We start from the raw sequence: 111,356 nt of genomic DNA, 5'->3' as shown, positions 1-111,356 counted from the left end.
ACGTATCCATTTACCGATAAACCTGATGCCATTAAGATAATACCCCGTCTGGTTTGTTTTTGCAGGCGGGCTTTTTTCAAGGGTCCGGGACGTTTCCATAATGCCTTGACAATTGGCCCGGCATATATAAAAATCGCAAGTACTAAATACGTCTTGGGTTTTTAAATAGAAGGGTTTAACACTTCCGCGGGAATGAAAGGCCATGAAAGTTACCTATAGTCCGCAGTTGATGGAGGAATCCGTTTTTCGCCATTTGAACCACCTGGAGCGATCCGGATTCCGCGCCGAATACGATGAGTTTCATTCCTTGGCTGACCCCATCTACGAACTTCCGGAAGACGATCGGGAGGAAGCATTTGAAAAGGTCAACGAACTGTTTTTCCGGGAGAAGTTGCGCCTGGGCGATCACGTTTTGAAGGCTCTGGAGATTTGCGGCCTGATCCCCAAACGCAAGCGTCAGGACAGCCGCCAGCCTGCGGCCGTCGCCGAGCTTCCGGGAGGCGCCTCGTCGTCGGCATCCGGAGAATCGGAAGAGGATTCTGAAAACGAAAATGAAGAAGGCGAAGCCATCGCCACGGGGGAGGAAGCCGAAGCCGTGGGCATGAATGCGGAAGAAGCTTCGCTGGAAGACGACGCCCCGGCCTCCAATATCGAAGAGGTCGAGCGCCACGTCGAATACGAGGACGAGGACCGGCAATTCGAGGAAAAGATCAAGGAAATCATGGTCAAGCGGGCCATCAACAAGGTGGACGAAGGCTCCAACGTGCTCAACCGCGTCTCCGGCCTGCCGGTCATCGAGATGCGGGTTCTGGCCAGCCGCTTCGCCAACCCGGAAGAGCATGACGAACTCGAAGCCTTTCTGATCCACGAGTTCATGCACGCCCGGGACATGATGGACCCGGAATTCGATTACGAAGACGCCTTCATTCCGGGCAACCCGTCGGTCAAAAACCTCATCACCGCGCGGTTCCGCCTGCTGTGGAACATCTATGTGGACGCCCGGCTGGCCAAAAAGAAGATCAAGTCGGTCATGCCGAAAGAGGCGCGTTACCGCGAATTCGACAACTACTACCGCAAAATTCCCGAAGAGCAACGCCGGGGTATTTTCGAAGGCCTGTGGGACACGGAATCGATCACTCACGAGGAATTGCTTTCCATGGCCACAGACCTCGAAACCCTGATCAGCAAATATATTGATTACACCGAGGACTTCACCCCCGAGGATCAGGAATACATCCATCTGCAGGGTTCACCCTGTCCGTTGTGTAAATTCCCGACCTACAACTGGGTGGACGACCCGGCGAGCGTTTGCGACGAGATGGTGATCGAAGCCATCCAGATCGATTTCCCCGATTGGGAAAGCAAGGACGGTGCCTGCGACCGCTGTATTGAGGTGTACGAACTGCGCGCGGGAACCTCTTGATAAAGGATTTCACTTTCACCGTTGCGGTCTGGTAAAATTCAAGGATCGCATGGAGCATTGACAACCTAGGGAGCCCGGCCGTTGGTTTTCCGGCTGGTTAAAGGGAGGTTACAAGATGCCTGAAGTCTATAACTGGCAGTTGGGTCGCATGATGACCTATGTGTACGAGGAGAAGCATCCGAAGGAGCAGTTCACGTTCGTGTTCAACACGAACCGCTGTATTGCGTGTCAGACGTGCACGATGGCCCACAAGTCGACCTGGACCTTTTCGAAGGGCCAGGAGTATATGTGGTGGAACAACGTGGAGACGAAGCCTTACGGTGGTTATCCTCAGTTTTGGGATTGGAAGATCTTGAAGATGCTGGAGCAGTCGAATCCGGGTCAGAACGTATGGAACGTCCGGAAGACTTCGAACAAGGCGATTCACGGTGTGTACGAAGGTGTGACCATCTTCGAGGCTCCGGCGAAGATCGGCCTGAACCAGCAGGCAATCGGTTACGTACCGACGGACGAAGAGTGGCGCTTCCCGAACTTCGGTGAAGACACGGCTCACGGCCGCGAGTTCACGCAGTCGCGCGAAGGCACCTTCGGCGGCGACAACGGCGTGAAGTCGGTATTGCCTGAACACAAGATCTGGTTTTTCTACCTGCAACGCATCTGCAACCACTGCACGTATCCGGGTTGTCTGGCGGCATGTCCGCGCAAGGCGATCTACAAGCGTCAGGAGGACGGTATCGTACTGATCGACCAGTCCCGCTGCCGCGGATACAAGAAGTGTGTTGAGCAGTGTCCGTACAAGAAACCGATGTTCCGCGGCACGACCCGGATTTCCGAGAAGTGCATCGCGTGTTATCCGCGGATCGAGGGACTGGATCCCTTGACCGAGGGCGACCAGATGGAGACGCGCTGTATGGCGGCTTGCGTTGGCAAGATCCGTCTGCAGGGTCTGGTGAAGATCGGTTCGAACGGAGAATGGGCGCATGATCCGGACAATCCTCAGTACTACCTGATCAAGGACCGGAAAGTGGCCCTGCCGCTGTACCCGCAGTTTGGCACGGAGCCGAACGGATACTATGTTCCGTCGCGGCACGTACCTCGTGCGTACTCACAGCAGATGTTCGGCCCGGGCGTGGATCATTCGATCGACCAGTACATGGTTCCGGATCGGGATCTGCTGGGCGTCTTGCAGTTGTTCCGGACGACGCAGCGCATCATCTTCAAGTGGAAGCGCGAGCCGGGTCCGAAGATCTTCGAGACGAACATTCACGGCAAGAAGTTCGAGATGTACAACGACACCATCATCGGGTTCAACCGGAAGGGTAAGGAGATCATCCGCGTGACGGTTGAAGAGCCTTTCTACGTCCGGCCCGAAGAGCATCCTGGTGCGTTCTAAGTCGGGTATCATCTGCCGCACCGGAACAGGGCACAATGCCCTGTTCCGGTGTGGAATTTAAAATAAAAGGGAGAAAAACCCCATGGCCGAGACCAAAGAAGTTAGCAAGAAGCAACAAGACGAGATCCTGGTGAAGTTCGGGGAGACGGGGAGCCTGGAAGAGATCAAGGAACAGCGTATTTCCCTGCACCTCGCCCGCGGCCGGGTCTACGATATTCTGTCCAATGCGTTCAGCTACCCTTGGAACCGCAAGTTTTTTCGCCCCAAATCCCTCTTGGAACCGTTGGATGTCTTGTTGCTGAATGAAGAAGATTGGGGCACCGCCAAGGAAATCGTCACCCGGTTCGGCAAATACCTGCCGCGCATGGCCCTGAAACAAGTGCAGCAGGAGTATGTCCGCGTTTTCGGCCACGCAGTCTCCCAGGAGTGCCCGCCTTATGAAATGCAGTACGGCACCGAGGGCGGTATCCAGTCGCAGACGGACGTTTTGATTCAGTTGGGCGGGTTTTACGAGACGTTCGGCTTTGAATTCCCTAAAAACCGGGGCAAGGAACGGGTTGACCATATTGCGGTGGAGTTGGCTTTCATGGGATACCTGTGTTTCCGTGAAGCCTACGGCATCACCAACGACCATGACGAAAAGAAGATCTCGATCATCCGCCAGAGCGTGAAGAAGTTTCTGCGTAACCACATTGGCCGATGGACGCCGCTGTTTTCCATTTTCACCGCGCGTAAAGCAGAGCGTGGACTGTACAAGGACCTGGTAGACGTGATGTCCCTGTTCATCCACAACGAATGCGTTCTTCTGGACGTCAAACCCATCAAGGTTGAAGAGCCCGAGTACCGGTCGTTGTCCTACAGTATGGAAAACGATCTCATCGCCAACGCTCCGGCGGAGTGCGAACCGGTCAAGTAAATCCGGCATTTCAGCCGGTTGAACTGCCAATCCACTATCCGCTCCGCACGGAGAGGTTTATGGCAAGTTTGAAAGCCCCCGTGTGGGCATTTTGTTTTCTCTGGCTTCTGGTGACGGTCGCCCCTTCCGGGGCGGTCACCATAGAGGCCCTTCGCGTACAAACTCCCATTCCGCTCAACCCCGCCGATCCTTTCTGGTCCCGCCATGAGGGACAACCCAAACAGGAAATCATCGACCTGATGCCGCAGATGATCACCAACCCCATGTGGCCGGATCCGTCCACGAAATGGGTCATGGTGCAGGCAGCAGTGAACGACGAACACATTGCCGTCCGGTTGGAATGGGTGGACGCCACCCGCAACGACATCCTTGTCCAGTCTCAGCAGTACCGCGATCAGGCGGCCGTCATGTTTCCCGTCGATCAGCAGGGGCCGGTGCCGCCGTTCACCATGGGTGCGGAGGGCGAGCCCGTCAACATCTGGCAGTGGAAAGCGACCTGGGATAAAGAAGGCGCGGGCCGCGCCGGCAACGAGATGATGCAGGACATCGAAGATCAGTATCAGTACATGGCGATGGGTTCCGGCAGTTATTACATCTATGAGCCGGACGAAGGCCTGAAACTGGCCGACGAACGCCACAAGCATTACAGCGAACGGCAGACGTTCATCGACCCCGGCATGGGAAAAAACGAAGGCGTGTACAACCCCGGCCGCGCCACGGGCAATATCCTTTCCGACAACACCCTGCGTCATTCTCCGGTGGAGGACCTCAATGCCGAGGGATTCAGCACGCTGACCACGCAGGCGGAACAGAACGTGGATGGCTACGGTAACTGGAGCAACAGCCGCTGGTCCGTGGTGTTCAAACGCCAGCTCAAAACCGGAGACGTCAACGACACCCAGTTTGTGGCCGGAAAAACCGCCATTGCCTTTGCCATCTGGAATGGACGGAACAAGGAACGCAACGGCCAAAAAGGCGTCACCCCCTTCCACGATCTGGTTTATCGCTGACCTGCTTTTCTGCCCAAACGGATTGAAGCGGCGGACCTTGCCCGCCAGCCTCTTGACCAAGCCCCCCTGTTCCCGTGTAAAATCAATATATGGATGCAAAGGGAGGGCAAAAAATGAACCCTTTGATTTTTTGTGAAAATCCGGCAAATAAAGAAACCCGGTTCCCCTTCATTGCATCCTAATTGAGATGAACTTCGAGGCAGCCCGGCCATTTCCGTTCTTCCGTGTTGCCCGTATTAAACTTTTCTACGATGCCTGTTTTGAATATCACACTTCCATTTCAACTTTCGGTCGCTTGGGGTATCTTTGAATCCCACAACCGTATGGGACCCCCGCACCGGTTTCCACTTTTGAAGAAAAGAACCGTTGCGTTGAAGGACCCTCCGGCAAGAGCCGCTATGTATGGAGGAAGGGTGCTTTTCTGACGGGCCGGTTCTGGCCACATGTTTGTATTCGATCCCCTCACCCAGGGTTTGGAGTTGCTTGCGAAACGCGATCTGCAACGCGCCGAAACCCTGTTTCTGCGCGTCATCAACGACCCTTACGTTCAGGATGAAGAACTGCGCCAGGCGCGTACGTACCTGAACGACATTCGTTCCTGCCAGGCGGGCTCCAAGAATCTGGACTTCGACCGCTACAAAAAACTTTCGAAAAAAACCACGCTGTCGCTCGATAAAGTTTACGAACTGCTGGCGGATGTTTATTTTTCGGATGCGGAAACGTACGTCCAACTGGATGCGGAAATTCTCCGGCAGACGCCCCATGTGATCAACCGCCTGAAGCAGATCAAGATCAGCGACATCATTGCCCGCGACAAGCTGTTCCAGCAGTTCGAAAAGCAGGGCATGCAGGCGGTCCGGCGGCGTCTATCCAATTTCAAGGGAAACGGAAAGAGCCAGAGCCAGGTCGACCCCTACCGCTGGAAAACGGTTTTCCGCAAATTCATCGAAGTCATCAACCCCATCCTGCTCGAGCGCCATCTCGAATTGCTCGAGTACATTCTGGAGACCAGTGAGATTCAGCTCCTGGATGATCCCAAGCTGACGGTGCTGACGCCCAAGTACAAATGGATCATCGAGTCCACCATCAAAACCAAATGGTATTTACTGCGGAGTTACTTTTTCAAGGCGCGATCGGAGATCGAACACCAGTTCACCAAAAAGGAAGGCACACGCAAGTATTGGGAAGAGGTCAAGTACAAGAAGATTCGCATTTTCGAAAAATGTGGTTTTCACGAGCGCCACATTCAGAAGTTTCTGTACATCGACAAGCTCAATTACAAAACGCTCGAAGAAATTCATCAGTTCGCACTCTCCCATAATCTCACCCTGGTGCCGCGTGATGTGAGCCTGGCGCTTCGCGGCGTCAACAAGGCGAAGGATCACATCAAAGAACGCGGCGGGTGCCTGATGGGCGCGCGGCGCGAGTTTCAGGATCAGTTGGTGGAATTGGGATTTTCTACGGATAACGCTTACCAGATTGCGCGCCAGGCCAAGAAGGCGAACAACCACCAGATCATTGAATCGTACAAGCTGGCCCTGCAGGTGGCGCGGGATGAAATCTACTGGTACCGGGTGCCTCCGCGCTCCACCGCGTTTCAACTCGATATCCAAAACCAGTGTGTGAAGCACCTGAGCACGGTCCGTATTCACCTGTTCGACCGCGGCCGCCTCAACAAGCTTCTACTCAAAACAGGGAAGTCGCTCATCCGCCGGTATCTGGTGCAGGTGTATGGACCGGAAGTGGTGGACCTGCACTGTTACTTCCGGCTGGAAACCGTGCACCAGTACTACAAGCTGAAGTTTTTCCAGTACCACGAAGAGGGATATCCCAGTGTCTCCGAGCTCATCAAGATCAGCAGAAAGGAATTCAAACCGATGCTGATCGACGGCTTCAACACCTTCCTTAAAAAGCGGCGGCTTACGGTTCCGGACAAGCTGGTGCAGGAGTTGGAACAGCACAAGTCGCTGACAGAGTGGGAGGACCCGCAGACCACGGTGGAGGAGAAAATTTTACTGCGCTTCTGGTTTCTGATGGATCACGGTGTGAGCATCACCCAGGGTTTGCTGAACAAGGGGGTGATGGAGCCCGGCGCGGACCTGCTGGAGTATTTGCGGCTTCAGGACTCGGAGGAGTGCAGGATCTGATTGAGCCGGTTCTGCATGTCGCGTAGCGGCATGAGGTCGCCTTTCTTGGAAGCGGCGGCGATACCCTGCTTGTACACCTCCGCGGCTTCTTCCTTCCTTGAAAGTTTTTCCAGCGTTTTGCCGAGCAACAGATAAGCGGCGGAATAATCCTTGTAATGCTTGACCACGGTCTGAAGCGGCCCCACCGCCTCCTCATACCGTTCGGTATCGTAATAAATCGAGCCCAGCCCGAAGTTGGCGACCTGGTCTTCCGGGTCGATGCCCAGCACCTTGATGAACATCTCCAGTTGACGCTCCCGTTCGGCCTGATCGGCTTCCGCCTTTTTCTCGCGCGCTTTTTTGGCCTGGCTTTCCTCGATCATCTTTTCAAACTGGAGCGCCGTCGCCTCCGCCTTTTCCTGCTCCGCTTCCTCGATGCGTCCCTGCTCCATGTAATAGATCGACAGGTTGGTGTGCGCCATGATCTCGGTGGGATCGATCTCCGTCAGCCGTTTCATGAGCGCGATGGCCTCGTCGAGTTTCTTCTGCTTCGATAACATGACGCCCAAAGCCTCGTACCCGGCGGCGTATTTGGGATCAAGCGCGATGGCCTGCCGCAACAGCGCAATGGGCTGGTCCAGGTTTTCTTCCTTTTTGTAAATTTCGAGCGCCTGTTTGTGCAGGGCTTCCGCCCGTTCCGTTCGGCCTTTTGTCTGGTAAAACGGCAACAGCGCGGTTTTCACCGTGTACGGTTCGCCGCCCAAAGTCACCTCGTACGTTTGCCCCGGTGAGCGGTGGTCTTTCTGCAGGTATGCGAGCGCGATGTTTTTATTGAGGTGCGGCGAGAACACGGCGCTTTTGATCGTGCCGACTTTTTTATTGTTGAGCTTGATTTCCGCATCGCGCGGCGGCAGGGTGTCGCCTTCCAGGATCAAACCGATCAGCGCGAAAGCGGGCGAGCCGTAGGTCTTGATGCGGGCGATGACTTCCTGCCCGGTGTAGCATCCCTTGGAATAACTCACCGCGCTGTGCTCCAGTCCCGTCTCCGGCAGGATCTGGCGGTCGTCCATGTCCTTGCCGTAAGCCGGAATGCCCGCCTCGATGCGCAACACCTCGCGCGTTTCCGTGCCGATGGCCGTGATCCCGTACTCGCCTCCCGCTTCCTGAAGCCTGGCGATCAGCGTTTCTTCAATTTCCTCAGGATATGCTAGAACAAAGCCGTCTTCGCCGGTCAGGTTGCGGCTGATGAGGCCGATGTCTTTGCCCTCAAACGACACGGTTTTGATGTCGTTGTGTTTCATCAGGTTGGTCACCTCGCCGGTCAACGCGTCCAGCACCACCGGGCTCTTGGGCCCCTGTACGGCGAGCAGGCGGTTCCATGCGACATCTTTCGAGAACTCCACCTTCTCGCGGATGTGGTAGGTTTCGAGGGTGTCGATCATGCGGTCGCGTTGAGCCGTTTCCACTAACAGGAACACGGAGTTCTCCGAGTCGCGGTGCACGGAGAAATTGGCAAGGAGTTTCGCCCGGCGGTCGGTGACGGCGTTGTCCATCCCGCCGCCCACCTCCATTTTCATCATGTCGTTGGTGGTCTGGGTCTGGAGGAAGCTCAGCGTATCCGGACCGGAGGCTTGCACCAGGCACCAGTCGTCCATCCCAAACCAGGCGCAGGATTCACGCAACTGTTTGTACTCTTCAGCAATGGAGACAGTGGTTTTCATAACGGGGAAACCGGATGATGAAGGTGAAACGGGAACCCGGCAAACGGCCCTGGAGGCCCCGCGCCCGCAGTCATTGTACAAGAAAAAAAGCGCATCGGCACAAACCGGATGCGCTTTGAATGGACCGAATGAGTTGGGAGGTCCCGATCAGGTCAGGGAGAACGACTCGCCGCAACCGCACACCGATTTGGCGTTGGGGTTGACGAACACAAAGCCCTTGCCCTGCAAGCCGCCCTGGTAGTCCAACTGCATGCCCTTCAGGTAAATCAGGCTTTTGGGATCCATGAACACATTGAAATCCCCAAAGTCGATTTCCGTATCCCCGTCCTCTTTCGGGGTGAAGCCCAGATCGTACGACAGGCCGGAGCAACCACCGCCCTTGACGCCAAGACGCAGTCCGATTTTCGGATCGTTTTCGGCCTCGATCAGCTTCTTGACTTCCTCTGCCGCTTTCGGTGTAATGGATATGAATTCCGAGGTTTTGGTCATTGCCCCAAACTCCCTTGAAAGTAAAAATCGGGTTTAGTATTTAGATTCTCCAGCCCCCCAATCGATTCACCATTATAGCAAAATGTGGCCGCCGGGGCCAACGGCGAAGACGATTTCGCCGGAGCGCCACGCTCCCATAAGACATTGAAAATAAAGGTGATATTATTTTCTATCCGAAGCCGCGCGGGAGTCCTTTGCGGGGGGTGAAAAAATTAAATCTTTTGGGTATCATTTGAATCCAAAAAACGAGCGTTCAACCCGTAATCTCAGTATTTCATTTCCCTTAGGAAAGGTGGTTTCATGATTAGTGTTCCCGACCTGATCAAACTGGTGACCGACACCATCCCCGACGCCGAAGTTCAGTGCATGGACAAAACCGGAATGCGGGACCACTACATCATTCACGTGACCTCGAAAGAGTTTGAGGGCAAGAATGTGATGGAGCGTCACCGTTTGGTGCAGTCGTGCCTGACCCCTGCGATGCAGGACGGGCGCCTGCACGCCGCGGAGATCAAAACCGCAACTCCGTGATACAATAAGCAACAGGAAAACTTTTTACTCAACCCACTCTCAGTATATTGGAGTTAGACGATATGTCGGACAATCTCGAAGAAGAAATCAAAGAAGAAATCGCGGAAAACAAAATTCTTATTTATGGCAAGGGGACCCGCCACGCACCGCGCTGTGGCTTTACCGTCGAAACCATCCAGTTTTTCGACAAGTACGGGTACCCGTTCGAGGTGATCGACGTGCTCGACAACATGCCGAAACGGGAAACCCTAAACAAGTTGACCAACTGGCCGACTCTGCCGAAGGTGTTCATCGACGGCAAGTTTTATGGAGACACGGACATCCTCGATGAAATGGAAGCCAAGGGCGAAGTGGAGCCTCTGTTGAAAGAAGCGTTCGGCGAGAAATAATTCCTCCGATTTTTGAACTCCCAACCAAAGAGGCTTTCATGGCTGACAAACTGGAGGTAGGGGACCGGGCCCCTAATTTTGAACTGCCTGCGGTGTATGGATACAAGGCCGGGGCCACCAGCCCCTCCGCCGAAGAGGGCGTCACCATCAAGCTCAAGGACTTCGAAGGCAAGCAGTGGGTGATCCTGGTGTTTTATACCTTCGACGCCAGCCCGGAAGACACGCGCCTGATGGTGTCGCTCAACGGCTACAACCGCAAGTTCCAGACCAAGGAAGTGGAAATGATGGGCGTCAGTTGGAACGGTGTCCAGTCCCACCGCCAGTTCATCGAGGTCTATCAGTTGGGCTTCACCCTGTTGTCCGACGAAAAGAAGGAAATGACCCAGAAGTACGGGGTGGTTTACGAAGAGGACGACATGGGCCAGATGGTCAAAAAGATCCGCCGCTCCACGTTTGTGATCGACAAGACCGGCATGATCCGCGCCATCTGGGATGACATTGAGGATCTGCGCGAGCACCCCAAGGACGTGTGGGCCTTCATCCAGAAAGAAAAATCCTAAGCAGGCGAATGCGGCGGGCTTTCCGCCGCCTGCGCTTGGGGTGCGGCTTCCGTGGCATGGAGGCGGTAGTTTTCGCAGATGGTTTCGCGGATCGCCTCCAGCACCGACTCCTCCTTTTTAGCGGCGATCTCCTCATACTCCACCGGCTTGCCGATGATGATGCGGATCGGCCCCGGCCGGATGGCACCACTGCCCTTGCGGATGATGCTGCCGGTGCCGATCAAAGTCACCGGAACCATGGGCGCTTTGGCGCGCATCGCCATCAGATGCCCTCCCTTTTTGAAGGGACCGATCACCCCGTCTGCGGACCGGGTGCCTTCCGGAAAAATGACAATCGAATTTCCTGCCTTCAGTTTTTCAATCGACGCCAGAAACGCCTGGTGCGCCTTCTTGCGGCTTTCCCGTTCGACGGGGATGTAGCCGGAGGCGCGCATCGACCAGCCGACGAAAGGAATGCGGAACAGGCTTGCCTTCGCCACCCAGCGCAGTTGCAGGGGCAGGTAACCGGACAGGCTGAAGATGTCGAAGAATCCCTGGTGATTGGCGATCAATATCTGCGCCCGGTCGGGCCGCAGGTGCTCCAGCCCCTCCACCTGCACGTCGATGCCGTTCAAGCGGCACAGCACGCGTCCCCACAAAGACGAGATGCGGTGGGACAGGTTGCCGGTGCGGTCCACCAGCCGCGCGGCAATGCAGACCCCACCCAGTATAAGGGACAGGAGAATGATGACGGTCCAGAAGCGGATGGTATGATAGGCACGACTCATGAAGTTCCTTGTTGAATACGGAGGAATGGCGGCATGCTGAGTGCTAGCAGGACGAGCTGGGTGGGCCTTCTCACCGGGGGCCTCCTGGCAGTGGCCGGGGCGGCGGCGCCCGGTTGGGCGTGGGGGCCGGAAGGTCACCGCATCGTCGCTCATCTGGCGGAGTTGCGGCTGGATACCGCCGTCCGCAACACCCTCGAACGAGATTTCAATATAAAGCATCTTGCCTCCATTGCCAACTGGGCGGATGCTATCAAAAAGCAACCCGGCGCGCCGGACGTGCTCCACTACACCAATATCGCCGAAGGCGAATGGGTTTATGTGCAAAGCCGCGACTGTCCGCGGCGCAACTGCGTCACCGAAAAAATCGTTGAATACCGGGACATTCTGGCCGACCGCACCCGCCCGAGGGAGGAGCGCGAAGAGGCGCTCCGGTTTCTGGTGCACCTGGTGGCGGACGTGCACCAGCCCATGCACATGGGCAATGCGCGCGACCGGGGTGGCAATGAGATCGCCGTCCGCATAGGCAACCGCCACACCAACCTGCACGCGCTGTGGGATAGCGGGCTGATCGCCCTTGGTGGGCGTTCTCTGTTACAATATGCCCGCTCGTTGCATGCGGGGCTCACTGTTCAGGAGGCCGCGCAGTGGGATGGCGGCGATCCCGTGGCCTGGACCAACGAGTCGCGCGAGCTCGTCCTGAAGTACGGGTACGCGCTGTCTAAGGACAGGCAGGGACGGCTGACCCGCCATTATTTGAAAGGCGGGCGGCGGGTGATCGAAATGCAGTTGAAAAAAGCAGGCGTGAGGCTGGCCTCCCTCTTGAACCAAATTCTCAAATGAACCTGCAACCGGAGGTGCTCCGTTGAGTGACAACAACCCGTTTTATTTCCGGCAACTTCTCTCAGGCGTCGATTTCGCCCGCTACGACAGCTCCGCCCGAAGCATGGCCAACTTCATCTACCTGCTGGGGGATGCCCAAACCCGCGAATGCGTGGTGGTGGACCCGGCGTGGGATATCGACACGCTCCTCGACATCGTCGCCGAAGACGACATGACGCTCAAGGGCGCGCTCATCACCCACTACCATCCGGACCACGTCGGTGGGCACATCTTCGGCATGGACATCCTCGGCCTGTCGGAGTTGATGGAGCGCAGTCCGGTTCCCATCTACGTCAACAAACACGAGGCGGACGGCGTGCGCCAGGTGACGGGCATTTCGGACAGCGACATGAAAAAATGGACAGCGAGGACACGCTGAAAGTCGGCTCCATCGAAATTTCCTTTCTCCACACTCCGGGGCACACGCCGGGCTCGCAGTGTTTCCGCGTGAAAGATTACCTGATCGCCGGCGACACGCTGTTTTTGCAGGGGTGCGGCCGCGTCGATCTGCCCGGTGGCGACAGCGAGGAGATGTACCGTACGCTCACCCAGCGCCTCACCAAGATTCAGGATGAGGTGGTGCTGTATCCCGGTCACAATTACGGCGGCAAGGAGAACGCGCCCATGGGTGAGGTGCGGCAGAACAATACGTATCTCCAGATCAACAGCCTGGATCAATGGCGGATGTTGATGGGGTGAGGGCCACGCGGGCCGGAAATGCCGGATTGAACCCTTTGGTCCAAAATGATATAAGCTGGTAAGCAGTCATCAATCTTTCTTCTATAAAGGAAGTCTGCCATGCGTTCCATCCTGTCGATGTTCGCGAAGTCGCCGTTCAAACCCCTGGTCAGTCACATGGAAATGGTCCGTTCCTGCGTGGATCAGGTTCAGCCCCTGTTCACTGCGCAGTTGAAGGGGCAGTTTGACAAGGTGGGGGAAATGGCCGAAAAAATCGTGCGTCTGGAACACGAGGCAGACACCATCAAAAGCGACATTCGCAACCACCTGCCGCAGGGGATTTTCCTGGCGGTGGACCGGCGCGACTTTCTGCACCTGTTGTCCGCCCAGGACGACATTGCCGACGCGGTGGAAGACCTGGCGGTTCTGCTTCGCATCAAGAACCTCAAGACGACGGAAGCGATGAAGGGTCCGCTCACGGAACTGGTGGACCATGTCGCGAACATTGCCCAGAAAAGCTGTGACCTGATTCACGAGCTGAACGCCCTGTTGGAAGCTTCATTCGGAGGGATGGAGGCGGAAAAGGTTGAGAAGGGCTGTCATAAGCTGGCCGAACTGGAGTGGGAGGCTGACCGCAAGCAGTTTCAGTTTGCCAAGACGTTGTTCGCGCAGGGCGATGAGTTGAGTTCCGCCGATCTCCTTCTGTGGAACGAGGTCAGCAAAAAGCTGGGCGGGGTTGCCGACAAATCGGAACAGATCGGCAAAGTTCTGCGCATATTCCTGGCCAAATAATCCGGCCCCCTTTCTTTCAGAACCCATCCGGAGAATCTTTTGGATTTAGGCACGTTTTTACTGGCCTTTGCTATTCTGGCCTGTGTGTACATGGCATGCAACATCGGCGCAAACGATGTGGCGAATGCCATGGGCACCAGTGTGGGCGCGCGTTCGCTCACGTTCCGTCAGGCAGTGTTGATTGCCGCCGTCGCGGAATTCGCCGGGGCGTTGCTGGTCGGCGGCCACGTTTCCGACACCGTGCGCAAGGGCATGGTGGATCCTTCCCTGTTTGCCGACGAGCCGATAGACCTGGTGCTGGGCATGATCTCCGCGCTGGTGGCGGCGGCCATCTGGCTCCACGTCGCGAGCTACCTCGGCTGGCCGGTCTCCACCACACACTCGATCATTGGCGCGGTGGTTGGATTCGGCCTCGTGGCGCGGGGCATGGTGGCGGTCAAGTGGGCCAAGGTCGGCTCCGTCGTGCTCAGTTGGATTGTCTCGCCGGTGATGGGCGGCATCGTGGCTTTCCTGATATTCCGTTTCATCACCGTCAAAATTTTTGACAAGCACAACGCCGTCGCTTCCGCCAAGAGGGTCGTTCCTTTCCTTGTGTTTCTGGTTTTCGTGATCCTCGCCAACTCCATGGTGTACAAGGGACTCAAAAACCTGCACCTCAATCTGGGCTTCACCCGCGCGTTGACCATTTCCCTCATTGTCGGAGCCATCGCTTTTCTGGTGGCGAAGGCGCTGGTCCAGAAGGTGGTGGTGCCGCCTGCCGACGACATCAACCGTCAATTCCAGACCACAGAATACATATTCAAATTTTTGCAGATCATCACCGCGTTTTACGTGGCCTTCGCGCATGGCGCCAACGACGTGGCCAATGCAGTGGGACCTCTCGCCGCGGTGGTGTCCATTTTAAATGACGGGGAAATCCACATGAAGGTGGAGATGCCCATATGGATTCTGGCGATGGGGGGGACGGGTATCGTTTTTGGCTTGCTGGTCTGGGGAGCGCGGGTGATGGAGACTGTGGGCAAGCGCATTACGGAGATCACACCGTCCCGCGGATTTTCCGCCGAGTTTGGCGCGGCCACGGTGGTGCTGGTCTGCTCCAAGATGGGGCTTCCCATCTCCACCACGCACACGCTGGTGGGTTCCGTCATCGGCGTCGGGCTGGCGCGCGGTCTGGCCAGTCTCAATCTCAACATCATCAAGCAGATCGTCGTCTCCTGGTTCGCCACCGTTCCCTTCACCGCGGTGCTGGCGATGATGCTGTACGAAATCCTCACGATGTTCCTGGGCTGAGTCCCGCCCTGCGTCTTCTTCCCAAATCGTCTATAATTTCAGTATGGGGGAGATGCCCCCGTTTTCCCAACAGGATCTGTTATGAAAGTTTCCGGACAACTTCGCAAAATGCGCCATGAGGCGGGCAACCCCATCCGCTATTTTCTCGATCTGGATGAAAGCCCGGTCGCCATCAACCCCGCCCTCGACCGGCAGTTGACCCTCAAATTCACCGGGCGCATCACCTGCGTCGAATGCGGCCGCGTCATCAAGAAAACCTACGACGAAGGATACTGCTTTCCCTGCGCCCGCGACCTGCCGGAGAACGCCATGTGCGCCGTACGGCCGGAACGTTGCGAACACGAGAAGGGCAATGAACGCGACCGCGAATTTTTTGAAACGTACTGCAAGGTGGATCACTTTGTGTACCTGTCGTTGACTTCTTCCGTCAAAGTGGGTGTGACGCGGCACTGGAATATTCCGTCGCGCTGGATCGATCAGGGTGCGGTGAACGGCCTGGTGATCGCGCGCACGCCGGAGCGCAAACTCGCAGGGCAGATTGAGGTGGCGCTGGCCCGGCACATGTCGGACAAAACCAACTGGCGGCGTATGCTGAAAGGAGAGGTGGATGCGGTGGACCTGGAAATCATGCGCGGTCAGGTGTACGACTGGTTCCCGGAGGATCTGCGGTCTTATTTTCTGGACAACGAGCCGGTGCAGTCGCTCACCTATCCGGTACTGGAGGTTCCGGAAAAGATCGTGAGCCACAACCTGGACAAGGAGAACACGTTGTCCGGGCGGCTGACCGGCATCAAGGGGCAATACCTGATTTTCGACAAACGGGTGATCAATCTGCGCAAGTATGCGGGGTACCACGTGGAGTTTGACTGGAATGAGTGAACGCTGAACTTCGGGAGGAACGCGGCCTATGGACATAGAATGGTGGATTGACGGAGAGGTGCTGTTGCGGTTACTGCTGGCCATCGTTCTGGGCGGCGTGGTGGGTCTGGAACGGGAAATCCATGGCCGCCCTGCCGGGTTCCGCACGCACATTGTGGTGTGCCTCGGCGCGACGGTGATGATTCTCGGCACGGAGTATTATTCACAAAGCATGGAGTCGGGGACCATTCTCGACGTCAACCGCATGTCGGCGGGCATCATCACCGGCATCGGCTTTCTGGGTGGTGGGGCGATCCTGCGCGAATCGGACATGGTGCGCGGGCTGACCACCGCCGGGTGCGTGTGGTTCGTCGCCGGGCTCGGCATCGTTATCGGCAAGGGCATCTACCCACTCGCACTCTGGGCGACGTTGTTTGTATTCATCATGCTGTTTTTTTTCCGCTTCGTGGGCGACTGGATACCGATCGATCAATACAAGGCTGTGGTGGTGCAGACCAGTCTGACGCAATACGAAAACGTGCGGCGGAAATGTGCGGAGGTGTTTCTTCACCACGGGTTTAGCGTGGAGGACATTCACTTCAAGCTGAATAAAAGCAGGAATGAAGCGGAGATCGACTATCGGTTGTCGTTCAAGAAGGGGACCGACCGGGAGGCCGCGCTGATCGGTATCTCGCAGATTGAAGGGGTGCTGGAGGTGAGGGGGTGAAGGAATCGGGCCTGGCCCGCAGGCGGCATTACGCCGCCTGCTTGACCATTTCGCCCTGATAGTATTCGTCGCTTTCCGACTCTTTCGGCTGAAGCTGAACCACCTTCAGGTTGGTGGCGAGGCCCAGTTTCCGAAGCAGGCTGATGACCATCCACGTCGGGTCGATTTCCCACGGGTGCAGGCCGTGCCGTGCGGAGCTGGGGAAAGCGTGGTGGTTGTTGTGCCAGCCTTCGCCAAAAGCGAGCATGCCCACCCACCAGCAGTTGGTGGAAAGGTCTTTCTGCAGTTTGAAATTCTTGTAGCCGAACATGTGTGAGGCGCTGTTCACCAGCCAGGTCTGATGATAAACCAGGACCACGCGGACGAAGATGCCCCAGATCACCCACGGCAGACCGCCGATGGCGTACAGCAGGCAACCGAACGCGATCTGGATCTTGATGAAGTGGTTGTCCATGAACCGGTAAAACTTGTCGTCGTTGAAGTCCTTCGTGTAGTCCAGAAGCTTCTGCTTATCGTCAAAGTCCGAATGCACGTAAAACATCCAGCCGATGTGCGACCACCAGAACCCGCGCGCCGCGCTGTGCGGATCGCCGTCGGTGTCCGAGCTTGCATGATGCATGCGGTGCTGGGCGACCCATTTGATGGGGCCGTTTTCGCAGGCCAGCGTGCCGATGAACACGAAGAAGTAGGCCAGCCATTTGGGCATTTCAAAACTGCGATGGGTCAGGTAGCGGTGGAACCCGAGGCAGATGCCCAGAGATGCCGTCATCCAGTTGAGCACCAGCATCACCGCCACGGCGCTCCACGAAAAGGCGAAGGGAAAAACGGCGAGTAACGCCATGGCGTGCAGGAAGCCGAAATAATAAACATTGGCCATGCTGAACCGGTATTTGGGATTGAACTCTCGAATTTCGCCCATGGATTTCCTCTCCACCTGAGAATGAGTTAGAATGAAATAGAAGCAATGGAGTTCGCTTCTGTACTCCCATACAAGATATATTTAATTGGTTTTATTGGGTGTAAAAGAAATGTAACATTTGAAAAAGGCTCAATTTGAAGGACTTGCCCCGCCGGTTTAGGTGGATTTCCGACAGGGCCCCTGACCTGATTTTGGGAGACGCTGTTTGGCCATCATGAGCAAATTGAGAACGTTGTTTCACCCCATCATGGTGTTCATCGGGGTGCAGATCGCCTGGGTGTTTTTGATGGCGATCTGGATCAACTGGTACCTGAAGAACCGTCAGGACTTTCAGGAGTTCGCCCAGCGCCTCAGGCCGGAGCTGTTTTCCCCCGACCTCAACTGGGTCATCCTCATTGAAGGATGCGTGTTGATGCTGTTCATCCTGGGCGGGGTGATGATCATGTTCGTCTATTACAACAAGCAGGCGCGCCTGAACCGTATGCAAAGCGACTTCATCTCCAGTGTGTCGCACGAGCTGAAATCGCCTTTGGCCTCGATCCAGCTCTACCTGGAGACGATGAAATACCAGAAGCTGTCGCCTGAGGAGGCGCGCGATTTCGTGGAGACCATGCTTTCCGACACGGAACGCCTGTCCGCGCTGATCGAAAACATCCTGGAAGCCAGCAGTCCGGAATCCAAAAACATGCAGTTGCAGTTGAAGCCGGTGGAAATGAAGCCCTTCCTGGAAGAGCTGGTGCAGAGCCACCGGCGCCAGTTCGAAGAAAAGAACTGCGAAGCGCAATTGGAAATCGAAGAAGCGCCGACGTTGAACCTGGACAGGCGCGCCATGCGCATGGTGTTCAACAACCTCATCGGCAACGCACTCCGTTATTCCTCCTCCGGACAGCCGTTCAAAATCCGCATGCACCGGCAGGGGAAATTCTGCCAGATCGATTTCATCGACCAGGGCATCGGCATGGACGAAAAAGACCGCAAGAAAGTATTCAAAAAGTTTTACCGGGTGCGCAATCCGCAAACCCAGAACATCGAGGGAGCGGGACTGGGATTGTACATCTGCCACGAGATCGTGAAGAATCACAAGGGATACATCGAAGTGAAAAGTGAAGGCCGGGATAAGGGGTGCATGTTTACGGTGCTCCTGCCTGCAAATGGAACCGTCCCGGTTTCCTCCAATCATTCGTAACAAGAACAAAGTCATGGCAAAAGGAAAAAAATTACTGCTTGTCGAGGATGAGAAACACCTGGCCAAGGGGTTGAAGTTCAACCTCGAAAAGGAAGGGTACCAGGTGACCATTGTCGAGGATGGGGAATCCGCCCTCAAGGAATATGAGGAGGGTTTTTACGAAATGATGATCCTCGATCTCATGCTTCCCGGCATGGGAGGATTGCAGGTCGCACGCAAAATCCGCAAGACCGATTACCGGTTTCCCATTCTGATGTTGACGGCGAAATCCACCGACGACGACCGCACGGAAGGTCTGGAAGCGGGCGCGGACGACTACCTCACCAAGCCGTTTCATCTGCCGGAACTGCTCCTGCGGGTCAAAGGCATCCTGCGCCGCAAGCAATGGTACCAGCAGGTTTCGCAAAAAGAAGATGTGTACCGCTTTGACGATATGTGGATCGATTTCAAAACCGGCAAGGCGCGGGGTCAGGACGGCGAGTTTTACCTGACGTCGAAAGAAATCATGATCATGAACCTGTTGATCGCCAATGAAGGCAAGCCGGTGTCGCGTGAGGAGTTGCTGGAGAAGGTCTGGGGCTATGCTCCGGATACGGAGACGCGGACGGTGGACAACTTCATCGCGCGCCTGCGCAAGCATTTTGAAAAGAAACCGCAGAAACCCCGCTTCATCCAAACGGTTCGTGAAAAGGGGTACCAGTTTGACGTCGAAAAATAAATTCGACCTGGATGGAGATCCCGAGCCCGGCTTATGGGATCGCCTGTGGGAACCGGCTTCCGAGCCGTGGAAACCGGTTTCCGGCCTGGCGCTGGGGTGCACGTCGGTGGCTTTCGCCTATCTCCTGTACCTGATGGCGGCGGACCCGGGGATGATGGAGCGTGCGGCATTGCGCTTCCTGCATCAGGTCAACCTTGTGTTTCATGAATTCGGTCACCCGGCGTTTGGCATTTTCGGTGAGACCATCGGCATTCTGGGTGGCACGCTGGGGCAGTTGTTGATTCCGTTTATTGTGACGGTCGCCTTTTGGCGGCAGCGCGACACGGTCGGGTTCGCGGTCGGCGCGTTTTGGTTTTTTGAAAACTTTCTGGATATCGCCGTGTACATGGCGGACGCGCGGGCCCTGCGTCTTCCCTTGATCGGCGGGCTCGGTCCGGAAGCGCACGACTGGCGCAACCTGTTTTTTCAATGGGGCTTGATCATGCAGGACACGAAAATCGCCGGGGTCACCCGCGCGCTGGGGTGGGCTGGTATGATCTGGACCTGGATCTGGCTTGGCTGGCGTTGGCTGGCCGGTGATCGCAAACCCTACCCAAGAGGCAAGTATGGATGAACAAATCGAAAAACTTCTCGTTGCATTGATGGTGATTATTGAAAAGGAGGGTGGGGAGTACCGCCTGAGTACCAGCGCGTTTGAAAGCATGTTCGAGGAGCGCCATCAAAAAGGCATCCAGGTGCAGGAACGCGGTGAAGAAGGCATTTTTCTGAAACTGGGCAACATGACCGTCCGTCCGGACGAAGCGCAGAACAACTGATCGCTTCGTACGCGGTGGTGGAAGGGAAACTCATATCCAGAAAAGCGTGTCCCTCACGCGGAAAGTGATTTATGGAATTGAGCAAGTTCATGGAAGGGTTCATCAAGCGCAATCCCGGCGAGCCGGAGTTCTACCAGGCTGTGCAGGAAGTGGCGACATCGGTCATCCCCTACATCAACGAACATCCCAAGTACATCAAATCTCGAATTTTGGAACGTCTGTCGGAACCGGACCGCATCATCATCTTCCGCGTCTGCTGGGAAGACGATAAGGGCAAGTACCGCGTCAACCGGGGGTACCGCGTGCAACACAGCAACGCCATCGGTCCCTATAAGGGCGGCCTGCGGTTCCATCCGTCGGTCAACCTGAGCGTGCTGAAGTTCCTCGCCTTCGAACAGACATTCAAGAACAGTCTCACCACCTTGCCGATGGGTTCGGCGAAAGGCGGAGCCAATTTCGATCCCAAGGGAAAATCGGAGCGCGAGATCATGCGCTTCTGTCAGGCGTTCATGACGGAGCTGTCCAAGCACATCGGTAACAACATCGACATTCCCGCAGGCGACATCGGCGTCGGCACGCGCGAGATCAGTTTCCTGTTCGGGCAGTGGAAGCGGTTGCGCAACGAATTCACCGGCGCGCTCACGGGCAAGGGATTGGAATTTGGCGGCAGTCACATCCGCAAGGAAGCCACAGGTTATGGGTGTGCGTACTTTATGGAAAGCATGCTGAAGCATCGCGGCGATTCCATCAAGGGCAAGACCTGCATCGTGTCCGGGTCCGGCAACGTGGCGGTGTTCACTGCCGAGAAATTAATGGACCTCGGAGCGAAGGTGGTCACGTTGTCAGATTCTTCCGGCATGATATACGATAAAGACGGGCTCAATGAAGAGAAACTGGAGTTCGTCAAAGACCTGAAGCTGTTTAAAAAAGGGCGCATTGCCGAATACTCGGATAAATTCGACTGCGAATACCATGAAGGCAAAAAACCCTGGGGTGTGAAGTGCGATCTGGCGTTTCCATGTGCAACAGAGAATGAGTTGTTTCAGGACGATGCGAAGGAATTAATAAAAAACGGTTGCATTGCAATTGCAGAGGGTGCCAATATGCCCTGCACACCGGAGGCAATCCGTGTGTTCCAGGAGGAGCGCATGTTATACGCTCCGGGCAAGGCATCGAATGCAGGTGGGGTTGCGGTTTCCGGATTGGAGATGACGCAGAACACCACCTACATGGCTTGGTCGGGAGAAGATGTGGATCTGCTTTTGAAGGGGATCATGGCGGACATCCATCAACAGTGCATCAACTATGGTGTTGTGGATGGCGGCTACATCGATTATGCGAAAGGCGCCAATCTGGCGGGATTCAAAAAAGTGGCTGACGCGATGATGGCTTATGGAGTTCTCTAACATGAAATACGAAATGAAGAGATATGCGACAGTCAAATTGGATCTGGTTCGTTGTCATTGCAGTAATACTGAATGGTTCATCCGTCTGGGCGGCGAAGGATGCCGACCGGCCTGCCTATAATCTTTCCAGGTATAAAGAAGACTATTCGTTTTTGCGGGACGCCTCCCGGCGGACCGATTACCTGGATTCCCTGAAATACATCCCTCTCGACAAACAGGGGGACTTTTATTTTTCCCTGGGCGGCGAAACCCGCCAGCACTTCGAATACATCGATAACGAAAACTGGGGTGCGGGTTCGCAGGACAGCAACGGCTGGTACCTGCAGCGTTACCTCCTGCATGCGGACTTTCATGCAAAAGACAGCTTTCGCCTGTTCTTCCAGTTGCAGACGGGAACGGAGTCGGGTCGCGCAGGCGGACCGCGCGGCGTCGATGAAGACCGCATGGACGTCAACCAGCTGTTCGCCGATTTCAAAATTCCCGGAAGCGGCGCATCGCGTTTCACCCTGCGGCTGGGTCGGCAGGAAATCATCTTCGGTGCGCGCCGGTTTTTCAATTACCGCGAGCGGCCGAACCTGCGCCTCAGCCACGATGCCGCCATGCTGATGTGGCAGGACGAGGCAACGACGGTGACTGGGTTCGTCGCGCGGCCGGTGCAGATCTCACGCGATTTCTTCGACAACAATTCCGGCAACGAACAAAGCTGGTGGGGTCTCTACGGTGTGCACAAAACCAGCTGGAGTTTTCCGGCGAATGTGGACCTGTATTACGTCGGGCTCAATTTCGAAGCGCATAGGTTCGATCAGGGAGTGGCCAACGAGATCCGCCACACTGTCGGTGCACGGCTTTGGGGAAAGGAAGGGGCACTCGATTACGATTTCGAGTTCGTGTACCAGTTCGGCACGTTCGGCGATTCGCAAATCAGTGCGTGGGCGGTAGCCTCGGACACGGGGTACACCGTACCCTTTATGGGAGAACGCTCCGCACGGTTCAGCGTACGGGCGGACGTGTACAGCGGCGACAACAACGCCTCCGATGGCGATCTCAATTCCTTCAACCCGATGTTTCCGAAAGGCAAGCACATCAGTCAGAGCGCGCCGGTGGGCCTCACCAACAGCTACCAACTGCAACCGCGCATCACCGTGAAGTGGGACAGGCACTGGTCGGCGACGGCGAGCACCATGTTCGTCTGGCGCGAGTCTCTGAACGACGGTGTGTATTCCATCGGCAACGGGTTGTTGCGGACCGGGCAGTTGAGCAATGCGCGTTACGTCGGCACACAGCAGGAGGTGGAGATCAAGTACACCTTCGACCGGCATCTTGATGTTCGAGCCATCTACAACCACTTCGAGGCCGGATCGTTCATCGAGCAGACAGCACCCGCGAATGACATCGTCTATTGGAGCGGCCTGCTCACCTACCGCTTCTAGCCGGCTTTGGTTTCGTCACCTTCGTAAAACACGATGGTGACTTTTTCTTCGGTGATGAGTCCGGAGGTGACGATGCCTTCCAGTTTCGGCAGGATGTGGTCGATCTTCTCGCGCGTGTCCACCACCTCGATCACGATAGGGAGGTCGGTGGACAGGCGCAGGATCGACGTCGTGTGGTAATGGCTGGTTTTGCCGAAGCCGTCGGTGCCGCGCAGGACCGTCGCTCCGGCCAGCCCCTCCTTGCGGAACAGCTCGACCAGGTGCTTGTAGAGAGGACGGCCTTCATGGCGATCGTCTTCCCCGATGAAGATGCGCAACAATATGGCTTGGGTTTCTTTTTTCATGATTACAGGTTCACCGAGATAAGACGGCCCAGATACACGCCGAGAAGGGCGAGCGCGACCGACCCGACCACGTTCAGGCTGAACAGGCCAAGCTCATTCTGCTCGAGCAGTTTGAACGACTCATAGCCGAAGGTGGACATGGTGGTGAAGGAACCGAGCACGCCGATGGTCAGAAACACGCGCGTCTCTTCCGTAAACACGCCTTTGAACTCCGACAGGTACATGATGAGGCTCAAAAGAAAACTGCCGATAAAATTCACGCCGAGCGTGCCCAGCGGGAATGTGACGAGGCCGTTTTGAATCCAGCCGCTCACCCAGAATCGTAAAATCGCGCCGGCAAACCCGCCCGCTCCGATCAGCAGTACCAGTTGCATGCCCGCCGCTCCTCCCGGTTTTGAAACCTGTCCGCTCGCGGTTCAAGAAAGACCGCCGCATTCTAACATTCTTTATATGAAAACGGGCATCTCAGGGAACGATTTGCGTTCCGGCTTCACCCTCTACCGCGCGTTGCAGGTCGTTGAGGTGAGCGATGATCACCTTCCGGCCTCCGCGTTTCAGAAAGTGGATGGCGGCTTCGACCTTCGGTTTCATACTGCCCTCGGCAAAGTGATCGGCATTGAGCAGGGTTTCCATTGCTTCCACATTGGCTTCAGTGATGGGACGCTGGGCGGGCGTGTTGAAATCCCGGTACACGCACGGCACCTGGGTGAGGATGATGAGGGTCTCGATGCCGATCGAGGCGCCGAGCAGGGCGCTGGTGTGATCCTTGTCGATGACCGCTTCGATGCCATCCAGGCTGCCGTCGGCGTTGCGCACCACCGGCACCCCGCCGCCTCCCGCGCCGATGGCGATGATGCCCATATCCAGCAACCGGTGAAACAGATCCTGTTCGACGATTTCCAGCGGCCGGGGGGAGGGGATGAGCCGCCGCCAGCCGCGTCCGGCGTCTTCCTTTAGCACCCATCCGCGTTCCTGTTCCAGACGCCGCGCTTCCTCTTCGGAGTAAAACACGCCGATGGGTTTTGTCGGGTGCTGAAAGCCCGGGTCGTTGGGATCGACCACGACCTGGGTGATGACCGAGATACAGCGCTGGTCGATGCCGTGTTTCCTGCAAACGTTGTCGAACACGTTTTGCAGAATATAACCGATACGCCCCTGGCTGTCGGCGACGCACACGTCCAGCGTCACCTGCCTCTTGATTTCATGAACGGTCAGTTCCTGCTGGAGAAAAATCTGCCCGACCTGCGGCCCGTTCCCGTGGGTGAGGATGATTTTGCCATACCCTTGTTTGAGCAGAGGCACCACCTGCTCCATACTCCGGCGGGCGATGATGAATTCTTCCTTTTGGATGGGCTTGTGGTCGCCGGGGATGTTGAGGGCGTTGCCGCCGAAAGCGATCAGCAGACTGGGTTTGGCACTGGACGGACTCATGCAGGTGGAACTCCCCGTAGGTCAAAGCCCCTGTGTTTTGAGAAAACCATCGAGCACGGTGTTCAGGTTCGGCGTACCCCGCTCGGCCAGTTCGTAGCGCACGCGCACCGTGGGTTTGTCGATGCGCACGATGCGGGACAGGTCGATGGGCGTGCCGATCACCACCAGGTCGCACTCGACCGCATGGATGGTCCGCTCCAGGTCCTGAATCTGTTGCGGGCCATACCCCATGGCGGGCAGAAGCGCGCCGATGCCCGGATACCGGTCGAAAGTGTCGCGGATCGTGCCTTGGGCCCACGGACGTGGATCGACAAGTTCGCGCGCTCCCTGCCGCTGTGCGGCGAGGGTGCCGGCGCCGTATCGCATTTCTCCATGCGTCAGCGTCGGGCCGTCTTCCACCACCAGCACGCGCCGCCCTTCGATGGACGCATCGCCCTCGAGTGTGATCAACGAATCGGCATCGATGACCTCCGCCTTCGGATTGTGTGCGGCGATCGTGTCCCGTAGTTTCCGTACTGCTTCCGCTTCGGCGGAATCGAGCTTGTTGATGATCACGACGTCGGCGCGTTTCAGGTTCACTTCTCCGGGATGATACTGCAACTCGTGCCCGGCGCGATGCGGATCGGCCACCACGATCTCCAGATCGGGCCGGTAAAACGGGAAGTCGTTGTTGCCGCCGTCCCAGAGAATGATATCCGCTTCTTTCTCCGCTTCACGCAGGATGGCCTCGTAATCGACGCCCGCGTAAATCGCCGCGCCCAGGTCGATGTACGGTTCGTACTCTTCCATTTCTTCAATCGTGCAATTGTGTTTTTTGAGATCGTCCAGGCTGGCGAAGCGCTGGACTTTCTGTTTCTCCAGGTCGCCGTAGGGCATGGCATGGCGGACGGCGGCGACCCGTTTGCCTTTTTCTTTGAGGAGACGGACGATTTTGCGTGAAGTCTGCGACTTGCCGCACCCGGTGCGCACGGCGCAGACCGAGATGACTTTTCGGGACGAGGGCAGCATGGTGGAGTCCGGACCCATCAGCCAGAAATCCGCCCCGGCTGCCATGGCGTCCGAAGCCCGGTGCATGACGTATTCGTGCCGCACGTCACTGTAGGCGAACACGACGCGGTGCACACCGTGCTCGCGGATGAGGCAGGTCAGTTTTTCCTCAGGAAAAATGGGGATGCCGTCTGGATACAGTTTGCCGGACAGGCCGGGGGGATAACGCTTGTCCTCGATGCCGGGGATCTGCGTGGCGGTGAAGGCCACCACTTCGTATTCGGGGTTGGCGCGAAAGAACACGTTGAAGTTGTGGAAATCGCGTCCCGCCGCGCCCATGATTATGACTCGCGTTTTCGCATCTGCCATCGCTTCACCGGTTCCGCACAGCGTGAAAGGGAAGGTGTCTCAGAACCTGAGGAACTGTTTCATCTTCATGGTACCGCCTCTTTTTCCTTCATTGTACGAATTTTCAGGCAGGGAATTCAAACCCCTGCCCTGAAGTTGGTTTTAGAGGAAAGAGCGGAGGAAGCCACCGGACGCCAGGCGCGTGCGAAGAGTTCCGCCAGGTATCGCGTGGTGTGGTGGAATGCGTTTTCTTTTCCCGGCACCGGTTTCACATGAATGAACTGCATGCCTGCATCGATCGCGCCGCCGTCGGTGATGTAGTTGTCGCCGACCATCACCACCTTGGCCGGATCGTCGAGTTTCAGGTACTCCCGCATGGCGGTGCGGAACCCTTCCGGGTCCGGCTTGGGCGGCACGTTGGTGACCACGGGAATATCGCCGAACTGCTCGAAGCGGTCCTCAAAGGCGTTGGTGAACAGCGCGACTTTCAATCCCACCGCCCGCATCAGTTTGACGTGCGTCACCACGGAATCGGAAAACGTGCGGGTGTGGTGCGGACCCAGCGTGCCATCCACATCCAGCAGAACGCCTTCGATGCCGTCGGCGAGGAGGCCATCGACCGACACGTCTTCAAACCGTTTCACACGGCGGTAGGTTTTCAGTCGACCGGGAGAAAAGGGCAGTGCGAGGAAGCGCGCGACCTTCACCCATTTGAGTCCTTCGCGCGGCGCGGGGGAAGTGTCCTCAGCCATGGTGCCACCGAACTCCGGTCATCTGTCCGCTGATGTCCCACAGCCGGTCCTGCACGGCGGTATCGTAGGACAGAGGCAGGGTGGGCACGGAGCGCTTGCGCACGAAGTAGGTGCCGGTGACGTTTTCCACCGTGGGCGAGGCGGCAAGGTGAATCAGCGTTCGCGCGCCGTTCTGCGGCCGGATGTAAAACGGGCGTGCAAACACTTTCGCCAGCTTGTACCACAATGGCCCCGCGTGGCCGAAGTTCGTCGCCACCACGCCGGGGTGCATGGCGTTCACCGTGATGCCCGTCCCCTCCAGCAGGCGCGCCAGCTTGTAGGTGAACAGGATGTTCGCCAGTTTCGACTGCGCGTAGGCGGACATGGCGCGGTAACTTTTCTTCTCGAAGAACGGGTCGTCGAAGCGGATGGAGCCAATGAGGTGCACGATTGACGAAACGTTGATGATGCGCGACGGGGTGCCCGTTTTCAACAGGTCCAAAAGGCGCAGAGTCAAAACGTAATGCGCGAGGTGGTTGACGGCGAAGGTGGTCTCGTAGCCGTCTTCGGTCAGCTCCCGCTGTCCCTGCAAAAGCCCGGCGTTGTTGATGAGCACGTGCAGGACGTTGTGACGCGCCCGCACGTTCTCTGCCAGTTCCTCCACCTGGTGCAGCGAGGCGAGGTCGGCGATCATCAGCTCCATGTTGTCGTTGCCCGTGCGCATGCGCAGGGAAGCCAGCGCCGCTTCGCCTTTTTCCGGGTTGCGGCAGACGAGGATCAGGCGTGCGCCCATGTAGGCCAGTGCGCGGGCGGTTTCGTAGCCGATACCGGAGTTCGCGCCGGTGATCAGGCACGTTCGGTTCTTCATGCTGTTGGAGATCATGGTGATTCGGAGCCTGCCAAAAACCCGGGGTAAACGGGCCATAAAGAGGATATAAGTATAAACCAAAGTCGGGTTGATTGCATTTCTCAAGGCGTCATGATAAAGTATTCAGTTACAATAAGTTATAACATGATCGTGACGGCGGTTGAGAGCCGCGGAGCCATCGCGAATCCAAAGGGGGGCAATCCTGGGCCGGGAAACCTTTCGCCCGCATTGCATGCGGAACGGAGGAATCCGGCTTGATGGGAGAATTGAACCGTGAGAGAGACCATTTTGAATTGTTTCAAAAAATCGGTGCTTCTGGGTGTGGGGATCCTGGCATTGGTTCCGGCGTCCGCCGAAGCGGAGGTGTTCCGCTGGATCGATGATGCGGGTATGGTGCACTACAGCGATTACCGTTCGGCCATCCCGGTGCAGTACCGGGACCAGATCAAAGACAAGGTTCCGCCCCTGGTAGATATGTTTGCGCAGGAAGGCATCCAGCAGGCCAAACTGACCACCGGCATGGGGGAAGGTCAGTCCATCGCCTCCGGTGAAGGATCTAAAAAAGAAGGAGCCGGGAAGGAAGAAGAGAGCGGTAAGGAAGGCGGCGGCGAAGGGGAAGAGGCCGGTCCGACCATCGACCCGGAACTGGCAAAACTTCTGGTGGAAACCCGCGACTACCTCGATTACGAAAATGCCGTGTACCGGCGCTGGATCCGTGCGGCGAAGTTCGACAAGGACGAGGGGCGGTTCTTCATCATGCTGGTCCACAAGCACCTGCCGCGCAAAGAGGAATTGATCAAGAAAATCGAAATCAGCGAAACCGCGAAATCCGTTCCCGTGCTGGAACAGGTGAAATTTCATTTGATGGATGAAGCCAAAGCGGACAAGGAAACCAAGGTGGGAGGCGGTGATTACCTTCAGCGGCTGGAGGATATGGAGCGGCGTTTGAAAAGCGCCCTCATCGCCAAGGACGGGTTTGTCAAAACTCTGACCAAGGAACTGGAAAAAGCCAAGGTCGGCGATAAGATGGTTTCGGAAATGCAGAAAGTCATCGAACAGGAAGAAGAGATTGCGAAGCAAACTCGCCCCTCTTCCATCAAGGTCGAGGAAGTGGGGAAAGAAAAACCGGAAGCAAGCGGCCAGGTTCCCCCGCCTCCCGGAATGTAAGGGGTTCGACTTCCCGGCTGGCAAGGGAGGGAAACCTCCTGATGATCTCCACCTCATCTCAACCAGACGTGTCGCGGCAGAGGCGGCAGGTGACTGAAGAGCAATAAAAAAGGGCGGCCCGCGGGCCGCCCTTTTTGTTTACATGGGATCGGTTGTTGTGTTGATCAGGCTCCGACTTCGAACCAGTCGATCAGGCTGACGTTGTCGTTCAGCACGGCGTTGGCGAGGTCGATGCCCTGGCAACTGTAATTGATCTGAAAGTTACCGCGGATATCGGCCTGTGCCTGGGTGCCGTTGCCCACCAGCAGGGCGCCGTTGATGGTGCCGGAACCCACACCCATGGTGTCGGTCGCGGTGCTGCTACAGGTGGTGCAGGCGCCGACCAGTATGATGCCGTTCCACTCCATGTCACCGGCAATGGTCAGGTTTCCGTCCACGATCAGGATGCCGCTTCCCGTCAGGTTGCCGGAGGTCTTCAGATCGCCGGTCACATAGGTGATGGTCGGATCGGTGTCGGTGCCGTAGGTGCCGCCGGCGAACTGCTGGTTGCCCGAGTAATAATTGGTAACCAGATCCGGGGTGCCGTCATTGTCGTTGTCTGCGGTCAACAGGGAATGCAGTTCCGTACCATCGGCGCTGGAAAACGTGGTCTGGTCGGTGACGAAATCCCGTGAGCTGGAATTGACGCCGACGTAGTTGCCGTCGTTGTTGTTGGGGTTGCTGTTGGGCACCTCGACGCAGGTGTCGGTGGCGGCGGTGGCGCAGTTGGACATGTTGGTGACCTCAGTGATCGGTCCCCCGGACTCGAATGCCACTGCGGACTTGCCGGTACAACTCGGGTCTGGATTGCCGTTCAGGTCGAGTCCGTTGCCGCCCGGAGAGTCGGCGCCGTTGATGCCGAACGAGTTACCGGAAATGTTGATGGCGGACAGCGGGCCGATCATGGTCAGCGCCGAAGGAAATGTGGACGGCGGAATATCGAACTTGTACAGATTGGCGCGAATGGTTTTTTCGACGCCGTTGTCGGACGTACCCACAGCAGTGATGACCAGCACCTTGTCCGTATCGACTTTGGTTTGGTCTCCACCTGGAGGTGAGGGGTCGTCCGGATCGATGTTGTCGTCCACGCGGATCTTGTACGTTCCACCCGCATAGCTGTATTCGTTGTAGTTGGCGCCATTATAGGAAACGACGGTGCCACTGGGTTCCAGCAGGCCGCCATTGGTGTTCAGGATGGTGTCCCGGTCCAGGGTCTTGGCAAGCCGGATAGCTTCCTGCACGCCCGCCTCGGAAATGTAGAACGCTTCCTTGGATTCCTGGTAGTTCGCGGTGCGCGTGTAATCGTTACGGGTCATGTTGATGGCGGCCGGAATGAGCCCGATCAAGACGACCATCATCAGGAGAACAACCACCAGCACCGCCCCGGATTCGTTCCGGTGGGACTGGGGTTCCCCGATGCTCCCTGTAATGCTGTGTGCCTGGTGTTTGTTTGAAGTAATCATGATCCCATGTTCCTCAAGTTAACATCGGTTTTAAGAGTGATATCTTTTGCAAAATCGTCCGGGTCTTCCATCACCAGTTCGATGCCGATCCGGCGGATGGTGTGAATGTTATTCGATCCGGTGGCGTTGCCCACGGAGCTGGTCCACCCGGAGTTGGTCAAAGGAACGGTCACGGTAGCGCCGGCGGAGTTGTAGTAAGTGAAGTTGACGGATTTGACATTGTGGACCAAAGGCACCACCGGGCTGGAGTCGTCGTAAAACAGGATGAGGTTGTTGGTGGCGTCGTGGGTGATCCGCTGGTACTTCATTTTGCTGAGTTGAACGGTTTCCGTGGCGACGGAAAAGGCCTGGTTCGGATACATTGAAAGGGTGACCCGGGTTCCGGCGACATTGGAACTAACGAAGCGGACCATGTTCCACTGGTCGGTCTGCTTGATGGTACGGAGCATCAGGTAACCATATCCCCCGGTACTCGTTTTCATTAGATTGGAATTCTGGACATCTATGGTTGTGTCGGATATGGCTACATCCGACGTCACGGGGGTGGTGGCGTTGTCGGTATTGCACCACCAAAAAACGTAGTTGGTACCCACGCTGTACAACCCGTGGCCGCGCGGCATGCCATAGCCGATGCGCCGCAGTTCCTTGGCCAGTTCATTGATGCCATTGCGTCCCGCGGCGCGGATCTGGGTGGCGGACTGTTCGGTGCGGATCACCTTTTCCTGCTTCATGAAGGTGTAGATCGCCGTACCCATCAGAACAGTAGTGAGGCCCATGACGATGATCAACTCGATCATCGAAAAGCCCTGTTGGTTTCGACTATATCGGGTCCATGTACGCATTATCGCCTCTATGTTTAATCCTGGTTGAGCCGGGTTTGCAGGGTCCGGGATTCAGTGACTCCAGAACGCTCCCAACTGACGGTAACCACAATGTCCGTCTGGTCCGATGTGCCGGAAATGGTCCAGGTGCGAGTGAACTTGGAGCCCCCGGGGTTTCCATCGGCATCCAGATTGTCCGAGCCGTTGTTGGCGTTGGTCAAGGTCGTGGTCAAAGCTTGGCTCTTGAGATCTTCCAGTCTTTCCGCGGCAAGAGTGGTGGCGAGCGTGGCCGATTCCAGGTGGCCGCTTTTATTCAGAAGGTTGCCGAGAAAAAAGTTGACCGTGAGCAGGCCCATCACCAGGATGGCCATGCCGATCAACAGCTCGATCAACGTGAAGCCGGATTCATTATTTGTGTGGTTTTCGCGAGGTTCCATGACTCCCCCGATGGATAAAATTATAAACCTCGTTCGCGTCTTCGGCTCTCATTTTTAAAGTTCCTAACTATAGGAAGCAATTTTTGAGCCGTTTTCGGTTCATTTCAGCATCCGCATATTCCATATCCCCTGAAAAAACTGATTTTCAAGGTCTAAAAAATTTTATCAAAACAGACGGCAAATCTAAAATATCGGCAATCCTAGTTGATAATGACAAATTTTGTCCGGAATCCGTTCACAATATCAGACATTTCGTACATGGAAAGAAACGGCGTTCTGGAATGCGGGATCTCTCCATTTTAATATAAACCTTTAAATTTTAAAAAGTTATAGTTGTTTGGTTGCGTTGCAGGGAGGCGGGTTATTTCCAGGGGACGTCGTCCTGGCCGGTATGATGCAGCACCCGGATTTCACCGGAGGTCTTGAGGAATTTTAGGGCGCGCATGTTTTTTGCGGTGATTCCCACATCCCATTTGGGGATGAGGTACACTGCGCCGTTGTCGCTGGTCTGGCCCAATGGGTTGAAGGTCAGCCGGGTTCCGCCACCAAACAGATGAACCGCCCGGTCACCGACGGGTTCCCCGTTCCAGACGTTTTTCAGGTCCGGCAATGAGCCACCGTAATATTGCAGGTGCTCGCCCAGTCCGAATTCCTCGTGAAACTCGCCTGCATCCACGGCGTCGTTGCCGTTGGTGTCTTCATGAACGCTGAAAGCATTCCTGTCTGGAAAAAACACAACGGAAACGGGCTTGCGTTTTTCCACCGCCGTGTTTTGTGCCATCACCAGCCGGTCGTAGAAGGTCACGACTTCCTGGTTGGCCTCGACGCCGCGCCACCAGTTGATGAGCTTCGGGAGGCCCATGAAAACCAGGATGAGCACAATCACCACACCGGTCACGATTTCCGCAATCGGCAGTTCTTTTTGCGGGCCGGCTTCCTGTTCCCGCTGAGGCTTGGCACGGTTGAAAGGGGGTTGGCGGATGGCCATCCTGCACGTCTCCCTTTTAGTTAGAAGGAAAAGGTTCCGATTCTCAGAATATAAAGGCGATTGAAAAAGTTAGAGTTATTCTATTTTAACAGAAAGTGGGTGAAACGGAAGGGTTTTCCTGTGGTCTCGGGACTTTCAGACAAGGGGGAAGCCGTCCTTGTGCAGGGGGATCACTTTATGCCGGGGTTGACCGGGATGAGTTGGATGTTCATCCGCTTTTCTTCGCAGAGGATGTCGAGAGCTCTTTCCACGGGTTTGATTCCTTTCGACAGGGTGCCTTCGATATGCAGGTAGAAGGTCGGTTTGGACGATCCCGGTTCGTCGTCGAAGTTGGAATCCAGATGCAGGATGTTGAGGCCGGCATCGGCGAGCGCGGTGGTGACGTCCTCCACAATGCCCTTGCGGTCTTCGGCATAGATGCTGACGCGGATGTCGGGCTGGCGGTGGTGTTCCAGTTTTCCGGGAACGGGATGGATGTTGAACGTGAGTCCCAGGTTGTCACTGATGGGTTTGATCACCTCAATCAGGTCTTCCTGGCTGCCTTCCCAGTGAACCATCATCATGATGGTGAAGTTGTCGCTGAGCGCGGCCATGGAGGACTCGCCCAGGTTGCATCCCGCTCTGCATAAAGATGCGCTCAAACGGGCAACAATGCCCGGTTGGTCTTTCCCCACCATCGAAAGCATGAACCAGTTTTCCATAGGATTTTCCCTGCGCCCCTTGGATTGATCTCTAACTCATTGTTTCAGAAAATATATTCGCTGTAAAGCAAAACGCCTCGATAAATCACTCCCTTGACGAGGGTTAGCTTTTCGGAACCTTGGTCAAGGTGGAAAACGCGGTTTTGAATTCGGGAGTTTAGCTTTAGAATACAAAAAGGGTGCATGATATACACCCAAGGATTTTTTGTCCACCACATAAGAGGACTTATGAAAACGACCAAACTGGTTTCGGCGGGATTGATCGTATTGGCGGCATTCTTTCTGTTTGTTGAAAATGCCGTCAGTGACGATGACAGGGTGCGCGCCAAAATCGCGATTGAAATCCGGAGTGATGATGACTCTTTCTGGGCTCGGGCCCGCGACAACATCACGGCCCAGGACAAACTGCGCATCGTGGTGATCCCCCGCTCCGACCTGCACGTTTATGTGATCTACTCGAATTACGAAAAGGCGCAGTTGCTCCTGCATGAAAAGGTGCCGGGAGAATCGGTGTTGAAACTGCCTGCCGGCGACAACTTCTTCCAGGTCGATGGCAGTAAGCCGCAGGAGGCGTTTTGGGTGGTGTGCAGTCCGGCTCCGTTGGAGGACATGGAAAAGGGTTTTTCGGGCAGGCAGGCCTCCCATGACCAGTGGGAAAAACTGGCCGCCGGCCTGTATGAAAAGGGCGGGATGGACATTGCTGAGAAAATGAAAAAGCCGATTTCCATGGCCGGAGCGGTGCGCAGTATGGACATGTCGGAAGATCAACTGAAAGAAGACCTGCTCACGTTCACCGGCCAAACCGTTCTGATCAAACGCTTCGTGTTTGATGTTGCGGAGTAAAAAGTTTTTAAAACTCATCGTCCTGCTGAATGCGGGACTGGTGCTGGCCCTGCTTGGATTCTGGCTGATGCGGGGAACGGTGTGGACCAGTTGGGATTTCCAGGTTCTCGACCGGTTCCACAAACGCGCGCTGGAGGAGGGCCGGGGGCCGGCGGCCTCGCCGCGCCTGCTGTACCTGCTGATCACCGACGACGCCTACGAGGACTTCGGAAAAAACGCGCTGGACCGCGGGTACATGGCGCGGGTCAACCGCATCCTGTCCATGCTCGGCCCGCAGGCGGTCATGTTTGATATCATCTTCGCCCGTGAAGGGGAGGCGGAGGACGATAAAAAATTCGCCCGTTCGCTCCGCCGCCTGCGCACCGCCTACCTCCCCATCGCGTTTCACCTTTCCCACTCTCCTCAACCCTTTCAATGGGACCCCGGCACGGTTTACGCAAGGCAAGGCGATAAAATCACCGCAACGCTGGATGAAAAGGGCGGCGGCATTCCTTTTTATGGCGATCAGCCGATCCTGCAAAACGACCTGTTCGCCGAAAAGGCGCGCGGCACCGGCCACATCAACGCACAGAACGATTCGGACGGGGTGTACCGCCATTTTCCCCTTGTCCTCAAACTGGATGACCGTTTTTTCCCTTCCATGCCGCTTCGGATGTATCTCGACTACGTGCGCGTGCCATTCGACAGCGTCCGCATCGAGTGGGGCCGGGCGCTCACCATTCCCGCACTGAAGGGAAGCCTGCTGGATGAGGACGTCTCCGTGCCCATAGACGAACGCGGTCAGGTGTACGTGCCGTACTCGGGAACCTGGGAAAACGATTTCCCCAAGGTGGCGGTCACGCGTCTGCGCGAGTTGTTCGCCGATGAGGACATGCAGGGCAACCTGAGCGAGTTTTTCGGTGGACGGTTCGTGATGCTGGGCGATGTGTCGCAGGGCATCAGCGACATCGGCCAGACCCCGCTGGAAGAAAACGTGCCGCTCATTGCCGTGCATGCGTCGGTATTGAACGGCCTGCTCGAAAACCGGTTCTATGATCGCTGGACGAACGGGCAGGTGTATGTGGTAATGGTGGCGTTCAGCCTGCTGGTCGGGTTGGCGGCGTGTTTCCGCAAGCTGTGGGTGTATTACGTGACGGGGGCGGCGGCCTTTGCCGCGGTTCTGGCTTTAGCGTGGTGGCAGTTCACGCGCTTCTCCCTGTTTCCGGTCACCTCCGCCACCGCCGCCTGCCTGGTGGTGTTTGTCGGCCTGGTGGTGGGATTGCAGGTGTCGCTGGCACGGCACGGCGCATTCATCCGCACGGCGTTTTCGCGCTATGTGCCGTCGCAGGTGGTGGAACAGCTTCTGGAGAATCCGGACCTCCTGCGTCTCGGCGGTGAGGAGCGGGAGGCGACGGTGCTGTTCTCCGATCTGGAAGGGTTCACCACCGTCTCCGAGACCATGCCGCCGCCGCACCTGGCTTCCCTCCTCAACGAATACCTGACGGAGATGACGCGCGTCGTCATCGAAAACGGCGGCATCATCGACAAGTACCTGGGTGACGGCATCATGGCGGAATTCGGCATCCCGCTGGCTCATCCCAACCACGCGGACCAGGCGGTGCGGGCCGCGCTATCCATGCAGGTGGCACTACGCAATCTGAACGCGGAATGGAAAAAGCAGGGCCGCGTGCAGGTGAACTGCCGCATCGGTATCCACACGGGACAACTCGTCGCGGGCAACCTGGGGTCGGACCAGGTGTTCGATTACACCGTGATCGGCGACTCGGTCAACCTCGCTTCCCGTCTCGAAGGGGTGAACAAGTTGTACCGCACACAGGTCATCATCTCGGAAAAAACGTACAAACTGCTCACACCGGAGGTGTTCCGGGTGCGGCCGCTCGACATCATCAAGGTCAAAGGCAAAAACGAACCGGTGCGGATCTTCGAAGTGTACGGGCTGGAGGTGAAGCCCGTTACGGAAAACGATACCGAATATTACCGGTTGTATGAGGAAGGATTTGCGTTGTACCTGCAACGGGAGTTTGCAAAAGCCGTTGAATGCTTCAACCGTGCGTTGAAACTGCGTCCCGACGATGCCCCCTGCCTGAACATGATCAACCGCATCGACCGGCTGGATGCGGATCGCTTGCCCGCGGACTGGGACGGTTCGACGGCGCTCGACTTCAAATAAAAAAAACTGCCCTTCAGTTAACTCCAGTCAGCGCCGGTCGCGGCGGAGTTTGTTCACCCGCGATTTCACCCATAACCGTGCACGCCGGATCTGTTTGCGCGTCATGTGTTTTTCCAGTTTCTCAAGCGCGTTTTTGGCGGCGGGGCTTTTGTACGAGGCGAGCAACATCCATTTGTAGGCCTCCACCACGTTGCGCCGCGTCCCCCAGGCTTCCACGTACATCCGCGCCAGCATCATCTGGGCCAGCGTTTCCCCGCGTGCCGCCTGCACTTTCAGAATACGCAGGGCGGTGGCATACCGTTTCAGTTGGATCGCATTGTGTGCGCGTTGAAGGGCGGTGACGCCGATGAGCTCCGGGTTTTTGGAGGTGTCGTTGTGGTCCGTTTCCGTCAGGGCGGGTGCGGGCGTCGGGTTGTCTTCCTGCAATCTGGTGTTTTCTTTTTCCAGCCGTACGTTTTCCGATTGCAGGCGGGCGATGGTCGCTTCCAGTTCACTCAACTCAGTTTCCGTACTCATCGTCTCCGGTGCCGCTTCCGGCGGTTTCGGGTCCAGCCGGAACACAAAGTCGCCCTTGTCCAGAAAAGGGTTGCGGATGCGTCCGTACTGCGGATGCTGGGATCCCTGTGAGTAATTCACCACCTTGGCCTGCAGGAACTCGCCCAGTTCCACGCCCGTCAGGTAGCCGTCGCCGTCGGAATCGCCTTCACCATTCAACGCGGCGATGAACTGGTCGCGGAAAATACTTTCGTCCGGCACCGTTTCTTCCGCGCTTCCTGCGGTCACGAACTGCCGTACCGGCTGGCTGGTTTTGTAACTGATGTTCTCCGGCACCGCGCGGGAGAGAGCGAAGATCGATCCGGAAAAGCAACTGTCGAAAAGGAACAGTGCGTGCTTGGACTCGATGCGCTTGGCGTACACCTCGATGCGTTCCATGTCCATCGCGCGCGCCAGGAACCCCTGCCGGTCACGGTTGGGATTGGGCGTGTCCGCAGGGACGATGTAACCCATGTCGCCGCCGTAGGCCAGCTTGAGAGTGTGACCGTGCCCGGCGAAATAAAACAGCAGGCGGTTGTCCACGCCGTGGCCGTAGCGGTTGATGAAATCGTTGAAGGCTTTCTGCATTCCTTCGTGGTCCGGGTTCATGACCACGACCACGTTGAACCCCTGCTTCTCCAGCGCACCCTTCACCAGGTTCACGTCCTTGGTGACGCCGGGCAAATCCGGCCAGCCCGCGGTGTAATCGCTGACGCCAATGATCAGGGCGTGACTTTCCTTGTACAGCCCCACTTGAGTGCCTTCTGCATCTTCGATGGGCACAATGCGAATGCCGCGTTCTTCAGCTAATGTAAGTGAAGGCAATGCCAGGGCCACGGTAAAGAATCCGGCCAGCAGGGCCGGGATAATGGAAATGGATTTCATGCCCCAAGACTCCCTTAGAAAAATTTCAATATGTCTTCGTAGATCGTAATCAGGTAGGCGGCACAGCCGATGCTGAGCGCCGGGCCGCCGAACAGCTTCAACCGCGTGTGCAGGGTGAGGTGATCCAGCACCTCCTCTTCTTTACGGTTGCTGATGAGGAACAACGAAGGTTGCGCCTTTTTGAAAACCATTTTGGTGTTGGAGTACAGTTTGGCGAACTGGTCGCGATTGTACTTGTCCACCATGCGCTGGCCGATCACCTTCGCTCCCCATTCCAACTCGTCGGGATTGAGCGCGCCGTCTTCATCGCGGTCGAACCGTTTTATCAGCTTTGGGTGCTTGAGCACCAGCTTCCTGGCTTTGAGAAAGGTTTTGAAATCGAGTTTGCGCTGCGCCGCGAGTTTCAGTCCCGAGTCTGCGAAGCCGAGAATGTAAACGGTTTCGCCCGCCATGAATTTCTTTTCGGTCACGCGGTATTTTCCGGAGGTGTTGTCCGCATCGCCCGTATCGAATTTTTTGAGTTCCGTCCGGTTGTCCGCCACGGCCTGTCTGAAGCGTTGCCGCACCTCGTCGCGCAGGTAACGGTCCAGGTGCTGGACGAATCCTTTGCCTTTCTGGATGATCTGCGCGCCTTCGGCGAAGACCAGCGCGTTGGCGCCACTGCCGTCTTCCACATAAAACCCTTCGTCGGAGTGGAGAGTGTCGATCGTCACCCAGCGCGTGGAGTTGCGGCTCCGCACCAGCTTTTCGATTTCCAGCGCGTAAAACACGCAGGGGTCGCCGCTCAATGGCGCGGTCAGCAGGCGGTCGTCATCGCACACGATTTTTCCGGAAATTTCGACATCCGTGCCCACGGCGCCGGTGGCGATGCGGGAGGTGGGGATGTCCTCCACCGTCCTCTTGGTTTTGAGGTCGCGGAATCCTTTAAAGAAAAAATAAATCCCGGCGAAGAACCCCATCACCGTGTACATGACGAGTTCCAGGTCGACCCGGACTTCGCTGGACGAATTGGCCAGAATGACGTGGGCCGTATAACCCCAATCCATCAAACGCTCCCCGTTTTGTCATCTCAATTATTCAGGATAACGGCTTGGCTGAAAATTTGAACTGTTTTATGGATGGGTGGTTGAGGAGGAAGTCGGCAGGACCGGAATCAAGTCCAATGCAAAGCCGAAATAAATTGAAATTTCGCAGGTAAGGGCAAAAAGAAAATGGCCCGTGGGAGCGGAAATGTTCCGCGTCTTCACGGGCCGGTGGGGGAGACGGGATTCATCAGGAATAATATGCGCCGTAGCGGTAGAGCTGGAGCTCGCGGACGATCTCCTGCTGATCCGGATCGAGAGGGGGTGCGGGCTGGTTCGAATGAGCGTCGGCGGAAATGCGGGTGTCGGGAACGTGCCGACGGCCGGGGTCCTCCGTGCCCACCGAATACAGGTTGTCGGCAAACTTTTCATTTTCCATGGTTGCGGTCATAGGCAATGGCCTCCTGAGTGAAGTTGGGACGATAAAATGATTTTCATTATGGACCCGTGTTCAGGCAACCGAGTGCACCTTGGGAGAAGGAGTCTCCCAGCCGGGTAGAAAAAAATAAAACTGAAAAGAGAAGGGGGCAAGGCCCGGCGGAAAAAAACTTTACGGATAGCCGGCGGGAAGAAGGGGGATCAGGAACGGGGTTTCCAACTGGCCACCCAGGAGTCGGCTTTCTGCTTCTCCGAGGTTTTGATGCGGGGGGTGATGAATTCCAGACTGCGCTGGGCGTCCTTGTTGCCCTTGGCCGCGGCCAGGGAATACCACTGGTACGCCTGCACAAGATCCCTTTTCACCACGTCACCGTTTTCATACATCATGGCAAGGTCCATCTGGGCCAGGGGTTGCCCGCGCTCGGCGGCGGGTTGCAGATAGGTATGTGCCTTTTTATCGTCGATCGCCACGCTTTTCCCGTGGTAATACATGTCGCCCAGAATCGCCTGCGAATCAATGTGACTTTGATCCGCCGCGAGGATGAGCCACTCACGCGCCTTGTTGAGGTCCTTTTCGGTGCCGATGCCTTCCATATACGCCTTGGCGGCGTAATACTGACCCAATGCGTAACCGCCCTTGCCGGATTTTTCAAACCATTCGAGGGCGGTGTGGCTGTCTCGTTTGTAACCTCCCGTACCGTTTTTATAAAACCAGCCGATCTCGAACAACGCCCAGGGTTGATTTTTATCGGCGGCTTTTCGGAACCAGTCTACGGCGGTTTGGAGGTCCCTCTCCACGCCGCGTCCATAGCGGTACATGTCGGCGACGTACCACATCGCCTCGGCGTTGCCGCGCTTGGCGAGGGTCTTGAAATGCGCCATGGCGGTTTTGAAGTCGCCCGACGTGTACGCGGTCACTGCCGCGTTGTAATCGGCCTTGGGCCGGAATGGGTTTGGCAGATAATCGAGAAACATGGCCGCGCCGGTGACCACAACCAGAAACACGGTGGCAAGGATGAGGGTCGATTGCCTGGTTTTGGGTGAAGGTGCGGCTGCTCCGGATTGCGGAGTGGAATTGATCGCGGGGGATACGGGAGGCGTCGGTTTGCCTGGAGCGGGGGGACGGGTTTGAGGACTCTGCGCCGATGTCCGGGCCGGGCTTTTCTGGGGCGGTGGTTTTTGGGGAGTTCCTTTGGGCGCCGGTTTGGGCGTGCCGCCAGCGCGGGGGGTGTTGGGTGGAGCTTGCCCCGCCGGAGGACGTCGGGGAGGCGGATTGGTATTTGGTTTGTCAGGCTTCTTTCTGTTGTCGGGCTCTTTGGACATGACTCCCTTTTTCCCCCAGGATCTTTTGGAAGCGAATTCCGTAAAAAACCTGCATCAATTATATCGGATTGCTGGAACATTGCAAAAAAAGTCATTAAAAACAAGGGGAAATCCTGTGCTGGGACCCGTTGATGAGGTAAGGCAAGGGGACATCCAGCTGGAAATCATATTGAATTTTGCCCGGTAACGGGAAAGCGGCGGAAGCGCCCGGCGCAGGAAAAGTTTTTCTTCCCCATGGGAGTGCGGACCTCCCGGACTCCTGAGTGATTGTTTCGATTTCCCTCTTCTTTTCGTTTTCTGATTTCTTTATCCTGATTGAAACGGAGTGGACTTCCTTCCTTTTCATGGATCCATTGCCCCGGATTTATGATTCTGCAGTTCAAATTTTAGATAAATTTTCCCAAAGTCAGGAGTTGTTGGTGTTCTGGGTGTACGCGATTTTCGTGTTGTTTATTATTTTGATGCTTGCGCTCGATCTCGGGGTGTTTCACCGGGATACGCATGAAATCAATATTCAGGAAGCCTTGTTCTGGACAGGGGTTTGGGTGTCCTGCGCACTGGTTTTCAATGTGCTGGTATATTTTTTGTACGAATACCAGTGGCTGGGAGTCGGAACCGATCTCCGTTACCAGAAAACGGGCGCGCAGGCGACGCTTCAGTTTTTTGTCGGCTACCTGCTGGAAAAATCGCTCAGCCTGGATAACGTTTTTGTCATCGCACTCATCTTCACCTACTTCAAAGTCCCCCTGCGTTACCAGCACCGGGTGCTGTTCTGGGGCATCTTGGGAGCCTTGGTGCTTCGCGGACTGATGATCGGTCTCGGCACGGTTCTGATCCAGCGCTTCGACTGGATCGTGTACGTGTTCGGCCTGCTGTTGCTGTGGACCGCGGTCAAGATGCTGATCGCGCGTCACGACAACCTGAACCCCGAAAAGAACCCGATCATCCGCTTCGCCAAAAAGAAACTGCCCGTAACCACCGACTTCGAAGGCGACCGGTTTTTGATTAAACGCGAGGGATGATGGATGGCCACGCCGCTGTTTCTCACGCTGGTGCTGGTGGAAAGCTCCGATTTGCTGTTTGCGGTGGACTCCATCCCCGCCATCTTTGCAGTCACGCACGACCCCTTCATCGTGTTCACGTCCAACATTTTCGCCATCCTGGGATTGCGTTCGTTGTATTTTGCGCTGGCGGAATTGCTGGAAAAGTTCCGCTACATGAAAATGAGCCTCACGTTTCTGCTGGCGTTTATTGGAGTGAAGATGATGTTATCGCATGTGCACCCGATCCCGAACCTGGTGTCGCTGGCGGTGATCGTCGGCATTCTGGCCGTGGGAGCTGTGGCCTCGGTACTGGGTGCCCATCGCGACACCGCGCCCCTGGTCTCTCCCGTCGCCAGGAACCTGCAGCAACTGGTGGGCTGGACGTACGACGGCGTCCTGCGCCTGTTCGTCATCCTTGTGGGCATCACGGTTTTGCTGACGGGGATTGTGATGATCATTCTGCCGGGCCCGGCGATCCTCGTCATTCCGGCGGGACTCGCCATCCTGGCGACGGAGTTTGCGTGGGCGCGCTGGTTGTTGAAAAAGTTTCGTAACAAGTCGAGCGCTTTGATGGAAAAACTGCCGCGAATGCTGAAGCGGAATGCGGACAAGGGCGAGTGACTGGGTTGGGGCCGACTTTCGCAATGGCAGTCGATGAAAGGGGAAATGGTTTCAAATACGTCAAGCCTGGGCTAAGATACATTACGCACGAGTGCAGTCACTTTTCATCGACAGGCGGTGCCCATGACCCAGGACACTTCGGTTTCGACGCCCACCGATAGTCAGGCAAACCTTACCCCGCTCTGGGAGTTCGTTCGGCCCGACGACTACACCCCGCCTGTCACCGCCGTCACCAGTACCGCCCTCCGCAAGTGGACCGCCTTCAAACAGCTTTTTGTGAAAAACGGGGATAACGGCGACAGCCCGTTCAAGGCCGAGGTCGAGCTGAAAACGCTCCCGGAAGTGCGCCTGCGCCATTTGGTTCCGCCCATCGATTGGAAAGAAATGGTCGGGGCCCTGGACGCGGAACTGGAAGATTGGCTGGAACTGCGTGCTCACGAAGTTCCCGTTCAGTTTGTTCTGTTCCAACCCCATACCGGACAGGAAGACCTGTTGCGCCAGTGGACCGACCGCCACGATGCGCTTTGGGTCGAAGCGCCGACACCGGAGCAAATCCTGAATGCCGATCCGCACTGGCTGGGCGAATGGCCCAACATCGATCGGCTTTGGGTCCTGCCGCATCTCGAACACTGTTTTCTGCGGCATGCCAATGGACTGGAACTGGTCCGCCGGTTTCTGGAATGGGCGGCCTCCGGCAGGCTGGGTCGCGGCCTCATCGGCTGTGACAGCTGGGGCTGGGCTTATCTGAAACGCGTCAGCCCTCCTCCTCAATGGAGTCCCCTGACCCTGCAGGCATTCGACGGCGAACGGTTGGCACGCCTGTTTACAAGCAAGAGAGATGCGGGAGGCCACAACAACTGTGTGCGTTTCCTGAATGCTAAAACAGGGAAAACCATTTTGTGTTCGCCACCGGAACAGGAAAGCGAAATCAGCTCGGAGTTGAACCAACTGGCCGCCCGGTGCCGGGGAAATTTTGGAATGGCCCTCGCTTATTGGAGCCGACGGTTGCGGGCCGAGCCGGATGAAGAAGAAACGCCGGCTGTGGAAGAGAAAGATGGAACCGAGGTGGGTCAGAGTGCGAAGGAAGAGTCTGTCTGGATGGCCCAGATGCCGGAGGAATTGACTCTGCCCGTGGAGAAGGACGAAAGCGTGGCCTTTGTGTTGCATGCCCTGCTTCTTCATAACGGGTTGACCACGGTTCTTCTAACCGAATTGTTATCGATTCCGGAATTCCGCATTGCGTCTTTGTTGCGCCGCCTGCAGGCAACGGGTGCGGTGTGCGAGGAGGCGGGGCGCTGGAAAGTGACCGCTCTGGGTTATTCCGCTGTACGGGAATATCTGAGCGCGCGGGATTATCTGCTGGATGGGTTTTGAGGCGAGTGATGGATAAAGAACAAATGTCTCAAGTATTCAAGACGCTCGATACGGTTGTGATGATTGAGCTGGTTGTGATCGTGGCCGGAGCGGTCGTGCTCATCCTGATCACGCAGAACCTCCTGCCCTGGGTGGCCAACCGCCTGCACGGCAAACCCCGGTTGTTCCTGCTGGCCATGGCGCCACTGTTGCGGCTGGTATTCATCCTTGGGGCATTCATCCTGAGCGTTCCCCTTGTCATTGAGCCGTCCCTGCAAAACATGATCGCGGTGCTGGGTTCCATTGGACTGGTGCTGGGATTTGCGCTTAAGGATTACGCGAGCAGTCTGGTTGCCGGCGTGGTGGCGGTGGGCGAACGGTTGTACCGAAACGGGGACTGGATCGAGGTGAACGGAGTGTATGGAGAGGTGACGCACGTAGGGGTGCGCACGGTGCGGATCGTCACCGCGGACGACACGGCGGTGTATATTCCGCACCAGAAGTTGTGGACCGAGTTGATCTCCAATGCCAACAACGGCACGCCGCACCTGCAATGTGTGGTGCATTTTTACCTGCATCCCCAACACGATGCCGCGGAGATCCGGCAGGTCCTGCACGACGTGGCGCTGACCAGTCCTTACCTGTATTTCGATCTGCCTGTTTCGGTGGTGGTGCAGGAAAAACCGTGGGGCACGCATTACCGCCTGAAGGCGTATGCCGTCGATCCCCGCCACCAGTTTCGGTTCATCACCGACCTCACCGTTCGCGGCAAGACCGCGCTGATCGAACGCAATGTCCGGTTTGCCCTGACCCCGGGGCAGGCCGGGCAGGATGCCTTCTTGGCCTCGGGGTAGGCAAACTCACCCCATCAACCCCTTGCGGTAGTCGTCGAAAGCCTGCACCAGTTCCGCTTCCGTGTTCATCACAAAGGGACCTTGTCCGGCTATGGGTTCGGCAATGGGCTCACCGGAAAGCAACAGCAGGCGCGCCTCTCCCTGTGCGGATAGATGAACGGCCTTGCCTTCGCGGGTGAATCTCACCAGTTGGGCGGTCTTCGCGGTTTTGTTTTGGTTGAGTTCCACCGAGCCCGTCACCGGCACCACCGCCGTGTTGTGACCGGAAGGGACGGTCAATTCCATCTTCCCTCCCGCCGGGATGGTGATGTCCCAGATATTGATCGGCGTGAAGGTGAGCGCGGGGCCGCGTGTTCCGTCGTACTCCCCGGCAATGACGCGAAGCTTCCCGCCGTTCACCGCAACGGTTGGAATGCGTGACGAGGGGATATCCTGGTAACGCGGCGGTGACATTTTGTCCTTTGCGGGCAGGTTGACCCACAACTGCACGGCGTGGAACGTGCCGCCTTGTTCGGTGAAAGATTGGGAATGGAATTCCTGATGCACGATGCCGGAGGCGGCGGTCATCCATTGCACGTCGCCGGGCTTGAGGTGGCCGCTGTTGCCTGCGAGGTCCTTATGGTCCACCTCGCCTTCATAGACGATGGTGACGGTTTCGAATCCACGGTGCGGGTGCTGGCCCACGCCGCGCGGCCTGGAGGCAGGCGGGAACTCCATGGGGCCGGCGAAGTCGAACAGCAGAAACGGGCTCAACGCTTCGCCGTAGTTGTCGTAAGTGAACAGGGTGCGCACGGGAAACCCGTCGCCCACCCAGTGTTGTGCGGGTATGTTTAAAACTTCCTCGATCTGTTTCAATTGGGCCATGATGCCTCCTTCGCATGAATGAAAGCCAGCCCCCTCTCGTTAATAGAGTATCATCGAAACACCCGTTCGAAAAACACCTGCATGGATTTCCAGGCGCGTTCGTCCGCCTGTTTGTTGTAAACCAGGCTGTCGATGTTGAACTTCTGGCGAAACTCATCGGCCTGCGGGTTGGTGTAGCTGTGCTTCACGCCTTTCAGGTTGATGTAGGTCACGTCTGCGTTGGCCTCGAACATTTCCTTCATGAACCCGGCCACCCGGTCGGCGGGAAGAAAGCCGTCCTCCGAGCCGTTGATGACGAGGATCGACGCCTTGATATCGCCCTTGCTCACCGGCGGCTGATCCGGCAGGGCGCTGTGGAAGGCGACCACGCCGTCGAGGTCCGCACCGCCGCGCGCCATGCGGAGGGACACTGCGCCGCCAAAACAGAAGCCGATGGCGCCGATGCGCTCCGCATCCACCGTCGGCTCCGACTTCAGGATTTCCATGGCGCGGTTGAATTTCGCCTGACTGCCTTCCCAGTCCTTGAACGCGGCGTTCATGAACTCACCCGCTTTTTTGGGATGGTCGGCCAGCTTGCCGTCGCCGTACATATCGAGCGCCAAAGCGGTGTAGCCCAGCTCCGCCAGCATGCGCGCGCGGTTCCGGGCGTGTTCATTGTGGCCCCACCATTCATGCACGACGAGGATGCCGGGGCGCTTGCCCTCGACTGCGTCGTCGTAAGCGATGAAGGCTTTCAGCTCGACGCCGCCCAGTTTGTGAGTGATCTCCCTGGTCTGGATGTCCGCGTAAGCGGGCGGGGCGACCAGCAGGCAGGCCAGCGTGAGCGTGGCAAATGAAATCGTTTTCAGGAAACGTTGAGTTTGGGATCGGAACACGTTATCTTGCCTCCAGAAGAGAGGGTTGAAGGCCATCGTCCCCGAAGACCGTGGGGAAGGAAAAGGGATGGCTTGGTGCAAACCGGGTTCCTTCCCTGTGGAAGGGAAGGAGTAGCCCCAAGGGGAATCGAACCCCTGTTTCCGGCGTGAGAGGCCGGCGTCCTAACCGCTAGACGATGGGGCCACGCTATCAGATACCGCCGCCGTCCCTGTTGATCAGGGGCGGACCACTGCCTTTTCGCTGTTTCTTTTTCTCCTGCCGGATGCGCTCTTCCGCTTCCAGGTCGCGCTTGTTGAGGCGGCTGACCAGGTACACCATCATGAAGTACGAAGGCACGCCCATCACCACCCAGGTGATGAAAAACTTTCCGGCAGGGGAAACCGGGGTGGGATTCGTCTCGGCGGCGGGGCCGGTGAACAACATGTTGACGGCCCACATGATGAGGCCGAACACGATGCCCAGCAGGGACGCCACCGCCGTCTTGTGCATCAGCTCGTTGGGATACAGGCCGGACAGGATGTGGAAGTCTGTCACGTACGCACCCAGAATGCCGAGCGTGGCGAAAATGAACATGGTGAACAGAAGGAAGTCGCTGACCACGGCCACCGTCCCTACCAGGTTGTAAGCCGGGGCGCACAATCCGAGCAGGAAAGGGTTGCGATAGATACTGCTGGCCGCCATTCACTCCTCCTGTAAAAAATAAAAAAATGGCTCGGGTACAAGGATTCGAACCTCAACCTTCAGAGCCAGAATCTGACGTCCTACCATTAGACGATACCCGAGCGTTGAGTCTATTTTATGTGTTAAGTCTTCCGGTTTCAAGGTGATTTGACAAACGGGGTACAATATTAAAACACCTGTGGTTTCCGGGTCAATGGGAGGATGGATTGATTTTTCATATTTTTAACGAAATGGCGTCGATGCCGGGGCGGCCGCTGTGCGGGTGATCGGCGGCGGCCTGAAAGGCACGCGGCTGAATCCGCTGAAAGGGCTGACTCTGCGCCCCACGCTGGACCGGGTGCGGGAATCCCTGTTCAACATCGTCGGCGGCGGCATCGAGGGTGCGCGGGTGCTGGATCTGTTCGCCGGTACCGGCGCGGTGGGCATCGAAGCCCTGAGCCGCGGCGCCCAGCGGGTGGTGTTCGTGGAATCCAACCCGCGGGTGCGCGATCTCCTGCAAAACAACCTGCAAAAATGCCGTCTGACGGGGCCGGACGCCGATGCGGCGGGTTGGACCCTGCTGGCCACCACAGCCCGGCAGGCCATCGACCGCCTCGCCCGCCAGGGCGAGGTCTTCGACTGGGTGTACGTGGACCCGCCGTTCGACGCGGATCTGTACGGGGAAACGCTTAAAGCGCTGGCGGAATCCGGAATCCTTGCCCCGGAGGCGGAGGTGGTGGCCGAGCATTTTCACAAAACCGCCCTCGCCGAAAACTATGTTAGACTGAAAAAACGTGAAACCCGGCGGACAGGCGACACCTGTTTGTCTTTTTTTTATTTGGAAGACGGTTGATCCATGACGGAATCGCAGGCAGTTGAGATCGGCACCGACAGCAAGGTTGTCGTCGCCATGAGCGGCGGGGTGGACAGTTCCGTCGCCGCGGCCCTGCTGAAGGAGCAGGGATTCGACCTGGTCGGCATCTCGCTCCAGTTGTGGAATTACAGCTGGGACACGGACAACCGCTTCGGCACCTGCTGTTCGCTGGATGACCTGGGCGACGCCCGCCGCGTGGCGGAGCGGATCGGCATCCCGTTCTACATCCTCAACCTGGAAAAAGAATTCCGCGAAGGCGTGGTCGATTACTTCGTCGATGAATACCTGAAGGGCCGCACGCCCATTCCCTGCACCGCCTGCAACAAGAAGCTCAAGTTCGACGAACTGATGCGCAAGGCGGAGGCGTACGGTTACGATTACATTGCCACCGGCCACTACGCCTCGGTGGTGAAGGACGCAAACGGACGCTACACCGTCAGGCGCGGACGCGATGCGTCGAAGGACCAGAGTTATTTCCTGTTCAACCTGTCGCAGGAGCAGTTGTCGCGTCTCGTGTTTCCGCTGGGCGACATGGAGAAGAAAGAAGTGCGCGGCCTTGCCGAAAAGTACCGCTTGAATGTGGCGGGCAAGGCGGAATCGCACGAGATCTGTTTCATCCCCGACAACGATTACGCCAAGTTCATTGAGAGTGAAGTGGACGCGGCGCTGTTTCGTCCCGGAAACATCGTCAACGCCGACGGCGATGTGCTGGGCACGCACAAGGGGTATCCCGCCTACACCATCGGCCAGCGCAAGGGACTCAACCTGGGTGGCCTGCCGGAACCATACTACGTGACCGCCATCGACACGGTCAGCAACGAGGTGGTGGTGGGGCCGAAGAACGACCTGTTCCGCGAGGAATTCACGGTGAGCGGCGTGACGTGGCAGTTGGATCACTGCGAGGCGTTCGAAGCCGAGGCGCAGATCCGTTACCGCCACCAGCCGGTGGCCTGCGTGGTGACGCCGCTTCCGGGCGAGCGCGCGCGCATCCAACTGGAACATCCCCAGCCCGCCATCACACCGGGCCAGTCCGCTGTGTTTTACAATGACGACTGCATCGTCGGTGGAGGATGGATCGAATGACATCCCCCCTGCAGGTTGCCGTGGAGGCGGCGCAGGCGGCGGGTCGCATTCAACGCGAGCGCGCCGACTGCATCGGTGAAATCCGCTACAAGGGCGACATCAACCCCGTCACCGAAGTCGATCTTCTCTGCGAAAAAGAAATCATCGACCGCATCCACAAAGCCTTTCCCGGCCACGCCGTGCTGGCGGAAGAGTCCGGGGAGACGGTCGGCCACGCCGATCACCAGTGGGTGATCGATCCCCTCGACGGCACCATCAACTACGCGCATGGCTACCCGTGCTACTGCGTGTCCATTGCCTATCGCCACGCAGATGAAACCGTGGTGGGTGTGGTGTACAACCCCAGCCTCGACGAGTTGTTCGTCGCGGAAAAAGGGAAGGGGGCGACGATGAACGGCAAACCCATCGCCGTCTCGCCCCTCGCCAACCTCAAGCAAAGCCTGCTGGTGACGGGTTTCGCCTACGATATCCACACCGCGACGCACAACAACCTCGACCACTTCATCAATTTCATCGGTGCCTGCCAGGCGGTGCGCCGCGCCGGCTCGGCCGCGCTCGACCTGTGCTACACGGCGATGGGGCGATTTGAGGGGTTCTGGGAATTGAAGTTAAATACCTGGGACTACGCGGCGGGGGTGTTGATCCTGCAGGAAGCGGGCGGCCGGGTGACACGTTTCGACGGCACGCCGTTTCAATACGGCGACCGCGAGATCCTGACGTCGAATGGACTCATCCACGACGCCATGATCGCCGTCCTCAAAAAAGGCAATAGCCGCGGTACGCTGATGAAGTGAAGCCGGTTACTTGTCCGGTTTGATGAGGTAGGTGTAGCCGGACAGGCCTTCCTTGTACAGGTGGAGAAACTGATCCGCCTCCTGCTGACTGAGTGTTCCGTTCTGCACGCTGTGGAACAGGAAGCCCGCCATGCGCCCCGCCAGCTCTTCCGCGCGGAACTGCACGTAGTCGAGCACGTCGGTGACGTCTTCCCCCTCGATGATCTGTTCGTACTTGAGCGTGCCGTCCTTTTTCAATGACACGTGCACCGTGTTGGTGTCGCCGAACAGGTTGTGCAGGTCGCCCAGGATTTCCTGGTACGCGCCGGTGAGGAAGATGCCGATGCGGTACGGATCGCTGTTCACCGGGTGCAGGGGCAGGGTGCGTTCCATGTTGTGGTTGCCGATGAAGGTGTCGATCAACCCGTCGGAGTCGCAGGTCAGGTCCATCAGCGTCGCCTCGCGCGAAGGGTGCTCGTCAAGGCGTTGCAGGGGCACGATGGGAAACACCTGGTCGATCGCCCACGAGTCGGGAAGCGACTGGAATACGGAGAAGTTGCAGAAGTATTTGTCGGCGAGCCGCTGGTTGAGCGTCTTGAGTTCGTCCGGCATGTACTTGAGGCGCGACGCCAGGTCCTGGATCTTGCGGCAGATGACCCAGAACAGCTTGTCGGCGATGGCCTTGTCCTTGAGCGAGATCATCCCCAGCGAAAACTGGTTCTGCGACTGGTCCTTGAGGTCCAGCGCGTCGTGCCAGGACTCGGTGATGTTCTTGTTCGACGCCTGCTCGAGGACGTAGTGCAACTCCTGCACCACGCTCGGCGCGTCGTCATCGATCTGGAAATCGTGATCCGAGTCCGGAAACGAGGCCACCTCCAGCACGTTGAACACAAGGATGGAGTGGTACGCCGTCATGGCGCGGCCGGATTCCGAGATGATGTTCGGGTGCGGCAGGTCTTCCGTCTCGCAGATTTCCGAAAGGTGGTAGATGACGTCGTTGGCGTACTCCTGCACGGTGTAGTTGGTGCTGGAAGCGAAGGTCGATTTCGAGCCGTCGTAGTCCACGCCCAGCCCGCCGCCGACATCGATGAACTTCAGGTTGCAACCCATCTTCATCAGTTCGGAATAATACCGGCCGACCTCTTTCAGGCTGTTTTTGATGCGGCGGATGTTGGTGATCTGACTGCCGAGGTGGAAGTGGATGAGCTGGATGGAATCGAGCGCTCCCGCTTTGCGGGCGATCTCCACCGCCTCAACGGTTTCCATCGGGCTCAGGCCGAATTTCGAGTACTCGCCGCCGGAAGACGCCCAGCGTCCGGCGCCGGCGGAAAACAGCTTGATACGCAGGCCGATGTTCGGCGTGATGCCGAGCTCCTTCGCCACACGAAGGGTCATGTTGAGCTCCGACAGGCGCTCGACCACGATGAACACGCGCTTGCCCAGCTTCTGCCCCATCAGCGCCAGGCGGATGAACGACTCGTCCTTGTAACCGTTGCAGATGAGCAGGGCCTGGGGGTTGTCCATGATGGCGAGGATGGCGTGGAGTTCCGGCTTCGACCCCGCCTCAAGCCCGATGTTGTGGTCGCGGCCGAACTTCACGATCTCCTCCACGACCTGCCTCTGCTGGTTGACCTTGATCGGGTACACGCCGTGGTACTCGCCGGTGTAGTTGTGGTCGGCGGCGGCCTTCTTGAACGCATGGGCCAGCTTGGCGATGCTGGACTTGAGGATGTCGGAGAAGCGGATCAGCACCGGCAGGGAATAGCCCTTGGCCTTGATGTCGTCCACCAGCAGTTTCAGATCGACCGTGTGTTCGTTGGCCTGGTCCGGACGGACGGTGATGTGGCCTTTTTCGTTGATGCCGAAGTAGCCGCACCCCCATCCGTCGATGTTGTACAATTCCTTCGATTTTTCAATGGTCCATTTCTGCATTCCGGATCGGTGTCCCCTGGTGAGCGTTCTTGCGAAAATGAGTGTATGGTTCAGTTTTAAAAGAGACTGCCGGACGATGTCAAACAGAAAACGGCCGTGCAGTCCGTGCCGTGGTCAAAAGCGGTTTTGGCGGGTAGGGGATTTGTGCTATAAAAGCCGAACCTCGTTTCCCAATCTCATGGTAACAGCCTTTCAGGAGAGAGCATGAAAATCGAAGATGTGGACGTCCGCGACATCGCCCGGCAGTACGGCACCCCGGTGTACGTGTACAGCCTGAAAACCCTGCGCGCCGCCATTGCGGAGATCAAGACCCTCGCGCCGGTGGTGCGCTACGCCATGAAGGCGGAATCGAACCGCGTCATCCTGCAGGAGATGAAGAAGCAGGGCATCCAGATCGACGCCGTCAGTGTGATGGAAGTCCAGCGCGCCCTGCGTGCGGGCTTCGACGCATCGGAAGTGTGCTTCACCAGCGACGTGTTCTTCCATGCCTCGGACGCGGAGTACTGCATCGAGAACAACGTGTACACCAACTGCGGCACGCTGGGCATGCTCCGCGAGTACGGGCAGACGCTGAAACGGCTTGGCAAGGGATCGAACAAGGTGTCCATCCGCATCAACCCCGGCGAGGGCGCGGGCCACTCGAAAAAGACCAACACCGGCGGCCCCTACAGCAAGCACGGCATCTGGCACCAGAGCCTCGACGAGGCGCGGGCGATTGCGAAGGAATACGGCCTCATCATCAACGGCGTGCACATCCACATCGGCTCCGGCGGCGACATGGAGCACCTGAAACGCCTGACCGGCAAGCTGGTCGAGTTCGCCAAGCAGTTCGACGACGTGGAGGTGATCAATTTCGGCGGCGGCCTGCCGTACCAGTACCGCGAGGGCCAGCCGCAGGCCGACGTCTCCGCCTACAAACCCATCCTGGAGGAACGCCTCGCCATTCTGGAAAAACATTTCGGCCGCAAGATCCGCTGTGAGATCGAGCCCGGAAGGCGCTTCGTCGCCGGGAGCGGGTACCTGCTGGGCGAAGTGCGGGCGCTCAACCACACGCTCGACGAAAACGGCAAACGCCTCGACTACGTGCTGGGCAACATCGGCTTCTGTCATTTGTTGCGGCCGATGGCCTACGGCTCGTACCACGCCATTCAGTTTGTGGGCGACAACCTGGGCCCGGAGCAGGACGTGATCGTCGCCGGGCCGGTGTGCGAGTCGGGCGATGTCTTGACGCAGGAAAACGAGGAACCCGTGCCGCGCAAACTGCCCTTGCCCAACCCGGGCGACATCATGGTGGTGGGGGGTGCCGGGGCGTACGGCTTTGTCATGTCGTCGAACTACAACACCCAGCCCCTGCTTCCGGAAGTGATGGTGGACGGCGGCAAGTGCATTCTCGCCCGCCGCCGCCAGACCCTCGACGACATCCTGAAGGAAGAGGAAGAAGTTTAAGACCGATTCAACCTTGCGGCGACCAGCTCACTCCTTCTCGAACAGCGGGTCGATCTGCTGGGCCATTTCGACGTCGGCCAGGGTGACGCCGCTGACCGTGTGCGTCCAGTAACGCACGGTGATGCGTTTGTAGTGGATCAGGATGTCGGGGTGGTGGTTCTCCTTCTCCGCTTCCTCGGCCACCTGGCGGACGAAGTCGATCCCTTTCAAATACTCCTTGGCGCGGTACACGCGGTAGATGAAGGGCAGGCCCTTCTCGTTTTTATCGACCTTCCATTCCGGCGCCATCTCTTTCAGTTTCTGCTGAAGCTCGTCATCCGTCAGCGCGGTTTTCTGTACCATAAATCGTTCCTCATCTATTCAAGAAGACCGTGAAGTCTCAGTTTTGTTTTTGATAACTTTATTATTTTTGACCGCCGTCGATTTCCTCCAGCCGCTTGCGCAGGGTGACGGGGTGGACTTTGTAGATAAAACTGTCCTCGCCGTTCAGCCGCACCACGGGAATCTTTTCCTTGTACGCCTCGAACAGGGCGGCATCGGATTCGATGTCCGTGAGCGTGAGCGTCGCCGGGTAGTCGGCGAGCACCGCCTCGACCACCTCTTTCGCCTCGTCGCACAGACAGCAGTCGGCCTTGGTCAGAATTTCGATCTCGATCATAACGCCGTCCGCCGTCCCGTCACATCGAATGGGTCATGGTGGTGACCTTGCCCCAGATGATGAGGGCGAGCGCCAGCACGATGCAGAAGGCAAGCACGGCGGTGGCCAGCGGGCGTTTGCGCCAGTCGCGTTCCGGGCCGCGGTCGATGAACGGCACCGCCACGAGGAACAGCACGATGAGCGCGGGCGCGACGATCAGAAACGGCACCCACAAATTTTCCAGCGCGTAGATCCAGACGAACTGCCACGGCGGCTTCGTGACCTCCATCCCGAACACCGGCTGGTCGCCCAACGGCGGTGCGATGGTGAGCGCCAGCAGGCAGACGATGAAGAACACTCCTGCGCCCGCCATGTTCAGGTATTGAAGATGACGGGTGAACGGCATGTGCCGCTGGACCACCGGCGGCGTGTCCATCTCGCCCGAGGTTTTATGAGTCTCACCCACCTCCGGCTGACCCGGCAGGGGCGACAGCTTGTGGTACTTGATGTAGAACAGGTGCAGTCCGAGCAACGGAATGGTGATGACAGGTAGCAGGCTGATGTGCGCCATGTACACGCGGTTGAGGATCGGCACTCCCTGTGCGAACTTCTCCGTCAGCGGGTAGCCAAGGATGCCCAGGTTGTCCGCCACCCAGTTGAAGTGCATGAGCGCCTCGTACGCTTCCTGGTCCCACTTGAGCACGGTGCCGGTGAACAGGAAGCCGACCATCATCAAAAGCAATCCCACGCCGATCAGCCAGTTGACTTCGCGCGGGGCCTTGTACGCCGCCGTGTGCGCGACGCGGATCATGTGCAAAAGCAGGGTGACGGTCAACGCCTCCGCCGCCCAGAAATGCAGGCCGCGCAGGAACCATCCCAGATACACCTGGTCCACCAGGTAATGCACACTGGCGTTGGCGCGTTCGGGATTCGGCACGTAAAACTGCGCCAGCAGGATGCCGGTGATGAGAAGGATGGAGAAGGACGACAGCGTCATACCGCCCAGCGAGTAGCGGATGGTGTTGGCGTGTTCGGGGATGGGGTACTCCAGCTCCTTGTAGCCGAGCCGGTTTTTCACTGTCTCAACGATTCCATTCGCCATGAACGGCCTCCGGGGTTTGCCGGTATGGGAGCCGGAAATTAAGAATCGGTCGGGCGCTTGAGAAACAAGATGCCGGCAACCAGACCGGATAAGACGGTGAGGCCTACGGCGAGGCCGTAGCCCTTGCTGGACGAGGCGACCATTTCATGCGTCGCCTGTTCGACGTGTTTCTTTCCCTGCATGCCCGCCATGTCGTGCCCGGAATGATCCATCATGTCCCCCTGCATCGTCGATTCCATCGATCCCGCGCCGAGGCCCAGAGGGTCGTCCTCCAGCCCGAGAGAGGGCGAGGCACTGTGTTCCATCCCCGGCAGTTCCGATCCCGCGCCGTAATCGACCGCGTCGCCCGCTCCTGTGCCGTACTCGACGGGCTCGGTCGAATGTCCGGCATGCGAGTCCATGGGCATGTCTTCGATCAGTTTGACGGGAGAGCCGACGGCGGGTTGTTCCTCGATGGTGGTTGCGTGATCGTCGTGTTGTTCGCCGCCGTGAGCGAAGGCGAAAGCGGGCAGGCAGGACAGGAAAAGCGTTAGGACCAGAATGCGCAACGGAATCATATCAGGATTGCTCCACGAGTTGCTGGAATGCGGCCATGGCGTCTTCCGTCGCCCAGTCGCGCGGGCCGATGGCCTTGTGTACGATAACGCCGCTTTTGCTGACGATGAAGGTTTCCGGCACGCCGGTGGTCTTGTACACCTGCTTGGCGATTTCCTCATCCGGGTCGAGCAGGACGGGGAACGTGAGGTTGTATTCTTCCATGAACGGCTGGATCAGTTTCTGGTCCTTGTCCACGCTGATGGTCAGCATCTCGAATCCCCGGTCCTTGAACTTGTCGTACACCTTCTGCATGGAAGGCATCTCCACCTTGCAGGTGGCGCACCAGGTGGCCCAGAAGTTGATGAACACCACCTTCCCGCGGTAATCCTTGAGGGATATCTTGCCGCCGTTCAGGGTGGGCAGTTCGAAGCCGGGGGCGAGGAACGCCTCCGCCGGGTATTCCGTCTCGAACGGTTTCGGCGGCACGTTGTCCAGCGCCTTCACGAAAATAAACAGAAGAGCCGCCGCGAGGAGCGAGTACGGGATATAGACACTGACAGGTTTCTTTTCCAGGACGTGTTCCATTTTATTTTTCTGGGTCCGATCGTTCAATTACAGGTGCCGTTTGTAGGGACGGTAAAACCGGTCATCCACCGCTTTCACGATTTCATCGAGAGTCTTGCCGGATTTGTACAGCTCGTACGCGTAGATCACTTCGTCGATGCAGACGCCGCATTTGGAGCCGTGCATGGTGGTGAAGCAGGTCAGGAGCGTTTTGTGACCGTGATCGCGCTTGCAGTAACAGTAGCAGAACTGGCTGTCGATCACCTTCGGGATTTCCGCCGCGTACCGGTAGGCAAGAGCGGCCTTGCCGGTGAACAGGGCCGGGGTCAGCACCGGACGGGTTTCGATCAGGTGGCCCGTCGCCGAGGCCACGGGGGTGGCCGGGGGCTGGGTGAACAGGTAGCCGCCCATCAAAATGGCCCCCAACACAGCGGCAAACACCGCCGGGAGCGTGTATTTTTTATTCGTTGAAGGCGATGCTGCGGCCTTCTTGTTCTTTTTGGACTGTTTCTTACCCATAAGTATCCGGTGACCAGGTGGTGGGGTTAAGGATGTATGTTTTCAGCCATTATATAATTTAGGCTTTCGGCCTTTCAAGGGTTTTGGGTCACCGTTTGGGCGGATACCATTTGCTCAAACGGGTCGGGGAAAACCCCATTAAAAACAGTGAGGCGATCAGAATGTTGCGTGAAGTGGTCCACACCAGCCCCTCGGCGTGCCAGCGGCGGGCGGAAGTGGAGATGGACTCACGCAGGAGCACCGTCCGCCCGCGTTTTTTGAGGCGGCGGAAGAAATCCAGGTCCTCGCAGATGGGCAAAGGCGAAAATCCCCCCAGTTCGCGGAACACCTCCGGCAGGACGAAAATGCCCTGATCGCCGTATACCAGGTTCAGGTAGCGCGAGCGCAGGGTGGCCAAGCGGGAAATGGTCCGTAAAGCGGGTTTCGGGGAGTCGATTTCCAGGCTGAACGCGCCGCCGATGTGCCGTCCCCGCTTCATGACCGCTACCATGCGCTGAAATCCTGCCTCATCCAGATGGCTGTCGGCGTGCAGAAACAACAACAGGTCGCCCTGGGCCTGTCCGGCGGCGGCGTTCATCTGCACCGCACGGCCGCGGGCGGAGGCGATACAGCGCACGCCGTGGCGCTCGGCGATGTCTTGCGTGTCGTCGTCACTGCCGCCGTCGCCGATTAGGATTTCGTATGGTGCGATCCCTTTCAGCCGTTCCAGCGTGTCCGGAAGCAGGCGGGATTCGTTCCATGTCGGGATGATCACCGAGACGTTCAAGGTCGGTTCCATGTTTCCGGTGAGTCACCGGTTTGGGTTGTCCGATTCGAGCATGTTTTGTTCTAACCACTCCCGGCGGAAGTAAAGCACAAAAACCCCCGGGTTACAACGGGTTGCCCGGCCATGCCGGGGTTTGCCGAAGGCGGACGAGGGCCTCCAGCGGAGGTCCTCCGTCTGCATTTTCAGAGATGTAGTCGCGATTCTGGCCTTGACCCTACATTTCGCAGTGAAAATGGTATAAAATTCGAGCGAGTTGCACTAACGACCTGCTAATCTGATCCACCCGGGCAAGCGCCTGGGGTTGTCTTTATGCTCGCGCATTTTATTGATTCCAAACCCTTTCAGTGCGGTTACTTCAAGGACCGGCAATCGCTGTTCGAGGAGTACCTGCTGGAAGACATCTCGGAAGTGGAGTTCGATTACATGCTGGCGCACGGCATGCGCCATTTCGGAGAATACTATTTCCGCCCCCGTTGCGGCACCTGCCACGAGTGCGTGCCGATCCGCGTGCGGGTCGATGAGTTCCGCATGACGCGGAGCCAGAAGCGGGCGCTCAAGGCCTGCGAGGGCATCGAAATCCGCATGGGTTTGCCGCAGTTCACCAAGCAGAAATTCCGTCTGTACCTTGAGCATAAAAAACGGTTTCACGCTTTGCAGGACGACGTCGAGGACGAGCAGAACTTCCGCCTGTCGTTTTATGTGAACACGCCGTTCGGGATGGAGTTCGAGTATTATTACAACGGCGATCTGGTGGGGGTGGCGCTGGCGGATGTGACCCAGCGTTCGTTTTCCGCCATCTACACGTTTTACACCAACCCGGCGCCGCAGATGAGCCTGGGCACATTCAGCGTGCTCAAGCAGATCCAGCTCTGTCAGCGGCGGGGCATTGCCTATTACTACATGGGCTACTTCATTTCACACAACCACTCGCTGGCCTACAAAGCCAACTTCCGGCCCAACGAGATTTATGTGAACAACCAGTGGAAGCCGTTCCGCAACGCAGAGGGCGACTACCTGGTGCCGGAAAATCAGGTGTGCTGGGTGAACAACGACGCCCTCGTCAAGGCCGCATCCCACCCGGACCGGACGATGCAGTCCATCTGACTCCCGGACACTCTCCTCTTCCCGCCCTGTACTAAAGGATGTTGAAGAACACCAGGTAAAGCCAGATCACCAGCAGGACATTGAAGATCACGCCAATGTGAAACAGAACGTTGAACAGCTTGCTGTACGTGTATTTGTACTCCATGTCGAACCCTCCTAATCCATGACCAGCGTGACCAGACGCTGAGCCAGCGCCGAATTGCGAATTTCCTGAATCACCGGCGGATCCATCAGGTTCAGGCTCATGTAAAGCCGCTCCAGCTTGTCGAAGGTGCTGGAAGCAATCATAGCCTGCCCGCCCGCGTCGCGGATTTCGTTCCGCCAGATGCTGAGCACCCGCAGGGTTTTGAGGTTCTCCGACCGGGAAAGCGCCAGCGCGCCTTCATTGCCGATGCGGTTGGAGCACAGGTAGAGGCGCTCGATGCCGGTCAGTGTTTTGGAGTTCGCCAGCGCCACGGCCCCGGCGTTTCCCATCTGCGTGCTGTCCAGGTGAAGCGCCTTGAGTTTCGGAAAATTGGGCGACTCGGCAATGGCCTTCACGCCTTCGGGGCCGATGGGATTGAAGTCGAGAAACAATTCTTCCAGGTTCTGAAAGTGTTTCGATTCCGCCAGCGCCTTTGCGCCTTCGGCGGTGATGGCGTTGGCCTCCAGCATCAGGCATTTGAGCGGTTTCACCCATTCCGACCGGGCGAGGCTCCTCGCCGCGCCGTCTCCCAGCAGGTTGTGGTTCAGGTAAAGAGACTGCAAATTACCGGAGACGTGCTCGAGAGTTTCGATCGCCGCATCGGTCAACTGGTTGTTGCTGATGTACAGCTTTTCCACTTCCGGAAAGGTTTCCCATTCCGCGAGGTGTTTCAATTCCTCCGTGCCCAGGTCTTTTTCGTCCAGATCCAGCATTTTCTCCGGCGCGAAATACTGGACCTGAAACATCTGGTCGAATTTGGTGTTCACAGCCTCATCCAATTCCAATTCCTCCGGGTGCCTCTTAATTTAGATGTTGCGGGAGTGCATTCTGGTGTAATAATTTATAGGATTTCCGGGTAAATAGCAATCGGCCGGAAATCGCGTTTCCTCATCAGTTTAAGCACCGTTTTCCTGATCCACAATCCATTCCCTCAAAGCATTCACATGATTATTGGCGTCCCAAAAGAAATCAAGGAAGATGAATACCGCGTGTCCATGACTCCCGCCGGGGTGACTGAGCTCATCGCCGATGGCCACACCGTGCTGGTGGAAGAAACGGCGGGGGAGGGGAGCGGCATCACCGACGACGATTACGCCCGCACGGGAGCGAAAATCCTTTCCTGCAAGGAGGTGTTCGAGCAGGCAGACATGATCATCAAGGTCAAGGAACCCCTGCCGGAGGAGTTTCCGCGTCTGCGCGAAAACCAGATCCTGTACACTTACCTGCACCTGGCGCCGGCGCCGGAGTTGACGCAGGGCCTGCTCGACCGCAAGGTGGCGGGCATCGCGTACGAAACGGTTCAAATGGAAGACGGCTCCCTGCCGCTCCTCGTGCCGATGAGCGAGGTGGCGGGACGCATGTCCGTGCACGAGGGCGCGAAATACCTCGAGCGCGAAAACGGCGGACGCGGCATCCTGCTGGGTGGCGTGCCGGGGGTCGATCCGGGTCACATCGTCATCATCGGTGGCGGCATCGTCGGCATGAACGCGGCGAAGATGGCCATCGGCACCAGCGCGCGGGTGACCTTGCTGGACATCGACCTCGAACGCCTGCGTTTCATCGATGACATCTTCAATGGGCGCGTGAAGACCATCATGTCGAACAAACTCAATCTGTGTGAGTACACGGCGATGGCGGACCTCGTCATTGGTGCGGTTCTGCTGACGGGCGCGAGGTCGCCGAAACTCATCACGCGTGACATGCTGAAGAGCATGCGCACCGGATCGGTGGTCGTGGATGTGGGCATCGACCAGGGCGGCATCCTGGAGACCTCGCGCCCGACGACGCACTCGGACCCGATCTTCGAGGTGGAGGGGGTCATTCACTACTGCGTGGCCAACATGCCGGGCGCGGTGGCGCGCACGTCCACCTACGCCCTGACCAACGCCACCCTGCCTTACGCCAGGGAACTGGCGCATAAGGGATTCAAGACGGCGTTGGTGGAAAGCCGGCCGCTCCGCCACGGACTCAACGTGTACAAGGGGCACGTCACGCACCCGGTGGTGGCCGAGGCGCTGGGTATGGAATACGTGCCGTTTGAAAAACTGCTGGACTGACCGGTCACTCCGGTTCGATCAACTTTTGTAAAGACAGAACGCCCCATGCGTCATTCCAATTTCGTGCACCTGCACGTGCACACGCATTTCAGCCTGCTGGATTCGTCTCTCCGCCACGAGGCGCTGTTCAAACGCGCCGAGGAGTTCAAGATGCCGGCGGTGACGATGACCGACCACGGCAACCTGTTCGGGGCAATGGAGTTCTACCAGGGCGCACGCAAGCACGGCCTCAAGCCCATTATCGGGTGCGAGGTGTACGTCGCGCCGGAAAGCCGGTTGAAGAAAGACGACAACTTCCGCCTGCGCGACGCCGCGCACCACCTCATCCTGCTCGCCCGCAACCAGACCGGTTACGAGAACCTCGTGAAACTCGTAACCTCCGGCTATCTGGAAGGATTTTATTACAAGCCGCGCATCGACAAGGAACTGCTCGCCCAGCACGCGGACGGACTGATCGCTCTGAGTTCATGCAACCGCGGCGAACTCGCCCATTACATCAACAAGGAGAACCTGCCGCGCGCGCTCAAGATGGCGGAGCAGTACAAGGAGATCATGGGCGACGACAACTTCTACCTGGAGTTGCAGGACCACAAGCTGGACTGGCAGGAGCCCATCAACAAGGGGCTGATCGAAATCGGCAAGAAACTCGACCTCCCCGTGGTCGCCACCAACAACTGCCATTACCTCGATAAGGAGGATTTTCGTTCGCACGAGATTCTGCTTTGTTTGCAGACCGGCAAGACGATGGACGACCCATACCGCATGAAGTACCACTCGGACGAGTATTACTTCAAGTCGCCGCAGGAGATGGAAGCATTGTTCCGGGACATCCCGGAAGCGATCGAGAACACCATCAAAATCGCCGAGCGTTGCAACTTCGATCTCGAAACGGGACGGGACAACCTACCGGAGTATCCGGTGCCGGAAGCGCACACGCTCTATTCCTACCTGGAAGAACAGTCGCGGCTGGGATTGAAAGAGCGGTACGAGGAAATGGACAAGGCGGGGCAGGCGTACGACCGCACGGTGTACGAAGACCGGCTGGAAGAAGAACTCGCCATCATCAAGAAGATGGGCTATCCGGGTTACTTTCTCATCGTGTGGGACTTCATCCGCTATGCGCGGGAGCATGGCATTCCCGTTGGGCCGGGCCGTGGTTCGGCGGCGGGGAGCCTTGTCGCCTATTCGCTCCGCATCACCAACCTCGACCCCATCCAGTACGGCCTGCTGTTCGAACGTTTTCTGAATCCGGAGCGCGTCAGCATGCCGGATATCGACATCGACTTCTGCATGGAAAAACGCGACGAAGTCATCCGCTACGTCACGGACAAATACGGCGGGCACGATTTCGTGACGCAGATCATCACCTTCGGAAGCATGAACGCGAAAGGCGTCATCCGCGACGTCGGCCGCGTGCTGGGAATGACCTACGGCGAGGTGGACAAGATCGCCAAGCTGGTGCCGAACCGGCTCAACATCACGCTCACCGACGCGATGAACGAGGAGCCGCGTTTCAAGGAGATGTCGAAGGAAAACGAAAACATCGAGGAGCTTCTAAACGTCGCGCTCAAGCTGGAAGGCCTGCCGCGCCACTGCTCGACCCACGCGGCGGGGGTGGTCATCTCGCCCAAACCGCTCACGGAATTCCTGCCGCTGTACAAGGGCAACAACGACGAAATCGTGACCCAGTTCTCGATGAACAATATCGAAAAGCTGGGGTTGTTGAAGATGGACTTCCTCGGCCTGCGCACGCTCACCGTCATTCACAACGCGCTCAGACTGATCCGCGAGTCGGAAGGCACGGAACTCGACCTCGACGCCATCCCGAAAGACGATGCGGAGACCTATAAGCTGTTGAGCGAAGCCAGAACGCGCGGCGTGTTCCAGTTGGAAAGCTCCGGTATGCGCGACCTTCTGCTCAAGATGAAGCCGGACAGCTTTGAGGACATCATCGCCCTCCTTGCGCTGTTCCGCCCGGGTCCCCTGGAAAGCGGCATGGTGGACGACTACGTGAAGCGCAAGCACGGCACGCTGGAAGAGAAATACGAACTGCCGCAGTTGAAGGACATCCTGCAAGAGACGCACGGCGTCATCCTCTACCAGGAACAGGTGATGAAGATCGCCAACGTGCTGGCGGGATTCACGCTGGGCGACGCGGATCTCCTGCGCCGCGCCATGGGCAAGAAAAAGCCGGAGGAGATGGCGCAACAGCGCGAGAAGTTCTACCAGGGCAGTCACAAGAACAAGATCCCGGACAAGAAGTCGGAGCGCATCTTCGACCTGATGGAAAAATTCGCGGGCTACGGGTTTAACAAGTCGCACAGCGCCGCGTATGCCCTCATCTCTTACCAGACCGCGTATCTGAAAGCGCATTACCCGCTGCAGTTTTTCGGCGCGCTGATCTCCAGCGAAATGGACAACACCGACAAGGTGATCCGCTACATCAACGACTGCCGCGAGATGGGCATCCAGATGATGCCGCCGGACGTCAACCGCAGTTTCCGCGACTTCTCCATTTACGAGGACAAGCTGGTGTTCGGGCTGGGTGCGATCAAGAACGTCGGCGCGTCGGCCATCGACATCATCATCGAAACGCGCAACCAGGTGGGTGAGTTCACCTCGCTCAAGCAGTTCTGCGAGTCGGTGGACCTGAACAAGGTGAACAAGCGCGTCATCGAAAGCCTGATCAAGAGCGGCGCGTTCGATTCCGTCGGCGAAAGCCGCGCCGGGATGATGAAGCACCTGCAGGCGTACATGGACATGGGGCAGTCGCGCCAGCGCGACCGGCAGTTGGGTCAGTCCAGTATGTTCGATCTTTTGGGCGAAGAGGAAGAGGAGATCTCGGTGTCGTCGGAACCCGTTGAGGAATGGAGCGACCACGACCGCCTGAAATTCGAAAAGGAGACCATCGGCTTTTACGTGTCCGGCCATCCGCTGATGAAGTACCAGAAGGACATCGCATGGTTCACCGACGCCAACTCCGCCAACCTGTCCGAGCGACCCAATGGCAAGGAAGTCAGCATCGCAGGGGTGCCGTTCAAGATCATCACCAAGACGACGAAGAAGGGCGACAAGATGGCGCTCATGACGCTCGAGGACTTGCAGGGCACGGTGGAGGTCACGGTGTGGCCGGAGACGTACAAAAACTCACTGGAGATTTTGGAGCAGGACGGCCCGATTCTGGTGAAGGGCACGGTGGAGGCCGACGAAAACTGGCCGAAGGTGATCGCGAACGAGATCCGTCCGCTGGCCGAAGCGAAGGATTACTGGAAAGGCACGGTGCACATCCACATCCGCACGCCGGGACTGGAAAAGACCACCCTGCATTCGGTGAAGGACGTGCTGGCGCGTCATCCGGGAAACAACCAACTGCTGGTGCACTTCCTGTTTCCGGAAGGCGGACCGGCGAGGCAACGCACGGTGCAGGCCACTCTCAAAGTGAAACCCTGCGACGAGGTCATCGAACAGATCGAGGAGTTGCTCGGCGAAAACTCGATCAACTTCGAATAGTTTTTGAATTAATAGAATATGCGGGTGGGATTAAATTTTGGCTATGCGTTAGATTAGAGATTTCATTTATGTCTTTTATGAGCCCTAAATTTAAAAAAGGGATTTAGAAGAGTGAAGATAAGCTTTAAAAAGTTTGTTTTTGCTTTTGCGATAACCGGATTTTGTGTTGCTGTTGCGCTTTATTTATTTTACGTGATAGTTCTAAATGCCTCCCCTTTAGGAGATTTTGGGTTTAATTTATATATCCTTTTATTTCCGCCCGTTTTGGGAATAATGGGAGCCTCTCCAAAAGAATCTCTTGTTGTTTTATTGCTGTTGCCAGCCCTTCTTAACTCCATCTATTATGCCATTTTGGGTGCTATATTATGGTATGGCATCTATAAAAGCCGTTTAGTTCTTTTTGTATCAGTGGGTATGTTTTTATATTTTTGGTTTGATGTAATAAGATTTTTTAATTAACAATTCGCAAATAAAAATTTATCGTCAACTTCGAATAGCCTTGCGCCATTCGATGTTGTTGTGGATGAGGCTCAGCACCGCCTCCATCTGTTCCGCCTGCCGGGCGCGGGACAGGCGAAAGGGAAGATCCACTTCCACTCCGTTTTCTCCCTGCACTTTGGGATAGGTGATGAACGGCAGGCCGATCAGAAACGCGGGCAGGAACAGCCCGTTCCCCGGTTCCACCGACTTGATGTCGTGCCACGTGAGCCACGCGCGCGGGTTGTGAAACGGAAAGTGCTTGCGCGAGTAGTGCATGGCGATGCCGTTTTTGCCGAGAGTGACGAAATAGTTGCGTGGAAACAGCGCGCGGTTTTGCAGGATGAGGTGCATCACGCGCACGAGACCGATGATCAGCACCACCGAGATGGCGAACACCCCCAGCGTGGTGGCGTTCAGCGTGACGTCATCCTTGAATCCGAACAGCACCAGCACCACGACGCTGGCCAGAAGGACCGGCAGAGGCGCCAGCATGAACAGGCCGTAAAACCGGACGCCCAGCGCGGGAAGCCCGCGCGGGATCACCGCGTACAGCCCGTCGCCGCAGTCGAAGAGGGCGGTATCTGGTTGATCCGCTTCGTGTTCCTCGAGAAAGACCTCCGCTTTTCGGAAATCCGTTTCGCACCATTCCGGTCGGTTCATGAATTTTCCAATTCCGTCTCGGACGCGTTAAAATTGTATGAGATAATGTCGATTTTCCCGGCACCCCTTCAACAGGATTTATGAACACCACCCACACGTTAGAAAACCGGACGCACCTCGACACGCTCGAAAACGGACTGACCGTCGTCACCGTGGAGATGCCGCACCTGCACACGCTGGACATCGGCATGTACATCCGCTCCGGCGTGCGCTTCGAGACGCCCGCGAACAACGGCATCTCGCATTTTCTGGAGCACATGCTGTTCCGCGGCAACCGCAGGTACCCGGACTCGATTCTGCTCAATACCGAGTTCGAGAAAATCGGCCGCGGTCTGCGCGCTTCCACCTACACCGAGCACACGCATTACGACTTCAGCCCGCATTATGAACAGTTGGAGCGGGGAATGGAACTGTTTTCCGATTTCTTCGCCGATCCCCTGTTCCCCAGCATCGAGGTCGAGCGCGAGATCATCCTGGAAGAATGCCTCGAAGACTTCAACGCGGAAGGCGTGAACGTGGACATCGACTACCACGCGTGCAAACTGCTGTACGGTGACGATCCACTGGGATATTCCATTATCGGCACCGAGGAGTCGATCAAGGCCATCGACACAGCCCAGCTCCGCGAGTTTTTCGAAACGTTCTATTGCCCCGGCAACATGGTGCTGGCTGGTGCGGGCGCGCTCAGTCACGACCGGTTTCTGGAGTTGGCCCAGCGCCACTTCGGCGGATTTCCGAAGTGCGGGCGGGTGATACCCAAGAATCATTTTGTCGGCACGGTTGCCGAGAATCAGCAGGCCCCGGCGCTGTTCATCCAGAAGCACGACGACAGCCAGACCCAGTTGCAGATCTGTTTTCGCTCAGTGTCGTTCAACGATCCGGATTATTTCATCGTTTCCCTGATCGCACTCATTTTCGACGACGGCACGGCGTCGCGTCTGCAGAAGACGTTGCGCGAAGACCGCGGCCTGGTGTATTCCGTTCAGGCGCGGGAGACGGCGCTCTCCGACTGCGGCACGTTCGACTTCGACGTCAACGCCCGTCCGGAGAAAGTGCTGGAGATCGCCGATATCATTTTCCGCGAGATCAAAACCCTGCTTGCCGAAGGGCCGAGCGCCGAGGAACTCGACTTCGTTAAAAAACGCTATGCTTATGAACTGGAACTCGAATACGACTCTCCCTACAAGCAACTGGTGCGGTATGGCCAGGCCCCGTTGTATTCCACCGCCATTTCAGTGGAAGATGAACGGGCGCTGATCGAAGGCATCACCGTGGACGATATCCGCCGCGTCGCGCGAAGGTTGTTTGTGGCGAGCGGACTCAACGTCGTGCTGGTGGGGCCGCACACTCCCAAGCTCTCAAAGGATCTGGAAGGACTCATCCACGGTTTTTAACTCTCTCCCGGTTTTTCTATTCATGAAACGAAAGCATTTTGGATTACGTTGGCTCCCTGCCGCGCTTGTGGTTTTGGTCACGGGCCTGGGTTGGGGATGCGGTTCCCCTTCGACGGATTATGAATCCTGTTTGCAGGATGGATTCTGCACGGCGCAACTGAAGGTGACCCGTTATTCGGGAACACTGCCGCTGTCTCCCTTGTCCGGATTCTGGACGGCGGCGCAGGGACCGGAGCGGAAAGTCATCGAACTCGGTCCGCAGTTGATCACCAACCCGCAGTGGCCCGACCCTTCCATCAAGCAAGTCACCTTGAGCGTGGCGCGCACCGATACCGAATTCGCCGTGCGTCTGGAGTGGGAAGACACGACGCGGGACGATGGGCTTGACAATTCCCGGCTCTACACGGATCAGGCGGCGGTGATGTTTCCGCTCAAGGCAACCGGCACGCCGCCGCCCGTCACCATGGGTGCTGAAGGGGAGATGGTCAACATCTGGCAATGGAAAGCCGTGCGGCAGGTGGAGGTCGATGCGCTCAAGCAGACGGTGCAGGATCCCTCTACAATCAAATCGCCGGTGGAAGACCTCAACGCCGAAGGCTTCAGCACGCTCACACGGCAAGCCCAGCAGGACGTTCAGGGGCAGGGCGTGCGCACCGAAACCGGATGGATCGTGGTGTTCAAACGGGCCTTGCAGACGGGAGACGAACTGGATCGGCCGCTGGATGCGACCACCCCGCTTGCCGTTGCCATCTGGGACGGCGGCAACCGCGAGACCAACGGACAGAAGGGACTTGCGGGCTGGATCGTGCTGGAGTTTTTGTAAGAAGCGCCGCTCAAGCCTGTTGAACAGTGAGGTTGTAGCTGAACTTCTCGAACGTGCCTTCCAGGTGCGGCACCAGTTTCTCCTTCAGTTCGTCCGGCACGAAATTGATTTTCTCCACCGGCCAGTTCTCCACCTGAAAAATGTCCAGCCCTTCCTTCTTGTAAGGACCTTCCAGCGCTTCCTCGTAACCGTAGGCCAGCGCATTGGCGTACACCTTGCGGTATTGGTCCTCCACTTCCGCTCGATTGCTCATGCCGGTCACGAATTTTCCGTACAGTTCCTTGATGATGGGATTGGCGTGCTCCTCGAAGTCGGGAGTGAGCGCGGGCCTCAGCGTGAAGTAGGTGATGAGGATGTCCTGCAACAGGAACTTCAGTTCAGCGACGCCCGCGATCCGTGGGCGATGATCGATGTCCAGCAGTTCGCGGAGTTGGCGCACGTTGCGGATCATGTCGAAGACGATCGACTCCGCCCAGGTGGCCTGGTTGGGAACGAAGAACACACGGGCGAAGTTGATACGGCGCGAGGTGTCCACCATCTGCATGGCGGTGGTCGGACGCTTGCGGTTGGAGTAGGGGATCACATCGCCCCACGTCGGCTGGTCCAGTTGGATGCGGAATTCGCTGAAGTGTTCTTTCAGGCTGTCGCGGTAGTACCGCATCAGCGTTTCGAACGCTTCCGGCCGGTCCAGCGGCGTGCCTTGCGGAAAGTTGACGATGGAATACAGACGCTTGACGTTGGTGCGCGACACACCCGTAGGGTCGGCAACGAGGTAGGAACCGCCCCACATGCCCGCCGTTAGCGGGATGTCGACTCCCAGGTCCGACCCAATGCGTTCACCGACTTCCGTAGCGATTTCCTGAAATAAATCGTGCAGGTAGTACAGGTTGATGCGGGTCGCGCTCACCAGCAACTTATTGGGCGCTTCTGGTGCCATGATCTCCATCTGCCTTGCTCCCTTCCTTGTTGGACAAGAAAGAAGCAAGGATTAGCATGAGCGGTTCACAAAAGAAATCGAGCCATCTCCTACACAACGTGCGGGAGAGGCCCAATTTCTTCCCAACGAGTGCGAGAACGAGAACTTTTTACGGTGGGTATCGAATTAGCGCTGACTAATCCGTTACCGCACCTTTGGAGGACGAAGCAACCAATTTGGCGTACTTGGCAAGCACACCGGACTGATACTTGATAGGCGGAGCCTTCCATTCAGCCCGCCGGGCTTGCATTTCCTCACTACTCAAACTCACCTCAATGAGGTTGCGGTCGACGTCGAGCGTGATCGAGTCGCCTTCGCGGACCAGCGCAATGGGTCCGCCTTCCTGCGCTTCGGGTGCAATGTGTCCGACAACCAGTCCGAAAGTGCCTCCAGAAAACCGGCCGTCGGTGATCAAACCGACCTTGTCACCCAAGCCTTTTCCGACAATGGCTGATGTCGGTGCCAGCATTTCACGCATGCCGGGTCCGCCTTTTGGCCCTTCATAGCGGATGACAATGATGTCTCCTTCATTGATTTTATTTTCAATAATTGCATCCAGACAGGCCTCTTCGCTTTCAAAAATGCGGGCCGGTCCAGTGAGAACGTGCGTCTTGATGCCCGAAACTTTGGCGACGGCTCCCTCCGGCGCGAGGTTGCCTTTCAAAATAACCAGGTGTCCTTCCTTCGATTTGGGTTTGTCCAGAGGAAGGATGACGTCCTGGTTTGCCGCCGGTTGGTCCGGTACGTCTTTCAGGTTTTCCGCCACCGTCTTGCCGGTGCAGGTCATGCAATCGCCGTGCAGCAGGCCTGCGTTCAACAATATTTTCATGACCTGCGGAATGCCTCCGGCGCGATGAAGATCGACGGTGACATAGCGTCCTGACGGTTTCAAATCGCAGAACAACGGCACGCGCTTGCGGATGGTTTCAAAATCATCGATGCTGAGTTCGATGCCCGCGCTGTGCGCGATTGCCAGCAGGTGCAGGACGGCGTTGGTGGAACCACCGACCGCCATGACCACGGCGATTGCATTCTCCAAAGATTTTCGCGTGATGATATCACGTGGAAGAATGTTCTTTTTAACAAGGTTCATCAACGCGATACTGCTTTCGCGCGTGCTGTTTTCCTTTTCCTTGTCTTCGTTGGACATGGTCGAACTGTACGGCAGGCTCATGCCCATCGCCTCGAATGCCGACGACATCGTGTTGGCGGTGAACATGCCGCCACACGACCCGAAACCGGGGCACGCGTTCTTTTCTATGTCGGTCAACTCGTTTTTGTCGATCGCGCCGGCGCTGAACTTGCCGACGGCTTCGAACGCGCTGACGACGGTCAAATCCTCGTCGCCCAGATGGCCGGGCTTGATGGTGCCGCCGTACACGAAGACGGCGGGGATGTTCAACCGTGCCATGGCGATCATCGCGCCGGGCATGTTCTTGTCGCACCCGCCGATGGCGAGTACGCCGTCCATGGACGAACCGCGGCAGACGGTCTCGATCGAGTCGGCGATGACCTCGCGGCTGACCAGCGAGCATTTCATGCCCTCGGTGCCCATGCTGATGCCGTCGCTGATGGTGATGGTGCCGAACATCTGCGCCATGCCGCCGCTGTTGTGTATTTCAGCAGCAGCGATGTCCGCCAGTTTACCCAGTCCCGCATTGCAGGGTGTGATGTTGCTCTGCCCGTTGGCAATGCCGACGATCGGCTTCACGAAATCTTCGTCCTTGAAGCCCACCGCGCGCAACATGGCGCGGTTGGGCGCACGGCGGTCGCCCTGGGTGATCGTTCGGCTACGGGGATTGAGCGGGGTTTCACTGGCGTCTGACATGGCCTTCTCCTTAGAGTCTCTCCAATTTGTGGATGAATAGGGTATGAGTTGACCGTCCATCATATAACGGCCGGGACGGATTTGAAAACAAAAACGGCGGAATCAGCCTTCCACGCGGTGCACGGCGGGGCGGGTGAAGTAGCCCGCGCCCTTGGGTGCGTGCGCCACAGCATAATACACGGGCGCGCGCGCCGGGGCCAGGTGGGCCTGCCAGCGGTCCACCTCGATCTCGTGCTGGAAGGGAACGAGCGGCGTCTTGCGGTCGCCGGACCAGGTGCGGAGCTTCGTCGATCCGTTTTCCGGCAGGCGCGCGCGCATGAACTCCGGCAGGTGAAACGTGCGCTGGTGATACAGGTAATCCAGTTTGAGTAAATCGAGCGCCACGGGATCGTCCAACAGGTCGAAACATTCTGCGAGAAACAAATACTGGCGGTCGAGCGAGATGCCGCCGTGGAAGCCGGTGTGCTGTTCGACGTGAGCCAGCAGGCGGTCGAAGACCTCAAGGGGGGACCGGTCGCGCAGGATGTGTTCCAGCGTGAAGCGGAACCGTTGCGAGTTGTAGAACAGGTCGAACATTTCGGTGAAACGTTTCAGGTAGCTGAACTGCTCGGCGGTGACGAGGCGGTTGGCGATCACTTCATACGGCGGCGTGGACAGATAGCGATACTGCTCTTTTTCTATCTGGTCCTTCACCGGCGCGCCGGGCAGGAATTTGAGGAATCCCAACTGCACCTCGTGTGGGCGCAGGGCGAAGACTTCCTCGAACGATTGCATCATCTGCTCATACGTTTCGCCGGGCAGGCCGAAGATGAGGTCGCAGTGCACATGCACGCGGTCCTGCGCGATCAACTGCCTGATCGTGGCGAACAGATTGTCGTTGTTCTGTTTTCGCTGGATGGTTTGCTGGACGGGATCGGTGGCCGTCTGGATGCCGATTTCGAACTGGAACATGCCCGGAGGCACGGTGTCGAGAAACTCCAGCATGCCATCGTTCAAAAGATCGCCTACCACCTCAAAATGGAACTCGACGCCGGGGAACTGCGTGAGCCACTGCATGAGATCACGCATCCGGCGCGGTTGCAGGTTGAAGGTGCGGTCGACGAACTTCACCTTGCCGACGCCCGCCTTCACGATATCCTCAATTTGTTGACGCACCGCGTCATCATCGAAATAGCGCACCGTTTTGTCCAAGGCCGACAGGCAGAACGAGCACAGGTACGGACAACCGCGCGAGGTCTCGACATAGGCGTAACGGTTTTTGAGGTGCGGCCAGTCTTCCTCCGTGTACGGCACGTGCAGGTCCGGCAGGTCGCCGCCATAAACCAGCCAGCGCTCCAGCACGTCCGGCGGCGGCGCTTCGTTTTTCGCGGCGTAGCCCAGGTATTCGACAAACCGCGCTTCGCCTTCGCCGGAAATGATGGTGTAGTCGTCGCCGTGCAGCATTTCAAACGACACCTCGGGTCCGCCCAAAACGATTTTCAGATAGGGATTCTGTTTCTTTAAAACTTCGACCAGCTCGAAGCATTGCCTTCGGTTCCAGATGTACACGCCGATGCCGAGGATGTCGGGCCGGTGTTTCTGGATTTCGGCGGCGATTTTCCAGGTGGGGTGGTGGATGGTGAACTCCTCGATCCACACGTTGGCGTAGCCCGCACGGCGGGCGGCGTTGCGCAAATAGCGCAGGCTGACTGCGGTGTGGATGAACTTCGCGTTGAGCGTGATGAGGCCGATGGATGGTTGCATGGCCCCAAGGATAGCACTGAAGCCGGGTCGGGTTAAGCGTTATCTCTTTTGGCAGGCGCGGCAGAAGAAGGTGGAGCGGCCGGAGTGGACTGTGCGCACGATGGGACTGCCGCACTGCTTACAGGGTTGATTCTCCCGGCCGTATACGGCGAGGTCTATGGTGTAGTAGCCCGGCGTTCCATCGGCGCTGAAAAAATCGCGGAGCGTCGTCCCGCCGGAAGCGATGCTTTTCTCCAGCGTGACCCGCAGGGTGGCCAGCAGAGTTTCCCATTGCGGCAGGGTGAGTTTGTTCGCGGGGCGGTTGGGATGGATGAGCGCCGCGTGCAGGGACTCGCAGGCGTAGATGTTGCCGATGCCCGCCAGCCGCGTGGCGTTCATGAGAAATCCCTTGATCGGTCCCTTGCAGGTGCGGGCCCGCGCTTTCAGGTCCTTCGCCGTGGTGGTGGGTACGAGTGGATCGGGTCCCAAATGATCGATCAGTGGATGGCCCTTGCCGTCGGGCACCCACAGGATGCACCCGAAGCGGCGCGGATCGACGAAGTGCAGGTAGATGTCGGGTTCGAAATGAAACGCGGCATGGTCGTGTTTGTGGATGGGGGTAAGCGATGGAGCCTGCTCGACGCGGCCGCTCATGCCGAGGTGCCACAGCATGGCGCCGCCTGAAAAATGCAGTAACAGGTATTTGCCGATGCGGGTGATGTCGGAGAGCACCGCGCCGGTGAGGGTTTGCGTCAGCGTTTCGGTCGGGATGGGAAAGCGCAGGTCCGGCCGGTAGAATTTCAACGTGGCCAGGCGTTTTCCGGGAATCAGCGGCAACAGCGCCCGGCGCAGGGTTTCGACCTCCGGCAGTTCGGGCATGGGGGTGGGGGCCTCGCCTCAGGCGGCGGAGTCGGCGGGTTTATCCCCGCTCGGTTTTTTGGCGGTGGCGACCTTCGCCGGAAGCAGGACGCGCCCGTTCATCTTGTAACCGCGCACGTATTCCTCGATGACCGTGTTCTCCTCGTGCTCGTGCGACTCGATCTGCGCCAGCACCTCGTGCACGGCGGGGTCGAACTTTTCGCCGACGGCGTTTATGGGTTCGACCTTCTCCTTTTCGAAGATCGCCTCGAACTGCTTGGCCGTCATGCGCACGCCTTCCTTCAGGCTTTCGACGTTGGTGTCCGGCGCCTTGAGCGCGCGGTCGAGGTTGTCGAACACGGGAATGAGGCTCTTGATGAGCCGCTGGTTGGCGAAGGCGATGGCGTCCTCCTTCTCCTTGGTCAGGCGGCGGCGGACGTTTTCCACATCGGCGCGCATGCGGAGCATTTCGTTGCGCATCTCGGCGAGTTCTCCATCTTTCTTTTTAAGAAGTGTTTCCGCGGAGTCCTCGTTCACCACTTCCGGCTCCACCGCCTCATTGGCGGACTCTCCGGTTTCCGCCGCGTCTTCGGCGTCGATCCTTTTTTTTTCTTCGGTGTTTTCGTAGGTGTCGCTTTTCTTGTTCATAACGCGGTTGGCACTCCTTTATTTATTTGTCAGAAACTCCGACACGTTGCTGGCGGTGGAGTTCACGATACCGATCATTTTTTGATAATCCATGCGCTTGGGACCGAACACCGCGAGCGTGCCCAGTTTCTCGTCACCCATGCGGTAGTTCTGCGCGATCAGGCTGAAGCCTTCCAGTTCCTCATCCGGGTTTTCCTCGCCGATCAACACGGTGAGGCCGTCTTCCAGCATACACTGGTCGAGCAGTTTGATAAGCTTCGCCTTTTCATCGACGGTTTTCATGAGGCGCTTCATCTTCTCGACGTTTTCCGAGAACTCCGGCTGGTCGAGCAGATTGATGAGGCCATCGATCAGCAGTTCCGCGTTCTGCTCGCCGGGAAACATCTGCACCCACAGTTCGCTGGCTTTTTTGACCAGCTCATTGTAGCGCGCCTTTTCGTTTTTCTTGCGGTGCAGGAGTTCCTGCCGGATGGCTTTCAGCGACCGCCCGCCGAACTCGCGGTTCAGGTAATTGGAAACTGCGTTCAGACGCTCCTGCGACAACGCCTCGCCGGTTTCGATGATCTTGTTCTGCAACATGCCCATCTGCGATTCGAACACCGCCAGCAGTTTGCCGGAGGTGAGGTGGATGAACTGGATGTTCTTGAGCGCGAGCTCCCAGAAGCTGGGCACCATGACCAGTCCCGCCTGGTGCGAACAGGTGGACAAAAACGAGCACGCGGACTCCAGAATTTCGTCCAGCGAACGTTGCCGGAGGTCGCGCGGGAACGCCGCCAGCGGAGCGGGGTTCTGGATCTGGATCTGCAGCAGTTCGTTGACGAAAAACCGGTAGCCCTGGTCGGTGGGCACGCGTCCCGCAGACGTGTGCGGCTGGTGCAGGAATCCCATCTCCTCCAGGTCCGCCATCACATGGCGCACCGTGGCGGAGCTGAGGCGCTGTTCCAAATTGCGCGAGATGGTGCCGGAGCCGACGGGCTCCGCCGTGGTGATGTAGTTGCTCACCGTCTCCATCAAAATGGTGCGCGATCTGTCGTCGATCCGGGTCGAGGGCATGGTTGCGATAAGATCCTGATTTATATCTATCCAAATATTTAAAACTAGCAATGTCCACGGGGGATGTCAACCTCCCACAAGCCGACGGGAAAGGCGGAACCGCTTGTGGAATGGGAATTTACGGCGTTGGGGCGCGAACGGGACGGGCGGAGGGGTTATTTGTCCACGATCTGCGTGCCGACGCCTTCTTTCGTGAAGATTTCGAGCAGGAGCGCGTGCCGCACGCGGCCGTCGATGATGTGGGTTTTGCGGACGCCCGCTTTCAGTGCGTCGAGACAGCAGTTCACCTTGGGCAACATGCCGTCCTTGATGACCTTGGTCTTGATGAGGTCCTGCGCTTTCCTGCGGGTGAGATTGGGAATGAGTTTGCCGTTTTTGCCCTTCACGCCCTCGGTGTCGGTCATGAGCAGGAGTTTTTCCGCTTTCAGCGCGGAAGCAACCCTCGACGCGACGATGTCGGCGTTGATGTTGAGCGTCTCGCCCTTGTCGCCCTGGCCGATCGGTGCGATGACGGGGATGAACCCGGCTTCGTCGATCTCCTGCAGGATGCGCACGTTCACCTGCGTGATCTCGCCCACGAGGCCCAGGTCGATGATCTCCGACTGGTTGGTTTCCGGAGACTGCTTGACGTGTTTGTACCGCTTCGCCTGGATGAGGTTGCCGTCCTTGCCGGTGATGCCCACGGCATTGCCGTCGTGGCTGTTGATGAGGGTGACGATATCCTGGTTCACCTTGCCGCCCAGCACCATCTCGACCACGTCGATCATCTCCTTGGAGGTGATGCGGTGGCCGTCGACGAACTGCGACTCGATGCCGAACATCTCCAGCGTCTTGCCAATCTGCGGGCCGCCGCCGTGCACGATGACGGGATTGATGCCAATGTACTTCATCATCACCACGTCCAGCGCGAAGGTGTCCTTCAATTCCTCGGAAACCATCGCGTTGCCGCCGTATTTGATGACGAACGTTTTCCTGTAAAAATTTTTGATGTAGGGCAGGGCCTCGATCAGCATCTCGGCTTTGTTGATCAATGCTTCCATGTTTCGTTCCATTACAGGATGTACCGGCTCAGGTCCTGGTCCTCGATGATGCCGCCCAGTTTGTCCTTCACGCGTGAGCCTTCAATGGTTACGGTTTGCGCCTCCATCGTGGAGGCGTCGAACAACAGGTCTTCCAGCAGTTTTTCCATGACGGTTTGCAAACGCCGCGCGCCGATGTTTTCCGTGCGTTCGTTGACCTGCGCCGCCATCGACGCGATTTCTTCAATCGCGTCATCGGTGAACGTGAGGTCGATGCCTTCGGTATTGAGCAGGGCGGCGTACTGCTTGATGAGTGCGTTGCCCGGCTCCGTGAGGATGCGCACGAAATCGTTCTGCGTGAGCGATTCCAGTTCCACGCGGATCGGGAAGCGTCCCTGAAACTCCGGAATCAGGTCCGACGGTTTCGACGAATGAAACGCGCCCGCCGAGATGAACAGGATGTGATCGGTCTTGACGATGCCGTACTTGGTGGACACCGACGCGCCTTCGACGATGGGCAGAAGGTCGCGCTGCACGCCCTCGCGGGAGACGTCGGGTCCGCCGCTCATACCGGAGCGCGCGGTGATCTTGTCGATCTCGTCGATGAACACGATGCCGCTCTGCTGGGCGCGCTCCACCGCCTCCTGGTTGACCTTGTCCTGGTCCACCAGTTTCTCGGCTTCTTCCTGGGTGAGCACCTTCAGTGCTTCCGGCACTTTCATTTTCTTGTGCGCGGTTTTCTTTGGCATCAGGTTGTTCAGCATGTCCTTGATGTTGGAATCCATCTCCTCCATGCCGGGCGGCGACATGACATCGACCATGTAAGGCGACCTGGCCTGCACTTCGATCTCCACGTCGCGGTCGTCGAATTTTCCTTCATACAGGTACCCGCGGAATTTTTCGCGCGTCTGCTGGTACTGTTGCCGGCCGAGGTCGTCCAGTTCATATTCCTTCTGCCCCGGATGCCGCTGGCTGGGATGCGGCGGCAGAAGGATGTCGAGCATGCGTTCCTCCGCCGCCTTCTTCGCTTCCTTTTGCACGTCCTCTTCCTGTTCCTGCCGCACCATGTTGCGCGTGAGTTCGACGAGGTCGCGGATCATCGACTCCACGTCGCGGCCGACGTAACCGACTTCGGTGTACTTCGACGCCTCGACTTTGATGAAGGGCGATTTCGACAGCTTTGCCAGGCGCCTGGCGATTTCCGTCTTGCCGACGCCGGTGGGGCCGATCATGAGAATGTTTTTCGGCGCGACCTCTTCGCGCAGTTCCGGGTCCAACTGCTGACGCCGCCAGCGGTTGCGCAGAGCCACGGCGACGGCGCGCTTGGCCTTTTCCTGGCCGACGATGAACCGGTTGAGCTCGTGCACGATGGCTTTCGGCGTCAGCGCCGCAAGGAACGCTTCCCGTTCTTTAAAGGTTTTCGGGGTCTGGGTCGAAAGGTCCGCCATCGCTCACAACTCCTCGATGGTGAGATGATCGTTGGTGTAGATGCACACGTCCTGTGCGATCTTCATGGATTCCTCCACGATCTGCCGGGCGTTCAGGCTGGAGTGGCGCGCCAACGCCTTGGCGGCGGACTGAGCGAACATGCCGCCGGAACCGATGGCGATGATGCCGTCGTCCGGTTCGATCACATCGCCCGTGCCGGAAATGAGGAAACTGTTGTCCTTGTCCGCGACCAGCAACATCGCTTCCAGCCGGCGCAGGAGCTTGTCGGTGCGCCAGTCCTTGGCCAGTTCCACCGCCGCGCGCGACAGGTTGCCGTTGTACTTTTCCAGTTTTTCCTCGAAACGGGCGAACAGGGCGAACGCGTCCGCCGTGCCGCCGGCAAACCCGGCAATGATCTTGTCGTGGTACATTCTGCGGACTTTGTGCGCCGAGTGCTTCATCACCGTCGGGCCGAGCGTCACCTGTCCGTCCCCGCCCATCGCCACCTGTCCCTGGTGGCGGACGGACAATATGGTCGTTCCATGCGGAGTGTAAGATTCTTTGGTGTACGGATTCATGGTCGGATCATTGCAGATCGGGTTGGATATTCGGTTTCGGATGATTTAGAAAAAATCATCCTGCTTTTTTATCATGGTTTGGGCGAATTGGCATCCAATTGTTGGGCGCGCGGGTGGGATTTGTCGTAGGTCTCCATCAGCCGGTCGATGGTCAGGTGCGTGTATTTCTGCGTGGTTGAGAGGCTGGCGTGCCCCAGCATTTCCTGAATGGAACGAAGATCCGCGCCGCCTTCCAGCAGGTGAGTGGCAAAGGAATGCCGCAGGGAATGCGGCGAGATGCCTTTGGCAAACGCCGGGCCCAGATAGCGGTCAAGGATCTTGCGCACCCCCCGTACGGTCACCGCGCCGCCGCGGGTGTTGAGAAACAGTTGCGCGGGTGGCATCTCCGGCTTTTTCTTCGCGAGGAGCGCCTGCCTTTCTTTCAGGTAGGCGTGGACCGCATCCACCGCCTTGCGTCCCAGAGGCAGAATGCGTTCTTTTTTCCCTTTGCCGAGCACGTTCACCCTACGCTCGTCGAGGCGGATGGAGTCGAGCGTGAGCCCGGTCAGCTCGCTGATGCGCATGCCGGTGCTGTAGAACAATTCCAGCATGGCGCGGTCGCGTATGCCCAGGAAGCCCTCTTTGGCCGGAAGCTCCAGCAGGCGGAACATCTCGTCCACCGTGAGGTATGTGGGAAGCGCGTTCTTTTTTCGCGGCGCCGGGATGGTTTTTACGACGTTGGTTTTGATATAGTTCTCCCGGCATAAAAACTGGAAGAAGGTGCGGAGCGCCGACAGCTTGCGGTTCATGGTGGCGCCGGTGCAGGACTGGTCGTAAAGATAAGCGAGGTACGACCGTACCGCCAGCCGGTCGATCTGGTGGATGTCGATCATCCCGTTCGCCGTGCAGGCATGCCCGCTTTGGCGCAGAAACGCTGCGAACTGGCCAAGGTCTTTCAGGTAGCCCTCCACCGTATGGGGCGAGGCGTTTTTCTCCGCCACCAGGTGGGTGCGGAAGGATTGGATCAGGTCGTCCATGATTCATCCTTAATTTTCAATAATATACACTGTATCCTCGAAGGCCGGGGAAGTCAATACGGCGGCTGGGAGCCGTGCAGGGAGAAATTATGTGGAGTCGGTTGCGCGGCTGTGTGTGGGAAATTTTTAAAAACATTCAGAATAAAACTCATCTAATATGTAATTCGGAATCCAACCACGAAAAGGCGATCGGTATGCTTATGAGTCCAGAAGAAGAACAGAAAGCCCGCGAAAACCTGCGCATCCTCTCCGAGTTGCGCGAAAAAACGGAACTGCTCTCTGAACACGTGGAGAACCGCAAGCAGGCGTTGGAGGAGGAGATCGAGGAGAGCCTGCACGAGGCCATCTCCAACGCGCGCGACAGCCTGGAGAAGATCTCGGAGAACATCGAGCCCAAACTGCAGAACACCATTCAGGAGCGGTTGGACGTTTTGCGCCAGCAGATGGACGAATGGAAGTACGACGCGCGCGAAATGGTGAAAGACGAAATCGGCAAAAGATCCGATGCGCTGAACCAGAAACTGCTGGACGCACAGGACGCCCGCATTCAGGAAAAGGTGGATGCCATACGGGATGACGTGCAGTCGAAGATCGAAGAAGGCATGAAGGCGGAGATCGCCTCGCAGATCGAATCCGTGAAGAAGGAAACGGATGCGAAGCTTGCAGGCATCAAGACGCTTGCGATGACGGGCATCGGCCTGGGTGTGGCGGCTCTGGCCGCGGCGGTGGCGGCGTTCGTGCTACGTTGACGGACAGGGTGTGAATCAGGTGATCAGCCAGAACAGCAGGAACAGGGCGAGGGAGGTCAGGATCACCTGATAGGTAAAACTGAAACCGGGCCCGGTGAACAGGATTCCCACCGTCATGGCACACAAGATCACGAAGCCCAGGACCAACCGGGTTTTTTCGGACAACTTTTGTTTCATGAAAACGGATTGTAGCGGAGTGTGATCTGGAAGGAAAGAAAAACGCGACGGGGCCGCCTCGTTCGCCTCCTCAATAAAACAGCTTCTTGATTTCCTCAACCAGAAAGATGTCGTTGATTTCCGACATCACGTCCTTGAACTCCATCGGTTGATCGTCTTCCTTCAGCGAGATGCCAAACTCCGATTCGTTACCGCCGAACCGTGGATAGGATTCCAGATATTCGCGGATGTCATCGAGCTCGAACGCTTCTTTGATCTCTTCTACGAAATCGTTACGCAACTGACTGAGGTCTTCGATCCTCTCGAGAGCCTTCTGGTAATTGTTCTGGATGGCGAGCAGGTATCCCTGGTGGATTTCCGTGTTGCCGGAAAGGGGTGTTTCCGCGGTTTCGTCTTCCCCGGTTTCCCCGGCGTTGTAAAGGAACTCGACTTTCGCTTCCGCCTGCTTGAGGGCCAGCATCAGCGAATAAAACTTTTCTCCGATGAGGAAAGAAAGCCCGTCGTACGCTCCCAACTCGTCCGCCATGTCTACGGCGGTCCGGCAGTAATCACGAATCTGATGATAGTCCAGCGATTCCATCGCCAATCCTCCCCGTGTGGGGGTTTAATTGTCTATTTATATTTTCGGCAATATTTCCGGAAAACTCAACAATTATTGTTAGGGGGTACGGTGGGACCTTTTGCCTGCAAGCATTTTTCGGCGGCCACAAAAAAGCGCCCCCGGCCGCTTGCCGGGAGCGCTCCAATAGGTCGATTTCCTACAGTTTTCAGAATTTGGAGTTGCATTGTTTCTCCAGGTCGGCATCCACGATGAAACCGCACTGGCTTTGCTCCTTGTTGACCACAGCGTAGCAGTAAGCCTGTTTGTCGCGGCTTCTGATGAGCGAACAGTAATAGGAACTGTGGTTCTTGTTCTGGTACCGGTTTTCCTTTTGCTCTGCGGTGAGCTTTTTTTCGATTTCAAAGGCCCGGCAGAGGTTTTTTTCGTCCATATCGCTGACGGCAGCGCAGGGGTCGGCGTCGGCTTTCGGGTCGGCGAAGCCCATTGCGGGAACCCCTACCGCAATGGCTATTATCAGCATCCACAGCCAGAGTTTCCGGATTGTTCTCATCGTTGTCTCCTCGTCAGTTGAATCCACAAAGATGAACATCTCTGAGCCATACCGGCCCAGGTGAAAGCTATGGAATGGGGGGGCCTGGCTTGCATGGATGCCCCGGCCGGGGCCCGGCGGAAGGTTCAAAAAAACGTCCGGAGGGCCTTCGTCGCTAAGTCAAAAACCTACCACGGTTAAGGGGTTTATGCAATACGCAGAGCGCGGGGGTGTGGGCCGGCCTGCCTCCGCGTTGGGGCAGTGAAAAGAAACCTTTGCCGATTATCGGAATGACTCATCGACTCGACGGCGGACGGCCGCCGGGCACGGGTTGGTTGCCTGGAGTTTCGGTAGGTTGGTTGACCGTTGGTTCCTCCTTGGCGGAGGGCGTGGTGGTTCCCAGGTGGATGGGTTCAGGCACCGTTTCCTCGCCTTTGCGATTGACGGCAATGACGCGGTCTTCCGGGCCGTACACCACCGACATTTCATGGTCGTCGCCCATCATGAGTTCGCGCGGGGTGGCGATGAGCTCCCACAACAGGATGGAATAAACATCCAGCGCGAAATTGGCCAGCGCGCGGTCGCCATTCGGCGCGTTGCCCAGTTCGTAACGATACCAGTCCGTACGCTGGTCGCTTTGCTGGTTGGTGTGGAAAGGGGTTCCCAATTCTTTTTCCACCATGGCGCGGGTCGCGCCGGGTTGGATGACTCCGAAATTGGGTTCCGGGTCGCCGGATAAAGCCATGATGACCGAACAGCCGGAGGTCATCAGTAGAACCATCATCGCCGCCATCACCCGCACTGCATTGCGTCTGATCATCAGCATTCCCCCTCTCCATTCATCGGTTGCGGTTTGCATTCATTACCAAGAGTAGTCGGAAATTCCGGGCGGTCAAAAAAAATTTTGAGGTCCATTTTTTGGCGGGGAAAATCCGGGCGGGTTCGGGCAGCAATGGCCGAACGGGTCCCGGTCGCCTGCCGCCGGTTATCCCGGCGGCGGGCGATCGGGGAGGGGGCTTGCCGGGTTCGATCCCGGTTACAGCATCAGGGCGTCTTCGCGGTCGAGGTCATTGACCACTTCCCAGTTGCCGCCACCGGTCTCCACCTTCTGTTGCCAGATTTTCAACCGGTCCACATACTCTTCCGGGTTCACGTTGTCGGCGCGCAGTTTGGTCACGTTCAGCGCCCGCACCTTGAATCCGTCCAAAGTGAACTTGAGGTTCCGGTTGTAGCCGTCCGGCAACTCCTCTTTAAGATCGGAATAGATGAGGATGTGCTTGTTCGAGGCCTCGACTTCATTCAAATACTCGATGGCCTGGAACAGCCCGCCGGAGATGTCCGTGTACTGACTGCCTTTCACTTTCTCCACGAAGTCGTTGATGATCTCCGCAAACTTGCGCTTCTGCGCATTGGCCACCGACGGCCGCGAGTCGAACGTCACCTTGGCGACGATGTCCTTCTCGCTGAAACTGGCGCTGTCGATGCGCGCCACGGCCATGGTGTCGCCGGGGCCCAGCGTTCCCAGCAGGTAGTTGATGATCTGCTGGGCCTTCCTCAACTCCTTGGTGTAAGTGCCGGATGTGTCGAGCAGAAGGTACACGCCCCGTGTGTTCGAGGTCGGCTCGGCGCATCCGGTGAAAAACAGGATGCATAGCAGAACTGAAATCATTCGTTTCATTTTGCCACCTGTTCGATTCGGGTTTCAGGGTCCATCAGCATCTCCCCGGCGGGTTGACTGCCATTGACCGTTTCACCGGAAGATTTGTGACGGGTTTTCCACATCTGCTCCAGCCACAAAGGCAGGAAGATGAAGATGTCGTACACGTGGGTCATCAACAGGCCCAGGTTGCGGAAGCCGCTACCGAGTATGCGGAACAGCACCGCCAGGCTGCGGATGGACAGCGCCAGCAGATCGCCGAACACACTGCGGCAGGAGTGCATGAGCGTCTCCAGCGGGATGGCGACGAAGGTCAGGGCGAAGGGCAGGATGAAGCCCATCACCATCTGGCCGAGCATCGGAATCCAGGAGTTGACGCCGCTCACCGGCACCGCTTCCAGCTCACCGCCGGTTGCCGTCAGCGAATGACGGAGCGCGCTCAGGTCCATGGCGATCTGGTCGCGCATGAACGCCAGCGCCGCTTCCACACAGGCCAGCGTGAACAGGATGCTGAAGGTGACCCAGATCATGCGGATGCGCAGGCGGTCGTCCATCGTTCCGATCACCGGGAACAAGCGTGTGAAGCGCAGGGCTTCCATCAGGAACAGGCCCATCGACATCTCGACGAAGATGATGACCAGCGCCGCGATGTCCGAAACCTTCATGCCGCCGATCTGCGCCGTGGAGCCGACCATCTCGGACATGGGCAGGGCGATGAGGTTGAAGTTGATGATGGCGCCGCCGGTGGCGATGAGAACGACGAGTAACGATACAGCAAACTGCACCGCCGCCGAGGCGCGCAAAGTCCTTTCCGCCTTGTCGGTCTTGTTGATGATCTCGATGTAGCGGTCCATGTGCTGGTCGATGTCGCGGGCGCGGTCCAGCAGGCCGCGCAGGGTTTTGCCGACTTCATCCACGGAATTCACGAGTTTCCGCCAGTAGGGGCGCAGGGTCTGCAACAGGGCGTGACGCTTGGCCACGCTGTCGCGGTATTCGCGAATCACTTCGCGGTGATGCTTCTCCGACGCTTCATGGATGCTCTTCAGGATGTTGGCGGTCAGCGGGTTGTTCTTGTGATCGACCTTCAGCTTGGCCACCACCTCGACGGCCTCGATCCATTCCGGCGTCGGCGGCACTTCCTGCCCGCACTGCTTGTAGTCCTCCTCGATCTGCGTGATCTGGTCGGCGATGACCTTTTGCAGTTCGGGATAGCGGGCGAGGTCGCGTTCCACCACCGCGTTGACGCGGAAGAACTCGCGCTCGATCTTGCGTTCCATGTGGTCCTGTCCCAATTCCAGCAGGACTTCCTTGTTGCGTTCGCACAGGCGTTTTTCCGCTTTGAACAGCGAGCGGGACGTCAGGCGGAAGCCGGAGTACACCGTCGCCACCAGGCGCTGGAGTCCGGCGTGCACGGGTTTGCGTCCCATGTACAAAGCCATCATGGCGAGGAGCGCCATCATGGCGGACCAGCCGGGCTGGTTCACCAGCAGGGCCCACAACGTGTTATTGGTTTCGGGCTGATTCATGATTGCCTCTCAGGTCATGGTTGTGAAAAACCAATCCATGGAAAACGGAATCCCTTTCCATTCGGTTTCATGCCTGTTTAATGTGGCAATTCGCGTACCAAACCCGCATTAAAGATAAATGTTTTGGAAAGGAGTTGGTTTTCGCCCGGCAAGAGGAATGTTGATTTTAAGAATCAATTGGAGAGTGGGGGAGGACGTCAAAAACGGTAACAAAAAAAGTCACCCGCGTTTATGATTTTATGCCCAATGTTCACAAAATCAGACCCATTTCCAAAACGCCCGGATTTTGACGGAGAAACAACGCGCGTTGGTTTGTTGGCGGCGGTGCGGGCGGTCTTTATGTTCGATGGAAACCGCCGCAACGTTTCATTTTTTTTGCACCGCGTTTCAAGTTGGCCACTCAAATGATTCAGCGCCCTCCCGGGCGCGATACTTTGGTGAAGACGTACTTTGGGTTCCAGGTGTAGGTCATGGTTTCGGTGTAGGGGTCGTACTGGCTGGCAAGTTTTCTCACCTCGACCCACTTGCGCTCGTCGCAGTCGCCGTAACATTCGGGAATGGAAAAATAGGTCACGGTGTTGGTGCGCGGATGGTAACGGATCTTCACCAGGTAGTTGGCTTCCCACTTGATCTCGTCGTACCAGAACATGGGTTCCAGTATCAGTAAGGTCAAGAGGTCCCACATGCTGTAATAGGTCGCCCGCCAGCCGGGTGAGGGGTCGCCGGTGGGTTCGATCTCGAACTCATACGTGTACAGCGTGCCTTCCCGGTCGGTAACGGTTTCCACGGGACTGCCGAACTCGTTTTCAATTTCTTCTTGCGTGGCGCCGGTATGGATGACGGACGGGTCTTCGGTGTCGGGTGTGAGAGCGAGGATGGCGGAGCAACCGGAACCTGCGACAGCAAAAATAAAAAGCGAAACCGAAAGGATGATGCGAATCATCTTCGTGCCCTCCCAATTTATTTTTGATGTTCTTGCGGAACCTGCGTGCAGGAACGGATTGGATTGGTTCTATTCTACACTCCTTCGCGGTCGAGGGTTCGATATTGTATGGCTTCGGCGATGTGTTCGGCGGCGACGGCGTCCTCGCCGGCCAGGTCGGCAATCGTGCGCGCGACTTTTAAAATGCGGTCGTGAGCGCGGGCGCTCATGCCCATCTTGTCGATGGCCGTCGCCATGATCTTCTGCGACGCGGCGTCCAGCGGGCAGTGCGTTTTGATCTGCTTCGAACTCATCGACGCGTTGGAAAAAATCCTCGATCCGGCAAAGCGTTGCAGTTGCCGGACTCGCGCTTTCTGCACGCGTTCGCGCAGAACGTCCGACGGCTCGCCCACCGTGTTCGACGCGAGATCCTTGTACTCGACCGCAGGCACCTGGATGTGGATGTCGATACGGTCCATCATCGGCCCCGAAATGCGCGACACGTATTTCTTGATCTGCGGCGGCGTGCACTGGCACTCGCGTTTGGGATCGGTGCGGTACCCGCAGGGGCACGGATTCATCGCCGCCACCAGCATGAAGCCGGTGGGGAAGGTGAGAGAGCCGGACGCGCGCGAGATGCACACCTGCCGGTCCTCCATCGGTTGCCGCAACACTTCCAGCGCGTTGCGTTTAAACTCCGGCAGTTCGTCGAGAAACAGCACGCCGTTGTGCGCCAGCGACACCTCGCCCGGCATCGGCACCTTGCCGCCGCCGATGAGTCCCGCGTCCGAAATGGTGTGGTGCGGCGACCGGAACGGCCGCGTGGCGATCAGCCCCTTGCCGTTGTTCATGAGTCCCAGCACGCTGTGGATCTTCGTCGTCTCGATGGCTTCGTCGAGCGTCAAGGGCGGTAGGATGGTGGGCAGGCGCTTGGCCAGCATGGATTTGCCCGAGCCCGGCGGCCCGATGAGGATGATGTTGTGCCCGCCCGCGGCGGCGATCTCCAGCGCGCGTTTCACGTGGTATTGACCTTTGACGTCGGTGAAGTCGAGATCGTACGCCGAATGCTCGCGGTACTCTCCTTCCGGGTCTTTCGTCACCGGTTGCAGCTCGAGTTCGCCGTTCAAAAACGCCAGCGCCTCCGGCAGGGTTTCCAAGGGATAGACCTTGAGACCCGACACCACCGCCGCCTCGGCGGCATTCGCTTTGGGGAGCAGGATGCCCTCGACCCCCGCCTTCTTCGCCTGCGCCGCGATCGACAGCGTGCCCTTGATCGGTTTCACCCGTCCGTCGAGCGAGAGTTCGCCCAGGATCAGGTAGCGGTGCAGGTGGTCGGGTTTGACGATGCCGTCGGCGGCGAGGATGCCGAGGGCGATGGGCAGGTCGAAGGCGGAGCCCTCTTTTTTGATGTCGGCGGGCGCGAGGTTGACGGTGATGCGCCTGACCGGAAACTCCAACTGCGTGTTTCGGATGGCGGCGGCGACGCGATCGGAACTCTCCTTCACCGCCGCGTCGGGCAGGCCGACGATGGACATCCCCGGCAGTCCGGGTGAAAGGTGCACCTCGACCTCGACGACGTAACCGTCGATGCCCAGCACCGCGCCGCTCTGCACCCGGGAGATCATGCCCGCCCCCTCTAAGTGATGAAAGTGGTAGAATGAATCGGTATGTCAATTTAATGCAAAAATGCGCGCGAGGGAACCAAAAAGCGCCGATTCGCGGGGGAGCGCCATGGTGAAGCGGGGAAACGCGGAGTCGAAAAAGAAGAAGTCCGTTGGAGCCCATCATGGGCATGGGGTTCAGCCGAAAGAGTCGGACGGGAAAGAGGAACGCAGGCGTTCGCAGGCCACGCGTCCGCGCGAAAAAGAAAAGGCGGACGAGCTGGCGCGCATCTGGGATGAGGATTTGTGTGAATGATTGACCGGGAGGTGATGTCATGAATACAAAACGCAAACTGCATGACGGGATCGTCGGCGCGGTGCTGACGGTGGGATCGGCCCTGGCGTACTGGGTGCATCCGTTATGGATTCTGGTGCCGGGCGTGCTGGGGGTGGTGTTGTTGCAGAGCGGGCTCACCGGATTCTGCCCGCTCTATTTCATCCTCGACAAAACGTGTAAAGAAACAGAGACGGCGATTAAGATTTAGCATTCCATTTAAGGAAAGGGAGCTGGCATGGCGTGGGTGGTGTTGTTTGTCGCGGGGTTGTTTGAGGTGGGGTGGGCCATCGGTCTGAAGTACACGGAAGGATTCACCAGGCTGTGGCCGACGGTGTGGACGGTGGCGAGCATCGTCATCAGCATGGGCCTCTTGGGCCTGTCGCTCAAGCACCTGCCGGTGGGCACGGCGTACGCGGTGTGGACGGGCATCGGCACGCTCGGCACGGCGATCCTCGGCATCTATTTATTTGGCGAACCCGCGACCGCGTTGCGGCTCCTCTGCATCGGCCTCATCACTGTAGGAATCCTCGGATTGCGATTTGTTCCTTCATAAATTACACTTGGCCATCGTTTCTCTATCTGGGTTATTTCAAACATGGACTTCACTGTTATCAAATTCCTGCACGTGATGAGTGCGGTGGTATTGCTGGGGACGGGGCTGGGGCTCGCCTTCATGCTGTTCCGCGCCCAGCAGAGCAAAGACTCGCAGACGATTCTGTTCGCACTCAGCAACACTCTCATTGGCGACATCGTGTTCATCGGCCCGGCGCTGTTCGTGCTGTTTGGATCCGGCCACTGGATGCTTAGAAACGGTGCGCATTCCGTGCGCGAGCCGTGGATGATCGCGTCGCTGGCGCTCATCATGCTGGTCGGGCTGTGCTGGATGGTCGCCGTGTTCCTCGAATGGCGCATGCGCAACAACCTGCGCCGGGTGCTCGCCGACGGCATCGAACTGCCGCCGCGTCACACTCTGTTTCACCGCCTGTGGATGGGCCTGGGCGCGGTGGCGTTTTCCTCCGCCATCGCCATCCTCGTCATGATGGTCACCAAACCCTCGTTCTCCGGGTGACGTATGGCCGACGCGTGGACGCGGGAGACGATTGAAGCGTCGAAAGGAGCCCTGCAGAAGGCCAACCTGTTCGGGCAGAAGCTGGAGGGGGCGGACCTCAAGGGCGGCGACCTCACCGAAGCCAACCTGCGCAAGGCGAAACTCGTGCAGGCGCAGTTGGAGAACGCCAAACTCGTGCGCGCCAGTTTGAGCACGGTCGATTTCACCGGCGCGCATCTTAAGGGTGCCGACCTCTCCCGGGCCGAATGCATCGGCACCAACTTCACGCAGGCCGACCTCACCGGTGCCAACTTCGACCGCGCCTCGGTCAGCAAGGCGAAGTTCGACGGCGCCAACCTTTCCGGCGCGGACTTGACGAACATCATCAACCTCACCAGCCAGCAGGTGCAGTCGGCAAAGATCGACCGCTCCACGCTACTGCCGCATTACCTGCGCGTGAAGTGGATTTCCGAAACCGAGTTCGAATGCCACGACTCCGTCCGCCGCATCGATGAAGACAGGGGGGCATGATGCTGGAGAAGATGCTGGAGGATCACGCGCTCTGGTTCGAGACCCGCGGCAGTGCGGGCGAGCGCGCGGTGCTGAAGGGGGTCGATCTCAGCCACGCCGTGTTGTCCGGGGCGAAATTGATCGAAGCCGACCTCATGGGCGCGAAGCTGGTGAAGGCCGATCTGCGCGGTGCGGACCTGCGCGGCTCCAACCTGCAGGACGCGGATCTCCGTGAGGCGCGGTTGCAGGACGCCAACCTGGAGGAAGCCGACCTCATGATGTCCGACCTGCGCGGTGCGTATCTTGAAAATGCCCGCTTCGGCGGAGCCTACCTGCATGGCGCGGACCTCACCGGCGCGGTGGGCCTGACCCGCCAACAGGTGGACTGCGCCTTTCAAGACGACTCCACCCGCCTCCCCGATTTCCGAAAATGAAAATCGGTATCGATGGAGCCGCGGTGACTTCCCATGTCTTCCACCTTTCCCGGCCAACCCGTTCCATTAAAAATTATTAATGGTATTTTTTTGGACCGGGCTCTAATTTACTGTCAGACGGTACATGCAAAGCGGCCATTCGACCTGGAACCGTCAGGGTCGGGTGGCGTTTTAGTATCCAGCTTACAACGGGCCGTTAACGAACAATATTTTGAGTTTCCCCCCGGGGAAACCCCGGGCGGCGGAAACGAGAGGAAAGGAAGAGTAGAGGTATGAAAAGATTTATTACAGCAGTGAGTGTTCTATTTGCGATCCTTGGCGGATCGGGAATGGCCTTTGCAGCTGAACCGCCCGAAACCGATGTGCTGGATCGTCATGCCGTGTGGACTTACCGATTCGAGGGTGGGGAACAACAGCTCTTGACGGAAGGTTCTGACAGTAAGAACAGTCAAGATTCGAGCAAGAAGGAATCGGAGTACGTGAAGCTGGCTGACTCGATTGACACCACGATGTACGACAGCTCCAGAAAGACTCAGGCAGTGTCTGAGATTGACTGACAAACAAGATGAGATCGATGGTGCCACCGTGCCCTCGATACTCATAAGTGAGAACGGCTCCCCATGCGGGGAGCCGTTTTCTTTTCCGCGCGTCACTGCGGAGTCCCTCGCCTGCCCACCTGCAAAAATAAAAATCGTCTATGAGCTTGCCTTCCTGAAAATCCCGTTTTAATAAAACAATGAGTCCGGAATCCCCGCCGGAAGCATTTATGAAATCCGACGGGCGTACGGAGTTTCAACCCCTTTGTGTGTTTCTTTCTTTTGATTATTTTTGTGCGGCTGTCCGTTGAGGGACCGCCGACGGCATGCATTTAAATTTTTGAAAGGAGGATTTCCATGAAGAAGATGATCGCTGTGTTGAGCATGACTTTTCTGTTGGCCGCCTGGTCCGGCGTCGCGATTGCGAATGAACCGATCGATTTGGATGTTCTGGATCGCCATGCGGTATGGACCATGAAGGTTGAAGGAAATACCCCGGCTCCTCAAGCCGCTTCCGCTGAAGATACCAGCGAAGCCCGCGCCGAGGCGAAAGATGAAAAAGACATTCCCGTCATGAACGTTCGTCTGGAAGACCGCCCGTGGGCGCGTGTCGGTTGACCTTTTGTTTTGACGGCAAGCGTTATCAAAATACAAAAACGGCTCCCGAAGATGGGAGCCGTTTTTTATTGGGAACTTTCGGGCGTATTTTCAAATAATTGATTTTCAATTTCAGTGCTTCAATTTTGTGCAGGGGGTTGCGAGGTGAGGAAGGCGGGTTTTATGTTGAAAGTAAGGAGGCAATGAAGGCCCGGTTCCAACCGGCAGGTTCCTGTTTGGGATCGAAGTTTCTGGGCCGGGTCGTGTTTCGACGCCTTTCGAATGACAAACAGGCGATTTTTTTTGTGCCGTATTCCCTGCCGGTGTTTTTTTTTGATATGAATCAGGAGGTTTCTGATGCGTAAGCTCGTTATTATGACTATTGCGGTTTTTCTCGCTCTCACCATGAGCGCCGGTGCAGGACTGACGGCGGAGCCGGCCCAGAAGACGCCGGCCACGAAAATGACGGGAGACAAATTGATGAAACCCGTGCCGATCAGCAAGGATGTTCTGGACCGGCATTCCACGTGGGAGAATGTGCTGGATGACCGCAAGGGCATCGTTAGGGGGCCGGGCGACATTGAGGAAGACAAGCGCGCCCGTGGGGAAAGCGAAGAGGACTTTGATATGCAGATCAAAGACCTGCATCCCCGTTATCAGAAAGTCGGCTGAAGTTTGACTACCAGCGCTCATGACCGACAGCGCTTGTTTATATAAGAACGGCGGCCCGGGTTTTCCCGGGCCGTTTTTTTTGTGTGCGATCAGGACCGGGCCCGACAGCGCAATTGAATCGCTCCCGCCACTCTAGTACCATGCGTCAATGGAATCGACCTGGCCTCCCTCCCTGAACCGCCGTTTTGTGATATTCGTTTTCCTCGCGCTCCTCATCTGGGGCGTGACGGATGTGCGGTACCGCGCCAGCCTGCATCCCGACCAGCCGCACAAGCATCGCACCGACTTCACCGTGTACACCGAGGCGGGGGCGGCGTTCTTCGACGGACGCGATCCGTATGAAGTGACCAATCCGCGCGGTTGGAAATATTTGTACCCGCCGCTCCTGGCGTTGGTGGCCGCGCCGCTTCATGGACTGCCGACGCATTGGCAGGGGTTGATCTGGTTCGCTCTGAGCGTCGCCATGCTGGCGGGTTGCTATAAAGAAAGCGTGCGCCTGCTGGGGTTGGCTTTCCACGACCGCAGTCTTCATTTTGAAAAGCTGAAGCCGTATTTGTTGCTGGTGGGAGGATGCGCCTCCGTCGCGGTGCTGTTTCCCATGCTCAACTGCATGCAGAGGGGGCAGATCGGCATCGCCAAAACCTACTTTCTTCTGCTCGGATTTCGATTGGTGATGGAAAACCGCGGCTGGATGCGTCCGTTTCTCGGTGGTGTGGCGATGACGGTGGCAGTGGTGCTGAAGATCACGCCGATCGTGCCGGTGAGTTTTGTTGCGTTTCAGGCGGGCGTCGCCTGGTTGAGGAAGGAATCGCGCACCGCCGCTCGGCCGGGGTTCTTCGGCGTGATGGCGGGAACCGTGGCGGGCCTGCTACTGTTTTTCCTCATCATCCCCGCCGGACTGGTGGGTTGGAACGCGAATATCAAACATCTTGAAACCTGGTATTCAAAGGTGGGCAACCAGTCGGTGGAGTTCGACGCCGCCAACAACCTCGATAACCCCTACACCATGCGCAACCAGAGTTTCAGCAACGCTGTCTATCGGTTGGGCAACTGGACCGCACACGTGTTTTTCGGCGGGCCGCCGGATAAAGACGTGCATCTGAAAAAATCCGGGCCCATGCCGATGGACGCCGGCTGGGTGCAGGCGCTGGTTTTGATGGTGCGGGTGGGGCTGGTGCTGGCGTTGTTTCCGCTCGCGGTCAGGCTGACAAAGTCCGACAGCGTGCTCAACCGTTCACTGCTGTTCGGCCTCGCCTGCGTGGCGGCATTGATCGTCTCACCCGTCGCGCGCGGTCATTATTATATGTTGCAACTGCCCGCGTTGATCTTTGTGCCGCTGTGGTTGTACCAGCAGGGTGAGACCAAGTGGGCGAAGCGGATGGCGGTGATCCCGGTGGTGCTGTCGCTTCTTCATTACGCCTTGCTTCCCGTCACCGGTCGCTTGGGCGTGCTGGGTATTGGTACGACTGTTTGGTACGTGTTGGCGGTCTCCCGCCTGATGTTTGCGCCCTTGCCTGAAGCCGGAGCGGCGGAGCCCGTCCAGCCGGGTTGAGATCGCTTCCGCTGGCTTCCAAGGCCCCCCTCCCGTTGCCGCGGTTTTCGCAAAAGACAAATATTTCAAACAATTCTAGGAATGGCGGGAAAGGCTTCCCATCGCCTCGGCGCCAGACCCCCGCCGCCCGCCGGAGGCGGAACCCGAAGTTTTGAAAAAATAAAGGGTTAATGGAGCTTCGAGGGATTGACAAAATGATTAATTTTTTTACAATATGATGCTCCAATTTTGAGTTCCCACTCCCAACACCAAAATCGTTGACCAAGCGAGCGGAACTTCCTGAAATTGCTCCTTAAAACCCAATCTGTGTTTGAAAACGAACCCAATTTTTTCAAGTTTGTGAATTTTTGAATACGACCAAACCGTAATCCTGACGCAGGAGAAATAAACAATGCAAATCACCGGAATGCTTTGGGGCCGTAAGTTGCTGGACCTGGTGGAATTCCCCCGGTCCGATGTGCGGGGTCCCGAAATCAGCGTGGATGAAATCAAGGAAATGATCAGCAAGCACGGGCAGGTGTTCATCAAGCCCGTGTTCAAAGGCGGTGTCGGCAAAAAGGGAAAATCCGGCCTGCTCGGACGCGTCAACAACATTCACGACGCGTTGAAAGAAAAAGAGCGCCTCTATTTCGCCACGCATTCGGATGGCAACTCAGTGGTGAAGGCCAACGGCGTCACCTTCGAAGGCGGCGTGCCGGCGGACATCGAGGTGTACTTTTCCATCTCCGACAACACCGTCTACCGCGCGCCGACGATGACCATCACGCATCACGGCGGTGTGGACATCGAGGAGTTGCCTGAGGACAAAATCGCAGTCGTGCCGTTCGATCCGTTAACCGGTCTCAAGGCCTTTCACGTATCCAACGCCCTGATGAGCCTCGGTGCTCCGCCGCAGATCATCAGCCCGCTGGTTCAGCACCTGCCGAAGCTGTGGGACCTGTACAACAACTACGGCATGCTGATGCTGGAGCTGAACCCGATCCGCATGAGCACTGCGGGCGGACGCCTCACCCCGGTGGCGTGTGACTTCAAATGCGCGTTCGATCAGGATGACCCGGCATGGAAACGCCTGCATCTGCCGTCCGACCTGTTCGCCTCCGACGATTCGGACTTCGAACAGGAGATCAACCAGCTCCGCACCTACCAGGGGCAGAGCGACGTGTATGTCATCAATGACCAAGGGTCCATCACCGCGCCCACCTTCGGCGGCGGCGCCAATGCGATGGTCACCGAACTGCTGGGCGAGGACGCGACGATTTCTTCCGACTTCGGTGGCAACCCGCCTTACGAGAAGATGCATGACATCTCCCGGATCACGTTCAAATACTGGATGGAGCAGTCGAACGTGCTCTTCATCATCGGCGGTAAAGCCAACAACACGGACATTTATGAAACGTTCCGGGCGATGGCCGACGGCATCAAGTGGTATTTCCAGAACTACGGTCCCAAACCCCTGTTCGTCGTGGTGGGACGGGGTGGTCCCAACCTCATCAAGGGCATGGGATACCTGCGGGACACGCTGGATTCGCTGGGTCTGCCGTACCGCTTCTTCGGTCACGACAGCGCCATGTCCGAGGTCATCAATTATGCCAAGGCCGTCAACGATTGGATGAAAAACGGCGGCAAGGAAGAAATTAAAAAAGCTCTGAATATCAAGTAAACGAGTTATCCAACCGGGAGGTTAAAGACTCATGCATAAGCAAGGAATAGGCGATTTTCCCTATTACGTCGGAATCAATTCTCTGGCGGATTTGGCGACCAAGGATGACCGGGTCGTTGTTTTGAATATATTGGGTAAGGAAAGCTCCGGTGTCACCCCCATCAGTCATGTGTACTCCGGAGGCAACGTGGTGTTCGGCACCGGTCCGGGCAAGTCCGGCAAGGCCCTGCCCACGAAGGTGGGGAATATCCCCGTTTACAACTCCATCAAGGAAGGTATGGCGGCGGGCCACAAGTTCAACACCGCGGTCGTGTACCTGCCTCCGTCCGGCGTGAAAGACGGCGTGGCCGAAGCGGTGCGCCAGAACCCGGACCTGAAAAAAGTGATCGTCCTCACCGAGAAGGTGTCGGTGAAAGATTCGCGCATCATGCGCGCCATCTGCCAGGCCAACGGTGTGGACCTGTTCGGTGCGAACTGCCTGGGTCTGGCCGACTCCTGGAACCATGTGCGCCTCGGCGGAGCGCTGGGCGGCAGTCATCCGGAGGAATCGCTGATCAAGGGATCGGTGGCGATCTTTTCCAACTCCGGCAACTTCACCACCACCATTGCCGTGTACCTGTCCACCGCGGGCTGGGGCACGACGACGTCGGTGTCCAGCGGCAAGGACGTATACATCCATTTCGGTCCGCATGAGTTCATTCACGGATTCAACAACGACGACCGCTCCAAAGCCGCCATCATCTACTGCGAGCCGGGCGGGTATTATGAGAAGGGCGTTGAGTCCGACAAGCCGATCATCGCCTGCGTGGTGGGCCGCTGGAAAGCGAAACTCACCAAATCCTGCGGTCATGCCGGTTCGCTGGCGGGTTCCGGTGATGATGCGATGGCCAAGGAAAAATGGTTCATGGATTATTTCGGGGTGGACGGCATCTACACGCCGGAGAATCCGAAGTTCTCCAAAAAAGGCGCGCTGGTCACCAACATTGCGCACATTCCGGAAGCACTGACCAAGGTCATGGAACTGCGCGGCGAGAAACCGGACTTTGAGCCCAAGGGCAGCCTGTCCCTCAAGTGCTGGTTTGGAAGCAACAACAACGCCAAACTTCCGAAAGAGCTGGACTTGCCGGTGGTCGAGGCGCTCGATCCATACAACAAGCAGATCGAGGCGCTCCGCGTGCAGGTTGGCGCGATGATCCGCCGCGAGACGCTGAAAGACGCCAGCGGCGCGTCGCGCATGGATCCGAAAACGCAGGTTTCCCAGATCCACGGCGTGTCCATCCTGGATGCGTCCACGAAGTCTCTGGAGGAAAACCTCGCGTTTGCGCTGACCAAGAACTACCCGTCCGAGTACGGCCGGGCGTTGGCCAATCTGGCACTCAATGCCTACGTCGGACATCACAACCATCCGGCCCTGGCGGCGGCGCAGGCATCGCGCGACGCGGGCAACTCGCCCAACACGGTGTTGTCGGCGGCGGTGTCGATCGTCGGCAAAAAGACCGTGCAGAAGTCGCTGGATGCGGCGTCGGGTCTGCTGGAGCTGTTCAAGCTGACCGAGATGAACGATCCGGAACAGTCCTTCGACTACAGCGCCCAGCTGAAAGAGGCGGGCCAGTACAAGGATGCGTTTTTGGGAACGGGAGACGATTGTTCCGACAAGATCATGGATGCGGTGGCCAAACTTCAGGGCCAGTCGGTATTCCTGAACTTCCTGCAGGATTTCGCCAAGCAGGAGAACGGCAAGGTCAGCGTCGATGCCATCGTCGCAGGCATCTGGGCCACTCTGGCGTGGCGCAGTCTGCGGTCGAAGAAACTGACCCGCCACACCCTGCAATCGCTTCCTTGGTACAGCCGCATCTTCAGCACCATGGTCGGTTGCACCGCCGGTGTGGACAAACACACGGCGGACAGCTTCTGCGGTGTCAAGCTGGACGACATCGTCACCAAGACCAGCTTCACCAAAACCGCGTTCCTGGCACTGTTGGGCCGGGAGCCGGCCGATGGCGAACTGTTCGAGTTCCAGGTTCTGCTGGGCCTCATCATCACCAACGGCCCGGGCACCATCTCCGCCCAGGGGGCGAAGGGTGCGGTGAGCGCGGACGGACCGGAACAGCCGGACCGGGTGCAGGTCAACAAGAGCATGGTCGGTTTCCTGACCCACACCGGGTTTGCTCACGGCGGCAACGGCTACGAAGCGGCGGCGTTTTTGATCGAACAGTTCAAGAACTCCGGCCTCAAGAACCCGGCCGACGCCAACCACGGCATTGACCTGGCCAAGCTGGCGTCGGACTACGCCAGCAACTACGGCACTTACAAGAAAGAGCAGAAGGAACTCGGCAACCTCGAGTATGCCAAGATCCCCTGCGTCAATCATCCGGTGTTCAAGGGCAAGGACGTGAACGTGGACCCGCGCGAGGAATACGTGCAGAAACTGTTCAAGGACAAGGGCCTGAACAACGTGTTTCTCGATTTCTACCATCACCTGGTGGAAGGGCTGTTCAAAGCCAAGGTCACGAATAACGTGTACTGCGTGAACATCGACGCGGTGATTGCGGTGATCCTGCTCAAGATGGTCTGGGCGGATTACCAGAAAGGCACGATCAAGGAGTCGGACATCGAGACCGCCAGCTTTGCGGCTTTCCTGTTCGGCCGCATGATCGGCTGTGCCGCCGAAGTGGACGACCACACCAACCGGGGACGCAACATGGACACCCGCACCCCGGCCAGCCAGTGTGCGTACGTCGGCTGACGGCGTCCTTAGCTTTACAACGAATCAAGGCAGTCCGGTATTCCGGGCTGCCTTGTTTTTTTGGAATCAACGGAATCGCTGAACGCGGAACCGAAAGTATTCCTCCGTATCCTCGTCGGTGAACCCTCCCTTCAAGCGGCACAGGCGCACCTGCTCCGCAATGGTCGGTACCCCTTCCAGGTCCGGCAACAGCACCCCCTGTTTTTTGTCATTACGGACCACCAGGCCGTAGCGTTTCGGATCCAGCATGGAAATATCGCTCACCGGTTCCAATGGCGTGAGCACGTCGATGGAGAACGTGAGGTCGTCCAGTTCCCCCTCGGTGACCGGGTCGAACCGTGGGTCTTTGGTGGCCGCTTTCACCGCATTTTCGATAATCTCCGCCGCCAGCGTGTCCTGCTGCGGTTCCAGGGTGCCGATGCACCCGCGCAGGGTCCCCTTGCACTTTATGGAGACAAACGCCCCGGCACGTTGCTTCAGGGAGTCGGGGAGATTCGCAGGGCAGGGAAGGGGACAACGATGGCGCAGATAATGGCTCACCGCTTTGCGTGCCAGATAGACGATTCCCCGCGTCAAGGTGTCCATATAATGCCCCTGGGTCGGAATACAGCTGTTACTTCAATGTATGGACGGGTTTCGAATTCCGCAACAAGGGCCATCGGCCCGGATCAGGAAATCGGCGTGAGGGAGATGTTGGAGGGGGTGTAGCGGTCGATGATGTGGTCGGACAGCGTGGCCATCAGCTCCAGATATTCGGGGCAGGGAAATTTGAGGGAGAAAAGAATCTTCTTGGCCTCGTCCATGTGGGCGCGCGCCTTGTTCATGGTGTATTCGAGGGACTTGGTCTCGCGCATGCGTTCGAGGATGTAGTCGAACTCCTTGTGCGTCAGGTTGCCGTTCTGGATGAACTCCTCGATCTCGCGCCTGAGGCCGTTGTCGGAATGCTGATAGAGGTGCAGGAGGGGCAGGGTGACGTGGCCTTCCTTGAAATCCGTTCCCTGGGGTTTTCCCAGCACTTCCGGCGGCGCATCGTAATCCATGGCGTCATCCATGAGCTGGAAAGCGATGCCGAAGTTGTTGCCGAAATCGATCATGGCCTCTTCGTTGGATTTGCCCGCTTCGGCCAGCAGTGCTCCGATCTGGCAACTGAGCGCCATGATGGACGCGGTCTTTTTGTGCGCGACTTCCAGAATATGGTCTTCCGTCACGAGGATGTCGCGGGCATTGGAGTATTCGAGCAGGCCGCCCTCCACCAGCAGTTTCGAACCCTGGCCGAAAGCGCGGAAGATGTCCGCCTGAATGTCGTCGGAGAGCAGGATGAGCGCCCGCGCGATCATGAAATCCCCGACGAGGATGCTGGCGTCGCTTCCCCACTTTGAGTTTACGGTTTCGTTGCCGCGGCGCACGGTGGTTTCGTCCACCACGTCGTCATGAAGCAGAGTGGCGGCGTGAATGTACTCGATCACGCAACAGTGTTTGATCACGCGGTCGTTGGAGGGCAGGCCGCACAGGCGCGAACTCAACAGCAACAGCAGGGGGCGGATGCGCTTGCCGCCCGCGTTCAGGATGTAGTCGCCGATATCGGTCACAATGGGAAGCGAAGACTCAAAATTGTCCCGCAAACACTGTTCCACCTTCAACAGGTCTTCTCTGAAAAATTCCGTGACTTCGCGAAAGCCCATGACGTTGGATCAACTCAGATGATTTGTAATATAAACTGATTGTACTGTGAACCGCCGCAACGGCTCCACCAAATAATGCCCGAAAAACAACTCGAAAAATGGTTCGCAAAGCTTGTAGTAATATGGGAAAATCCCTGATTTGTCAAGGTTTTTATGGGTATCCGCATTCCGGTGGAAACGCGCATGCTTGCACCGGTATCTCAAGATTTGGAGAATGCTTTTTTAAGCAACGAGTTAAACAAAAAACTTCGTTTAAGTTTACATGACAGACAAGGAACCGCAGATTTCCATCATCGTCCCGACGTTCAATCGCGCCTGGTGCCTGCAGGAAACATTGGCGTCGGTATGCCAACAGCAATTCAAAAACTACGAGTTGATCGTGGTGGACGACGCTTCGACGGATGACACGGAACGGCTGGTAAAATCGTTCGACAGCGTCCAGTACATTCGGCTGGAAAGCAACCAGGGTGTGTCCGCCGCGCGCAATGCGGGATTGCGGCGGGCGCGGGGGCATTATATCTGTTTTCTCGATTCGGACGACCGCTGGATCGACACCAAGCTGGAGCGGCAGTGGGAATGGATGCAGACCCACCCCGGCTGTCCCGCCTGCTACACCGATGAAATCTGGATCCGCAACGGGGTGCGTGTGAATCCGGCCAAAAAACACCGGAAATATTCGGGTTACATCTTTCAACACTGCCTGCCTTTATGTATCATCAGCCCTTCATCGGTCATGCTGAAACGTGAGGTGCTGAGCCGCATCGGTGGGTTCGATGAGGCCCTGCCCGCTTGCGAGGATTACGACCTGTGGTTGCGTCTCACATTCCTGTACCCCGTCCAGTTCCTGGAAGAGCCGCTCATCGTGAAATACGGCGGCCATGAAGACCAGCTTTCGGCGCGTTACTGGGGCATGGACCGCTTTCGCGTGTACGCGCTGGAGAAACTGCTGGTCCGGCAGAAACCGCAGGGGGAAACCCGCCGCGGAGTGCTGGAGATGCTGGTCGAAAAATGCGGTATTCTCGAAACTGGTTTCCGCAATCGTGGAAAACCCGGCGAGGCGGAAACCTTTTTTGCGGCGAAACACCATTTCGCCGCCTTGCAGGAGGAAAATGGCGATGCCTCTCCCGCTTTCTTTGACCCGGAATTTTTTTTGAATGTGGAATCGAATTAAAATTTTTGCGGCGGCGCTCTTCCTGCTGGGAACGGCCTTTTTGCCCCTGGCCCTCGCGGTGGAGGAAGGGGGTGTGGCCCCGAAGGCGCTGGTTGAAAAACTGCGCGAGGAATGCCGCCAGATCCTGCGCATGACGTACCAAAGTGACGAGGCGTTCGTGCGCAGTGGGGCCATCCGTGCCGCCGGGGAGTCGCTCGACCCGGAGTTGATCGACCTCGTCGTCGAGGGCACGCTGGATTTTTATCCGACGACGCGCCAGTTTGCCCTGCAGGCGCTGGAGAAAATGTCGAAGGACGCCGCGCTTCAGGCCGCCAAGCGGCTGTTGGATGACTCCAATATCTGGGTGCGGTCGGTGGCGCTGGAGATGGTCGCGGAGTTGGGCGACCGGGAATCGCTTTCCACGATCCGCAAACAGTTGGACGCACCGGACCGCATGGTGCGCCTTGCGGCGGCGTATGCCCTGTTCCGGTTGGGCGAGGAAAAGTACTATGCTCACCTGGTCGATGCGCTCGGCGCGGGCGATGCGGTTCAGCGGTACCAGGCCATCAGCTACCTTGGGCAGATCGGCGACGAGAAATCCCTGCAACACCTCGCCGCTTTGCTGGAGTCGGAGGAACCGGATGTTGTTACCAATGCGCTCAAGGCGATCGGAGAAAAAGCGGACATCGTGCTGTTGCGTCCACTCATTCGCCTCAGCCTGAGTCCGAATGCCTCGGTGCGCGGCCGGGCGTTGTTGGCTATGGGGTACCTGCCGCCGGTGGCGGTGCTCAAGGAATTGAAGCCGTTCTGCAACGACGCCGACCCGGTGGTGCGGCTGTCCGCCGCCTTGTCCCTGTTCCGGCTGAACAGCGAGGACTGCCGCCGCGTGTTTTCGGACCTTCTGCAAAGCCCCGACTTCGGCATGCGCAGTATGACCGCACGGGTATTGGGAGAAACGCCCCTGCCGAACCGGGCTCAGCTTTTGAAGCAGGTTTTGAATGATCCCGTCACCCGCGTTCGCACCGCCGCCGTCCGCGCCACGGGCATGATGGGCGGAGCCGCGGCGTTCCAACTGCTATTGCCCATGCTCAACGATCCGCAGGCGGTCATTCGCGCTTATGCCGCCGGGAACCTGATCCGGGTCATGGGCGAAAAACACGGCTGATATGGAAATATTCTGGATCGCGCGGCTGTTTTTGACATCCAAGACTGTAAACCTTAAAACCCCTTTAATATTCCGGCATGCCGGACCGTGAGCCAAAACATGGACAATTCGGGCTTCTATTTGTTTCTGCTGTTCATCTTCGCTGTGACCATGATCGGCGGCTGGATTCCCACCATCAAGGATTGGTCGCAAAAGACCTTCCGCATGTTGATCAGCTTCTGCGCCGGGATTCTGCTGGGCGCGGTCTTCTTCCACATGGTCCCGGAAATCACCGAAGTGCTGGGCCGCCAGATCGGATTCCCCGTGATCCTCGGGTTCCTCGCCATTTATGTGATGGAAAAATTCATCATGGTGCACCCGTGTGAAGAGGGTCACTGCGATTACCACAAGATCGGCCTCGCGGCGTATGCGGGCATCGGTTTTCACAGCATCCTCGACGGTGTGGCCATCGGCGCGGCCAGCATGTTGAACATGAGTGTGGTCATCCTGCTTGCGGTGACGATTCACAAATTCCCGGCGGCGCTGGCCCTGAGCAGTATTCTGATGAAGGGCGGCGAGTTCTCCAGCCGAAAGGTTCTCGCGTACATGGTGATCTTCGCCCTGATCACCCCGGCGGCGGCGATTCTTTCCACGTTTGCGCTGGAAGAGTTCAATCCCTATCCCGTCGGCTTCGCTCTCGGCGTGTCGGCCGGCACGTTTTTGTACATCAGCATTGGCGACCTGCTTCCCACCGTGCACGAAGGGGATGAAAAGAAACTGAACAATCTGATTTGCCTGTCCCTGGGGTTGGTGGCCATGTTTCTTTCCATGGGCACCGTCTGAGTTTTTGGCGAGGCGGGCGGGTTTCGCACTCCTCCTAATTCCGACCCGGCGGCCTTGACCGGATTGCGATTCTATGGAACACGTCCGCACGTTCATTCGATACATGAAGCCGCACCGGCGCGAGATCGGGGTCGGCATCATCGCTCTGCTGGTGACGGACCTGGTCGGTATGGTGATCCCGTGGCTCCTCAAACAGGTGATCGACCTGCTTCCCAACGACCCGGCGCAGAGCCAACTCATCGAATACGCGGGATGGCTGTTCCTCGCGGCGGGCGTGCAGGCGGTGGCGCGTTATGGCTGGCGGCGTCACCTGTTCGGTCCATCGCGCAAGATGGAAATCGACATCCTCAACCACGTGTTTGCGCACTTCCTCACACTCGACCGCACGTTCTTCCAGAAACATGAAGTGGGTGACCTCATGTCCCGCGCCACCAACGACCTGCGCGCGGTGAAGGATTTCCTCGGCCTCGGCCTGCTGGTGGTGTTGGACGCGGTGGTGGTGATCATCGGCTGTCTCGCGCTCATGATCTACATCAACCCGAAGCTCACGCTGTACGCGCTGTTGCCCCTGCCCATCATCTCGGTGCTGTTCTTCACCTTCATCCGCGCCATCAGCATCCGGCATCAGAGTATTCAGGAAAACCTGTCGCGCATCACCAGCATGGTGCAGGAAAACCTGGCGGGCATCCGCGTGCTCCACGCGTTCGTGCAGGAACAAAACGAGATCCGCCGATTCGATCGGCTGAACCGGGATCACATTGACAAGAACATGAGCCTGGCCAAAATGTTCGGCCTGTTCACGCCGTCTTTGGTGTTCGTTATCGGCATTGCGGCAATGATCACGCTGTGGATCGGCGGCAAGGAAGTGATCGACGGCAGCATCACTCTGGGATCGTTCGTGGCGTTCAACGGTTATCTGATGATGCTGTCGTGGCCGATGATGGCCATCGGCTACGTCATCAACCTGTGGCAGAAGGGCGTCACCGCCATGCGCCGCATCCAGCACATTCTAAATTCGCGTTCGGCGCTCGCGATGCCGGAAAAAGAAGTGGAATCGTTCGATATTCGCGGCGGCATCGAGGTGCGCAACCTGACGTTCTCGTACCCGGACAGCGAGGCCCAGGCGCTGGATGGCATCGACTTGCACATCGAGGCGGGGACCAGCGTCGCGTTCATCGGCATGATCGGCGCGGGAAAATCGACGCTCATGCAACTGCTCCCGCGCGTGTACGATGCGCCGCAGGGAAGAATTCTTCTGGACGGCAAACCCCTCTCCGAAATCCCGACAGCGGTCCTGCGCCGTCACATCGGGTACGTCGAACAGGAACCATTCCTGTTCTCCACCACCATCCGCAACAATATCGCGCTGGCGCGGCCGGAGGCGACGGATGCGGAGATCGACGCGGTGGTGCGCTGCGTGCACCTGACGCCGGACCTCGAACGGTTTCCCCAGGGACTCGACACCGTAGTTGGCGAACGCGGCGTGTCGGTTTCCGGCGGGCAGAAACAGCGCATCGCGCTGGCCCGGGCGCTGATCCGCAAACCGCGCATCCTGATTCTCGACGACGCTTTTTCCAGCCTCGATGTCGAAACCGAATCGATCATCCTGAATAATATCCGTTCCGTCATTCAGGGAACGACAACATTGATCGTCACCCACCGCCTGTCTTTGGCCAGGCAGGTGGACCGCGTGGTGGTGCTGAGCGAGGGGAAGGTTCTGGAAGAGGGGGGGCACGCTCAATTGATGCAGAAACAGGACGGCGTGTACCGCCACATCTACAACAACCAGGCGCTGGCGCGCGAGATGGAGATCCTTCTGCAATGAACGAATGGGAAGAAAGTCTCGACCAGCGCTATTACGACTGGCCGCTGTTCAAGCGCATTCTGAGCTACCTGCGGCCATACCGCATGCTGGTGCTGTTGTCGGTGGGCTTGCTGCTTTCCGTGTCGATCCTCAACCTGGCGGGGCCGTACCTCACCAAGATCGCCATCGACGATCACATCAGGGTCGGCGAATACTCCGGGCTCGATCAGATTGCGCTCATCTATCTGGTGGTCCTGATCGCGGCGTTCGTCTGTCAGTTCTTCCAGTACTACACCATCCAGTTCATCGGTCAGCAGGTGATGTACGACCTGCGCACGCAGGTGTTCGGTCACCTCCACAAAATGTCGTTCCGGTTTTTCGACCGCAATCCCATCGGCAAGATGATCACCCGCACCGTGAACGACATCGAGGTGCTGAACGAAATGCTGACATCGGGACTCATCCTCGTATTCAGCGACCTGTTCACGCTGGTCGGCATTTTCTTCATGCTGGCGTACCTCGACTGGCGGCTGATGCTGGTGGTGTGCGTGGTGTTTCCGTTTCTGTATTTGGCGACCAATGCCTACCGCACCCGTGCCCGCGATGCACTTCGCAAGAACCGCGCGCACCAGACCACGCTGAACACCCTGCTGGAAGAAAACCTGTCGGGCATGACCACGGTGCAGATGTTCAACCAGGAGGAGAACCGCCGGAAGCAGTTCACCGATGTGAGCGGTTCCAAACTGAGGGAAGACCTGCGTTCGCTGTTTTACAACTCGGTGTACCTGCCGTCGATCGATGTGTTCAGTGCGCTCGGCATGGGGCTCGTCATCTGGTACGGCGGCGGCCGCTTCGTGCAGAACGAAGTCGAACTGGGTGTGTTGGTGGCGTTCCTCCAGTACCTGCACAAGTTTTTTGAACCGATCCGCGACCTCGCGGAAAAATTCAATATCATCCAAACGGCGATGGCGTCCTCCGAGCGCATCTTCGAGTTGCTCGACACGGAAGAAGATATGCCCAATCCGGCGCAACCGAAGCCGCTTCCCAGGATCGAGGGCCGGGTGGAGTTCGAAAACGTGTGGTTCGCTTACAAGAACGAGGACTACGTTTTGCAGGACGTGTCCTTCGCGCTGGAGCCGGGGGAGAGCCTGGCCATCGTCGGTGCCACGGGTTCCGGCAAGACCACCATTGTCAACACGCTGTACCGTTTTTACGATATTCAAAAAGGAACGATCCGGGTCGATGGCACACCGCTTACGGAAGTGGACAAGTATGCGCTCCGCAGTCAGATGGCGCTGGTGCAACAGGACGTCTTTCTGTTCGCCAGGAACGTGCTGGACAACATCCGCCTCGGCAACACCGATCTCGGTATGGAGGAAATCGAGTCCATCGCGCACGCCGTGCACTCGCACCATTTCATCGACAACCTGCCGCACAAGTACGAACAGGCGCTGATGGAGGGCGGCAAGAGCCTGTCGCTGGGGCAGAAGCAACTGCTGTCGTTTGCGCGGGCGCTGGCGTTCAATCCGCGCATCCTGATCCTCGACGAAGCCACGTCCAACGTCGATACCGAAACGGAGAAAAAAATCCAGGACGCCATTCAAAAACTCATCCAGGGACGCACTTCGATCGTCATCGCGCACCGCCTGTCCACATTGCAGCACGTGGACAAGGTGCTGGTCCTGCGTCATGGCAAGGTCGTCGAGTTCGGCACGCGGCGGGAGTTGATCCAGCAGAAGGGCACTTATTACAACCTGCTCAAACTGCAATCTGACCTGACGAAAGGTCCGTGACCTGCGCGCAAAAACGTTTCGCGTTTAGAAAGTGTGTGGGGATCACGCCGGTTTGCCGGGGGCGGGCTGGGTCCACGGCGATTTCATCCAGTAACTGATCCATAAAAAGGCCGCGCCGAATCCCATGAAAATCAGAATGCGCCACAAGGCTGACAGGTGGGACAGGTCGAACAGGGTGAGCTTCACCGCCACCAGCACCAGCGTGCCCAGTCCCGCGCGGAAGGCGTTGATCCGTTTCGTGCGCACACCGTAAAGAAGAAGAGCCGCACCGGTCAGGCCCCAGCCTATCGACACCCACGCACTGCCATGCGGCAGGACATTCAACTCCCGCCACAACCAACCGATCCAGCCGACGTACGCCACCAGCAGGTACGCCTGCGATTCTTCTTTTTTTGGCATGAGCGTGGACCAGTACGCCGCGAGCAGAAGGAAGGCAAGGTCCGCCCCGGCGCGCCAGTTGACGACGGCGGTCTCCGGCACGCGGCCCAGGATGCGCATGCACAGCCAGGCGGTGAGGAGCATCAGGATTACGGTGCCGGTGTAGGTGACCACGTGTTCGCGCGTGCGTTTGCCGAACCAGTGAAGCGCCGTGGCCTCCACACTCAAGGCAAAGAAGAGAAGATTGTCATCGAACAGATGCCACAGCCCCAGCGTTAAAAGGAACACGCCCATGGCCGCGTGCAGGGCCACCGGCTCCGGCGGCGTGCCCCTCCGCCACAAGACAAACGCGATGCTGAAAAACGGCAGACAGAACGCCAGAAGGATTTGTCCCCATCGCTCGTCCGGCAGGTCCCAGATGAGGTAGGACAGAAGCCAGGCCATGATGCCGGAGAACACCATGAGTGCGGTCACCGGGGCGTTGTGTTCGGCGAAAGTGTTTTCGAATACGGTTTTGGGTTCGGCGGACTTTTCCGATGTGGACGGATGCCACTGCCGTTGCTTGGTGAGGAGTGGGATGATCCAGAACAAAGCGAAGGCGAACAGCACGCCGCCCTCCACGCTCCAGAACTGAAAGATACGTTCCACCTTGTAGGCCGGGAGTTCCCCTTCCGCAATGCCGAGCACCACCCAGCCCCCGGCCCAGGAATACCAGAGAAGCGAGCGCCACGGCCGGAAGTAATAAACGGCCATGGAACCTGCCAGCACGAGACAGGTGTAGAGCACGAGGCCCGGCAGGCTTCCCGCCTCCTGGTGCAGAAGAAACGGTGTGCTCAGGCCGCCCGTCACCGCCACCAGTGCCAATGCGAATTCGTATTGCCGGACCGCGAGGGTGAAGGCAAGTAGAGTGATGCCGATCATGACGGAAAACGCATACAGGTGCGGGATCAACGCATACAGTTGAAACGCGGCAAACACCGTCATGTAAAACGTCGCCAGTCCTCCGCCTTGCAGAACGGGACTCAGGATTTTACGATCAGCGCGCAGTTTCACACCCAGCGCCAAAAGCACACTGCCCAGAATGCTGCCCATCAGGATGCGTACCGGCGGCGTCATCCAGTTCTGGTCGAGAGAATACTTGAACAAAAACGCGAGGCCCATCAAAAGGAGAGCGATGCCGATTTTGTTCAGCCAGAACTCACCCTGCGAGACCTCGTCCTTGGGCGGGGTGGGGGGTGCCGTTTGCGCGGGGCCGGGAGAAGGGGACGCAGCGGGACCGGACTCGCCGGAATCCTCAGTGCGGAACCACGGATCGTCGAGTTGCGCTTCCAGTTTCTGCACGCGCCGGTTGAGGTCCGCGACCCGCTGATCCAGACGTTTTATAACTTCCAACAACTTCTTCTGATTGTCCTCAGCCATGCAATGCGCCCGTTCGTTGTCCTGATTCCAAGTTAAGGGAAGGCCAAGGAATTGTCAATTTGGGCGTGCTGGAACGAATGATGCGCCGGAAGGTTGCGCGTTGAAGATTATTTCTCTATAATTTTCAATTAGTTATGAATTATTGAGGGCGTGGCATGAAGCGGATGGGGCGGCTTTGGGTGATGGGTGCGGTGCTGATGGGGGTGTCGGCCTGTTCGGTTATCGAAGGCACCTACCAGGTGGTGAAGGGCACCGTCAAGGGTGTCTATTACATCGGCAAGAACGCGGTGAAGGTGGTGTACTACACCGGCAAGGCGACCTATAAGATCGGCGAGTTCACCTTCGATGTCGTCACCGCGCCGCTCGACTGGCCGCTGATGAACGATGAGATCGAGACCATCGACGGCCTGCCGGTGAAAGAAGCCATCCGCCTGGGCCGCGTCAAAAACGCGCCGTACACGGTGAAGGGCAGGAAGTATTATCCCATGAGCGTCGAGCAGGCGAGAACGTACACCGAGGTCGGCATCGCTTCTTGGTACGGGCAGGAAACGTACGAGCAGGACGACGGCCACATGACCGCCAACGGCGAAGCGTTCAATCCCGACGGACTCTCCGCCGCGCACAAGTTTTTACCGCTCCCCACCAACGTGCGCGTGACCAACCTGGAGAACGGGCGGTCGATCATCGTGCGCGTCAACGACCGCGGTCCGTTTCCCAGCGACCACAATCCGAAATCGGGCCATCGCATTATCGACCTCAGCCACGGCGCCGCCAAGCGGCTGGGCTTCGACGGCAGGGGCACCGTGCGCGTGAAGGTGGAAACCGTCGATCTGTGACGGTCCCCCGTTAAGCCTTCAATCTTCCACCAGCTCGCCCCGCCGTTCGGCCTTTTGTTTATCGCACCATTGTTCCAGCGTGGTGGTGGGCGCGCCGAGCAATCGGTTGGCCTCGATGGGGTTGCCGTTTTCCCCGGCCTGGCCGAAGAACTCCATCAGCTCCGCCACGAAGCGGATGCGTCGGTCGAACATCAGGTATCCCATGAACTTCATCGCCCAGATGGGAATGCGGGTGATTTCCTTTTTTCCATGCATGGCGGTGCTGTAGCGAAGGAGGGCTTCCTCCATGGTCATCGCCTCCGGGCCAAAGATGTCGAACGACCTGCCGACCGCTTCCTTCAGTTGGTACGCGTTGAACACCATGCGGGCATAATCGTCCGCCGCCACCCAGTGGTAGTGGTGCGGCTGTTTGCCGATGAGGCACGGCGTGTGATCGCGGAAGTATAATGGAAGCGATTCCATGAAGTGCGAGCCGCGAAAGATGGTGTGCGGGATGGGGCTTTCGACGATGGCGGTCTCGACGCGGTGTTTGATCGCCGCGTAGGGGATGTGCGGGTAGTTTTCCAGATCCACCGCGTAGGATATGGTGGACAGCCGCTTCACTCCGGCTTTTTCGGCGGCCCTCAGGATGTTGAGAGTTCCCCGGTATTCGATGGCTTCCAACTGGCGGTCGGTATTGCCGCCTTGCAGGTTGATGTGGATGCCGTCGCATCCTTCCATCGCGCGGTCGAGCGAGCCGGGGTCTTCCACGTCACCCTGCCGCAGATCGAATCCATCCCCCAGCAGTTCGCGCGCCCGCTCCGGATCGCGGGTGAAGATGCGCACGGTACAGCCTTCATTCCGGAACTTCCGCGCGACTGGACGGCCTAGTGAGCCCGTCCCGCCAACGATGAGGAGGTTGGAAACCATGCCTCAAGTATAAGCAAAGCTTGGGCGAGTACAAGCCCAATCGTTATTTACGGGAGAAGTCGATGAGCAGCCGCTCGACGATGCGGCCGTTCTGCAGGTGTTCGGTGAAGATTTCTTCCATGTCTTCCACCGTTTTGGGCGAGTACCAGACATCGTCCGGGTACACCACCATGGACGGACCGTACTGGCAGGCATCCAGGCACCCGGCCTTGTTAACGCGGATTTTGCCTTTCAGGCCGCTGTCGTGGACGCGTTTCTTGATGTGGTCGAGCAGGTCCATGGAGCCGCGCGACACGCAACAGCCGCGTGGATCGTCCTCCGTGCGCTGGTTGTTGCAGATGAATATATGACGGGTGAATCGGCCCATGAATTATTCCGGGAGAAAGGAGATCAACTGTCCGGCTTGGTGGTGGAGTGGGTTTCGGAGTGTTCCTTGAATTTGCCGAAGTTGATGTAATTGGTGTCGCAACTGTCGGGGAAAACGGTGACGATGACGCCCTTTTTGATCTGTGCGGCGATTTTGAGTGCACCCACCATGGCCGCCGCCGAGGAGTGGCCGACTAGGATGCCTTCTTCTTTTTCCAGGGTCTCGACCATGTCGTAGGCTTCTTCCGTGGCGACGTTGATCTTGCTGTCCAGTTCTTCTTCCTTGTAGATACCGGGCACGATGGACGAGGCCATGTGCTTGAGACCCTCGATGCCGTGCAGTTCTTCAGCCGGTTCGATGGGGTGGCACTTGATCTCCGGGTTCAGTTCGCGCAGGCGGCGGGTGTTGCCCATGATGGTGCCGCCGGTGCCGATGCCTGCACAGAAGTGCGTGATGCGGCCGTCGGTCTGTTTCCAGATTTCATTGGCCGTGTGCAGGTAATGCGCGCGCCAGTTGGAATCGTTGTTGTACTGGTCCGGCATGAAGTAGGCGTCCGGGTCGCGCTCGTAGATTTCCCGCGCCAGAAGAATGGCGCCGTCGGAGCCTTCGAACGGGCTGGAGGTGACGATCTCCGCGCCATAGAAGTCCGCCATCAAGCCCTTCCGCTCTTTGCTGACATTGCCGGGCATGACCAGCTTCACACGGTAGCCCTTGATCTTGCCGATGAGGGCGTAGGCGATGCCGGTGTTGCCGGAGGTGGAGTCGAGGATGATCTTGCCCTTGGTCAGTTTGCCGGAGGCCTCGCCGTCGAGGATCATCTGCAGGGCGGGACGCGACTTCACGGAGCCGCCCGCATTGCGCCATTCGGCCTTGGCGTAAATCTCCACGTTCGGAAAGTCCCGCGTCAGTTTCTGAATGGGGATCAGCGGTGTGTTGCCGATCTTCTTCAGCACCGACTCGTCCATGATCACCGGACAGGAGGGAGCCAGTACTTCCTCGGATATTTTTACCTTAGACATAACAATTAAATTGTATATCAAAACCCGGATGGACCGGGAGCCCGGACCGGGCTTCATGTAAAAACGGGGTTGTCAGTTTACCGGGTGCCGCAAAACTCTTCAGAATCAAAGAACTCCAATTGGACGGACCGTTCATCACATGCAGAGTGATGGACAGCCGACTTTCCCCTTCGTTCCGCAATACCCGGTTTACAACGCCTCTTTCAACGAGCCAGCGCCCTTTCGGAGAGCGTCGCTCCTGAATTGTTTGATGCTCCGACTGCCAGAAAGTTGCCGACGATTTGAGCCGGGATGCCCGGCCTGCCTCCCTGCATTTTCAGCAATGGGGCCACGGGGGTGAAACCCCCGGACGAATCAGTTGCCTCCGGCGATGGCGGGGATGATGGACACCTCGTCACCGTCTTTCACCTGGGTGTTTTCGCCATCCAGGAACCGGATGTCTTCTTCGTTCAGATAAATATTGATGAAGCGGCGCGGCGTTCCGTTCTCCTCGCAGATGCGCTCCTTGATCCCGCCGAACTGGGACTCCAGGTCGTTGAACAGCTCTGCGATGGTTCCCCCGGTGGCCGAAACCTCACTCTGGTTATTGGTGAGTTTCATGAGGGGGGTGGGAATCCTTACTTTTACCGCCATGGTTCGTTTCTCCTTGTTATACCGTTATACCGTTGGAATACACTTCTTCGAAGCTGTGAATGTTGGGTTCGATGACCGCCGGCTCCGCAAACTTGTTGTCCAGCGCCTCGAGGGTTTTGAGGCCGTTGCCGGTAACGCAGACCACGGTCAACTCGTCAGGTTTGATGCGTCCCTGCTCGACCAGCTTTTTGGTCACGGCGACGGTGACGCCGCCCGCGGTTTCCGTGAACACGCCTTCGGTTTCCGCCAGCAGTTTCATTCCCTCGACGACTTCCTCGTCGGTCACGTCCTCACCCCAGCCGCCGCTGTCGCGTACGGTCTTGATGCCGTAAAAGCCGTCGGCGGGGTTGCCGATGGCGATGGACTTGGCAATGGTGTTGGGCTTCACCGGCTTGTGCGTGTCCCAGCCGTTTTTGATGGCGGTGGATACCGGCGAGCATCCCGTCGCCTGCGCGGCGAAGACCTTGGTGTTGACTTTGTCGATGAGGCCGAGGTCCTTGAACTCGTGGAAAGCTTTCCAGATTTTGGTGATCAGCGAGCTGCCCGCCACCGGCACCACCACGTTGTCCGGGGTGCGCCAGCCGAGCTGTTCGGCGATCTCGTAGCCGTACGACTTCGACCCGTCGCCGTAGTAGGCGCGGATATTGATGTTGACGAACGCCCACTGGCGCGACACGGCGATCTCACTGCACAGGCGGTTGACGTCGTCGTAACTGCCGCGCACGGAAATGAGCTGGGTGCCGTACACCTGCGTGCACAGAATCTTGCCCTGCTCCAGTCCCACCGGAATGAAGATGCAACTTTTCAGACCCGCCTCCGCCGCATGTGCGGAGACCGAGTTGGCCAGGTTGCCGGTGGAGGCGCAGGATACGGTGTCGAAGCCGAACTCCTTCGCTTTGGTCACCGCCACGGACACCACCCGGTCTTTAAAGGAAAAGGTCGGGTGGTTCACCGAGTCGTTCTTCACATACACTTTTTTGAGGCCCAGCGCTTTGGCCAGGTTCTTCGCCTCGATCAGCGGGGTGTAGCCGGTGTAGCGGCCGACCTGCGGGTCGCCGTCGATCGGCAACAGCGGCTGGTACCGCCACATGGACGGCGGGCCGTCCTGAATCGATTTCCGGCTGATGACCTTGCTGATGCCTTCATAATCGTAATCCAC

Annotated in this window: 113 protein-coding genes, 2 tRNA genes and 2 pseudogenes (1 of these 117 cut by a window edge); 57 read left to right on the top strand and 60 right to left on the bottom strand. The window is 57.7% G+C overall.

Annotated features, from left to right (window positions below; translation table 11 throughout):
• The first annotated feature begins 202 nt into the window (after positions 1 to 202).
• The 5 genes from J2S31_RS10340 to J2S31_RS10320 all read left to right on the top strand — a co-directional run bounded on the left by J2S31_RS10340 (position 203) and on the right by J2S31_RS10320 (position 6,889).
• The gene (locus tag J2S31_RS10340; protein ID WP_237099011.1) at positions 203 to 1,423 is read left to right on the top strand and encodes a hypothetical protein; all 1,221 of its coding nucleotides are present in this window, start codon (positions 203 to 205) and stop codon (positions 1,421 to 1,423) included.
• Between the two features lie 115 nt (positions 1,424 to 1,538).
• Positions 1,539 to 2,816: a 4Fe-4S dicluster domain-containing protein gene (locus J2S31_RS10335; protein WP_237097078.1), complete on the top strand. Its 1,278-nt coding sequence runs from the start codon at positions 1,539 to 1,541 to the stop codon at positions 2,814 to 2,816.
• A gap of 82 nt (positions 2,817 to 2,898) precedes the next feature.
• The gene (locus tag J2S31_RS10330) at positions 2,899 to 3,732 is read left to right on the top strand and encodes a TorD/DmsD family molecular chaperone (RefSeq protein ID WP_237099010.1); all 834 of its coding nucleotides are present in this window, start codon (positions 2,899 to 2,901) and stop codon (positions 3,730 to 3,732) included.
• Between the two features lie 59 nt (positions 3,733 to 3,791).
• Positions 3,792 to 4,742, top strand: a complete 951-nt coding sequence (locus tag J2S31_RS10325; RefSeq protein ID WP_237099009.1) for an ethylbenzene dehydrogenase-related protein — start codon at positions 3,792 to 3,794, stop codon at positions 4,740 to 4,742.
• A gap of 443 nt (positions 4,743 to 5,185) precedes the next feature.
• Complete coding sequence (locus tag J2S31_RS10320) at positions 5,186 to 6,889, top strand: hypothetical protein (RefSeq protein WP_237099008.1); 1,704 nt, start codon at positions 5,186 to 5,188, stop codon at positions 6,887 to 6,889.
• Here the strand turns inward: J2S31_RS10320 and ygfZ are convergent.
• Positions 6,862 to 8,589 (bottom strand): CAF17-like 4Fe-4S cluster assembly/insertion protein YgfZ, encoded by a 1,728-nt coding sequence (gene ygfZ / locus J2S31_RS10315; protein ID WP_237099007.1) that lies wholly within the window; start codon positions 8,587 to 8,589, stop codon positions 6,862 to 6,864. The genes J2S31_RS10320 and ygfZ overlap by 28 nt on opposite strands.
• Before the next feature lie 147 nt (positions 8,590 to 8,736).
• The gene (locus J2S31_RS10310; protein WP_237099006.1) at positions 8,737 to 9,078 is read right to left on the bottom strand and encodes a HesB/IscA family protein; all 342 of its coding nucleotides are present in this window, start codon (positions 9,076 to 9,078) and stop codon (positions 8,737 to 8,739) included.
• 300 nt (positions 9,079 to 9,378) lie between these two features.
• On the opposite strand from J2S31_RS10310, the gene J2S31_RS10305 reads away from it, so the two are divergent.
• The 3 genes from J2S31_RS10305 to J2S31_RS10295 all read left to right on the top strand — a co-directional run bounded on the left by J2S31_RS10305 (position 9,379) and on the right by J2S31_RS10295 (position 10,558).
• Entirely contained in the window at positions 9,379 to 9,609 is a 231-nt protein-coding gene (locus J2S31_RS10305) for a BolA/IbaG family iron-sulfur metabolism protein (RefSeq protein WP_237099005.1), read from the top strand.
• Positions 9,610 to 9,671: 62 nt separating this feature from the next.
• The gene (locus tag J2S31_RS10300; RefSeq protein WP_005009277.1) at positions 9,672 to 9,998 is read left to right on the top strand and encodes a glutaredoxin family protein; all 327 of its coding nucleotides are present in this window, start codon (positions 9,672 to 9,674) and stop codon (positions 9,996 to 9,998) included.
• A gap of 38 nt (positions 9,999 to 10,036) precedes the next feature.
• Entirely contained in the window at positions 10,037 to 10,558 is a 522-nt protein-coding gene (locus tag J2S31_RS10295) for a peroxiredoxin family protein (RefSeq protein WP_237099004.1), read from the top strand.
• On the opposite strand, the gene J2S31_RS10290 is transcribed toward J2S31_RS10295, so the two are convergent.
• Positions 10,555 to 11,325: a lysophospholipid acyltransferase family protein gene (locus tag J2S31_RS10290; RefSeq protein ID WP_237099003.1), complete on the bottom strand. Its 771-nt coding sequence runs from the start codon at positions 11,323 to 11,325 to the stop codon at positions 10,555 to 10,557. The genes J2S31_RS10295 and J2S31_RS10290 overlap by 4 nt on opposite strands.
• A 33-nt stretch (positions 11,326 to 11,358) precedes the next feature.
• On the opposite strand from J2S31_RS10290, the gene J2S31_RS10285 reads away from it, so the two are divergent.
• From J2S31_RS10285 to J2S31_RS10260, 6 genes and pseudogenes are all read left to right on the top strand, one after another.
• Positions 11,359 to 12,165 carry a S1/P1 nuclease gene (locus J2S31_RS10285; RefSeq protein ID WP_237099002.1) on the top strand — a complete coding sequence of 269 codons (807 nt, stop codon included), beginning with the start codon at positions 11,359 to 11,361 and terminating at the stop codon, positions 12,163 to 12,165.
• Positions 12,166 to 12,187: 22 nt separating this feature from the next.
• Positions 12,188 to 12,903, top strand: a pseudogene (locus J2S31_RS14750) (MBL fold metallo-hydrolase).
• 99 nt (positions 12,904 to 13,002) lie between these two features.
• Complete coding sequence (locus J2S31_RS10275; RefSeq protein ID WP_237099001.1) at positions 13,003 to 13,674, top strand: TIGR00153 family protein; 672 nt, start codon at positions 13,003 to 13,005, stop codon at positions 13,672 to 13,674.
• A 39-nt stretch (positions 13,675 to 13,713) separates the two neighbouring features.
• Positions 13,714 to 14,964 (top strand): inorganic phosphate transporter, encoded by a 1,251-nt coding sequence (locus J2S31_RS10270; RefSeq protein ID WP_237099000.1) that lies wholly within the window; start codon positions 13,714 to 13,716, stop codon positions 14,962 to 14,964.
• 81 nt (positions 14,965 to 15,045) lie between these two features.
• Complete coding sequence (locus J2S31_RS10265; protein WP_237098999.1) at positions 15,046 to 15,843, top strand: DUF2797 domain-containing protein; 798 nt, start codon at positions 15,046 to 15,048, stop codon at positions 15,841 to 15,843.
• Between the two features lie 28 nt (positions 15,844 to 15,871).
• Positions 15,872 to 16,549 (top strand): MgtC/SapB family protein, encoded by a 678-nt coding sequence (locus tag J2S31_RS10260; RefSeq protein ID WP_237098998.1) that lies wholly within the window; start codon positions 15,872 to 15,874, stop codon positions 16,547 to 16,549.
• 28 nt (positions 16,550 to 16,577) lie between these two features.
• On the opposite strand, the gene J2S31_RS10255 is transcribed toward J2S31_RS10260, so the two are convergent.
• Positions 16,578 to 17,468, bottom strand: a complete 891-nt coding sequence (locus J2S31_RS10255; protein ID WP_237098997.1) for an acyl-CoA desaturase — start codon at positions 17,466 to 17,468, stop codon at positions 16,578 to 16,580.
• Positions 17,469 to 17,682: 214 nt separating this feature from the next.
• On the opposite strand from J2S31_RS10255, the gene J2S31_RS10250 reads away from it, so the two are divergent.
• The 6 genes from J2S31_RS10250 (at position 17,683) to J2S31_RS10225 (ending at position 23,023) form a co-directional block, all read left to right on the top strand.
• Positions 17,683 to 18,654, top strand: coding sequence for a sensor histidine kinase (locus tag J2S31_RS10250; RefSeq protein ID WP_237098996.1), 972 nt, complete (start codon positions 17,683 to 17,685; stop codon positions 18,652 to 18,654).
• A 13-nt stretch (positions 18,655 to 18,667) separates the two neighbouring features.
• Positions 18,668 to 19,372, top strand: a complete 705-nt coding sequence (locus tag J2S31_RS10245) for a response regulator transcription factor (protein ID WP_237098995.1) — start codon at positions 18,668 to 18,670, stop codon at positions 19,370 to 19,372.
• The gene (locus tag J2S31_RS10240) at positions 19,356 to 19,985 is read left to right on the top strand and encodes a hypothetical protein (RefSeq protein WP_237098994.1); all 630 of its coding nucleotides are present in this window, start codon (positions 19,356 to 19,358) and stop codon (positions 19,983 to 19,985) included. Before J2S31_RS10245 ends, J2S31_RS10240 begins: the two co-directional genes overlap by 17 nt.
• A complete protein-coding gene (locus J2S31_RS10235) occupies positions 19,978 to 20,187 on the top strand; it encodes a hypothetical protein (RefSeq protein ID WP_237098993.1) in 210 nt (69 codons plus the stop codon). The genes J2S31_RS10240 and J2S31_RS10235 overlap by 8 nt, the downstream gene beginning before the upstream one ends.
• A gap of 71 nt (positions 20,188 to 20,258) precedes the next feature.
• Positions 20,259 to 21,593: an NADP-specific glutamate dehydrogenase gene (gdhA, locus tag J2S31_RS10230; RefSeq protein ID WP_237098992.1), complete on the top strand. Its 1,335-nt coding sequence runs from the start codon at positions 20,259 to 20,261 to the stop codon at positions 21,591 to 21,593.
• Between the two features lie 23 nt (positions 21,594 to 21,616).
• Entirely contained in the window at positions 21,617 to 23,023 is a 1,407-nt protein-coding gene (locus J2S31_RS10225; protein WP_237098991.1) for an alginate export family protein, read from the top strand.
• Here J2S31_RS10225 and J2S31_RS10220 read toward each other — a convergent pair.
• The 6 genes from J2S31_RS10220 to J2S31_RS10195 form a co-directional block, all read right to left on the bottom strand.
• Complete coding sequence (locus J2S31_RS10220; protein ID WP_237098990.1) at positions 23,020 to 23,367, bottom strand: DUF190 domain-containing protein; 348 nt, start codon at positions 23,365 to 23,367, stop codon at positions 23,020 to 23,022. The genes J2S31_RS10225 and J2S31_RS10220 overlap by 4 nt on opposite strands.
• Positions 23,368 to 23,369: 2 nt before the next feature.
• The gene (gene crcB / locus J2S31_RS10215; protein WP_237098989.1) at positions 23,370 to 23,741 is read right to left on the bottom strand and encodes a fluoride efflux transporter CrcB; all 372 of its coding nucleotides are present in this window, start codon (positions 23,739 to 23,741) and stop codon (positions 23,370 to 23,372) included.
• A 91-nt stretch (positions 23,742 to 23,832) separates the two neighbouring features.
• Positions 23,833 to 24,798 (bottom strand): carbamate kinase, encoded by a 966-nt coding sequence (locus J2S31_RS10210; protein ID WP_237098988.1) that lies wholly within the window; start codon positions 24,796 to 24,798, stop codon positions 23,833 to 23,835.
• Between the two features lie 21 nt (positions 24,799 to 24,819).
• Positions 24,820 to 26,154, bottom strand: coding sequence for a cyclic 2,3-diphosphoglycerate synthase (locus tag J2S31_RS10205; protein WP_237098987.1), 1,335 nt, complete (start codon positions 26,152 to 26,154; stop codon positions 24,820 to 24,822).
• Positions 26,155 to 26,270: 116 nt separating this feature from the next.
• On the bottom strand, positions 26,271 to 26,885 hold the full coding sequence (locus J2S31_RS10200; protein ID WP_237098986.1) for an HAD family hydrolase: 615 nt from the start codon (positions 26,883 to 26,885) through the stop codon (positions 26,271 to 26,273).
• Positions 26,878 to 27,732 (bottom strand): SDR family oxidoreductase, encoded by an 855-nt coding sequence (locus J2S31_RS10195; protein WP_237098985.1) that lies wholly within the window; start codon positions 27,730 to 27,732, stop codon positions 26,878 to 26,880. The genes J2S31_RS10200 and J2S31_RS10195 overlap by 8 nt, the downstream gene beginning before the upstream one ends.
• 273 nt (positions 27,733 to 28,005) lie before the next feature.
• On the opposite strand from J2S31_RS10195, the gene J2S31_RS10190 reads away from it, so the two are divergent.
• Positions 28,006 to 28,899, top strand: coding sequence for a DUF4124 domain-containing protein (locus tag J2S31_RS10190; protein ID WP_237098983.1), 894 nt, complete (start codon positions 28,006 to 28,008; stop codon positions 28,897 to 28,899).
• A 164-nt stretch (positions 28,900 to 29,063) separates the two neighbouring features.
• On the opposite strand, the gene J2S31_RS10185 is transcribed toward J2S31_RS10190, so the two are convergent.
• The 5 genes from J2S31_RS10185 to J2S31_RS10165 all read right to left on the bottom strand — a co-directional run bounded on the left by J2S31_RS10185 (position 29,064) and on the right by J2S31_RS10165 (position 33,348).
• The gene (locus tag J2S31_RS10185; protein ID WP_237098982.1) at positions 29,064 to 30,401 is read right to left on the bottom strand and encodes a hypothetical protein; all 1,338 of its coding nucleotides are present in this window, start codon (positions 30,399 to 30,401) and stop codon (positions 29,064 to 29,066) included.
• The gene (locus J2S31_RS10180) at positions 30,398 to 31,243 is read right to left on the bottom strand and encodes a PilW family protein (RefSeq protein ID WP_272908745.1); all 846 of its coding nucleotides are present in this window, start codon (positions 31,241 to 31,243) and stop codon (positions 30,398 to 30,400) included. The genes J2S31_RS10185 and J2S31_RS10180 overlap by 4 nt, the downstream gene beginning before the upstream one ends.
• A gap of 14 nt (positions 31,244 to 31,257) precedes the next feature.
• A complete protein-coding gene (locus J2S31_RS10175; protein ID WP_237098980.1) occupies positions 31,258 to 31,659 on the bottom strand; it encodes a type IV pilus modification PilV family protein in 402 nt (133 codons plus the stop codon).
• A gap of 361 nt (positions 31,660 to 32,020) precedes the next feature.
• A complete protein-coding gene (locus J2S31_RS10170; protein ID WP_237098979.1) occupies positions 32,021 to 32,647 on the bottom strand; it encodes a GspH/FimT family protein in 627 nt (208 codons plus the stop codon).
• A gap of 170 nt (positions 32,648 to 32,817) precedes the next feature.
• On the bottom strand, positions 32,818 to 33,348 hold the full coding sequence (locus tag J2S31_RS10165) for a glycine cleavage system protein R (RefSeq protein ID WP_237098978.1): 531 nt from the start codon (positions 33,346 to 33,348) through the stop codon (positions 32,818 to 32,820).
• Positions 33,349 to 33,576: 228 nt separating this feature from the next.
• On the opposite strand from J2S31_RS10165, the gene J2S31_RS10160 reads away from it, so the two are divergent.
• Both J2S31_RS10160 and J2S31_RS10155 read left to right on the top strand, forming a co-directional pair.
• Positions 33,577 to 34,191 (top strand): hypothetical protein, encoded by a 615-nt coding sequence (locus tag J2S31_RS10160; protein ID WP_237098977.1) that lies wholly within the window; start codon positions 33,577 to 33,579, stop codon positions 34,189 to 34,191.
• Positions 34,178 to 36,361: a CHASE2 domain-containing protein gene (locus J2S31_RS10155; RefSeq protein ID WP_237098976.1), complete on the top strand. Its 2,184-nt coding sequence runs from the start codon at positions 34,178 to 34,180 to the stop codon at positions 36,359 to 36,361. The genes J2S31_RS10160 and J2S31_RS10155 overlap by 14 nt, the downstream gene beginning before the upstream one ends.
• A 27-nt stretch (positions 36,362 to 36,388) precedes the next feature.
• On the opposite strand, the gene J2S31_RS10150 is transcribed toward J2S31_RS10155, so the two are convergent.
• The 4 genes from J2S31_RS10150 to J2S31_RS10135 all read right to left on the bottom strand — a co-directional run bounded on the left by J2S31_RS10150 (position 36,389) and on the right by J2S31_RS10135 (position 40,215).
• Positions 36,389 to 37,780, bottom strand: coding sequence for a caspase family protein (locus tag J2S31_RS10150; protein WP_237098975.1), 1,392 nt, complete (start codon positions 37,778 to 37,780; stop codon positions 36,389 to 36,391).
• Positions 37,781 to 37,794: 14 nt separating this feature from the next.
• Positions 37,795 to 38,826, bottom strand: a complete 1,032-nt coding sequence (locus tag J2S31_RS10145) for a hypothetical protein (RefSeq protein ID WP_237098974.1) — start codon at positions 38,824 to 38,826, stop codon at positions 37,795 to 37,797.
• A 226-nt stretch (positions 38,827 to 39,052) separates the two neighbouring features.
• Positions 39,053 to 39,253, bottom strand: a complete 201-nt coding sequence (locus J2S31_RS10140) for a hypothetical protein (RefSeq protein ID WP_237098973.1) — start codon at positions 39,251 to 39,253, stop codon at positions 39,053 to 39,055.
• 188 nt (positions 39,254 to 39,441) lie between these two features.
• Entirely contained in the window at positions 39,442 to 40,215 is a 774-nt protein-coding gene (locus J2S31_RS10135) for a tetratricopeptide repeat protein (RefSeq protein WP_237098972.1), read from the bottom strand.
• 217 nt (positions 40,216 to 40,432) lie between these two features.
• Between J2S31_RS10135 and J2S31_RS10130 the strand changes: the two genes are divergently transcribed.
• The 5 genes and pseudogenes from J2S31_RS10130 (at position 40,433) to J2S31_RS10110 (ending at position 44,434) form a co-directional block, all read left to right on the top strand.
• A complete protein-coding gene (locus tag J2S31_RS10130) occupies positions 40,433 to 40,750 on the top strand; it encodes a hypothetical protein (protein WP_237098971.1) in 318 nt (105 codons plus the stop codon).
• A 157-nt stretch (positions 40,751 to 40,907) separates the two neighbouring features.
• Positions 40,908 to 41,825 (top strand): annotated as a pseudogene (locus J2S31_RS10125) (TerC family protein); the annotation flags it as partial.
• Positions 41,826 to 42,227: a PGPGW domain-containing protein gene (locus tag J2S31_RS14630; protein WP_336886604.1), complete on the top strand. Its 402-nt coding sequence runs from the start codon at positions 41,826 to 41,828 to the stop codon at positions 42,225 to 42,227.
• Between the two features lie 123 nt (positions 42,228 to 42,350).
• On the top strand, positions 42,351 to 43,601 hold the full coding sequence (locus J2S31_RS10115; RefSeq protein WP_237098970.1) for a hypothetical protein: 1,251 nt from the start codon (positions 42,351 to 42,353) through the stop codon (positions 43,599 to 43,601).
• An 8-nt stretch (positions 43,602 to 43,609) separates the two neighbouring features.
• On the top strand, positions 43,610 to 44,434 hold the full coding sequence (locus tag J2S31_RS10110; RefSeq protein WP_237098969.1) for a mechanosensitive ion channel family protein: 825 nt from the start codon (positions 43,610 to 43,612) through the stop codon (positions 44,432 to 44,434).
• Between the two features lie 6 nt (positions 44,435 to 44,440).
• Here the strand turns inward: J2S31_RS10110 and J2S31_RS10105 are convergent, their stop codons facing one another.
• From J2S31_RS10105 to J2S31_RS10085, 5 genes are all read right to left on the bottom strand, one after another.
• Entirely contained in the window at positions 44,441 to 45,289 is an 849-nt protein-coding gene (locus J2S31_RS10105) for a pirin family protein (RefSeq protein WP_371831653.1), read from the bottom strand.
• A 59-nt stretch (positions 45,290 to 45,348) separates the two neighbouring features.
• Positions 45,349 to 46,173 carry a dienelactone hydrolase family protein gene (locus tag J2S31_RS10100; RefSeq protein ID WP_237098967.1) on the bottom strand — a complete coding sequence of 275 codons (825 nt, stop codon included), beginning with the start codon at positions 46,171 to 46,173 and terminating at the stop codon, positions 45,349 to 45,351.
• 112 nt (positions 46,174 to 46,285) lie between these two features.
• Positions 46,286 to 46,357: transfer RNA gene (locus J2S31_RS10095), tRNA-Glu, on the bottom strand.
• 6 nt (positions 46,358 to 46,363) lie between these two features.
• A complete protein-coding gene (locus J2S31_RS10090) occupies positions 46,364 to 46,855 on the bottom strand; it encodes a hypothetical protein (protein WP_237098966.1) in 492 nt (163 codons plus the stop codon).
• Positions 46,856 to 46,882: 27 nt separating this feature from the next.
• Positions 46,883 to 46,956, bottom strand: a tRNA-Gln gene (locus tag J2S31_RS10085).
• Positions 46,957 to 47,111: 155 nt separating this feature from the next.
• Here J2S31_RS10085 and rsmD point away from each other — a divergent pair.
• Genes rsmD through J2S31_RS10070 form a run of 3 tightly spaced genes read left to right on the top strand, consistent with a single transcriptional unit; the run spans position 47,112 to position 49,585 of the window.
• Positions 47,112 to 47,687, top strand: a complete 576-nt coding sequence (gene rsmD / locus J2S31_RS10080) for a 16S rRNA (guanine(966)-N(2))-methyltransferase RsmD (protein WP_237098965.1) — start codon at positions 47,112 to 47,114, stop codon at positions 47,685 to 47,687.
• Positions 47,688 to 47,690: 3 nt separating this feature from the next.
• Positions 47,691 to 48,791, top strand: coding sequence for a tRNA 2-thiouridine(34) synthase MnmA (gene mnmA, locus J2S31_RS10075; RefSeq protein WP_237098964.1), 1,101 nt, complete (start codon positions 47,691 to 47,693; stop codon positions 48,789 to 48,791).
• On the top strand, positions 48,788 to 49,585 hold the full coding sequence (locus J2S31_RS10070) for an inositol monophosphatase family protein (protein WP_237098963.1): 798 nt from the start codon (positions 48,788 to 48,790) through the stop codon (positions 49,583 to 49,585). Before mnmA ends, J2S31_RS10070 begins: the two co-directional genes overlap by 4 nt.
• Before the next feature lie 6 nt (positions 49,586 to 49,591).
• On the opposite strand, the gene speA is transcribed toward J2S31_RS10070, so the two are convergent.
• Complete coding sequence (speA, locus tag J2S31_RS10065; protein WP_237098962.1) at positions 49,592 to 51,496, bottom strand: biosynthetic arginine decarboxylase; 1,905 nt, start codon at positions 51,494 to 51,496, stop codon at positions 49,592 to 49,594.
• Positions 51,497 to 51,700: 204 nt separating this feature from the next.
• Here speA and lysA point away from each other — a divergent pair, with 204 nt between their 5' ends.
• Positions 51,701 to 52,942, top strand: coding sequence for a diaminopimelate decarboxylase (lysA, locus tag J2S31_RS10060; protein WP_237098957.1), 1,242 nt, complete (start codon positions 51,701 to 51,703; stop codon positions 52,940 to 52,942).
• A gap of 27 nt (positions 52,943 to 52,969) precedes the next feature.
• On the opposite strand, the gene J2S31_RS10055 is transcribed toward lysA, so the two are convergent.
• The 7 genes from J2S31_RS10055 to J2S31_RS10025 form a co-directional block, all read right to left on the bottom strand.
• Positions 52,970 to 53,284, bottom strand: coding sequence for a 4a-hydroxytetrahydrobiopterin dehydratase (locus tag J2S31_RS10055; RefSeq protein WP_237098956.1), 315 nt, complete (start codon positions 53,282 to 53,284; stop codon positions 52,970 to 52,972).
• A gap of 61 nt (positions 53,285 to 53,345) precedes the next feature.
• Positions 53,346 to 53,600 carry a glutaredoxin family protein gene (locus tag J2S31_RS10050; RefSeq protein ID WP_237098954.1) on the bottom strand — a complete coding sequence of 85 codons (255 nt, stop codon included), beginning with the start codon at positions 53,598 to 53,600 and terminating at the stop codon, positions 53,346 to 53,348.
• Between the two features lie 19 nt (positions 53,601 to 53,619).
• The gene (locus J2S31_RS10045; RefSeq protein ID WP_237098952.1) at positions 53,620 to 54,681 is read right to left on the bottom strand and encodes a cytochrome b; all 1,062 of its coding nucleotides are present in this window, start codon (positions 54,679 to 54,681) and stop codon (positions 53,620 to 53,622) included.
• 38 nt (positions 54,682 to 54,719) lie between these two features.
• Positions 54,720 to 55,238 carry a hypothetical protein gene (locus tag J2S31_RS10040; protein ID WP_237098951.1) on the bottom strand — a complete coding sequence of 173 codons (519 nt, stop codon included), beginning with the start codon at positions 55,236 to 55,238 and terminating at the stop codon, positions 54,720 to 54,722.
• 1 nt (position 55,239) lies between these two features.
• Positions 55,240 to 55,803, bottom strand: a complete 564-nt coding sequence (locus J2S31_RS10035) for a peroxiredoxin family protein (RefSeq protein WP_005009377.1) — start codon at positions 55,801 to 55,803, stop codon at positions 55,240 to 55,242.
• A 27-nt stretch (positions 55,804 to 55,830) separates the two neighbouring features.
• Positions 55,831 to 56,301, bottom strand: coding sequence for a CYCXC family (seleno)protein (locus tag J2S31_RS10030; RefSeq protein ID WP_237098950.1), 471 nt, complete (start codon positions 56,299 to 56,301; stop codon positions 55,831 to 55,833).
• A gap of 88 nt (positions 56,302 to 56,389) precedes the next feature.
• Entirely contained in the window at positions 56,390 to 57,079 is a 690-nt protein-coding gene (locus tag J2S31_RS10025; protein ID WP_237098949.1) for a TIGR04283 family arsenosugar biosynthesis glycosyltransferase, read from the bottom strand.
• A gap of 297 nt (positions 57,080 to 57,376) precedes the next feature.
• On the opposite strand from J2S31_RS10025, the gene J2S31_RS10020 reads away from it, so the two are divergent.
• Positions 57,377 to 58,171, top strand: a complete 795-nt coding sequence (locus tag J2S31_RS10020) for an arginyltransferase (protein WP_237098948.1) — start codon at positions 57,377 to 57,379, stop codon at positions 58,169 to 58,171.
• A 156-nt stretch (positions 58,172 to 58,327) separates the two neighbouring features.
• Here J2S31_RS10020 and J2S31_RS10015 read toward each other — a convergent pair whose 3' ends face one another.
• Entirely contained in the window at positions 58,328 to 59,122 is a 795-nt protein-coding gene (locus J2S31_RS10015) for a hypothetical protein (protein ID WP_237098947.1), read from the bottom strand.
• A gap of 177 nt (positions 59,123 to 59,299) precedes the next feature.
• Between J2S31_RS10015 and ald the strand changes: the two genes are divergently transcribed.
• The 3 genes from ald to J2S31_RS10000 all read left to right on the top strand — a co-directional run bounded on the left by ald (position 59,300) and on the right by J2S31_RS10000 (position 64,381).
• Complete coding sequence (gene ald / locus J2S31_RS10010) at positions 59,300 to 60,412, top strand: alanine dehydrogenase (RefSeq protein ID WP_237098946.1); 1,113 nt, start codon at positions 59,300 to 59,302, stop codon at positions 60,410 to 60,412.
• 45 nt (positions 60,413 to 60,457) lie between these two features.
• Positions 60,458 to 63,922 (top strand): DNA polymerase III subunit alpha, encoded by a 3,465-nt coding sequence (dnaE, locus tag J2S31_RS10005; RefSeq protein WP_237098945.1) that lies wholly within the window; start codon positions 60,458 to 60,460, stop codon positions 63,920 to 63,922.
• A 111-nt stretch (positions 63,923 to 64,033) separates the two neighbouring features.
• Positions 64,034 to 64,381 carry a hypothetical protein gene (locus tag J2S31_RS10000; protein ID WP_237098944.1) on the top strand — a complete coding sequence of 116 codons (348 nt, stop codon included), beginning with the start codon at positions 64,034 to 64,036 and terminating at the stop codon, positions 64,379 to 64,381.
• 24 nt (positions 64,382 to 64,405) lie between these two features.
• Here the strand turns inward: J2S31_RS10000 and J2S31_RS09995 are convergent, their stop codons facing one another.
• Complete coding sequence (locus tag J2S31_RS09995) at positions 64,406 to 65,062, bottom strand: hypothetical protein (protein WP_237098943.1); 657 nt, start codon at positions 65,060 to 65,062, stop codon at positions 64,406 to 64,408.
• Between the two features lie 80 nt (positions 65,063 to 65,142).
• Between J2S31_RS09995 and J2S31_RS09990 the strand changes: the two genes are divergently transcribed.
• Together J2S31_RS09990 and J2S31_RS09985 are read left to right on the top strand one after the other, a co-directional pair.
• The gene (locus J2S31_RS09990) at positions 65,143 to 66,456 is read left to right on the top strand and encodes a M16 family metallopeptidase (protein WP_237098942.1); all 1,314 of its coding nucleotides are present in this window, start codon (positions 65,143 to 65,145) and stop codon (positions 66,454 to 66,456) included.
• Positions 66,457 to 66,586: 130 nt separating this feature from the next.
• Complete coding sequence (locus tag J2S31_RS09985) at positions 66,587 to 67,279, top strand: ethylbenzene dehydrogenase-related protein (RefSeq protein ID WP_237098941.1); 693 nt, start codon at positions 66,587 to 66,589, stop codon at positions 67,277 to 67,279.
• A 10-nt stretch (positions 67,280 to 67,289) separates the two neighbouring features.
• Here the strand turns inward: J2S31_RS09985 and J2S31_RS09980 are convergent, their stop codons facing one another.
• The 10 genes from J2S31_RS09980 to J2S31_RS09935 form a co-directional block, all read right to left on the bottom strand.
• A complete protein-coding gene (locus tag J2S31_RS09980) occupies positions 67,290 to 68,216 on the bottom strand; it encodes a hypothetical protein (protein ID WP_237098939.1) in 927 nt (308 codons plus the stop codon).
• 175 nt (positions 68,217 to 68,391) lie between these two features.
• A complete protein-coding gene (gene ilvD / locus J2S31_RS09975) occupies positions 68,392 to 70,083 on the bottom strand; it encodes a dihydroxy-acid dehydratase (protein WP_237098938.1) in 1,692 nt (563 codons plus the stop codon).
• A gap of 102 nt (positions 70,084 to 70,185) precedes the next feature.
• On the bottom strand, positions 70,186 to 71,826 hold the full coding sequence (locus tag J2S31_RS09970) for a B12-binding domain-containing radical SAM protein (protein ID WP_237098937.1): 1,641 nt from the start codon (positions 71,824 to 71,826) through the stop codon (positions 70,186 to 70,188).
• Positions 71,827 to 71,865: 39 nt separating this feature from the next.
• On the bottom strand, positions 71,866 to 72,684 hold the full coding sequence (mutM, locus tag J2S31_RS09965) for a bifunctional DNA-formamidopyrimidine glycosylase/DNA-(apurinic or apyrimidinic site) lyase (protein WP_237098936.1): 819 nt from the start codon (positions 72,682 to 72,684) through the stop codon (positions 71,866 to 71,868).
• A gap of 18 nt (positions 72,685 to 72,702) precedes the next feature.
• The gene (gene grpE / locus J2S31_RS09960) at positions 72,703 to 73,311 is read right to left on the bottom strand and encodes a nucleotide exchange factor GrpE (RefSeq protein WP_237098934.1); all 609 of its coding nucleotides are present in this window, start codon (positions 73,309 to 73,311) and stop codon (positions 72,703 to 72,705) included.
• Between the two features lie 18 nt (positions 73,312 to 73,329).
• A complete protein-coding gene (hrcA, locus tag J2S31_RS09955) occupies positions 73,330 to 74,364 on the bottom strand; it encodes a heat-inducible transcriptional repressor HrcA (RefSeq protein WP_237098933.1) in 1,035 nt (344 codons plus the stop codon).
• A gap of 155 nt (positions 74,365 to 74,519) precedes the next feature.
• Positions 74,520 to 75,404, bottom strand: coding sequence for an acetylglutamate kinase (argB, locus tag J2S31_RS09950; protein WP_237098932.1), 885 nt, complete (start codon positions 75,402 to 75,404; stop codon positions 74,520 to 74,522).
• Positions 75,405 to 75,415: 11 nt separating this feature from the next.
• Positions 75,416 to 76,831, bottom strand: a complete 1,416-nt coding sequence (hslU, locus tag J2S31_RS09945; RefSeq protein WP_237098931.1) for an ATP-dependent protease ATPase subunit HslU — start codon at positions 76,829 to 76,831, stop codon at positions 75,416 to 75,418.
• 3 nt (positions 76,832 to 76,834) lie between these two features.
• A complete protein-coding gene (hslV, locus tag J2S31_RS09940; protein ID WP_237098930.1) occupies positions 76,835 to 77,389 on the bottom strand; it encodes an ATP-dependent protease subunit HslV in 555 nt (184 codons plus the stop codon).
• A gap of 71 nt (positions 77,390 to 77,460) precedes the next feature.
• A complete protein-coding gene (locus tag J2S31_RS09935; protein WP_237098927.1) occupies positions 77,461 to 78,405 on the bottom strand; it encodes a tyrosine recombinase XerC in 945 nt (314 codons plus the stop codon).
• Positions 78,406 to 78,605: 200 nt separating this feature from the next.
• Between J2S31_RS09935 and J2S31_RS09930 the strand changes: the two genes are divergently transcribed.
• A complete protein-coding gene (locus J2S31_RS09930) occupies positions 78,606 to 79,154 on the top strand; it encodes a hypothetical protein (protein ID WP_237098926.1) in 549 nt (182 codons plus the stop codon).
• Positions 79,155 to 79,169: 15 nt separating this feature from the next.
• Here the strand turns inward: J2S31_RS09930 and J2S31_RS09925 are convergent, their stop codons facing one another.
• The 8 genes from J2S31_RS09925 to J2S31_RS09890 all read right to left on the bottom strand — a co-directional run bounded on the left by J2S31_RS09925 (position 79,170) and on the right by J2S31_RS09890 (position 86,152).
• A complete protein-coding gene (locus J2S31_RS09925; RefSeq protein WP_237098925.1) occupies positions 79,170 to 79,331 on the bottom strand; it encodes a hypothetical protein in 162 nt (53 codons plus the stop codon).
• Between the two features lie 70 nt (positions 79,332 to 79,401).
• On the bottom strand, positions 79,402 to 79,911 hold the full coding sequence (locus J2S31_RS09920) for a hypothetical protein (protein ID WP_237098924.1): 510 nt from the start codon (positions 79,909 to 79,911) through the stop codon (positions 79,402 to 79,404).
• Between the two features lie 187 nt (positions 79,912 to 80,098).
• Complete coding sequence (locus J2S31_RS09915; RefSeq protein ID WP_237098923.1) at positions 80,099 to 80,443, bottom strand: hypothetical protein; 345 nt, start codon at positions 80,441 to 80,443, stop codon at positions 80,099 to 80,101.
• A 274-nt stretch (positions 80,444 to 80,717) separates the two neighbouring features.
• A complete protein-coding gene (locus tag J2S31_RS09910; RefSeq protein WP_237098922.1) occupies positions 80,718 to 81,248 on the bottom strand; it encodes a hypothetical protein in 531 nt (176 codons plus the stop codon).
• Between the two features lie 210 nt (positions 81,249 to 81,458).
• Entirely contained in the window at positions 81,459 to 82,100 is a 642-nt protein-coding gene (locus tag J2S31_RS09905) for a VWA domain-containing protein (protein ID WP_237098921.1), read from the bottom strand.
• Entirely contained in the window at positions 82,097 to 83,605 is a 1,509-nt protein-coding gene (locus J2S31_RS09900; RefSeq protein ID WP_237098920.1) for a hypothetical protein, read from the bottom strand. Before J2S31_RS09900 ends, J2S31_RS09905 begins: the two co-directional genes overlap by 4 nt.
• A 409-nt stretch (positions 83,606 to 84,014) precedes the next feature.
• Positions 84,015 to 84,548: a hypothetical protein gene (locus tag J2S31_RS09895; protein ID WP_237098919.1), complete on the bottom strand. Its 534-nt coding sequence runs from the start codon at positions 84,546 to 84,548 to the stop codon at positions 84,015 to 84,017.
• A 74-nt stretch (positions 84,549 to 84,622) separates the two neighbouring features.
• The gene (locus tag J2S31_RS09890) at positions 84,623 to 86,152 is read right to left on the bottom strand and encodes a YifB family Mg chelatase-like AAA ATPase (protein ID WP_237098918.1); all 1,530 of its coding nucleotides are present in this window, start codon (positions 86,150 to 86,152) and stop codon (positions 84,623 to 84,625) included.
• A 106-nt stretch (positions 86,153 to 86,258) separates the two neighbouring features.
• On the opposite strand from J2S31_RS09890, the gene J2S31_RS09885 reads away from it, so the two are divergent.
• From J2S31_RS09885 to J2S31_RS09830, 12 genes are all read left to right on the top strand, one after another.
• Positions 86,259 to 86,444 carry a hypothetical protein gene (locus J2S31_RS09885; RefSeq protein WP_237098917.1) on the top strand — a complete coding sequence of 62 codons (186 nt, stop codon included), beginning with the start codon at positions 86,259 to 86,261 and terminating at the stop codon, positions 86,442 to 86,444.
• A 19-nt stretch (positions 86,445 to 86,463) separates the two neighbouring features.
• Positions 86,464 to 86,673, top strand: coding sequence for a YgaP family membrane protein (locus J2S31_RS09880; RefSeq protein WP_237098916.1), 210 nt, complete (start codon positions 86,464 to 86,466; stop codon positions 86,671 to 86,673).
• Positions 86,674 to 86,700: 27 nt separating this feature from the next.
• Positions 86,701 to 87,018 carry a quaternary ammonium compound efflux SMR transporter SugE gene (sugE, locus tag J2S31_RS09875; protein ID WP_237098915.1) on the top strand — a complete coding sequence of 106 codons (318 nt, stop codon included), beginning with the start codon at positions 86,701 to 86,703 and terminating at the stop codon, positions 87,016 to 87,018.
• 42 nt (positions 87,019 to 87,060) lie between these two features.
• On the top strand, positions 87,061 to 87,534 hold the full coding sequence (locus J2S31_RS09870) for a DUF2269 family protein (protein WP_237098914.1): 474 nt from the start codon (positions 87,061 to 87,063) through the stop codon (positions 87,532 to 87,534).
• A 3-nt stretch (positions 87,535 to 87,537) separates the two neighbouring features.
• Positions 87,538 to 88,044 (top strand): pentapeptide repeat-containing protein, encoded by a 507-nt coding sequence (locus J2S31_RS09865; protein ID WP_237098913.1) that lies wholly within the window; start codon positions 87,538 to 87,540, stop codon positions 88,042 to 88,044.
• Positions 88,041 to 88,457, top strand: coding sequence for a pentapeptide repeat-containing protein (locus tag J2S31_RS09860; RefSeq protein WP_237098912.1), 417 nt, complete (start codon positions 88,041 to 88,043; stop codon positions 88,455 to 88,457). The genes J2S31_RS09865 and J2S31_RS09860 overlap by 4 nt, the downstream gene beginning before the upstream one ends.
• A 272-nt stretch (positions 88,458 to 88,729) precedes the next feature.
• Entirely contained in the window at positions 88,730 to 89,014 is a 285-nt protein-coding gene (locus J2S31_RS09855; RefSeq protein WP_237098911.1) for a hypothetical protein, read from the top strand.
• A gap of 336 nt (positions 89,015 to 89,350) precedes the next feature.
• Complete coding sequence (locus tag J2S31_RS09850; RefSeq protein ID WP_237098910.1) at positions 89,351 to 89,611, top strand: hypothetical protein; 261 nt, start codon at positions 89,351 to 89,353, stop codon at positions 89,609 to 89,611.
• Between the two features lie 336 nt (positions 89,612 to 89,947).
• Positions 89,948 to 90,262 (top strand): hypothetical protein, encoded by a 315-nt coding sequence (locus J2S31_RS09845; protein ID WP_237098909.1) that lies wholly within the window; start codon positions 89,948 to 89,950, stop codon positions 90,260 to 90,262.
• A gap of 187 nt (positions 90,263 to 90,449) precedes the next feature.
• On the top strand, positions 90,450 to 91,814 hold the full coding sequence (locus tag J2S31_RS09840) for a glycosyltransferase family 87 protein (protein WP_237098908.1): 1,365 nt from the start codon (positions 90,450 to 90,452) through the stop codon (positions 91,812 to 91,814).
• A 391-nt stretch (positions 91,815 to 92,205) separates the two neighbouring features.
• Positions 92,206 to 93,474, top strand: a complete 1,269-nt coding sequence (locus J2S31_RS09835) for an ATP citrate lyase citrate-binding domain-containing protein (RefSeq protein ID WP_237098907.1) — start codon at positions 92,206 to 92,208, stop codon at positions 93,472 to 93,474.
• 31 nt (positions 93,475 to 93,505) lie between these two features.
• Positions 93,506 to 96,220: a CoA-binding protein gene (locus J2S31_RS09830; RefSeq protein WP_237098906.1), complete on the top strand. Its 2,715-nt coding sequence runs from the start codon at positions 93,506 to 93,508 to the stop codon at positions 96,218 to 96,220.
• Between the two features lie 66 nt (positions 96,221 to 96,286).
• Here the strand turns inward: J2S31_RS09830 and amrA are convergent, their stop codons facing one another.
• Positions 96,287 to 96,805, bottom strand: a complete 519-nt coding sequence (amrA, locus tag J2S31_RS09825) for an AmmeMemoRadiSam system protein A (RefSeq protein ID WP_237098905.1) — start codon at positions 96,803 to 96,805, stop codon at positions 96,287 to 96,289.
• An 83-nt stretch (positions 96,806 to 96,888) separates the two neighbouring features.
• Positions 96,889 to 97,902 carry a polyprenyl synthetase family protein gene (locus tag J2S31_RS09820; RefSeq protein WP_237098904.1) on the bottom strand — a complete coding sequence of 338 codons (1,014 nt, stop codon included), beginning with the start codon at positions 97,900 to 97,902 and terminating at the stop codon, positions 96,889 to 96,891.
• 262 nt (positions 97,903 to 98,164) lie between these two features.
• Between J2S31_RS09820 and J2S31_RS09815 the strand changes: the two genes are divergently transcribed.
• From J2S31_RS09815 to J2S31_RS09795, 5 genes are all read left to right on the top strand, one after another.
• On the top strand, positions 98,165 to 99,073 hold the full coding sequence (locus J2S31_RS09815; RefSeq protein ID WP_237098903.1) for a glycosyltransferase family 2 protein: 909 nt from the start codon (positions 98,165 to 98,167) through the stop codon (positions 99,071 to 99,073).
• On the top strand, positions 99,057 to 100,217 hold the full coding sequence (locus J2S31_RS09810) for a HEAT repeat domain-containing protein (protein ID WP_237098902.1): 1,161 nt from the start codon (positions 99,057 to 99,059) through the stop codon (positions 100,215 to 100,217). The genes J2S31_RS09815 and J2S31_RS09810 overlap by 17 nt, the downstream gene beginning before the upstream one ends.
• A gap of 99 nt (positions 100,218 to 100,316) precedes the next feature.
• Complete coding sequence (locus tag J2S31_RS09805; protein ID WP_237098901.1) at positions 100,317 to 101,039, top strand: ZIP family metal transporter; 723 nt, start codon at positions 100,317 to 100,319, stop codon at positions 101,037 to 101,039.
• 73 nt (positions 101,040 to 101,112) lie between these two features.
• The gene (locus tag J2S31_RS09800) at positions 101,113 to 102,864 is read left to right on the top strand and encodes an ABC transporter ATP-binding protein (RefSeq protein WP_237098900.1); all 1,752 of its coding nucleotides are present in this window, start codon (positions 101,113 to 101,115) and stop codon (positions 102,862 to 102,864) included.
• Positions 102,861 to 104,636, top strand: a complete 1,776-nt coding sequence (locus tag J2S31_RS09795; protein WP_237098899.1) for an ABC transporter ATP-binding protein — start codon at positions 102,861 to 102,863, stop codon at positions 104,634 to 104,636. The genes J2S31_RS09800 and J2S31_RS09795 overlap by 4 nt, the downstream gene beginning before the upstream one ends.
• 42 nt (positions 104,637 to 104,678) lie before the next feature.
• Here the strand turns inward: J2S31_RS09795 and J2S31_RS09790 are convergent, their stop codons facing one another.
• Positions 104,679 to 106,433: a DUF2339 domain-containing protein gene (locus tag J2S31_RS09790; protein WP_237098898.1), complete on the bottom strand. Its 1,755-nt coding sequence runs from the start codon at positions 106,431 to 106,433 to the stop codon at positions 104,679 to 104,681.
• Between the two features lie 155 nt (positions 106,434 to 106,588).
• Between J2S31_RS09790 and J2S31_RS14625 the strand changes: the two genes are divergently transcribed.
• Positions 106,589 to 107,269, top strand: a complete 681-nt coding sequence (locus tag J2S31_RS14625; RefSeq protein ID WP_272908733.1) for a septal ring lytic transglycosylase RlpA family protein — start codon at positions 106,589 to 106,591, stop codon at positions 107,267 to 107,269.
• 18 nt (positions 107,270 to 107,287) lie between these two features.
• Here J2S31_RS14625 and J2S31_RS09780 read toward each other — a convergent pair whose 3' ends face one another.
• The 5 genes from J2S31_RS09780 to thrC form a co-directional block, all read right to left on the bottom strand.
• Positions 107,288 to 108,178 carry an SDR family oxidoreductase gene (locus J2S31_RS09780; protein WP_237098897.1) on the bottom strand — a complete coding sequence of 297 codons (891 nt, stop codon included), beginning with the start codon at positions 108,176 to 108,178 and terminating at the stop codon, positions 107,288 to 107,290.
• Positions 108,179 to 108,221: 43 nt separating this feature from the next.
• Positions 108,222 to 108,545, bottom strand: a complete 324-nt coding sequence (locus J2S31_RS09775; protein WP_237098896.1) for a (2Fe-2S) ferredoxin domain-containing protein — start codon at positions 108,543 to 108,545, stop codon at positions 108,222 to 108,224.
• 23 nt (positions 108,546 to 108,568) lie between these two features.
• The gene (locus J2S31_RS09770; RefSeq protein WP_237098895.1) at positions 108,569 to 109,564 is read right to left on the bottom strand and encodes a PLP-dependent cysteine synthase family protein; all 996 of its coding nucleotides are present in this window, start codon (positions 109,562 to 109,564) and stop codon (positions 108,569 to 108,571) included.
• Between the two features lie 354 nt (positions 109,565 to 109,918).
• Positions 109,919 to 110,197 (bottom strand): MoaD/ThiS family protein, encoded by a 279-nt coding sequence (locus J2S31_RS09765; protein WP_272908732.1) that lies wholly within the window; start codon positions 110,195 to 110,197, stop codon positions 109,919 to 109,921.
• Positions 110,198 to 110,213: 16 nt separating this feature from the next.
• Positions 110,214 to 111,356, bottom strand: partial view of a threonine synthase gene (gene thrC / locus J2S31_RS09760; protein ID WP_237098893.1) — the 3' portion only. 96 nt of this gene lie beyond the right edge of the window; the window shows 1,143 of its 1,239 coding nt (coding positions 97–1,239); the start codon falls outside the window, past its right edge; it ends in the stop codon at positions 110,214 to 110,216.

The sequence above is a fragment of the Nitrospina gracilis Nb-211 genome (assembly GCF_021845525.1).
GTDB classification, from domain to species: domain Bacteria; phylum Nitrospinota; class Nitrospinia; order Nitrospinales; family Nitrospinaceae; genus Nitrospina; species Nitrospina gracilis_A.
Note: the sequence above shows the minus strand (reverse complement) of the source record. Positions and strands in the feature narration are given on the sequence as shown.

What these genes read in the sequence shown, in the direction of transcription:
- ilvD (WP_237098938.1), bottom strand. Translation starts at nt 70,083, where the DNA reads ATGTCAGACGCCAGTGAAACCCCGCTCAATCCCCGTAGCCGAACGATC.
- J2S31_RS09790 (WP_237098898.1), bottom strand. Translation starts at nt 106,433, where the DNA reads ATGGCTGAGGACAATCAGAAGAAGTTGTTGGAAGTTATAAAACGTCTG.
- J2S31_RS09870 (WP_237098914.1), top strand. Translation starts at nt 87,061, where the DNA reads ATGGACTTCACTGTTATCAAATTCCTGCACGTGATGAGTGCGGTGGTA.
- J2S31_RS10330 (WP_237099010.1), top strand. Translation starts at nt 2,899, where the DNA reads ATGGCCGAGACCAAAGAAGTTAGCAAGAAGCAACAAGACGAGATCCTG.
- J2S31_RS10340 (WP_237099011.1), top strand. Translation starts at nt 203, where the DNA reads ATGAAAGTTACCTATAGTCCGCAGTTGATGGAGGAATCCGTTTTTCGC.
- J2S31_RS10260 (WP_237098998.1), top strand. Translation starts at nt 15,872, where the DNA reads ATGGACATAGAATGGTGGATTGACGGAGAGGTGCTGTTGCGGTTACTG.
- J2S31_RS09800 (WP_237098900.1), top strand. Translation starts at nt 101,113, where the DNA reads ATGGAACACGTCCGCACGTTCATTCGATACATGAAGCCGCACCGGCGC.
- J2S31_RS10255 (WP_237098997.1), bottom strand. Translation starts at nt 17,468, where the DNA reads ATGGGCGAAATTCGAGAGTTCAATCCCAAATACCGGTTCAGCATGGCC.
- J2S31_RS09855 (WP_237098911.1), top strand. Translation starts at nt 88,730, where the DNA reads ATGAAAAGATTTATTACAGCAGTGAGTGTTCTATTTGCGATCCTTGGC.
- J2S31_RS10245 (WP_237098995.1), top strand. Translation starts at nt 18,668, where the DNA reads ATGGCAAAAGGAAAAAAATTACTGCTTGTCGAGGATGAGAAACACCTG.
- J2S31_RS09810 (WP_237098902.1), top strand. Translation starts at nt 99,057, where the DNA reads ATGTGGAATCGAATTAAAATTTTTGCGGCGGCGCTCTTCCTGCTGGGA.
- grpE (WP_237098934.1), bottom strand. Translation starts at nt 73,311, where the DNA reads ATGAACAAGAAAAGCGACACCTACGAAAACACCGAAGAAAAAAAAAGG.
- J2S31_RS09895 (WP_237098919.1), bottom strand. Translation starts at nt 84,548, where the DNA reads ATGATTCGCATCATCCTTTCGGTTTCGCTTTTTATTTTTGCTGTCGCA.
- J2S31_RS10305 (WP_237099005.1), top strand. Translation starts at nt 9,379, where the DNA reads ATGATTAGTGTTCCCGACCTGATCAAACTGGTGACCGACACCATCCCC.
- J2S31_RS09765 (WP_272908732.1), bottom strand. Translation starts at nt 110,197, where the DNA reads ATGGCGGTAAAAGTAAGGATTCCCACCCCCCTCATGAAACTCACCAAT.
- J2S31_RS10325 (WP_237099009.1), top strand. Translation starts at nt 3,792, where the DNA reads ATGGCAAGTTTGAAAGCCCCCGTGTGGGCATTTTGTTTTCTCTGGCTT.
- J2S31_RS14630 (WP_336886604.1), top strand. Translation starts at nt 41,826, where the DNA reads ATGATGTTATCGCATGTGCACCCGATCCCGAACCTGGTGTCGCTGGCG.
- J2S31_RS09815 (WP_237098903.1), top strand. Translation starts at nt 98,165, where the DNA reads ATGACAGACAAGGAACCGCAGATTTCCATCATCGTCCCGACGTTCAAT.
- J2S31_RS09820 (WP_237098904.1), bottom strand. Translation starts at nt 97,902, where the DNA reads ATGGGCTTTCGCGAAGTCACGGAATTTTTCAGAGAAGACCTGTTGAAG.
- J2S31_RS10285 (WP_237099002.1), top strand. Translation starts at nt 11,359, where the DNA reads ATGCTGAGTGCTAGCAGGACGAGCTGGGTGGGCCTTCTCACCGGGGGC.
- J2S31_RS09905 (WP_237098921.1), bottom strand. Translation starts at nt 82,100, where the DNA reads ATGAAACGAATGATTTCAGTTCTGCTATGCATCCTGTTTTTCACCGGA.
- J2S31_RS10205 (WP_237098987.1), bottom strand. Translation starts at nt 26,154, where the DNA reads ATGGCAGATGCGAAAACGCGAGTCATAATCATGGGCGCGGCGGGACGC.
- J2S31_RS09915 (WP_237098923.1), bottom strand. Translation starts at nt 80,443, where the DNA reads ATGAGAACAATCCGGAAACTCTGGCTGTGGATGCTGATAATAGCCATT.
- J2S31_RS09995 (WP_237098943.1), bottom strand. Translation starts at nt 65,062, where the DNA reads ATGAACCGACCGGAATGGTGCGAAACGGATTTCCGAAAAGCGGAGGTC.
- J2S31_RS10335 (WP_237097078.1), top strand. Translation starts at nt 1,539, where the DNA reads ATGCCTGAAGTCTATAACTGGCAGTTGGGTCGCATGATGACCTATGTG.
- J2S31_RS10300 (WP_005009277.1), top strand. Translation starts at nt 9,672, where the DNA reads ATGTCGGACAATCTCGAAGAAGAAATCAAAGAAGAAATCGCGGAAAAC.
- J2S31_RS09930 (WP_237098926.1), top strand. Translation starts at nt 78,606, where the DNA reads ATGAGTCCAGAAGAAGAACAGAAAGCCCGCGAAAACCTGCGCATCCTC.
- J2S31_RS10070 (WP_237098963.1), top strand. Translation starts at nt 48,788, where the DNA reads ATGACATCCCCCCTGCAGGTTGCCGTGGAGGCGGCGCAGGCGGCGGGT.
- amrA (WP_237098905.1), bottom strand. Translation starts at nt 96,805, where the DNA reads ATGGACACCTTGACGCGGGGAATCGTCTATCTGGCACGCAAAGCGGTG.
- mutM (WP_237098936.1), bottom strand. Translation starts at nt 72,684, where the DNA reads ATGCCCGAACTGCCGGAGGTCGAAACCCTGCGCCGGGCGCTGTTGCCG.
- J2S31_RS09775 (WP_237098896.1), bottom strand. Translation starts at nt 108,545, where the DNA reads ATGGGCCGATTCACCCGTCATATATTCATCTGCAACAACCAGCGCACG.
- J2S31_RS10030 (WP_237098950.1), bottom strand. Translation starts at nt 56,301, where the DNA reads ATGGGTAAGAAACAGTCCAAAAAGAACAAGAAGGCCGCAGCATCGCCT.
- J2S31_RS10145 (WP_237098974.1), bottom strand. Translation starts at nt 38,826, where the DNA reads ATGGATTGGGGTTATACGGCCCACGTCATTCTGGCCAATTCGTCCAGC.
- J2S31_RS10250 (WP_237098996.1), top strand. Translation starts at nt 17,683, where the DNA reads ATGAGCAAATTGAGAACGTTGTTTCACCCCATCATGGTGTTCATCGGG.
- J2S31_RS10225 (WP_237098991.1), top strand. Translation starts at nt 21,617, where the DNA reads ATGCGACAGTCAAATTGGATCTGGTTCGTTGTCATTGCAGTAATACTG.
- J2S31_RS09880 (WP_237098916.1), top strand. Translation starts at nt 86,464, where the DNA reads ATGAATACAAAACGCAAACTGCATGACGGGATCGTCGGCGCGGTGCTG.
- J2S31_RS09925 (WP_237098925.1), bottom strand. Translation starts at nt 79,331, where the DNA reads ATGAAACAAAAGTTGTCCGAAAAAACCCGGTTGGTCCTGGGCTTCGTG.
- J2S31_RS10295 (WP_237099004.1), top strand. Translation starts at nt 10,037, where the DNA reads ATGGCTGACAAACTGGAGGTAGGGGACCGGGCCCCTAATTTTGAACTG.
- J2S31_RS10220 (WP_237098990.1), bottom strand. Translation starts at nt 23,367, where the DNA reads ATGAAAAAAGAAACCCAAGCCATATTGTTGCGCATCTTCATCGGGGAA.
- J2S31_RS09795 (WP_237098899.1), top strand. Translation starts at nt 102,861, where the DNA reads ATGAACGAATGGGAAGAAAGTCTCGACCAGCGCTATTACGACTGGCCG.
- J2S31_RS10265 (WP_237098999.1), top strand. Translation starts at nt 15,046, where the DNA reads ATGAAAGTTTCCGGACAACTTCGCAAAATGCGCCATGAGGCGGGCAAC.
- J2S31_RS09990 (WP_237098942.1), top strand. Translation starts at nt 65,143, where the DNA reads ATGAACACCACCCACACGTTAGAAAACCGGACGCACCTCGACACGCTC.
- J2S31_RS09900 (WP_237098920.1), bottom strand. Translation starts at nt 83,605, where the DNA reads ATGAATCAGCCCGAAACCAATAACACGTTGTGGGCCCTGCTGGTGAAC.
- J2S31_RS10035 (WP_005009377.1), bottom strand. Translation starts at nt 55,803, where the DNA reads ATGGAACACGTCCTGGAAAAGAAACCTGTCAGTGTCTATATCCCGTAC.
- dnaE (WP_237098945.1), top strand. Translation starts at nt 60,458, where the DNA reads ATGCGTCATTCCAATTTCGTGCACCTGCACGTGCACACGCATTTCAGC.
- J2S31_RS09920 (WP_237098924.1), bottom strand. Translation starts at nt 79,911, where the DNA reads ATGGAATCGCTGGACTATCATCAGATTCGTGATTACTGCCGGACCGCC.
- J2S31_RS10195 (WP_237098985.1), bottom strand. Translation starts at nt 27,732, where the DNA reads ATGAAGAACCGAACGTGCCTGATCACCGGCGCGAACTCCGGTATCGGC.
- J2S31_RS10140 (WP_237098973.1), bottom strand. Translation starts at nt 39,253, where the DNA reads ATGACCGCAACCATGGAAAATGAAAAGTTTGCCGACAACCTGTATTCG.
- J2S31_RS09860 (WP_237098912.1), top strand. Translation starts at nt 88,041, where the DNA reads ATGATGCTGGAGAAGATGCTGGAGGATCACGCGCTCTGGTTCGAGACC.
- J2S31_RS09970 (WP_237098937.1), bottom strand. Translation starts at nt 71,826, where the DNA reads ATGCAACCATCCATCGGCCTCATCACGCTCAACGCGAAGTTCATCCAC.
- J2S31_RS10275 (WP_237099001.1), top strand. Translation starts at nt 13,003, where the DNA reads ATGCGTTCCATCCTGTCGATGTTCGCGAAGTCGCCGTTCAAACCCCTG.
- J2S31_RS09885 (WP_237098917.1), top strand. Translation starts at nt 86,259, where the DNA reads ATGGTGAAGCGGGGAAACGCGGAGTCGAAAAAGAAGAAGTCCGTTGGA.
- J2S31_RS10050 (WP_237098954.1), bottom strand. Translation starts at nt 53,600, where the DNA reads ATGATCGAGATCGAAATTCTGACCAAGGCCGACTGCTGTCTGTGCGAC.
- J2S31_RS10155 (WP_237098976.1), top strand. Translation starts at nt 34,178, where the DNA reads ATGTTGCGGAGTAAAAAGTTTTTAAAACTCATCGTCCTGCTGAATGCG.
- J2S31_RS09850 (WP_237098910.1), top strand. Translation starts at nt 89,351, where the DNA reads ATGAAGAAGATGATCGCTGTGTTGAGCATGACTTTTCTGTTGGCCGCC.
- J2S31_RS10290 (WP_237099003.1), bottom strand. Translation starts at nt 11,325, where the DNA reads ATGAGTCGTGCCTATCATACCATCCGCTTCTGGACCGTCATCATTCTC.
- mnmA (WP_237098964.1), top strand. Translation starts at nt 47,691, where the DNA reads ATGACGGAATCGCAGGCAGTTGAGATCGGCACCGACAGCAAGGTTGTC.
- J2S31_RS10040 (WP_237098951.1), bottom strand. Translation starts at nt 55,238, where the DNA reads ATGATTCCGTTGCGCATTCTGGTCCTAACGCTTTTCCTGTCCTGCCTG.
- J2S31_RS10150 (WP_237098975.1), bottom strand. Translation starts at nt 37,780, where the DNA reads ATGAAATCCATTTCCATTATCCCGGCCCTGCTGGCCGGATTCTTTACC.
- J2S31_RS10170 (WP_237098979.1), bottom strand. Translation starts at nt 32,647, where the DNA reads ATGGCCATCCGCCAACCCCCTTTCAACCGTGCCAAGCCTCAGCGGGAA.
- J2S31_RS10025 (WP_237098949.1), bottom strand. Translation starts at nt 57,079, where the DNA reads ATGGAACCGACCTTGAACGTCTCGGTGATCATCCCGACATGGAACGAA.
- J2S31_RS09865 (WP_237098913.1), top strand. Translation starts at nt 87,538, where the DNA reads ATGGCCGACGCGTGGACGCGGGAGACGATTGAAGCGTCGAAAGGAGCC.
- J2S31_RS10110 (WP_237098969.1), top strand. Translation starts at nt 43,610, where the DNA reads ATGGATAAAGAACAAATGTCTCAAGTATTCAAGACGCTCGATACGGTT.
- J2S31_RS09890 (WP_237098918.1), bottom strand. Translation starts at nt 86,152, where the DNA reads ATGATCTCCCGGGTGCAGAGCGGCGCGGTGCTGGGCATCGACGGTTAC.
- J2S31_RS09935 (WP_237098927.1), bottom strand. Translation starts at nt 78,405, where the DNA reads ATGGACGACCTGATCCAATCCTTCCGCACCCACCTGGTGGCGGAGAAA.
- hrcA (WP_237098933.1), bottom strand. Translation starts at nt 74,364, where the DNA reads ATGCCCTCGACCCGGATCGACGACAGATCGCGCACCATTTTGATGGAG.
- J2S31_RS09910 (WP_237098922.1), bottom strand. Translation starts at nt 81,248, where the DNA reads ATGCTGATGATCAGACGCAATGCAGTGCGGGTGATGGCGGCGATGATG.
- J2S31_RS10310 (WP_237099006.1), bottom strand. Translation starts at nt 9,078, where the DNA reads ATGACCAAAACCTCGGAATTCATATCCATTACACCGAAAGCGGCAGAG.
- argB (WP_237098932.1), bottom strand. Translation starts at nt 75,404, where the DNA reads ATGGAAGCATTGATCAACAAAGCCGAGATGCTGATCGAGGCCCTGCCC.
- lysA (WP_237098957.1), top strand. Translation starts at nt 51,701, where the DNA reads ATGAAAATCGAAGATGTGGACGTCCGCGACATCGCCCGGCAGTACGGC.
- J2S31_RS09780 (WP_237098897.1), bottom strand. Translation starts at nt 108,178, where the DNA reads ATGGTTTCCAACCTCCTCATCGTTGGCGGGACGGGCTCACTAGGCCGT.
- J2S31_RS10210 (WP_237098988.1), bottom strand. Translation starts at nt 24,798, where the DNA reads ATGAGTCCGTCCAGTGCCAAACCCAGTCTGCTGATCGCTTTCGGCGGC.
- J2S31_RS09830 (WP_237098906.1), top strand. Translation starts at nt 93,506, where the DNA reads ATGCATAAGCAAGGAATAGGCGATTTTCCCTATTACGTCGGAATCAAT.
- J2S31_RS10180 (WP_272908745.1), bottom strand. Translation starts at nt 31,243, where the DNA reads ATGCGTACATGGACCCGATATAGTCGAAACCAACAGGGCTTTTCGATG.
- sugE (WP_237098915.1), top strand. Translation starts at nt 86,701, where the DNA reads ATGGCGTGGGTGGTGTTGTTTGTCGCGGGGTTGTTTGAGGTGGGGTGG.
- J2S31_RS10020 (WP_237098948.1), top strand. Translation starts at nt 57,377, where the DNA reads ATGCTCGCGCATTTTATTGATTCCAAACCCTTTCAGTGCGGTTACTTC.
- J2S31_RS09805 (WP_237098901.1), top strand. Translation starts at nt 100,317, where the DNA reads ATGGACAATTCGGGCTTCTATTTGTTTCTGCTGTTCATCTTCGCTGTG.
- J2S31_RS10200 (WP_237098986.1), bottom strand. Translation starts at nt 26,885, where the DNA reads ATGGCTGAGGACACTTCCCCCGCGCCGCGCGAAGGACTCAAATGGGTG.
- J2S31_RS10175 (WP_237098980.1), bottom strand. Translation starts at nt 31,659, where the DNA reads ATGGAACCTCGCGAAAACCACACAAATAATGAATCCGGCTTCACGTTG.
- J2S31_RS10135 (WP_237098972.1), bottom strand. Translation starts at nt 40,215, where the DNA reads ATGTTTCTCGATTATCTGCCAAACCCATTCCGGCCCAAGGCCGATTAC.
- J2S31_RS10185 (WP_237098982.1), bottom strand. Translation starts at nt 30,401, where the DNA reads ATGATTACTTCAAACAAACACCAGGCACACAGCATTACAGGGAGCATC.
- hslV (WP_237098930.1), bottom strand. Translation starts at nt 77,389, where the DNA reads ATGAATCCGTACACCAAAGAATCTTACACTCCGCATGGAACGACCATA.
- gdhA (WP_237098992.1), top strand. Translation starts at nt 20,259, where the DNA reads ATGGAATTGAGCAAGTTCATGGAAGGGTTCATCAAGCGCAATCCCGGC.
- J2S31_RS14625 (WP_272908733.1), top strand. Translation starts at nt 106,589, where the DNA reads ATGAAGCGGATGGGGCGGCTTTGGGTGATGGGTGCGGTGCTGATGGGG.
- ygfZ (WP_237099007.1), bottom strand. Translation starts at nt 8,589, where the DNA reads ATGAAAACCACTGTCTCCATTGCTGAAGAGTACAAACAGTTGCGTGAA.
- J2S31_RS10090 (WP_237098966.1), bottom strand. Translation starts at nt 46,855, where the DNA reads ATGGCGGCCAGCAGTATCTATCGCAACCCTTTCCTGCTCGGATTGTGC.
- speA (WP_237098962.1), bottom strand. Translation starts at nt 51,496, where the DNA reads ATGCAGAAATGGACCATTGAAAAATCGAAGGAATTGTACAACATCGAC.
- J2S31_RS10165 (WP_237098978.1), bottom strand. Translation starts at nt 33,348, where the DNA reads ATGGAAAACTGGTTCATGCTTTCGATGGTGGGGAAAGACCAACCGGGC.
- J2S31_RS10320 (WP_237099008.1), top strand. Translation starts at nt 5,186, where the DNA reads ATGTTTGTATTCGATCCCCTCACCCAGGGTTTGGAGTTGCTTGCGAAA.
- J2S31_RS09845 (WP_237098909.1), top strand. Translation starts at nt 89,948, where the DNA reads ATGCGTAAGCTCGTTATTATGACTATTGCGGTTTTTCTCGCTCTCACC.
- J2S31_RS10235 (WP_237098993.1), top strand. Translation starts at nt 19,978, where the DNA reads ATGGATGAACAAATCGAAAAACTTCTCGTTGCATTGATGGTGATTATT.
- hslU (WP_237098931.1), bottom strand. Translation starts at nt 76,831, where the DNA reads ATGGCGGACCTTTCGACCCAGACCCCGAAAACCTTTAAAGAACGGGAA.
- J2S31_RS10115 (WP_237098970.1), top strand. Translation starts at nt 42,351, where the DNA reads ATGACCCAGGACACTTCGGTTTCGACGCCCACCGATAGTCAGGCAAAC.
- J2S31_RS10055 (WP_237098956.1), bottom strand. Translation starts at nt 53,284, where the DNA reads ATGGTACAGAAAACCGCGCTGACGGATGACGAGCTTCAGCAGAAACTG.
- J2S31_RS09835 (WP_237098907.1), top strand. Translation starts at nt 92,206, where the DNA reads ATGCAAATCACCGGAATGCTTTGGGGCCGTAAGTTGCTGGACCTGGTG.
- J2S31_RS09980 (WP_237098939.1), bottom strand. Translation starts at nt 68,216, where the DNA reads ATGGCACCAGAAGCGCCCAATAAGTTGCTGGTGAGCGCGACCCGCATC.
- J2S31_RS09770 (WP_237098895.1), bottom strand. Translation starts at nt 109,564, where the DNA reads ATGTCTAAGGTAAAAATATCCGAGGAAGTACTGGCTCCCTCCTGTCCG.
- ald (WP_237098946.1), top strand. Translation starts at nt 59,300, where the DNA reads ATGATTATTGGCGTCCCAAAAGAAATCAAGGAAGATGAATACCGCGTG.
- J2S31_RS10160 (WP_237098977.1), top strand. Translation starts at nt 33,577, where the DNA reads ATGAAAACGACCAAACTGGTTTCGGCGGGATTGATCGTATTGGCGGCA.
- J2S31_RS10045 (WP_237098952.1), bottom strand. Translation starts at nt 54,681, where the DNA reads ATGGCGAATGGAATCGTTGAGACAGTGAAAAACCGGCTCGGCTACAAG.
- crcB (WP_237098989.1), bottom strand. Translation starts at nt 23,741, where the DNA reads ATGCAACTGGTACTGCTGATCGGAGCGGGCGGGTTTGCCGGCGCGATT.